The sequence below is a fragment of the Marinobacter sp. NSM genome (assembly GCF_052380025.1).
In the GTDB taxonomy this organism is placed as follows: Bacteria; Pseudomonadota; Gammaproteobacteria; order Pseudomonadales; family Oleiphilaceae; genus Marinobacter.
Genome location: NZ_JBQTCK010000001.1, coordinates 568,874 through 684,216 on the forward strand (window position 1 = coordinate 568,874; position 115,343 = coordinate 684,216).

Here is a 115,343-nt window from a genome sequence, read left to right on the forward strand (position 1 = left end):
TGTTCACCCTTCAGCAGCGGGCGACACTGCTCCGTGAGCTGCAAGGCCCCATAACCCTCCGGATCTGCCCGCAGGTAGCCGTTGGCAACCAGCTGGCGGAATACCGATTTCCACTCGTTAGCGGTGATTTCGGTACCAATACCATAGGTGGAAATGGCCTGGTGGCCAGATTGAAGAATGCGTTCGTTCTCGGAGCCACGCAGTACGTCAATCAGGTAGTTAACGCCAAAACGCTGCCCGGTGCGGTACACGCAGGACAGCGCCTTTTGCACGGCCACGGTGCCATCCCAGGTCTCAGGGGGCGTGAGGCAGGTATCGCAATTACCACAGGGCTGTTCCAGTTCATCACCAAAATAACGCAACAGTACCTGGCGGCGGCAGCGGGTAACTTCGCAGAGGCCAAGCATGGCATCGAGCTTCTGGCGCTCCACCCGTTTAAACTGATCGTTTCCCTGCGATGCCTCAAGCATCTGCCTCAGCTTGATAACATCCTGCAGGCCGTAAACCATCCAGGCGGTGGACGGCTTGCCGTCCCGGCCAGCCCGGCCGGTTTCCTGATAATAGGCCTCCAGGCTTTTGGGTAAATCCAGGTGGGCGACAAACCGAACGTCTGGTTTATCAATACCCATACCAAAGGCAATGGTCGCCACAATGATAACGCCGTCTTCGCGCAGGAACCGTTCCTGATGCCGGGCACGGGCTGTGGCATCCAGCCCGGCATGGTAAGGCAGGGCGGTGTAGCCTTTGTCCGCCAGCATCCTGGCGGTGGCGTCTACTTTGTTGCGGGACAGGCAATAGACAATCCCGCAATCACCTTCATGTTCTGCTTTAATAAAATCCAACAACTGCTTGTTTGCATTTGTTTTTGGCGTGATCCGATACTGAATATTCGGGCGATCAAAGCCGCTGACAAAGTGTCGGGCGTTGGTCAGAGACAGGCGCTCGGCAATCTCTTTACGGGTTCGCTCATCCGCCGTTGCCGTCAGGGCGATCCGCGGGATACCCGGGAACTCCCGGGCGAGCATGCTTAACTGAAGGTAGTCGGAACGGAAGTCATGGCCCCACTGGGATACACAGTGGGCTTCGTCAATGGCAAACAGTGATAACGACGCGTTGTGCAGCAATTCGATGGTGCGCGGCTGTATCAGCCTTTCCGGTGCGCAGTAGAGTAAGTCCAGTTCACCGGTCATCAGGGCGTATTCGGTGGCACGGGCCTGCTCATAATCCATGGTGGAGTTGAGGAATGCCGCTCTCACACCGAGTTCCCGCAACGCGGCCACCTGATCCTGCATCAGCGCGATCAGGGGCGAGATAACAATGGCCGTGCCGGGGCGGACCAGCGCGGGCACCTGATAACAGAGCGATTTACCACCCCCGGTGGGCATCAGCACCAGGGCGTCGCCACCATTCACAACTTCCTGAACGATTTCACCCTGTAGCAGGCGGAAACTCTCATATCCAAAAACCTCATGCAGTACCTGCTCCGGGCTGCGGCTTGCAGAGGAGGGTGGTTCGCGGGTCAGTTGCTCGAAGTCCTGGTCCGGATACATGGTGGTCGTCAGCCTTTGGGCGGGTGAAGTTCGGGGCGAAATGATACCAGATACTGCCGCTGGAGTGGTCAATACACCTTTTGGGATGGAGGCAAAGCGACAAGAGAAAGGATACAATGGCGCCCCTTCAGAGACTGTGATTAACCATTTCGAAAAACAACAGGGCATGCATGCAGGAATTTGACGCGATCCGACCTTATTCGGATGAAGAAACCGCCCCCGCGATTCAACGCCTGGTTAACGACCCGGATTTCCTGGACATGGTTGGCCGGTTCAAATCACCGGTTGCGGCCAAGTGGGCGCCGGCCCTGCTGAGAATGTTTGTGAAGCGCTGGCTGGTTCGGAATTTCGGCCATTACCACCGGGTGGATGACCTGCAGGCCGGCTTATCGGGCTATGTTGGAGACCTGGTTGAAAGCACCACATCCAGGTTGACTCACAGCGGCCTGGAAAACCTGAGCAAGAACACTGCGCACCTGTTTATCTCCAACCACCGTGACATCGTGTTTGATCCGATGGTGGTGAACTATTTGCTGTTCCAGAATGGCTTTCACACCACCCGCATTGCCATCGGTGACAACCTGCTGGCAAACCGTGTATTCGCGGAAATGATGCGCCTGAACAAGAGTTTCGTGGTGCGCCGTAACATGACCAGCCCAAGGGAAATGCGGGACGCCTACCTGACCCTCTCCGGGTTCATCAATCACAGCATCGATACCAACCACAGCATCTGGATTGCCCAGCGTGAAGGCCGCGCCAAAGACGGCATTGATGTGACAGACCCGGCCATCATCAAGATGTTCTACATGAGCCGAAAGAAATCCGGGCTGGATTTTGACGAAGCCATGAACCGGCTGCACATCGTGCCGGTTTCCATTGCCTATGAATATGACCCATGTGATGCAGACAAGGCCCGGGAGCTGGAGGTTCGGGCCAGAACGGGCAATTACCGGAAAGCAGAAGGCGAAGATACAAATCAGATCATGAGAGGCCTGACCGGGTACAAGGGCCATGTTCACGTGCATTTCGGCGCGCCAATCGCGGATGCGGAGGATAACCCGAGGGCCCTGGCGTCGCGGATCGATCATGAAATGCATGCCAATTATCACCTGCATGCGTCTAACCTGGTGGCCTACCAGATGCGGGGTGTTCACCCGGAAGCCCACGAGACACCTGGTAGTGTGAGCGAAAGTGTTGTGACAGCGGAAACCTGGTCACCGGCAGACCTGGAAGCCGCCAAGGCAGAAATGGAGCGGCGGCTGGAGGCCTGCGATGCGGCCATTCGCCCGTATCTGCTGGATATGTACGCCAACCCGGTGGTGAACGCCCTCGCCGCAAACGACATCGGCGAGGCTGTGCTGTCGCCAGCGGAGTGATTCAGGCCCAGAGCATGGCACCCATCTCCAATGGGTGGGTGAGTGCGTCATGGTATGGGTACATACGCACCCGCAGGGTTTGCAGGCCCGGGTAGGGTGGTTGTACCCGGGTTTTGAACAGCGTCTGGCCCTCTTTTTCGCCATCCGGCTCCAGGAAAAAGCGGTCTGGGCCCGGTTCCGCATGGGTGCCAGCACATTCCGGCGTCACCAAACATTCAACCCGAACATCACTGGGGGCCAGGCCATTCAGGCTAACGCCAATGCTCAGTTCCACGGATTCATCCCAGGCACACTGGTCATCCACGCAACCCCGAACGTGAATTGACACACCATCCCAGGCGGCTCTGACTCGTGCCTTCCACTCTGCGAGCTCAGTGGCCAGGTTAAAGCTATCGGCAGTCAGGCGTTTACCTTGCGCTGTGGCAGGCTGGTAATAGTTGCGAACGTAATCCATCACCATACGCTGCGCGTTGAATCTCGGCGTGATGGTCTTCATGGAGGCTTTTGAGCGGGTTACCCAACCCTTGGAGTAGCCCTGCGACGCACGGTTGTAGTAGAGCGGGATGATGTCCTGTTCCAGCAGATCGAGCAGGTCCCTGGCTTCTTCCCGATTGCGAAACTCCTGGTCCAGCCTGGTATCCCTTGGGGTAATCGCCCAGCCGTTGGTTTTGTCATAACCCTCTCCCCACCAGCCGTCCAGAACACTGAGGTTGAGGGCACCATTAAGCGCTGCTTTTTCTCCGGACGTACCGCTGGCCTCTTTCGGGTACTCGGGTGTATTCAACCAGACATCTACACCACTGAGCAGCCGTCGGGCCATGGCCTGGTCATAGTTTTCCAGCAGGATGATGTGGCCCATCAGGGAGGGCTGCATGGATAACCCATGGATGACTTTGATCAGTTGCTGGCCGGGTTGGTCCTGGGGATGGGCCTTGCCCGCGAACACCAGCACCACGGGGTGATCTGGATTGGTCAGCAGCCGTTCCAGCCTGGCCAGGTCGGAGAAAATCAGGGTTGCCCGTTTGTAGGTGGCGAAGCGCCTGGCAAAGCCGATAACCAGGGCGTCTTTCTCGGGCGAGGCCAGCTGCCGGGCCATGCGCTCGGTTACCGAATGCCCGGTGCCGTTTCGTTTGTGCTGGCGCTTGAGCCGGCGCACGGTGTACTCGGCCATCTGTTGTTTAAGCGCTTTGTGAACGCTCCAGTAGTGATAGTCCGGAATCTTGTCGATGAAGTGCCAGAAGTCCGGGTTCAGCAATTCGCTCTTCCAGGTTGGGGCGTGCATGTCGAACAGACTCGCCCACTCCGGCGCCAGGAAGGTTGGTACATGCACGCCATTGGTGATGTACTGGATCGGGTTATCCCTGGCTGGTACCTGGGGCCAGATATCCCCCTCCATCTGCGAGGCCACCCCGCCGTGAATTCGGCTGACGCCATTGTGAAAGCGGGAGCCGCGCAGCCCCAGACTGGTCATGTTGAAGCTGTCGTCGCCATTTTTCGAGCCCAGCGCAAACACTTCCGCAAAGTCCAGCCCTGACTCCTCTATATACGCCCCTAGATGATGGGCGACCAGATCCTGCGGGAAAATGTCGTGGCCAGCGGGTACCGGTGTATGGGTGGTGAACAGGGTTGACCCTGCAACGGCTTCCAACGCCGCACTGAATGGCAGACCTTCCGCCATTGCCATACGGCACCGTTCAAGAATCTGGAATGCGGCGTGGCCTTCGTTAATATGCCAGGCTGTCGGCTTGATCCCGAGTTCAGATAACACCCGCACACCACCGATCCCGAGCAGCATCTCCTGACTTACGCGTGTGCTGAAGTCGCCACCGTAAAGCTGCAGTGTCAGCGCCTGGTCGTCTGCGTTGTTGTCCGGCGTGTTGGAATCCAGCAGGTACAGGCGAATATGCCCGACCCGTGCCATCCAGACTTTCGCGTGGACATCGCGGCCAGGGAAGGGCACGGACACCGTCAGCTGCTTTCCGCCTCGTTCCACCGGGGTAATGGGCAATTCATCACTGGAATGGCTCTGATAGCGCGCGATTTGCTGACCCTGGGCATCAATGGTCTGGATGAAGTAACCCTGCTGATACAGCAACCCAACGGCCACGAACGGCAGACCCAGATCGCTGGCGGCCTTGCAGTGATCGCCGGCCAGAATGCCAAGGCCGCCGGAGTAGATCGGAAAGCTCTCATGAAAGCCAAACTCTGCACAGAAATAGGCCACCAGGCTGGTCTTTGGGTCGAGTGCTTCCAGAACACCGGCCCCTGGCTCGGATTCGAGGTAGGCATCGTAACTGGACAGTACACGGCGGTATTCCGCCATGAAGGCACGATCTTCCGATGCCTCATTCAGCCGGGTCTGGGACACCCGGCGCAGGAACAGTTTCGGGTTGTGCTCAACCTTTTGCCACAATCGAAGATCGATACGGGCGAAGAGGCTTCGTACCCCGTGATCCCAGCTATAGAACAAATCGTTAGCCAGAACCTCAAGCCCTTCAATAGCCTCCGGAATATGGGGGCGGGCTTCCAGCCGGAACTCCGTTGCCTTGTGCATGATCATGACCTCCTTGCGGCCACTGGCACTGTCTCAGTCATCGTGTATCCGGCCATTGCCGGTTAACAGGTTCTGATAAAGCGTTGCGTAATCCCTGGCGCGCTGTTTCCAGGAATAATCTGCGCTCATTCCGTTTTCCTGCAGTCGCCGCCATGTCTTCCTGTTGCCAAGGGCCTGTAGGGCACGCTCCACCGCCTGGAATAGCGCATCGGGTGTGGGTTCCCGGAACACGAAGCCATTAGCTTGGTCGGCAGTGACTTCTGACGGGTCGAATACGGTGTCGTTCAGGCCACCCACACCGTGGACGACCGGTACGGTGCCGTAGCGAAGGCTATACATCTGGTTCAGCCCGCAGGGCTCGAAGCGTGATGGCATGAGAAACAGGTCCGCGCCGGCGGTAATGCGGTGCGCCAGGCCCTCGTTGTAACCCAGGGTCAGTGACAGCTGCCCGGGCCATGCCCGTGCCAGCTCCTGCAGCCGCACCTGGTAGTGGCTTTGGCCGGACCCCAGGATGGCAAACTGGCAGCCGCGTTCCAGCAGGGGCACCGTGACTGCCAACAGCCAGTCGAGGCCTTTTTGTTCCACCAGGCGACCGACAAAACCAAACAGGGGAGCACCGCTGGCCTCAAGCTTGAGCTCCTGGGCCAAGCGCGCCTTGCACTGTTCCTTGTTTTTCAGGTGGCCGGAGCCGTAATGAAAGTCTAACCATCGGTCCTGTTCCGGGTCCCAGGCGCGGGTGTCTATGCCATTGAGAATGCCGTGCAGGTGACGGGAACGATGGCGCAGCAGGCCATCCAGTCCGTAGCCAAACCACGGTGTCTGGATTTCCTCGGCGTAGCCGGGGCTGACCGTGGTGATGGCGTCACTGAACACCAGGCCGCCTTTTATAAAGGATAGCTGGCCGTGGAATTCAAGCAGCTCCATACGCCAGAGAAAGTCTGGCAGACTCAGGGCCCGAAAGGTTTCGTGGCTGAAAAGTCCCTGATAAGCCAGGTTATGAATGGTAAACACGCTCTTGGGCGGATGTTGGGCGTTCTCCAGGAACACCGGGATCAGCGCTGCCTGCCAATCGTTGCAATGCACAATGTCGGGTTGCCAGGACAACCCGAGCTGCCCCAGAGCCATCATGGCACCGATTCGGCCAAAAAGATGAAAGCGGTGAGCATTATCCCACCAGTCTTCACCATCATCGTTCTGGTAGGGGCTGTCGCCGGGGCGATCAAACAGCGCCGGGCAGTCCACCAGCCATAGACTGACTGCCGTTCCGGGTAAACGTGTCTGCCACAAGGCAACGTCATACTGGCCATAACGGAAACGGGTTTTGCGGCGCGAACCTGCCCCTCGGGCGGCTTCCAGGGCAGCGGAATAACCGGGTAACAGTATCTGGCAATCATAACCAAGCTTGCATAAGGCCTCGGGCAGACTTGCGGAAACATCTGCCAGGCCACCGGTTTTCACCAGCGGGTAGACCTCGCTTGTGGCAAACAGGATGCGGGTCATGGTGCTGCCCTCAGAATAATCAGCGCCAGGGGAGGCAGGGTTACCTCCAGAGAGAATGGCCGTGCCATCCACGGCTGGTCATCGGCGATTAATGGGAGAGGATTGCCCAGGTTGCTGCCGCCATAATAAGTGGAGTCGGAATTGAAGATTTCCTGCCAGGCCCCACCGCTGGGCACCCCGATTCGATAATGTCGGCGAGGGATGGGAGTATAGTTGACGATGACAACAAGAACTTCCTGCTGCTGCCCACCCTTGCGCACATAACTGATCACCGATTGCGGCGAGTCGTGGCAATCAATCCACTCAAACCCCGCACCGGTGAAGTTCCGGCCATGGAGGGCGGGCTCCCGGCGATACAAACCGTTCAGATCCCTGACCAGCGTTTGTATGCCCTGATGCGCGTCGTGTTCAAGCAGGTGCCAGTCCAGCTCCCGCTTTTCGCTCCATTCACGGCGCTGGCCAAACTCACCACCCATGAACAGTAACTTGGCGCCGGGGTAGGTGTACATGTAACTGAATAAAAGGCGTAACGAGGCCCGTTGTTGCCATTCATCACCGGGCATTTTCTGGATCAGGCTGGACTTGCCGTGTACCACTTCATCATGGGACAGGGGCAGCAGGAAGTTCTCGGAGAACGCATAAACAAGGCCGAACGTGAGTTTTTCATGGTGATACTGTCGGTACACCGGATCTTGCTGGAAGTAACGCAGGGTGTCGTGCATCCAGCCCATGTTCCACTTCAGGTTGAAGCCCAGTCCGCCAATTTCCGGCGGCCGGGTTACCCTGGGCCAGGAAGTGGATTCTTCAGCCATCATCAAAGTGCCCGGGAAGCGGCTTTGGCACACCCGGTTGAGATCTTTCAGGAATTCGATGGCTTCGAGATTCTCGTGGCCGCCAAAATCGTTGGGCAGCCATTCGCCTTCTTCACGGGAATAGTTCAGGTACAGCATGGAGGCCACGGCATCCACCCGTAATCCATCCAGATGAAAGGCGTCGAGCCAGAACAGCGCGCTCCCGATCAGGAAATTACGGACTTCGTGGCGGCCATAATTGTAGATTAGGGTACCCCAATCCTGGTGCCGGCCGCGGCGCGGGTCTTCATGTTCGTAAAGTGCGGTGCCATCGAAACGGGCGAGGGCGTAATCATCGTCGGGAAAATGCCCCGGCACCCAGTCCAGTATCACCCCGATATTGTTCTGGTGGCACTGGTCGATCAGGTAACGCAAATCATCCGGGCTCCCGTAGCGGCTGGTGGGGGCATAGTAGCCTGTGGTCTGGTAACCCCAGGACTCATCCAGTGGGTGCTCGGTAATCGGTAACAGCTCGATGTGGGTGAAACCGGTTTCCAGAACGTAGGGGACGAGCTGGTCGGCCAGCTCACGATAGCTCAGCCAACGGCCAGAGCCATGGTGTCGCCATGAGCCGGGGTGTACTTCGTAGATACAGATTGGGCGATGCTGCCAGTCAAAACGGCTTCGTTTGTCCAGCCAGCCACCATCGCCCCAGGGGTATCGGCCACGCTCGGTGACCACGGCGGCATTGGAAGGCCGATGCTCAAAAGCCTGACCGTAAGGGTCAGTTTTGATGATCTCACCACGGGTCGTGCTGATCGCAAACTTGTATATGGCCCCGGGCCTGACATCCGGTATAAACAGAGACCAGACCCCCGAGCTTTCGTTCGCCCGCATCACGTGCTGTGCCGAATTCCAGCCGTTGAAATCACCAATCACACTGACTGACCGGGCGTTGGGTGCCCAGACGGCAAAACGCACGCCCTCTTTCCCGCTGACCCTGAGAGGGTGGGCACCCAGCACATTGTAAATGTGCCAATGGCGACCTTCGGCAAACAGGTGGAGATCGAACTCGCTCAAGGCAGGGCTTTCCATAGACCTTCGATTCCCGATCAGGATGGCAGGACAATGACCGTTATTGAACGCCGTTAGGCCTGTACAAAAAATGACCCAAGACAATATTACGTCATAATCTTCTGCTAGTGTTCTAATATTAGTATCAGTGTCAAATTGATGTCGACTCTCCCTTCATCTGAACAAACGGGGAAGGAAGGCCGCCAAGGTTTTCAGGGAAGGTGTCATGCATACTGCGAAGCGCTTCGTCAGCCGTCTTACACGACAAACTCTCGCTCTGGTTCTTGCCGGAGGGCGCGGTTCCCGACTCCATGATCTCACCAAGTGGCGCGCCAAGCCCGCCGTGCCCTTCGGTGGCAAGTTCAGGATCATTGACTTCCCGTTATCCAATTGCATCAACTCCGGTATTGGCCAGGTGGGCGTGATTACCCAATACAAGGCCCATTCGCTTATTCGCCACATTCAGCAGGGCTGGGGTTTTATGCGCGGGGAGCTCGGTGAGTTTGTGGAATTGCTGCCCGCGCAACAGCGCATAGAAACCTCCTGGTACGAGGGCACCGCAGACGCGGTATTACAGAACCTGGATATTATTCGCAGCCATGAACCGGAGTACGTGCTGATCCTGGCCGGGGACCATGTTTACAAAATGGACTATGGCACCATGCTGGCAGCTCATGTGGAGAATGAGGCAGACATTACCGTTGGTTGTATTGAAGTTCCCATCGAAGACGCTACGGCCTTCGGCGTGATGTCGGTGGATGATGAACTACGGATTACCGAGTTTGAGGAAAAGCCTGCGGTACCGAAGGCCATGCCAGGACAACCGGATAAAGCCCTCGCGTCCATGGGTATCTACGTATTCAGCACCCGGATCCTTTTTGATGAATTACTGCAGGATCATAAGCTTAACAACGACTCTTCACATGATTTCGGAAAAGACATCATCCCGTCGGTCATCCGGCGTCTTAATGTGTGTGCCTTTCCGTTCCGGGATCCTGTCAATAAGAAGGCGGCCTATTGGCGTGACGTAGGGACTATCGATTCACTCTGGCAAGCGAACCTTGAGCTGATAGACGTGAGCCCCGAACTGAATCTCTACGATGCCCACTGGCCGATCTGGACCTACCAGGAGCAGCTACCGCCGGCCAAGTTCATATTTGACGATGAGGACCGCCGGGGAACCGCCGTTGATTCCATGGTGGCCGGAGGCTGCATAGTGTCCGGGGCCCGAATTCGCCACTCCTTGCTGTTTTCACAGGTGCGTGTGCATTCGTTCACCACGGTTGAGGACGCTGTCATCTTTCCGGATGTAGATATCGGCCGCCATTGCCACATCCGCAAAGCCGTCATTGATCGAGGATGCAGAATCCCGAATGGCACCCGCATTGGGTTTGACAGAAAAGCAGACGAAAACCGTTTTCATGTTTCACCCAAAGGCGTTGTTCTGATCACACCCGAGATGCTCGGGCAGGATTACCCCCATGGACTCTGACCATCGTACCCCCGTTGTCCTTTGCTGGCATATGCACCAGCCCGTTTATCAGGACCAGCACACGGGCGAATTTCTGTTCCCCTGGGTCTATCTGCATTGCATCAAGGACTATGTCGATATGGCAGCGCACCTGGAGGCTCATCCAGAGGCCAGGGCCGTGGTGAATTTTGCCCCGGTTCTGCTGGAACAGATAGAAGACTATCTGGTTCAAATTGAGCGCTGGCGACACAGTGGTGCGGCTGTAAGCGACCCGGTGCTGGCAGCACTTGTGGCTGACTCCTTGCCCGAGCCCGGCTCCCCTGGCTTTCTTGAGCTGATGGAAAAATGCCTGAGAGCAAACGAAAACCGGATCATCAAGCGGTTTGCACCCTATAAACGGCTGTCGGAACTGGCCCGCTTCTATCGCACCCGCCCGGACATCCAGCGATACATCTCCCCGCAATTACTGGTGGACCTGCTGGTTTGGTACCACCTGGGGTGGATGGGCGAAACCGTGCGTCGTACTCACCCGGTGATCCAGACCCTGCAGGAGAAAAGCCACCAGTTCACCATGGAAGACCGGAGAGCGTTATTAGACGTCATCGAAGAGCTGATGGCTGGCCTTGGCCCCAGGTACCGCCACCTTTCGCAAACTGGCCAGGCTGAGTTAGCCATGAGTCCCTGGGCTCACCCTATCGTACCGCTGTTACTGGATTTCGGTTCCGCCAGGGAGGCCATGCCGGATATCCGTATGCCCGAGCATTCGACCTATCCCGGCGGCAAGGACCGAGCAGACTGGCACATTCGTATGGGGCAGCAGGTATTTCAGCGGTTCTTTGGTGAGCAGGCCGCAGGCTGCTGGGCGTCTGAAGGTGGCCTAAGCCAGAATACCCTGGCATTGCTGAGTGAACACGGGTTTCAATGGACCGCGAGTGGAGATTCCGTTGGTCACAACAGCTTTCGCCTGGCTAAAGAACAGGGGGCGCTGAACAAGGAGCCTCCTATTCACCGTCCTTTCCTGTTCGGGGAACAACCGGTAACCGTGTTTTTCCGCGATGACGGTTTGTCGGATCTGATCGGATTCAATTACGCGGATTGGCATGCGGAAGATGCCGTTGGCGACCTGGTCCACCACATGGAGAATATTGCCAGTAACCGCAAGGCAGGGGAGTGCCCGGTTATTTCTGTGATTCTCGACGGCGAGAACGCCTGGGAGTACTACCCGGAGAACGGCTACTACTTTCTGGATGAGCTATATCGGGTATTGAAAAACCATAAGACCCTGCGGCTGACTACTTACCGGAACCTGATGAGCGAGCCAGTGTGCGACCCCGTGACATTGCCGCACCTTGTGGCCGGAAGCTGGATTTACGGCACTTTCTCAACCTGGATTGGTGACCCGGACAAAAACCGGGCTTGGGACCTTCTTTGCGAGGCCAAACAACACTATGACCGTGTTATAGACAATGGCAGCCTGACGGCCGAACAGAAAGAAAAGGCCAGCTACCAACTTGGCCTTTGTGAGGGGTCGGATTGGTTCTGGTGGTTTGGTGACTACAACCCGGCTCCGGTGGTTCGGGATTTCGAACATCTTTATCGCCGGCATTTGGCCAACCTCTACGACAACATTGGCTACCCGGCGCCTGCCCGCCTGTTCCAGCCAATCAGCCAGGGTGGGGGAGAGCCTGCGCGGGGCGGCGCCATGCGCCCGGGGCATGAGGCCGGGGGGCTGGAATGACTGGAGCACTGACACCGGCACCGGTATTTTCCCGTCGTCGTGCAGGTGTGTTGCTACACCCGACTGCCTTGCCAGGAAATGACGGCAAGCTTGGGCAACAGGCCCGGTGCTTTATTGACTACTTGGCAGACGCAGGCATAACGGTTTGGCAAACCCTGCCAACAGGCCCTACCCATTCCGATTTATCCCCTTATCAGTCGTTATCCGCCCACGCCGGCAACCCTGAGTTTATTGACCTGTCGGAGCTTGTTTATCTGGATTTGCTCAGTACCGATGAGCTTGCGCGCGAGGCCAGGGCCCGCGCCCTTGAAATCGCAGCCGGGCGTTTTCTAGCGGCCACCGGCCCAACGCCGGTAACCACCAACCAGGACACCTGGCGACAGTTCCTGTCCGACCACAAGTCATGGCTGGATGACTTTGCCTTGTTCATCGCCATCCGGGATGCCCATGGCGGGATTCCCTGGTACGAGTGGCCAATGCCGCTGCGGCGCAGGGAACCATGGGCCTTGGATGAATTCAGAGCCCGGCATGGAAACGCCATCGTACAGGTCTGTTTTGAACAGTTTATTTGTCACTTACAATGGCAGGCAATGCGCCGCTACGCTCGGGAACGGGGGGTGCTGTTGTTCGGAGATATCCCCATTTTTGTCGCCCACGACAGCGCTGATGTCTGGGCCCACCCTAACATGTTCAAACTGGATGCTCACGGCCAGCCCCTGGTCGTTGCCGGCGTGCCTCCGGACTACTTTTCTCCCGATGGTCAGCACTGGGGTAATCCACTTTATGACTGGCAAGCCATGGCCGCCGATGGTTATCGCTGGTGGATAGACCGGCTGGCCAGCCAGCAGGAGAAGTTCGACCAGCTCAGGATTGATCATTTCCGGGGCCTGCAGGCATTCTGGGAAATTCCTGCGGCAGATGCCCGCCCGGTGAACGGGCACTGGGTGGCGGGCCCGGCCGATGCCTTCCTGTCAGCATGTTTTGAGCAACTCCCGGAACTGCCGCTGGTTGCAGAAAACCTTGGCATCATAGGGGCCGATGTCGAGGCACTTCGGCAGCGGTTCAACTTGCCCGGCATGACGGTCATGCAGTTTGGTTTTGACGGTAGCGCAAGCAACCCCCATTTACTGCATAACCATAAAGAGCATGACCTGGTGTACACCGGTACTCACGACAATGACACCACCCTGGGCTGGTACCAGAGCCTGGATGAACGTACCCGGGATCACGTAAATCAGTATCTTCGGCTCACCGACGACAACGTTCCAAGGCAGATTATCCAGGCGGCGCTGGGGTCTGTCTCAGGGCTTGTGATGATTCCCATGCAGGATCTTCTCGGTCTGGACTCCAGTGCCCGCTTCAACACACCTGGCACAACTTCCAATAACTGGATCTGGCAGTTGCCAGAGAACTATCAATCGCTGGCGCCGTCTGATTCCCTGCGGTCTATGGTCAACCTCTACGGACGTTAAAACTGACGATCGGTTATTAATTGATCAGCATCAAGATGATTAAACCTTGACCAGTTTTAAATACAAGCAACGGGAGTGTTTATCGAAGGGTTCTTTTCGTTGAGAAAATGCAGGGGGATATCATGGAGCATCGGCTTAGCCAGCGCATTGAGGGTGAATTACCTATACTGGTGTACAAAAGGGGAATGCCCGTAGCCACCGGGCAAATCCAGGATGCCTCCCGGAGAGGATTGTTTGTGGCGACCGATTACGCCGACATCCGGTTGAACCAGCCCATTCAACTGGCCTTCAAACTTCCGGATCAGGGACAGGACTGCCACCGGGTGCTCAATGCGCACGTTATTCGCCGTTCTTCCGGCGGGCTTGGTTTGGGTTTTGAAGGCACCGATAACGAGGTTAACGTGATAGCAGAGTTGGTCCAGTGGCTGCGGAGCCAGTCTTTACTCGCGGAATTCAGCCTTGGAGGAGATGCCGGGGGAACAGGCACAACAACGACAAGAGGGAATGCATAACATGGCACGATTGGCAGGCAAGGTAGCAGCAGTGACTGGCGGCGCCGTTGGAATAGGCAAGGCTGCGGTTCAACGTATGGTGGAAGAGGGCGCAGCGGTTGGCATACTGGATGTTCTTGACCAGGCGGGTGAAGCGCTCGCCACGGAACTGGCCGCCAAGGGTTACAAAGTGGCCTATTGGCATTGCGATGTAGCAGACGAAGCCCAGGTAAAAGAGGCTATCAATAACGTTGCGGATAAATTCGGCAAGCTCGACGTATTGGTGAACAATGCCGGTATATCCGGCACCAACAAACCTACCCACGAGCTGACAGAGGAAGAGTGGGACAGGGTCCAGGCGGTTAATGTGAAAGGTGTTTTCTTCTGCACGAAGCACGCGATACCGCACATGAAAAAAGCGGGCAGCGGCAGCCTGATCAATCTTTCATCCATATACGGTCTGGTAAGCGCCCCAGATATTCCGCCTTACCATGCGTCGAAAGGCGCGGTGAGATTGATGACCAAGACCGACGCGATGATATATGCGCCAGACCGGATTCGCGCCAATTCGATTCACCCCGGATTCATCTGGACGCCCATGGTTGAGAATCACCTGAAAACCACAGGCATGGACCCGGAAGAAGCCAGGCAGGCGACTGCGGCCTTGCATCCATTAGGCCACATGGGTGAGCCCGATGACATTGCCTGGGGCATCGTTTACCTGGCGTCTGATGAGTCCAAGTTTATCACTGGCAGCGAACTGGTTATCGACGGCGGCTATACAGCGCACTAACACTGAGCCACGGCCATGACACTTGCCGCTTACACCATGCGGGCCCTGCCAGCGCAGCTGTCGGGGCTTATGCCACTGGCGCTGGATTTGCGCTGGAGCTGGCACCATGGCAGTGATCAGCTATGGCGATTGCTGGATGAAGATGTCTGGGAGTCTACGCAGAACGTATGGTTGGTGCTCAACAGCGTGTCTTCTGAGCATTTACTGGCTCTGGCGGAGAATCCGGAATTCCTCGAGGTTTATCAGGCCCAGATAAGTCACCATCAGGCACTCAATGCGGCGGATACCTGGTATTCCGATACCTGCGATGGCCAACTTGGTGAGGGCGTTGCCTGGTTCTGTATGGAATACGGTGTGTCTGAGTCTTTGCCGTTGTACAGCGGCGGCCTCGGCGTACTGGCGGGAGATTACCTCAAAGCTGCCAGTGATCTCGGCGTGCCGGTGATGGCGGTCGGCCTGCTGTTCCAGCAGGGTTATTTTCGCCAGGCCCTGAGTGCTGACGGCGAACAACTGGAGTTTTACCCCTACAACGACCCAACCATGCTGCCGGTGGCACCTGTGAGAGACCCAAGCGGAGAGTGGGCAAGGGTGACGGTTCCGTTCCCGGGACGGGATGTTCGGTTAAGGGCCTGGAAAGGCCAGGTCGGCCGATGCGAATTACTGCTGCTGGATGCAAACGACCCCCGTAACGAACCCGGTGACCGGGGCATCACCAGTGAACTCTATAGTGGCGACCCCGAAAAACGTATTCAGCAGGAAATGGTACTGGGTATTGGCGGTTGGCGATTGCTGGAGCTGTTGCAGCGCAAGCCTGCCGTATGCCATATCAACGAGGGACACAGTGCACTGGCGTTGATCGAACGCGCCCATTGCTGGCAGAAGGCAAATCAATCGGATTTTGCCACGGCCCGACTGGCAACCCGCGCCACCAACTTGTTTACCACCCATACCTCGGTGGCCGCCGGTTTTGATCGATTTGCGCCGGAATTGGCAGAACTCTACCTCTCACCCTGGCTTTCCGAAAACAACAACTGCCTGCAGAACCTCATCGACATCGCCAACGGTGGCAGCCGCGATCTGAACATGGCTGGCGTTGCGCTTGGGATGAGCGGCCGCTTTAACGGTGTAAGCCAGATCCACCGCAAGGTTACTCAGGCAATTTTCCAGCCCTGGTTTGGGCGCTGGCCTGCTGACGACATCCCGGCTGAGTTCGTGACCAACGGCGTGCATACTCCCAGCTGGGACTCACCGGAATCCGATGCTATGTGGACCCGGGCGTGCGGCCAGGAGCGGTGGCGCCGGCCGCTAACGCAATCCTGCCCGCTGAAGTCCATCACTGACGATGAGCTTTGGCAAATGCGCAGGAACCAGCGCAAACGGCTGATCAGCTATCTCCGCAAACGCCTTCGAAGCCAACACTGCGAACACAAGGTTGGTTCCAGTGTCGAGGCCGCGTGCGGCCTGCTGCTAGACCCGGAAACCCTCACGCTTGGGTTTGCCCGACGTTTTACCAGCTATAAACGCCCGGATCTCCTGCTCAAAGACCCGGAAAGGCTGCTGGCGTTACTATGCTGCCGCGACCGGCCACTTCAGATCGTCCTGGCGGGTAAGGCCCACCCTCACGATGCAGCAGGCAAGGCGTTGATCAAGCACTGGAAGGATTTTTCCAGGCGCCCGGAGGCGGAGGGCCGGGTGGTGTTTATTGAGGATTATGACCTTGCTGTGGCCAACCAGCTTGTTCAGGGGGTTGATGTGTGGCTCAATTGCCCGAGGCACCCGTGGGAAGCCTGTGGCACCAGCGGCATGAAAGTGCTCGTAAATGGTGGCCTGAATCTTTCCCAATACGATGGTTGGTGGGCGGAAGCATGGAACGAGAATGTGGGCTGGGCCATTCGGCCTGGCGCCACTTTTGAAGAACTCAGCCATTCCGACCAGCATGACGAAGCCGACGCAAACGAGCTCCTCGAGTTGCTGGAGAAGCAAGTGGTACCCGAGTTCTACCAGCTCAACGGCGAGGGATTGCCGGCGAGATGGTTACAACGCGTGCGAGCCAGCATGGACCAGTTAACGGCCAGTTATTCCGCCAATCGGATGGTTCGGGAGTACGTTGATGCTTTCTACCTCACGATGATTGCCAAGGGCCATCAGAGGAGCCCTGAAACCGCCAGACAATTGCTTCAATGTCAGCAACAAATTGCCCAGCATTGGCCAAGATTGCGCTTTGGAAGACTCACCAGCCAACAGAAAGACGACACACGGCTGTTTACCCTGGATGTGTACCTGGACGGACTAAGCCCAGAACAGGTGATGATCGAGCTGGTGGCTGAAGCTTCGGAACACGGTGGGCGCATTGTTCAGCCTATGACGCTTGAACGAAGCCTGCCCGGCGCTGAAGACAGCTACCTGTTCTCAGTATCGGTACCAGACCGGCCGGAGGATCATTACACTCCAAGGATTCGACCACACCACCCGCTGCTTCATATCCCGTTGGAGGATCAGCACGTGCTCTGGTATCGCTAATCGGGTGTTAGCCGCGCCAGAACCCGGGTGAAAGCACGATCACCACACTGAGAATTTCCAGCCGGCCCATCAGCATACCCACCGACAGGATCCACTTGGCGGCATCCGGCAGGGGAGAAAAGTTACCCGACGGACCAATAATGTCACCCAGCCCCGGGCCAACGTTGGTCAGAGAGGTGAGGGCGCCAGACAGGGCTGTCACGAAATCGAGCTGAAGTGAAGCCAGCAGCACCGTGATAATCAACAGGCACAACAGGAAGATGAAGGTGTAGGCAATCATCGATGAAATAATCTCGTCGCTGACCGCCCGCCCGTTGTAGTTCCGGGTGAAGACCGCTCTCGGGTGAAGCAGACGCATCAGCTGCTCCCGGAGGATGATCAACGACAGTTGGAAACGGAAAATCTTCATGCCGCCAGAGGTCGAGCCGGAACAGCCCCCTACAAACATCAGAAAGAAGAACACCACAAAGGCCAGCGGCCCCCAGGCGGCGTAGTCTTCCGATGCGTAGCCTGTTGTGGTGACAACCGAGGTTACGTTGAACAGCGTTGCTACGTAATTATGCAAGGGATCAAACGGGATCGGCGACACCCACCAGCGGTAGAGCGTGAGCAGCGCAGGGACCGTAAAGAGAATTGTCAGGAACAGTCGAACTTGCTGATCTTTAAACAGAACACCGTGTTGCCCATGCATTTCACGAACGAATAAAAAGAACGGCAAACTGCCAATGATCATGAACAATGTGGCTTCCATCAGGATCAGATCGCTGAACTTGCCCATCGAGAGATCAGAGGTGGAGAAACCACCGGTGGCAATGCTGGTCAGGCCATGGTTGAAGGCATCAAACAGACTCATGCCGGACAGCCAGTAGGTGACCACCGCAACCACCGAGAACACCAGGTAAACAATCAGCAGGCCGCGACTCAGCGTTTTCATGCGCGGCAAGGCTTTGTCTGTCCATTCAGACGATTCTGTCGCGAACAGCCGCATCCCACCAACACGCAGAAACGGAAGCACCGCAACGAACATACCGATGATACCGATGCCGCCAATCCACTGCAGAATGGACCGCCAAAGCAGCAGATCCCGATCCATATCATCAAGACCGCTGAGCACCGTGGCACCCGTTGTGGTTATGCCTGAGGTACCCTCAAAAAAAGCGTCCGCCGCGGAAATGCCGTTATCGCTGAGGTAAAAAGGAATTGAAGAGAGCAGGGCGATGATAAACCAGCTGGAAACGGTAAGAACGAACATGTAGCGGGGCTTGAGATCCCTGGGTTGCCGATACATTGACAACACACCGGCCGCACCGAGCAGGAATACTATTCCGGCAGACTGGGCGAAGGCCACCGCGTTTGGTACGTCTTCCCCTGCAAGTGCCAGAAGTACAACCGGTAAAGTCATGAAAACACTGAGAAGTATAAACATGACGCTGATAATAAAAATGACAGGGTAAAGGTTTCTCAAGGTGCGCCCGCGCCAGCTGACAAATAGACGGCGTCAGGATACCCCCGGTACCGGGCTTCCGCAAGAAAACACGCGGACGCACGGGCCATTAACACCAAATTAAATCCCTGTAAAAGCAACGTAAATTCGGAACCTGGCTATGGCAAACAGCGTCTCGGTGATGCAAGTTGTAAAAAGGAGCGCTACTCATCAGCTCCCCATAAGGAACAAGGAGAACCGGTTATGAACGTAAAAAAGAATCTGTTACTCGCATCGGTTGCGTCTGCAGGCATCGCTATGGCTGGGGCTGCATCTGCACAGGATATGTATAAGTCTGGCGTGGGCAGTTTGTACGCTGGCTTGAACTATACCTTTATGGATGTGGACTTTGACGGCTTCGGCAGCGCTGATGTTGGCACTCTGTCCGGCAAAGTGGGCGTTATGGCCAACGAATTTCTGGGCATAGAGGCCCGCGCCGGTTTTGGTGTAGACGATGACCGCCTTTTCGGTCAGAAAGCCAAACTTGATAACTTCTTTGGTGGATATGCGACCATTAACATGGCAAACCAAAGCCCGGTAACTCCGTATGCCGTGGTTGGTTTCACCAGAATCGAAGCCGAAATTGGTCCCCAGTCCGATGACGACTCTGACTTTTCTTACGGTGCGGGTGTGAACGTCAAGTTTGCACAGAATCTGTCAGGAAACCTGGAGTACATGCGCTACTACGATGATAGCAACGTGACGGTTGATGGTATTGGTCTGGGCATACAGATGAACTTCTGAGCCAGAATTAACCAGGCAATTGCCCTCCTGCAATGACCAAAACAGTGTGTTGCGGGAGGGGCGTTGAGGCGCCTCCCCTAATGCGATTCAGGAGATTCCCAGAAACCGGTAACCAACGCCGGGTTCAGTCTGAATGTAGCGCTGCTCTGTTGGATCGTCCCCCAGTTTTTGTCTGAGCCTTCCTATCAAAATCCTCAGATAGTGAGTATCGGAGGTATGTGTCGGGCCCCAGATATCCTTTAACAATTGCGACTGAGTGACGATCTTTCCAGAGGCGAGCAGCAACACCTTCAACACGGCAAATTCTTTGGGGGTCAGCCTCACCGGCTCACCATTTACTGAGACTATGCGCATCGAAAGGTCAATCTTCAGTGTGCCGTTATCGAATAAGGCAGAGGTTTCTGAGGCTCCCGAGTCATTTCCTTTCTGATGGATTCGCAACTGAGTCCGAACCCGTGCGAGCAGTTCGTCCACGCCAAAAGGTTTGGTGACGTAATCGTTGGCACCCAGATCCAGCGCCTTCACTTTTTCAAGCTCCCGATCCCGAACGGAGAGAATGATCACCGGCGCCGTTGACCACTCCCGCAAACCAGCCAGCACGTCCGAGCCATCCATGTCCGGTAGCCCGAGATCCAAGATCACGAGGTCAGGCGAGTGTCGTGCGCACAACCCCAGCCCGGCTTCCCCGTTTTCGGCTTCGAGTAGCTCGTAGCCCTCGGTTTTCAGGCTGATACGCAGGAAATGCCGAATCTGGGCCTCGTCATCAATCACAAGAATGCAGGGTTTTTCCCGGTTTGGCGCTGGCGTGCTCATTCAATGGCTTCCCGATTGGATTCTGACTCAGGGGATTCTATCAGAGGCAGGGCTATCTCGATGGTAGCGCCGTCCCCATTGGGCCCGGCCAGCGCCTGAATCCGACCACCGTGGGCCGCCACCATACCGTGACAGATGGCCAGGCCAAGCCCACTGCCGTGCGGCCCTCGATCCCCTTCGCCGCCGGTGAAGAACATGTCGAACACCTGGTCTCGCTGCCCCTCCGGGATGCCCGGCCCTTCATCGGAAATGGCAATGATCAGTCCATCGCCCTTCCGGTGAGCCTGAATGGAAAGGGTGGAGTTGTCGGGGGCGAACTTGGCGGCGTTCTCGATAACATTCACCAGGGCCTGTTCAATTAGCGCCGGATGGACAAAAAGCAACGGCAGGTCTTCCTGCACCTCACGTTCAACCCGAACATTCGACATCAGGCTTCGAGTGCGTCTGAGCGCCGACGACAGAATGTCGGTGAAGGCAATCCAGTCCCGCTCGATCTTCAGTGTTCCGTGCCCGAGCTTGGTCATATCCAGAAGGTTGCGAATATAACGGTCGAGGCGTTCCCCTTCACCAAGCACGGAATCGATGAGGCTGGCCCGGTCCTCGTCAGACAGGCGGTCAAACATCGACTTCAGAGTACTGGCGGAGCCAATCATTGAAGCCAGCGGTGTTCTCAAATCGTGGGAAATGGAGGAGAGCAGTGCAGAACGCAGGCGTTCGGTTTCCTCCGCCACTCGAGAAGCGGACAGATTCGCAGCGAGGCGCGTACGAAACCATGCCAGGCCTAATTGATGCACGTAGACGTCGATAGCAAGCCCTCGATAATACTCAGGCGCCATATCCTCAACCCGTAAACCCAGCACCCCATACACTTCGCCGTCAGCTTCTATCGGTTCAAAACGCCAAGGCAAACTATGTAACGTGTCAGAGAAAGCGCCGCTGGGCTTGGCATTGCGAATCGCCCAGTCAATGGCGGAACGCGCAGCGTCGTTCAGGGTATGAGCCGGCCCTCCCTGATTTACAACTTCAATGACGTCGTTCTCTGGGCTGCGCTGGGCAATAATCAACGGCACCTTGAGCTGCGTGAAAAGGGTCTCGACGGCTTCTGTCTGTACCGACGCTATGTCGGGCGCTGAAGCAAGGCGACGAGTGAACTGCAAGTGGGCATCCGTGCGGTCATTTGATGCCCGAAGCAGTTTCACCTGATCCCGCAATCGGCCCGCCAGGTTACCCCCGGTGACGGCAATGATCAGGAAAAACACCACCGTCAGCAGCTCATCGGTGTCGGCCATATGGAACGTAAGGCGGGGTTCCGTGAAGAAGAAGTTGTAGGTCAGAAAACTCAGCGCGGCCGAAAACAGCGCGGGGCGGATGCCGGTGCGGGCCGCTACCCAGAGCACGGAGGTCAGGAAGATCAGCGACAGGTTTCCCAGCGGCAGAAGATTCTCAAGCCCCATGGATATCGCGGTTGCCACACCAACACTGCCAACGGCCCAGGCATAGTCGCTCCAGCGCACCGGCTGGCCGGCGGCCTCAACCATCGGCCGGCGCTGTTTCCGCGGCACTGGAATGAAAGTAACTTCAAAGGCCTCGGCCTGCTTAAGCAGCTTTCGGCTGGTGGATTTCCGGAAGTGCCACCAGCGATTGTGGGAGCGGCCAAGAATCAGCGTTGTGACGTTCTGGTCCCTGGCGAACGCCAGGATTTCATCAGCAATATTATAGCCACGAAGCGTTTTCACCTCGGCGCCCAGTCGGGACGCCAGGTCGAACACTTTCTCAAGCCGTTGGCGTTCTTCGGTACCCGCCCTGCCATTATCGACGGTCACGACCGTCCAGGGGGCTTTTCGCCGTTCTGCGAGCCGCCTTGCGGCCCGCACTAGGGTTTCGCCCTGTCCAGAGCCGTCAACCGCAACCAGCATACGGGATCGAATGTGCCAGGGGCCTGCGATGCCACGGGACTGCATATTCTCCCGCACATCGGCATCGAGCCGCTCGGCGATGGCCTGGACGGCAAGCTCCCGCAGGGCAGACAGATTAGAGGGCGAGAAATAGCCATCCATCGCAGCGCGGGCCTGTTCCGGCACATACACTTTGCCTTGCCGAAGCCGTTCCAGCAGCTCTGAGGGGGTCAGATCCACCAGGACGATGTCGCGGGCGCGCTCCAGAATCGAATCCGGGACGGTTTCCCGCATCCGTACCCCGGTAATGCTGGCCACCACGTCTGACAGGCTCTCAAGATGCTGGATGTTGATCGCCGTCCAGACGTTGATCCCCTGATCCAGCATTTCCTCGATATCTTGGTAACGTCTGGGGTGGCGGGTGCCCGGGATGTTGCGATGGGCCAGCTCGTCGACCAACAGCACATCGGGTTTTCTTTGAAGGGCGGCATCGACATCGAATTCTCGGAACCGCTTGCCAGCGTACTCCAACTCCCTGGCTGGCAGCTGCTCCAGGCCCTCGCACAGGGCCTCGGTATCAGCGCGGCCGTGGGTTTCCGCAACGCCGACAACCACATCCACGCCCTGACGCTTCAGTTCGTGGGCGGATTGCAGCATCTGGTAAGTCTTGCCCACGCCCGGAGCGGCGCCCAGAAAAATTTTGAGCCCCCCGGCGGACTCACGCTCCTGAGTTTTCAGGAGCGCGTCCGGGTTGGGACGATTCGGATCGCCTTGATTCAATCGTTCAACTCCTTGCCATCCAGTGTCAGGTTAATTTTCAGAACGTTGACTCGCGGCTGGCCAAAGATCCCCAGAGTAGGCCCCTCTGTGTACTCGGCAATCAGTTCATTGACTTGGGCAACCGGAATATCACGGGCCGTCGCCACACGCTCGGCCTGTATCATAGCCGATTCCGGTGAAATGTGAGGGTCTATGCCGGATCCCGAGGCCGCCAGCAAGTCCGCAGGGATGGACGTCGGGGCGATATCCTCTCGCTCGGCAATAGCCGCGGAATCCTGCGCAACCCGCGCCCTCAGATCCGGATTGCTGGCCGCATAATTCGAGCCTCCGACGGAGAACGGATCATAACTGGCCGCTGAAGGCCGACCGTGGAAGTACTCGGGGGCGACGAACCGCTGCCCCACCAGTTCTGATCCGACGATCTTGTCGTCCACGATGATCATGCTCCCTAATGCCTGATGGGGAAACATGACTTTTCCGGCCGTTGTAACCAACAGGGGATACAGTCCGCCGCACAGCAGGATCAGGACGACGGCCGCGCGCACTGCAGAGAGCCAGGAAGCGGACCGGGTGACGGCCTCAGTGTTTGAATCAGTCATCATGTCAGTCTCCTCAGATAACTACGGTGAGCATCAGATCCAGGGCCTTGATGGCCGCGAACGGCAGCAGCAGGCCACCCAATCCGAAGATCAGAAGGTTGCGGCGCAACAGCTGGGTGGCGGTTGCCGGTTTGAATTGCACGCCTTTGAGGGCGAAGGGGATCAACGCCGGGATAATCAGCGCATTAAAGATGGTGGCGGCCAACACCGCGCTCATCGGGTTTTCAAGATCAAGTACGTTCAGGGCATCCAGGGCCGGCAGACTGGTGACAAACAGCGCTGGTAGGATAGCGAAGTACTTGGCGACGTCGTTGGCCAGGGAAAAGGTGGTCAACGACCCCCGGGTAATCAGCAGTTGTTTGCCAATCTCTACCACCTGCAGCAGTTTGCCGGGGTCGGAATCCAGATCCACCATGTTGCCGGCTTCTCGCGCGGCCTGGGTGCCCGAGTTCATGGCCAGACCAAGGTCGGCCTGGGCCAGGGCAGGAGCATCGTTGGTGCCATCCCCCATCATGGCCACCATGCGACCTTCCGCCTGCTCCTTGCGAATGATGTCGAGCTTCTGCTCCGGTGTGGCTTCTGCGATGAAATCATCCACACCCGCCTCGGCGGCAATTGCCGCAGCAGTTATCGGGTTGTCACCGGTAATCATCACCGTCTTCACACCCATGTCCCGAAGCTTGGCGAAACGTTCCTTGATGCCGGACTTGATGACATCCGACAGAGCGATCACTCCCAGTACCCGATTACCCTCGGCGACCACGAGCGGTGTAGCGCCGTTCTTGGCAACCCGGTCTACCAGAGTGTCTGTTTCCTGCGGATAGTTGCCGCCGTTTTCCGTAACGAATTTGCGAATGGCATCCGTTGCGCCCTTGCGCAGAATCCGCCCATCCGGCAGGTCCACCCCGGACATACGGGTGTTGGCAGAGAATGCAATGAATTCTGTGCCATCGGCTGCCTCGGCGTCCGAGCCCTTATCCCGAGCCAGAGCGACAACGGATTTGCCCTCGGGGGTGGGATCTGCCAGGGAAGTGAGCAGTGCGGCGTCCCTCAAGGTGCCCGGCGCCACGCCCCGAACCGGTTCAAAGGCTGTTGCCTTGCGATCACCCAGTGTGATGGTGCCGGTCTTATCGAGCAGGAGCGTATCGATGGAGCCGGCCACTTCCACGGCCTTGCCCGACTTGGCAATCACGTTTGCCCGCATGGCGCGGTCCATACCCGCAATCCCGATGGCCGGGAGCAGGCCACCAATGGTCGTGGGAATCAGACAGACCAACAGGGCCACCAGAACTGAATAGGAGGGTGTCGCCCCGACAAACGCTCCAAACGGCACCAGTGTGACCACGACAATCAGGAACACCAGGGTCATGGCAGCAAGGAGAACCGAGAGAGCCAGCTCGCTCGGAGTTTTCTGCCGCTTTGCGCCTTCCACCAAGGCGATCATACGATCCAGCAGTGAGTTACCGGGGTCGACGGTAACTTCGATCTCGATATCATCAGACAGTACCTTGGTACCCGCGCTGACACCGCTGTTATCAGTGCCCGCCTCACGAAGCACTGGCGCAGACTCACCGGTGACCGCCGACTCATTGATGGTGGCTGCGCCTTTGACGATCTCGCCGTCAGCGGGTATCAGCTCATTGGGCTTAACCAATACCCGGTCGCCCCGACGCAGGTCGGTTGCTGGGACATCCTTTTCCTGGTCGCCATCCAGCTTGCGGGCTTTCAGGTCTTTCCGGGTCGCTCTGAGAGCACCGGCTTGCGCCTTGCCGCGAGCTTCCGCTACGGATTCGGCGCCATTGGCAAAGAGCACCGTGAACAGCAGGATCGCGCTGATCGCGAAATCCAGGCCGGCGGGCGCACCCTGGGCCAGATTACTCAGGCCCAGCAGAAAGGTGATCACTGTTCCGATACCGACGACCATCATGACCGGGTTGCGGGCCAGATCTTTGGGCGTCAGCCGCTTGATGGACTGGCCGACAACAGTGCCCAGATCAAGTGAGTCAGTCATTTTAGGGGTTCTCTTGGACATCATCGTTCTCCAATCAGGACATCAGAGCCAGGGCTTCAGCGATCGGGCCGAGAATCAGCACCGGCATAAAGCTCAGCAGGGTAAACATCACAATCACCGCCAGGGTCATCAGCCCGAAGGTGGGCGTGTCGATGCTCAGGCTGCCCCGACCTTCCGGCGCGGAACGTTTGGCGGCCAGTGACGCGGCGATGGCGAGCGGTGCCAGGATGGGAATAAAGCGCCCAAGGGCCAGGTTGACCGCACAGGTCACGTTCCACCACACGGTGTTGTCGCCAAGGCCTTCGAAGCCGGAACCGTTGTTGGCGAAGGCCGAGGTGTACTCGTAGATCACCTGACTGAGACCATGGAAGCCCGGATTGGAGTTTCCGGTTAACGATGGGAAGGCAACGGTGATGGCGCTGAACCCCAAAATCAACAGGGGCTGGATCAACAGGGCGATGCAGACCAGCTTCATTTCCCGGGTTTCCAGTGCCTTGCCGGCAATTTCGGGTGCCCGGCCGATCATCAGCGAGCCCAGGAACGCCGCCAAGAGCAGGAATAGCAGGTAGCCAATCAGGCCCACACCGATACCGCCAAAGGTAACGTTGATGAACATGTCGATCATCGGGATCATGCCGCCAATGGGGTTAAAGCTGTCGTGCATGCCGTTGACCGAACCGTTAGAGGTCTGGGTGGTCCAGCTGCCCCAGAGAGCGGTGGCAGTCGCGCCAAAGCGAACTTCCTTGCCTTCCAGGTTCGGGCCTTCGGCGGCCAAACCGGCGAACGCCGCGTTAGGCTGGTTCTCGGACCATATCGTGACCGAGGTCAGTGAAATCGACATCACCACCATGACGCCCATCACCACCATGGCCAGTCGGCAACGGCCGGTCATGAATCCAAGCGCAAACACCAGGGCAGCGGGAATCAGCACAATCGACACTGTCTGTACGAAGTTGCTTACCGGTGTCGGATTTTCCAGGGGAACGCTGGAGTTGGGGCCATACCAGCCACCGCCGTTGGTGCCGACCTGTTTGATGGCCACCATGGGTGCCACCGGACCAATCGGAATGTTCTGCTCTTCCATCCCGGCGGTCTGGTCCAGCGGAATGGCGGTGCGGGCACCTTCGTAGCTGTTCGGTACACCTTCGGCAGCAATGATCAGCGCCACCACCGCAGCGACCGGCAACATAACGCGAACAATGGCCCGGATGATGTCCTCGTAGAAGTTACCGACAGAGACGACCCCATCGCCGGCCGGTTGCTTCTTCTTGTCAGAGCGACCCAGCAGGGTCCGTACAATAGCCACCAACGCCGCCATGCCCGCTGCCGGTGTGACCACCTGAAGCGTCACAATGCCAAAGGTGTGCGCCAGGTAGCTGAGCTGCGCCTGCCCAGAATAATGCTGCTGGTTGGTATTGGTCAGGAACGAGACCGCCGTATGAAGCGCCAGGTCCCAGCTCATGCCGTCGATACCGTCCGGATTCAGGAACAGAAAGCCCTGGGCCATCAACAGGCCAAAGACGATCAAGACCAGAGCAAGGTGCAGTTTCAGCAACGCCTTGCCGTAACCCTGCCAGCTCATGGGCTGGGAAGGGTCAACGCCAAACAGCCGATACAGAGCGTTTTCCACCGGCAAAAAGACGGCGCCCGCCGTCCCCTTGGCGCCGCCGAAAACGCCGGCAATGTACTTACCCAAAGGCCACGCCAAAAGGAGCGTAGCCGCATAGATTACAATGACCTCGTTCACAGCCGTTCCTCCAGATCAATGAACAGGAAACACAGGCCAAAAAGCCCCAGAATGATGCCAATGCCGATCAGTGCCATGGTCAGAACCTCTCGGGCCAGAGCAGGGCGGCAACCAGATAGCCGCCAACTGCAACAGAAACAATTAACAGGAAAGTAGACACGCTCTGTCTCCTTCAGTGAGTGTGTCTTTATGGTGCTGGGGCGGGGCGTAAAAATTCGATGACCAAAACAGCGATCAGGCGTAAAAAAAGCGTTAAAAAATAGGGTTCTCTCCCCTTCGACATCGTTCGGAAAGGTAGACTTTGCGCAACAAAGACTCGCTATGCCGAGGTTTCAAATCGAGGCAATGCGGCAGGACGTTTTTGCAGAACTGGCGCAAGTGGATGAACTGATGTCCAACTACCGATCAGACAGTGTGATTGAGCGTTTTAACCGCGCCGGCGCGTCGGAGGTTCTGGAAGTCGGGCCTGAAATCGTAAACCTGATTGCAAAGGCACGAGAGGTAACCAAAGCCAGTCGTGGGTGCTATGACCTGACCATAAAGCCCATTTTTGACCTTTGGGGATTCAGTGGTCAGCAGCTTTCCGTTCCTTCGGAGACTGAGCTGCGAAATCAGCTAAAGAACCTTGGAATCAAGCATGTGGTCGCAAGGGCCGGTAATGCGCTGGCCAAGTCCGCGCCCGGTCTGCAGGTTGATCTGTCATCGATCGCTCAGGGGTATACAGTCAAAAAGGTGGCTGACGTGCTGGAGTCTGCGGGCATCGAACACTACCTGGTGGAACTGGGCGGTGAACTGAAAACCCAAGGCTACAAGCCAGGCGGAGACCCGTGGAGGGTTGCCATTGAGCGGCCAACGCCCGAAGAGCGGTCTATTCATAAGGTGATCACGATTCGCAGTGATGCCCCGCTATCGGTTATGACTTCAGGCACCAACCGCCATTACCTCGACGATCAGGGCCAGTGCTACAGCCATGTGTTGGACGCGCGGACAGATTGGCCGGTTAGCCATTCCACGGTATCCGTGACAGTCATCGATCAAGACCCTATCCGGGCAGATGCCTGGTCCACTGCCTTACTGTGTCTTGGAGCAAGGGAAGGAACGGCGGTCGCTGATCAGCATGATATCGCCGCATTATTCATCGAAGAGAAAAACAACCAACTCAGCGAAACATCGACCGAGGCTTGGCATGCCATTGAGGGGATCGCTGTGGATTGAGGCAGGTTCGGTTCCTGATCAGCCCACCGGGAACTCGGTTTTCGCATAGCGAACACGGGATTTCCTACGGACTGTCAGGGTATAACCCAAAGTAAGTGGGCCAAGACGGCCGATCAGCATGATTGCCATGATGACCAACTGGCCGGCGGTGCCGAGCTCGCCCGTCGTACCCCGTGAAAGACCAACGGTGCCGAATGCGGAAACCACCTCAAACGCGATATCTAGAAACTCATCCTCAACCAGAATACTCAGTGACACAACCCCCAGAAAAACCACCGCCATCCCGATGGTGGCTGTGGCGAGGGCTTTGAGTACGGTCTCGCTGCTGAGGGAGCGTTTGAAAAAACTCACGTTCAAGTTGCCCCGCAAAAACGAACGGGTTGCGGCAAGCATAATGATGAAAGTTGAGATCTTGATACCACTGGACGTGGAGTTCGGGGCACCACCGATGAACATTAGAAGCAGCATCAGCACACTGGTGCCGGCGGTTAACGCTCCAATATCAAGGGTGTTGAAGCCTGCGGTTCGTGGAGTCACGCCTTGAAACCAGGCGGCCAGGAGCTTGTCCCAGAAACTATCCAGTGCACCAAGGGTAGCGGGGTTGCCAAACTCAAGTAGCAGAATGGCGCCGGTGGCGAACAGATTCAGTAGCAAGGTGGCAAGCAGTATGACTTTGACGTAAACCGACAACCTCGACCAACATCGCTTATCGATGAGCTCCATGATGACGATGTAACCCAGGCCGCCGGTGATAAACAGGGCCGTCACGGACAGACTGATGCCAGGATGGTCAACGTAGGCAGAAAGGCTATCTGGAGACAGGGCGAAACCGGCATTGTTAAACGCTGAAATCGTGTAAAACAAGGCCTGGTAAAGACCCTCGGACCACCCCAACTCCGGGACAAAAAACACGCCGAGTAACACAACGCCGATAGCTTCTGCCGTCAAGGCGAAGGCGGCTATCGACCCACTGGCCCGCCTGGCCGTCTGAAGCGAAATTTCGTTGAAAGCTTCCTGCGCAACCATTTGGTGCTGGAGGCTCAGCTTGAAGCCCAGGGCGAGGGCCGTGAGCACCGCGAAGGTCATCAATCCCAGTCCGCCCAGTTGAATCAAGGCCAATATCACTAGTTGTCCGAACAGGGTGTACTGGCTCCCAGTGTCAACCACCACAAGCCCAGTCACAGTCACCGCCGAGGTAGCGGTAAAGGCGGCTTCCATCCAAGTCACTGGCTCAACGGTCGCAAAGGGCAACTTCAGCAGGCAAGCGCCAAGAGCGATGAGAACCAGAAACGACTCAAGTAGGAGTCTCGGTGGGTTCATGCTTCCTTTTGAGGAAGGTTCGCCTCTAGCACCGTAGGAAACCAGATCCAGAAAATGAATTTTCATAGACGGTTAACAAGATCCCTCAAGTCTTCGAGCCGGCCACCGAGGACAATCCTGTCGCCTTTTCGGATCGTCCAGGTGTGGTCCGGGTGGGGATGTGCTTCCTTCATGCGCTTAACCACCAGAGCTTCAACCGGTTCGCCGTTGATCACCTCTCCGATGGTCTTGTCAACGAGGTCTTCGGTGGTGTGAAAGTCCACGATGAAATAGTCGTCGTCCAGGCCCAGGTAATCATGCACCATCGGGTAGTTCAGTTCCTGAGAGATCCGGACACCCATCTCGAACTCCGGTGCAATGATTCGGGTCGCTCCAAGCCTTTCCAGAATGCGATGGTGCTGGTTTGTCAGCGCCTTGGCCCAGACCTTCTTTACCCCAAGTTCTCGGAGTTGCAGCGTGGCGAGCATCGTAGCTTCGACGTTCCTACCTATGGCCACTACAGCGGTATCGTAACTGCCGGCGTTCAGTTCAATGAGCGAGTTTTCGTCTGTGACGTCCGCGATCACTGCATGAGTGATTTCATCAGCCAGTCGGTCAACTCGTTGTTCGTCCGAATCAATACCCAGCACTTCGTGGCCGAGGCGAGTTAATTCGCGTGCGATCGTGGCCCCGAACACGCCAAGGCCAATGACAATGAACTGTTGCTTTTCGATCATGGGTGCGGTTCCGATATCGGTGAATACCTTGTTGACGAAATCTTCTCACACAGCTTTCGTGGCTGTGTTCTCAGCGCCGTAAAAATACCGTAAAATTTCACTTTGTACCGTCCTAATTCCACCCCGGATGTGATTTCCTTACGCCGTCTGAGGCAAACTTGGTCGAGAGCAGGGCTTGTCGGCGATGGGAGTCTATAGATTAAAACCGGGCTTTTGGGGCTATTTGGTGATTGCGCTGGCTTGGCTTGGGTTTTTGGCTGTGGCGAACAGGCAGGCTTCTCAGCCTGTGACGTCCATATTTCCGTACCGGGCCCCCGTGGTTTTTTTGCTTGGGTATACGGTGCCAAATGGGGATTTTTCTTTGCCGCAATTTCAACTATCGCAGCGCTTCCCGGTGACTATATTGATACCCACACCAAAGCCGAATTACTCTATGCTGCTTTGTCTACTTATTCCCAGTTAACAGGGGCTGTCATAGGCTGTCTGCTGGCAAAAATGATACGTGAACGGTCTGGGCGATCCTGATGCTGCCTCTGTTAAATATCCTTCCAGTTATCCAAATACTCGGTTTCCTACTGATTTTGCTCAGTTTACTGATGACACTGCCAGTAAATCTCCTAATGTTCGGTGATACACCGGATTGGCTGGCTTTCGTGAAGTCCGCCAGTATCTGTTGCGCTGTTGGCCTGTTATGTTTTTTTGGAGCGGGCGGAAAACGCCGCCATGCCCTAAAACAAAGGCAAATGTTTATCCTGACCGTATCTGCCTGGATTTTTATTCCATTATTCTCAAGCCTGCCGTTATTGTTGAGTGATCTTGACCTGAGTATTACAGACGCATTCTTCGAAAGCATCTCTGGCGTGACAACCACGGGCTCTACGGTAATGAGTGGGTTAGACCACCTCCCGGGAGACATTCTGCTCTGGCGATCGATCATGCAATGGATGGGAGGTATCGGCATCATTGGCATGGCCGTAGCGATTCTTCCATTTCTCCGAATTGGTGGTATGCGGCTGTTCGCTACGGAATCTTCAGAGTGGACGGAGAAAGCCGTGCCGCGCACGAACCGTCTTGCGAGGGGGCTGGTTGCCAGTTATCTGGTGCTGACATTCGGCTGCATCCTAACGTACTGGGCCTTGGGCATGGATCTGTTCAACGCAGTGAACCATGCCCTGACAACCGTATCCACCGGCGGCTACTCCACATCAGATAGCTCGATGGGGCAGTTTGACCAATTATCGATACTCTTTGCTGCGAGTATTTTCATGATGCTCGGCGGTATTCCATTTTTCCTGTTCGTCAGACTATTGAACGGGCAAGTTCAGCCGTTACTGCGCGATCAGCAAATTCACTTTTTCCTAAAGTTCCTGTTTCTGATTGCAGCCGTTATTGCTGTATACCGCATCTGGAATGACGGAACGTTTCCACTGGATGCGTTTGTGCACGCGCTATTCAATGTGACATCGGTTGTAACGACAACGGGCTATGCTTCTCAGGATTATTCGCTATGGGGACCTCTGGTCGTGGTCCTGTTTTTCTTTCTCACGTTTGTAGGTGGCTGTTCCGGTTCAACAAGTGGTGGCATGAAGATCTTCCGGTTCCAGCTATCCATGCTGCTACTGCGGGAGCAGGTATCGAGATTGCTCCACCCAAGAGCGGTTATAGCAAGGCATTACAACGGGCGGATCATCAGTGATGAAATCGTGGCGTCCAGCGTAGCGTTCTCATTTATATTCCTGGCAACGTTAGCGGTGGTGGCAGCAGTTCTTGCCGCATTGGGCCTTGACCTCGTAACCAGTTTGACGGGGGCGGCGACGGCACTCGCAAACGTGGGGCCCGGCCTTGGTGACACCATCGGCCCTGCGGGTAATTTTCAACCATTACCAGATGCGGCAAAGTGGGTGTTGATGGTTGCCATGCTTTTGGGGCGACTGGAGTTGCTGAGCGTGTTCGTGATGTTCTCACCGCAATTTTGGCGAAGCTAGAGTAAGCTGTCTGTGATGTACCATAAATAATCCATGGCGATGGGTTGGTCTAGGCGATTCACGTTCCGGAGTCACCGTGCTGCTGGAAGTGCGCCATGCGCTGACGGAAGACTGGCGTTACTTTCTGGATGGCCGTGTCTTAACAGGCGAGGTCGGTACACTGGGAATTTTCGGGGCAGGAACCTGCCTGGCCTGCAAGCCCAACGGCACTGGCTGGCAAGTGGGTGCGGTTGTTACGTTCCACGATGGCAAGCTTGCCAACCGTGACTTTGGTGTGACCACACAACAGTCCATAGATTCCGGCCTACCGGCAACCGATGTTGATAGCGGGTACAGATCAACAGGGTTCAATGTTAGCTACCGTAATTACTTGCACAAGAACTGGCAGATCTTCGGTGAGGCTCTTTACGAAGCCTTTGGGAGTGAGGTTTCAGACAGCCCGATCACGCGCAACAATTACGAGGCGGAGATTGGTGTTGGCTTCATTTATGTTTTCTAGTTTTGGGTGAGGGAGAGGTAAACGATTCTGTGTCTCCTGCAAAAGAGACATCCTGGTCTATACCGTATTTAACATAATATACATTATGCGCAGCCAAATAACTGAGATTGCCTGGTGGGCGGAGTACCCTTCAACATCAACAAATGCTCACGAAGAGCAGCTAAGGTGCGATACCCCAGCAGCGTTGAAGAACTCCAGCGGCTTTGGCCGGTAGTATTTGTTCTCTACATCCTTCGATTGTTCAGCATAGGGCTGCGTCATCACGTCCTGCAGTTCACGCAGCAACGCGTAATTTCCTTGTGCGGCTTGCTTGTAGGCAGGCACAACGAACCATTCCCGCAAACTGTACTTCGGGTTGACGAGTTTCATCTGGGTGGATAGCGATTCACGATCAACAGACTCAGTGATCGATCTCCATTTTGTGAGCCATGCCGACCAGCGCTTCTCCAGGCCTTCGGGGATCGTCGTATCCGTCAGCCTCCTGTAGAAGCTTTTCTGCAATGGTTCGATATCGTTGGGCACCGCAGAAAGTTCCCGGAAGAACATCGTGTAATCGACGGGCGTGTGCACCATCAGGGTTAGCAGTTCTCGGAACAGATCCTCGTCGAACGCCTCCAGTCCCAGTTTGGCCGCCCACATCTTCTCCATTTGAGTTTGCATCTGTTGCGGAAAACCAGTTTCGAGTTCGTCCAGTTGCCGCAAACTATCCGGATGCGCCTTTAATAACGGCTGCAACGCCGTGCAGAATGAATGGAAATTGCGTTCTGCCGCCGCGGGTTGGTTAAGGAACGAAAAGTGCTGACCGCCGCCGGTCCACGGTTGATAACGAGGGTCGAACAGATCGATGAATCCAAAGGGACCATAGTCGAGGGTGAATCCGCCGGCTGCACAGTTGTCGCTGTTGAAGTTGCCCTGGCAATAGCCAACGCGAATCCAGTTGGCCACCAGCGACGTAAGGCGGCTGCGGAACTCACGGGCAAGCAACACGACTTTTTCGGCAGTGGATAATGTCTGGTCTATAAGGCCATCGTACTCACGATCGATCAGGTGAAAGACGATCTTTTCGAGTTCTTCCATGGCCTTAGGGTGTTCGTTCTTACGGGCACGGCGCCCAAAGAGCTCGAGCTGCCCTACCCGGATAAACGACGGCGCAACCCGCGTAGAAATGGCGACGGGCTCGAATACCAGCACATCCGGGTCGATCGATCGTGATCCCTCTGAATACCACGGGCGCCGAACTTTCTCGGTTTTGGAAACGTACAGGCTGAGAGATCGTGACGTAGGAACACCCAGCGCGTGCATGTGCTCCTGGGCCAGGAACTCACGGACACTTGAGCGAAGAACGGCCCGGCCGTCTGCACCACGGCAGTAGGGTGTGCGCCCTCCTCCTTTGAGCTGTATCTCCCAGCGTTGACCGTTGATGACGGCCTCAAGCACGGAAACAGCGCGACCATCACCGTAACCATTGCCGGTCTGGAATGGGCATTGCTGAGTGTATTCGTTCCCGTAGATAGAAAGCGCGTAACCACACGCCCATCCGGTTTTACGCAGAGGCTCCGGTACACCGGTTAAATCGCCTGAAAACATCCGCACAAAGTCTTCCGACTGCGCGAGGGGGTCGGCAAAGCCCAGTTCTCGAAACAGACTCTTGCCGTGCGCGGCGTATTCAGGGTTTTCAATGGGTGTGGGTCTGACAGGTACGTAGTGGCCAGAAAATACCTGACGGGGTGCGTGGTCGACTCCGCTTGTTGTTCCCTCAGGGTCACAGTTTAGGGTGTCCATCAGCGAATAATCGGCCAGTATCGCGAGATCGTTGAGGGTCGCGATCAACGGGGCAGTATCGCGAGGCGTTCGCTTTGGCATAGGGACATCTCATTCAAGGTTTGGTAAAAAACAACAACGCTAACAGAGCGCGCGCTATTTGACAGCCCCGAAACGTGCAACCAATCTTCAATCAATCAACCTACTTCTTTATCAGCTCTGGAGCCCGCATGAGCAACCTGTCACCGGAAACCGAATTCGACTGCCCAATCACCAAAGAATGTGGCGCGTTGGTTCAACTCCTGCAACCTCGTGAACGAGAACTCGGCGGCTTTTCAGTGCGGCGGGTTCTTCCGGTGGTGGGCTAAAAGATGATCGGACCCTGGATTTTCTTTGATCATATGGGGCCTGCACACTTTCCTGCCGGCGACGGCATCAATGTGCGCCCTCACCCGCATATTGGCATTGCTACCGTCACTTACCTGTTTGAAGGCGAAATCCTGCATCGTGATTCCCTCGGGAGCCTGCAACCCATCCGCCCGGGCGATATTAATCTGATGGTGGCCGGGCACGGTATTGTGCATTCAGAACGGGAACGCTCGGAGATTACGGCAACTGACCACACACTGCATGGCTTGCAGTTACGGCTGGCACTGCCTGAGGCGGAAGAAGAAACAGATCCCGCCTTTTACCACTACTCGGAGAGTACCGTTCCCTCCGTGTCGGTAGGTGATGTACCTGTCCGTGTAATGATGGGTACCGCCTATGGTGAGACCTCTCCGGTGAAGGTGTTTGCCGACACTCTGTATATAGAAGCCTGGCTGAAGGCTGGCCAAAAGCTTACCTTGCCAGACGCCCGAGAACGCGGCCTCTATGTGGCGAAAGGTCGACTTCTGGCAGGCGGAACGGAGATTCCCGAGTTCTCCATGGCGGTTCTGGCAGCGCAGGAAGGTGTCACCGTTGAAGCCCTGGAAGAAACGCGGCTCGCACTAATTGGTGGCGAGCCCCTTGGTAAACGGTTTATCGAGTGGAACTTCGTTTCCAGTCGTAAGGAGAGAATTGAAGAGGCTAAACGGGATTGGGAAAACGGCCGATTTCCCACCGTTCCGGGGGATGAGGACGAGTACATCCCACTTCCGGGTTAGGAAAATCTGTTACAACCAGCGTCGAACTTCCGCCGAATACTGGTTGTATTGCTCTCCGAAGAGTGCCCGCATATGCCGCTCCTCGGGCTTGATCTGAAAGCGATTCATATATAACACATAGAGCGGAAGCAACAATGCGGCGAACACACTGCCGAGATAAAGCCACCAAGCTGCCAGAATCGCCAGAAATCCCACGTACATGGGGTTTCTGGTGTGGCGATAAACACCATTGACCACCAGGCTATTGGTCTGGTGAGGCGTGCGTGGATCCACCGTTGTGCCTGCGCGCTTAAACGCGAGAACGCCCAGTAACGCGATGCTTGCACCGGCCATCAAAACAATGGCGCAAAGAACCAGCCGCCCCGGAAAGGCGAAGTAACCGGAGGGCAGCACCCGGGAAACGGCCCACATCGCAGCCCCGAAGAGAAGCGTCAGGATAATCGGTGGAACCTTGAGTTCAAGCACATTCACTTGTCATTCCCTTCCACGTTTTTAACCGGGCAGTTTTGAAGTAATGCCAAGTGATGTATTGGCAGCATCCCGCACCTCCCGATACCGTTCGGGGTTGTTGATCAGCGTGTCCAGATTATCTTCCGGAAACATGGCTCTCAGTTTCGCTTTGGCTTCATCGTTTTCAACGATAGCGGGCATTAACTGCTCAAGCGCCCGCAGCATCGCCTCCGGAGATACCGAAGCACCCGGAGATGCACCCAGTATGGTGCCGTAGGTTTTATCAGAAGACACGATAATCTCTGTGCCCATCTGCAAGTCACCATCCTTGATGATCTGTACCCGCTGCCCCGCCTCTATGGGCTTCCAGTCAAACTTCTGGCTCAGGCCGGGGGCAAACTTGTCGAGGGCCGCCAGCATGCTCTTATCGCCTTTGAAGGTTTCGGAGATCAGATACTTCACCAGCGGGAAATGCTCAAGGGCGACGTTCAGCAGTCCTGGAATATCGTGCAGTCGCATGGCCCGAAGGTAATCGACAAATCCCCTGCCTTTTTCCAATACGGGCTTAAACGAGGCAAACGGACCGAACAACAGGTAATGCTGGCCATCAGCCACCCGTAAATCCAGATGCGGAACCGACATCGGCGGCGCTCCCACCTCTGCTTTTCCATAGGTTTTGGCCCGGTAATGGTCGGCCTGTTCCGGAGTAATCCTGGCCTGCAGAAAACGCCCACCCACGGGAAAGCCAGTAAATCGACGGGCGAACGGCAGGTGACTTTTCTTCAGAATCGGGAAGGCGCCTCCGCCGGCACCCACGAACAGAACGTCCGCCCGGTGTTGAACTGGCGCGCCCCGGGACCGGGTTTCCACCAGCCAACTGCCCGCGGGGCTGCGATGCACCCGCTTAACATGCACGCCATATTCGATCTTCACGCCCAGCTCATTCACGGCGTAATCCGCCATGAGTTCCGTTAAGGTGCCAAAGTTTACGTCGGTACCCGCTTCGATGACGGTAGCAGCCATCTTCTCGTCACGGGCGCGCCCCTCCATGGTGAGGGGAATCCAGCTTTTGATTTCGTCGAAGTCTTCGGAGTACTGCATATGCTCAAAGAAATGATGCGCGGACATTTCCTTGAATCGCAGTTTCAGCTCATCGATGGAGGGTTCGGAAACGATAGTGCAGTGCCTGGTCTGGTTGATGAAGCTGGTCGGCTCTTTAATGGCCCCCCTATCAACCAGGTAGGCCCAGAACTGCTTCGCTACGTTGAACTGGGCGTGAATCTTCAGGGCCTTTTCAACGGAAATAACTTCTTCATCCACCGGCGTGTAGTTAAGCTCGCAGTTGGCTTCGTGACCGGTGCCGGCATTGTTGAATGCCCAGGAGTTACCCGCCCCTGCCTGGTCCAGGCGTTCCAGGATGGTTACGTCCAGCTCCGGGGCCAGTTCCTTTGCCAGGATGGCAAACGTCGTTCCCATAATGCCTGCGCCGATGATGGTTACTTTCATAGAGATAGCCGCCTGTGTCCGTTTGAGTGTCTTTAACTGAAATATCTTCCCAGAACCTAACATAATTCCAGAGGGCTCGATAACGAGATCATAATAGGCTACTATGGGACTGTATATTTATACAGTCATCCATAAACAGCGAGGAATCTTCTTAATGGCTGTTCAATCTTTGTTCTACTCAGACCGCGACGGACTCGAAATGGCACTCAAGAATCCCGACTCGATGCTTTTCACTTCCAAAGCCGAAGCTGATGCCCGCGATAAAATGCTGGAGCTCTCGGAGAATATCCAGCTCTGGTTTGAGAAGAAAATCCCGGATATGCCGGAGCAACTGGCGGAGCAATGCGCCCTGCTGATTGCAGAGAACAAGGACCTGTTCCAGAAAGCATTGAAGAAACCAGAGATCCTGGCTGAAGCCGAGACTCCGGCTGATTAGAAAGGAGCGTTCGTTCACTGGTCTGAAAATCAATGTTACCGTAACAGATTCGGTACACCGTCATATTTATCCAGCAAGGAGTTTCTAATGGCCAACACCCGCGCATACGCTGCATCAAGCCCTACTTCCGGCCTGGCGCCCTACTCCTTCGACCGGCGCGAACTGAGACCAGACGACGTCGCCATTGAAATTGATTACTGCGGCGTTTGCCACAGTGACCTGCATACCGTCGAGAACGACTGGGGCGGCTCTCAGTATCCCGTTGTTCCTGGTCACGAGATCATTGGCCGTGTCACTGCCGTAGGCCGGGATGTTACCCGTTACCAGCCCGGCGATCTGGTGGGCGTAGGCTGTATGGTTGATAGCTGTCGTACATGTTCCGCCTGCGATTCCGGGCTGGAACAATACTGTATAGAAGGCTCCACCATGACCTATGGAAGCCTGGATCGCCACGATGGCACCGTCACCCATGGCGGTTATTCCGAGAACATCGTGGTAAGCGATCGTTTCGTGGTACGCGTGCCGGAAAACCTGGACCCGGCCAGCGCTGCACCGCTCTTGTGTGCCGGTATCACCACTTACTCCCCGCTTAAGCACTTCAAAGTTGGCAAGGGCCATAAAGTGGGCGTTCTTGGTATGGGTGGCCTGGGCCACATGGGTGTGAAGCTGGCCAAGGCCATGGGGGCGGAAGTCACCATCTTCACCCGTTCAGAAAGCAAAGTGGCGGAGGCGAAGAAGCAGGGTGCTGATCACGTCATCATTTCCACAGACAAGGCCCAGATGAAGGCCGCTGCGGATTCGTTCGACTTCTTGCTCGACACCATTCCTGTGGCCCACGATCTCAACCCCTACCTCAAGTGCCTGAAATACGATGGCACCCATATTCTGGTGGGGCTGCTGACGCCCGTGGAACCCGCGCTGCAGGCGGGCCTGCTGGTCACCAAACGGCGGGTGGTAGCCGGTTCGCTGATTGGCGGTATGCCGGAAACCCAGGAAATGCTCGATTTCTGCGCTGAGCACAACATTACCTGTGACGTGGAAATGCTGGACATCCGCAACATCAACGACGCCTACGATCGGCTGAAAAAGAGCGACGTGAAGTACCGCTTCGTGATCGATATGAACACCCTCAAGCAGGGCTGATTAAAGCCAACTCAAGACCCCGGGTTGGCATTGCGTCGCCCGGGTGGTCTTTGACAATCCGCTAATAACCAATCCGGTTGCAAAGGGTTAGCATGGGTCTATTGTTACCGTTATCGACCCTGGACACAGCGCATGACTTTTGCAAGTATTGCCGGAACCGGTTCCTACCTGCCGGACAACATCGTTACCAATCGTGACCTTGAACAGAAGGTGGATACCTCTGATCAATGGATTCGTGAGCGCACCGGCATTGAACAGCGTCACATCGCCCTGCCCGGCCAGTCCACGGTTGATCTGGCAGAACAGGCCGCACTGCGAGCCATCGAAGCCGCAGGCATTGAGGTAACGGATATTGACCTTATTGTTTTTGCTACCACCACCCCGGATAAGGTTTTCCCTAGCTGTGCCTGTATTCTCCAGGCCAGGCTTGGTATTCAGGGATGCCCCGCCTTTGATATCCAGGCGGTATGCAGCGGTTTTGTCTATGCCCTAGCAACGGCTGAGAAGTTCATAAAAACCGGCACCAGTAAGAAGGCACTGGTCATCGGCGCTGAGGTGTTCTCCCGAATCATCAATTGGGAAGACCGGGGCACCTGCATCCTGTTCGGTGATGGTGCCGGTGCGGTAATTCTTGAGGCCAACGAAGAAACCGGAATTCTGTCCACTCACCTCCACGCCGATGGCCGCTACGAGGATCTGCTACACGTTCCTTGCGGCGTATCTAACCACTTCGATGTCATCAAGGCAGGCAATGCGTTTGTAGAAATGAAAGGCAACGAGGTGTTCAAGGTTGCGGTAAACACCCTTGGCCAGATTGTGGATGAAACCCTGCAGGCCAATCAGATGCGAAAATCCGACATCGACTGGCTGGTACCACATCAGGCAAACCTGCGCATCATTGCCGCCACGGCCCGCAAACTGGATATGTCCATGGACCAGGTTGTGGTGACTGTTAATCGCCATGGCAACACCTCCGCAGCGTCCATTCCCCTGGCACTGGATGAGGCCGTTCGGGATGGACGTATCAAACGGGGTGAAACCGTTCTGCTGGAGGCCTTCGGCGGAGGGTTCACCTGGGGCTCCGCATTGCTGAAATACTGATCAGGCGCGGCGCCCTCATTCCCGAAAGCGCTATTATTATTTTCTTTTAGTATTTTTGGTTCTTAAAAAACTTTGTTAGATTGCTTCTCAGATTCACTATTTCCGGTTCTGAGGAGCGTCTGATGAAACAACTGCTTAAAGGTTTTGCTCTGGGCGCAGCCCTGCTCTCCGCCCAGCCAGCGCTGGCGGCTGATCGCGAGCTTCTCAATACTTCCTATGACATCGCCCGGGAACTGTTCGCGGCCTACAACGCGGAGTTCCAGAAGCACTGGCAGGAAAAAACCGGTGAAACGGTCAATATTCGCCAATCCCACGCTGGCTCATCCCGCCAGGCGCAGGCCATCATTCAGGGCCTCAAGGCCGATGTGGCCACGTTCAACCAAGTCACCGACATAGACATCCTGCATGAGCGCGGACGCCTGATCCCGGAAAACTGGTCCGAGCGTTTACCGAACAACAGCTCCCCCTACTACTCCACCATGGCGTTCCTTGTACGCAAGGGCAACCCGAAGAACATCCAGAACTGGGATGACCTGGTTCGTGATGATGTTTCCCTAGTGATGCCGAATCCGAAAACCTCCGGCAATGGCCGTTACACCTATCTGGCAGCACTGGGGTACGCCCAGGATACCTTTGGTGACGACGAAGCCAGAATCGACCAGTTCCTGGCTGACTTCCTGGGCAGTGTCCGGGTGTTTGACAGCGGCGGTCGTGGCGCCACCACCACCTTTGTTGAGCGTGGTATTGGCGATGCACTACTGACCTTCGAATCCGAAGTCCTGAATATTGCGGACCGTTTTGAAAACGGCGAGTACGAAGTCATCACGCCCAAAGTTAGCTTCCTCGCAGAGTTCCCGGTCACCTGGATTGACGATTACACCCGCCAGAACGGGACTGAAGAACTGGCAAAAGAGTACCTGAGCCATCTGTATTCTGAAGATTCCCAGCGCTTGCTTGCCGGGTTCAACTACCGGGTCCATAACCAAAAGGTTATCGAGGAAAACGCAGACCGTTTCCGTGAGCTGAAGTTGAAATCCATCGACGAGATTGCTGGCGGCTGGGAAAACGCCATGACCAAGCATTTCAGCAGCGGTGGCAAACTCGACCAGTTACAGCGGCGTCGGTAAGAGGCTAAGATGTCTGCTCCCGCTCAAATGAGCGCCGCCCCAGCGCGGCGCTTTTCAGGTTGTAGCAAACGGGTATTGCCGGGGTTCGGGCTGAGCCTTGGCATTTCGTTGTTCTTCGTCAGCCTGGTTTTATTGCTCCCGTTATCTGGCCTGGTGGTGGAAACATCCGGCATGACCTGGGATCAGTTCTGGTTCACGATCACCGATCCCCGGGTGGTTGAATCCTACAAGGTGACATTGTGGACGGCCCTGGCCGCATCGCTGTTTAACGGTGTCTTTGGCTTGTTATTGGCCTGGGTTCTGGTGCGTTATGACTTCCCGGGCAAGCGCGTACTGGATGCCTTTGTCGACCTACCATTTGCGCTGCCTACCGCGGTTGCAGGTATTACCCTCGCTACCCTGTTTGCCCAAAACGGCTGGTACGGCCAGTGGCTGGCCAAGCTGGGCATTGAAGTGGCGTTCACCCCGTTAGGTATTGTGGTTGCCATGGCTTTCACCAGCATTCCCTTTGTGGTGCGCACTGTCCAGCCGGTGCTGGAGGAATTGTCACCGGCGGATGAGGAAGCCGCCGTCAGCCTTGGGGCCTCCGATGGCCGGGTCTTCCGCAAGGTCATCTTTCCGTCATTGTGGCCCGCGCTGGTCACAGGCATCGCGCTTTCCTTCACCCGCAGCCTGGGAGAATTCGGCGCCATCATATTCATTGCCGGCAATACCCCCTACGTCAGCGAAGTTACCAGCCTGATGGTATTTATCCGGTTGCAGGAATACGACTACGCTGCGGCCAGCGCCATTGCCTCGGTTGTTCTGTTGGCCTCACTGGTATTGCTGTTTGCCATTAACCTCTGGCAGGGCCGATACCTGCGCCGTCTGGAGGGCCGATAGATGGCGGCTGAACATCATCGCGTTGGCGATCAACCCTGGTTGCGCCGCCTGCTCATTGGTGCTGCGGTTCTGGTGTCGCTTGTTCTGCTGGTGATTCCGGTCGTGGTCATTTTCTTCCAGGCCCTCAGTTCTGGCTGGAGCACCTTTACCGGTAACGTGCTGGATCAGTTCACCCTGCACGCCATCGGCCTGACCCTGCTGGTTGCAGCACTGACGGTACCACTCAATCTCATCTTCGGTACTGCCCTCGCCTGGGCCGTTACCCGGTTCCGGTTTCCGGGCCGGAAACTGCTGGTGACCCTTATCGACATTCCCTTTGCCGTATCACCGGTAATCGCCGGCTTGCTGTATCTGTTGCTTTACGGCCGGAACGGTTGGCTCGGCGGCTGGCTGGCCACCCACGATGTCCAGTTGATGTTTGCCTGGCCGGGCATTGTCATGGTCACCGTGTTTGTGACCTGCCCGTTCGTTGCCCGCGAGCTGATCCCGCTGATGCAACAGCAAGGCAGTGAGGAAGAAGAAGCCGGCGTGGTTCTGGGTGCGTCTGGCTGGCGTATTTTCCGGAAGATTACCCTGCCTAACATCAAGTGGGCGCTGATCTACGGCGTAGTACTGACCAATGCCCGCGCCGTGGGTGAATTCGGTGCCGTGTCGGTTGTTTCAGGTAACATTCGCGGTGAAACCAATACCTTACCGCTGCATGTTGAACTGCTTTATCAAGATTATAACGTGGTAGGTGCCTTCGCCAGTGCCGCCCTGCTGGCAACCATAGCCATCCTGACCCTAATTGTTAAAGCCTTTGTAGAGTGGCGCCAATCCCGCCCAACGATCCTGACGCCCGAGAAAGGAGGTGTCTGATATGAGCATCACTATCGACCGGATTTCCAAAAGCTTCGGCCGCTTCCGGGCCCTTAATAACGTCTCCCTGGAGATTCCTGAGGGTAAACTGACCGCACTCCTGGGCCCGTCCGGTTCGGGTAAAACCACCCTGCTGCGGATTATTGCCGGGCTCGAGTCCTCAGACGCAGGCCGCATCCTGTTTGGCGGCGATGACGTCAGCAACCTTCATGTGCGGGATCGCAATATCGGTTTCGTGTTTCAGCATTACGCCCTGTTCCGCCACCTCACCGTGGCGGAGAACATCGCATTTGGCCTGGAATCCCTGCCCCGTAAACAGCGGCCGCCGAAAGCCGAGATTCGCCAACGGGTAGCCAAGTTGCTGGAGATGATTCAGTTACCGCAACTGGCCGACCGTTACCCGGCGCAACTGTCCGGTGGCCAGAAGCAACGGGTGGCCCTGGCCCGGGCCCTGGCCACCCAGCCTCGCATTCTGCTGCTGGATGAACCCTTTGGTGCTCTGGACGCAAAAGTGCGTAAAGACCTTCGCCGCTGGCTGCGGGCGCTGCATGACGAGTTCCATTTTACCAGCATCTTCGTCACCCACGATCAGGAAGAAGCCCTGGAGCTGTCCGATCAGGTGGTGGTCATGAGCCAGGGACAGGTGGAACAGGTCAACGAACCTACCGATCTGTACGCACGGCCCGAAAGCCGGTTTGTGTTCGACTTCCTGGGCCATGTCAATGTGATCTCCGGCGTCGTGAAAAATCATAAGCTGGTTCAGGGGGATGCCTGGGTGTCTCTGCCCGGGCAGAAGTTTGACCAGGAAGCCCAGCTGTACTTGCGCCCCCATGAGGTCCACCTTGCCCGGGCGCCAGCGATTCACGCCCGTTTACCGCTGCGTATCGAAGCCATCAGTCTGATTGGCTCGGAAGTGCGGATAGAGCTTGTGCCGGTGGGCTGGAACAGTGACGAGATCTGGGAAGTTGGCATGAGCCACAACGAATTCGCCCGCCACAACCCAAGCAGGGGTGAACTGTGGTACGCGGTGCCAGACATCGGCCACCTGTTCGTTGCCGATAGTGCCCAGCCAAAATCCGTTGACTGGGCCTATACCACGGCGGCGAACGCCAGCAACATGTAAAGCTCAGGCCGCCAGCCAGCGGCCATCCGAGTACTGCTGCAGGCCTTGCTCACCCATCCGCCAGAGCCAGAGCCACCGGTTTTCAACCAGGGCTCTGACGTCGTCCTGGGATTGCAGTACCTGTTCAATCCGTTCTGCTGGTGCGTCAATCACCACAGTCAGGCGCATGGGTTCATGGCGCAGGCGTTCACCGTCGTGAACGGATTGCCAGGGCAACCCAATGCGAAGATCCGTGCCGTTACCCTCGACAACGCCGATGTTTCCACCTATAACAGAATGCAAGAGCTTGTTGCCGGCACCATAGAGTGACGGTTGGCTAACCGATCCGAAATACTGAAGATTAATCCAGTTTGCCACCACCATCGGTGCTGACATTAAGGCAGACAACACAGCCCCCGTAACATCCAGCTCCGGCCTGTAATCATGAAGAAAACAGCGGCCAGCCAGATTGATCGCCCGGCTGCGGTGCCGGGGGGCGATAATCATGGCAGCGTTATTTGCCAGCCCCCATTCAGGCCTGACCTCAGCCCAGTTGTGAGTGCGTTTTTTAAGTTCATTCAGCAGAGCCGTATCGGAATGACCGTTCAGGCCAAGGATAGCTGCCCGCTCACGACGCGTGGCTGCCGAAGCATTGCTGAAGCTCTGCACCAGTTGGTTGGCGATGCGTTCATGACTTGCGGGTATCGCCGTTTTTCCCAGCAGGCGCACCTGGTCAGTCACCGTGCAATGCTCCGCGGCCATAACCAAAGTACTCTCTGGCAGAACAATACCCCGATCTGCCAGCCCGGCGCGCACACTGCGGTCGTTCAGCAGCTGGGCCGCAATGCTGGCATTTACACCGCCGTTCTTGCCGCCACAGGCGCCACAGGCAAGCCCGGCCTGGTTCGGGTTGTTATCAGTGTGGGCACCATGGCCGACCAGCACCAGCAAGGGTGCAAAATCACCAGTCAACGACATGGATTTCAGCAGGCCTTCTGCCAGATTAACCCGCTCAAAGTCTGATAACGGATCTCCCCCATAGCGCTGGAACAACCGGCCTTCAGCAACTTCTTCGGAGTTTTTGCTGTTCTTCTGAAAACCATCCCGTACCAGTTTCCACGCCCACGCAAGTCCGGTGGTTTCCACCAACGTAAAGGTTGAAAGGCTGCCGTATTTTGCCTGTCGAACCGTTTCCCTTACCTGCTCTCGCCCATCCAGCTGCCTGTTTCGTACCTGGTCTGCCGATGTGCTCCCCAGGGTATCAACATAACGGTACGCAGGCGCCAGCAAGCCTGGCAGTCGGGCTTCATCATCTGACGGGCCAAGTTTCTGATGGGTAACGGGAAGACCAAAGAATCCGGCAACGCCCAGTGTGTCGATTTCCGGAGACGTATTCTCCAGATGCCGCCGCAATACTTCGGAACGCACATCGATGCAGAACGCAGCCTGAACCTCAGGGATACGGTTCAGAGATCCCCGGGGTTGTTCTGCCGTTCGTTGTAGGCAATCCGCCAGCTGTCGTTGCCATGCCATTTCATAAGCGCGATGCCAAACCCACAACAGCGGGTCGTCGTTATGAGCGTGCCAGGTCACCTGACTCCCGGAAAACGCCTGTTGCCACTGGGCTCGCTCTTTGGCCGACAGCGCTGTCGCCGCCATCCATTCACAGGCCAGCAACACGGTGGCTAACTGGGCGCACCGGTTCGATGGCAGGCCGTCCAGAGCCGCCCGCCAATCTTCACCACGGCACCAAGAGGCCCATCCCGGCAACTGCAGTAACAGTGAGTGCACCACACCCGCCAACTGATCAGGAGTGTACGGTAAGGTCTGCGCGAGAAAACCCGCGGCGCTCCGCCAATCATCCGGAAGTTGCGCCTTAAGCGCCTTTGTCAACAGGGTTCGGGGGCCAGCCTGGGATAACCAATAACGGTACAGGTCGGTTGATTCGGCATTAACCAGCCACTGCCCCTGTCGATGGTCAAAGAACCGGCCACAGAGCAGCCCCAGAAATTGCGTGGTCTCTGACAGTGCATCACCGCCACCAGATGATATGAGCCGTGTCAGTGCCAAACCCGGTTTCCCCTCACGTGGCCGCAAATGGGACAGCTGCTCCAGCAGTAACCCTGTCGGCCGGTCGACCCCCCGCTCACGGGCTGCAGCTATCAGGTCTCTTTCCTGGATACGGCCGCCCCGCCAGGCGTCCAGATAGAATGTCGGGGCCATCAACATGCTCTGCCCGCTACGGGAAGCCAGTTCGGCGTCGGCGTTTTCAATGCCTTGATGCCGGTGGCCCCACCAGGGGTTTACCGCAATCCACCGATCCAGGGGCCAACTCGGGGCAATGCGCTCACAGGCAACACTGATCTGAGCAACCGCCTGATCTTCATCAACATCGGGTATGCGCAAGGTGGCACTCATGATGATTCTCCTGAGGTAAGAACGTAACGGGCATGGCCCTTCTTCTCTTTACCAACCTGAAGCCATTGACTGGCCCAGCGTCGTGTCACACGTTCGAACGGTTGATCCAGATACAGACCCTGGCTGAGCGGCAGGTTCAACCGTTGCAGCCAGGACCAGTCAGGCACGAGAAGAATGAGCAAGGACATCACCGCCAGAATACCCAGCATCAACCACGCCAACAGCGTAGCGACAGGCCAGAGCTCGAAGGCAGTCACGGCTGTAACCGCGGGCCCGAGTACCAGGTTAAGCAGGCCATAAAGAGGGACCAGGCTGAACGCCATAGCGACAACAGACACTCGCGCCCGGGCTGTGCTGCCGGAGGGCATACCGAGCACCGAAGCGGCAACCGCGAGCACCAGCAGTGCGGCTAGTATTGGTTTGTGCTCTACAAGACCGGGCAGCAACCACAGCGTCGCGGCTGCCAAACCTGATGCCAGCCCGGCAAGTACCAGCTGCGGCACGCTAGGACGGCCGGAAAAGTAGACAGCGGTGGCCCGCACCGCCCGGCCGGATGCCAGCAGCGAGTGCGCCTTATACAGTGAATGAGCCAGCAAGTGCAGCAGTGCCAGAGTGTAGGCGCCCAGCGCAATTTCAAAGAGCATAAAGCCCATCTGAGCATTGGTTGACCAAACCAGTGCATGTTTTACCGAGCTTTGAGTCATCATGGCGAACACTGCCACGATGGCGGTAACACCGCCCGCGAGCAACAGCAGGAAGTGACCCGCTGTAAACCCTTCAAACACCGGGAACAGCCGCAACCAGAGGAACCCGCCAAGGTTGATTACACCGGCATGGAGCAGTGCCGACACCGGCGTAGGCGCTTCCATCACCCGGATTAACCATCCATGAAACGGAATCTGTGCGCACTTGAGCACAGCGGCAATCGCGAGCAGGACAGACGCGATCGTCAGCTCAGGGGAGGATGCCCCAACCTCGCCGGCCAACGCGTAGATCTCCGGAATACGAAAACTGCCGTAGTGGCGCCAGATAAAGACCACGGCACCAATAATCGCCAGATCCCCCAGCCGGCTGGTAATGAACTTCTGCGCTGCCGCCAGCCTGGCCTCGGCCCGGTCCGGGTACAGAGTCAGCAATTGATGCAAGGCCAGGCTGACACCAATCCAGGCGAATGCCAGAACCAGAAGATGATTGGTGAATACCAACACCAGCACACTGGCCACTGTGGTGAGGAACCAGGGCAGGAACACCGGGAAGGCGGCATCGCCACGCAGATAATCCCGGGAATATCGCAGAATCACCCAGGAGACGAAACTGACCATCAGCGCCATCCATACCGACAGGCCATCGGGATACAGCCCGAGCGGTGCCCCCAGTTCCGGCAACCGCGTATCCAGCCCCGCCGACTTCAGCAATAGCAAAAAGCCCACCACACCGGTGACCGCAACCAGCCCTTGCAGCAAACACTCCGCCAGGCGCCAGCAATGGTCAATCTTGGTTTTTGATTGAGTCCAGTTGGCGAAGCCGGCCAGCGCCAGGAGCAGGATAGGCAAGGCCAGCCAGGTAGCCAGGACGGAGGTAGAAAATACGCTGGTGATTGTCGGCATAACGAACTCCTTTTGCGAACAGAGCCACTTTGCCGATTATGAATTCATAGATAAAATGGTTTATAAAGATCAAACTGTTCTTCAAAAGAGAACAAAGGCAAAGCCGGGGAACATCCATGCGCCTCAACTATCATCATTTGTACTATTTCTGGAAAGTAGCCAGCACAGGCCATTTGACCCGCGCAGCGGATGCGCTGCATATATCCCAGTCTGCGCTGTCCGGTCAGATCCGTAAACTCGAGGACAGTCTTGGCCATGAGCTGTTCATCCGGGAGGGGCGGCGGCTAAAACTATCCGAAGCCGGCCGCGTGGCCTTTACCTATGCGGAAGATATTTTTCGCCAGGGCGCGGAACTGGAAGCCCTTTTCCGAACCGGGCGCCAGACCAATCGGGAGGTGCTCAAGGTTGGCGCGGTAGCAACTCTGTCAAGAAACTTCCAGGAAGGCTTCCTTCGGCCATTGCTCGGCCGCCAGGATCTGGGGCTCAAGCTCCAGAGCGGTAGCCTGGAAGATCTGCTACGAAGACTATCGGCCCACCGTTTGGATCTTATTCTGTCCAATCAACCCGTTCACGGTGACGACGAAACCCCTTGGCTATCCCGGCGTATTGCCAGGCAACCTGTCAGCATTATCGGGCCGGCGGCCGCCGAATCCCGGGTCGGCTTTCCTGACATGCTGCATGACCAACCATTGATCGTGCCGGGCCAGGACAGCAATATCCGGCAGGCTTTCGATCAGCTGTGTGAGTACCACCAGATCCACCCGATTATGCTGGCTGAGGTGGACGACATGGCGATGATGCGCCTGCTGACTCGAGACAGCGGGCATTTCGCCATCCTGCCCCCGGTGGTTGTGCGTGACGAATTGCGCAAAGGCGAACTCAGGGATTACGGTGCGTTGCCGGGCGTGTTCGAAGAATTCTATGCCATTCGTATTCGCCGGCAATTTGAGTCTCCGGCCCTTCAGGAGTTAATGGCTCAACCTCCGGAACGACTATTGACCTTTCCGGACAATGATTCTGGTTGAACTGGTCTTTTGATGCGGCGCCGGGGCCGTTATAGTCATGGGGCGTAAAAATACAACAAGATCAGGAAGTAGCCATGACATCGCGCGCCCCTCGAAAACCTTCTGTCATCATAATCGGCACCGGATTTGGCGGGCTCGGCATGGCCATCCAGCTAAAAAAGGCCGGCTATGAGCAAATCACATTGCTGGAAAAAGAAGGTGCCGTTGGCGGAACCTGGCGAGACAACACCTACCCCGGCGCGGCCTGCGACGTTCAATCGCACCTTTATTCCTACTCCTTTGAGCCCAAACACGACTGGAGCCGGAAGTTTGGCCTCCAGGCCGAAATACTCGGGTACATGGAGCATTGTGTTCAGAAGTACGACCTGGCGCGCCATATCGAGTTCTACCGTGCCGTCGCCACGGCCAGCTTTGACAGCCAGTCGAATGAGTGGGTAGTTGGTACTGAATCGGGCGATGAATATCGAGCTGATGTGCTGATCACGGCCACCGGGCAGCTGAACCGCCCTGCCATACCCGCCATACCCGGCATTGACCATTTTAAGGGTACCTGCTTCCACTCTGCGCGCTGGAACCACGATTATGATGTGACCGGCAAGCGGGTTGCGGTGATCGGCACCGGCGCAAGCGCCATCCAGTTTGTTCCGGAGATCACTCCAAAAGTTGCAGCGCTGGACCTGTATCAACGCTCCGCTGCCTGGGTATTGCCGAAAGCCGACCGCCCATTTACCGCGCTTGAGCAATCACTGTTCCGGAAACTGCCGGCCTGGGACAGGCTCTACCGGGCCATGATCTACTGGAAGAACGAGTCCCGCGGGCTTGCCTTTACCAGGTTCAACCGGCTACTGGATATCTTTGCCCGACAGGCCAGGAAGGAAGCACAGGCATGGGTGACCGACCCCCACAAACTGAAGCACATCATTCCGGACTATCGTATCGGCTGTAAGCGGATTCTGATCTCCAACGACTGGTACCCGGCCATTAACCAGCCGCATCTGAATCTGATCACTGAGGGGATTTCTGAAATCGATGAAACCGGCGTTGTGACCGCCACCGGAGAACACCGCCCGGTCGACGCCATTATTTTCGGAACCGGCTTCAAGGCCACGGAGTTTTTGTCACCCATCAAGATCACTGGTCGTCAGGGTGTTGCCCTGAACGACGCCTGGGCAGACGGAAGCAAAGCGTTCAAAGGCATTACCGTGAATGGCTTTCCGAATCTGTTCATGCTGTATGGGCCCAACACCAATCTGGCCCACAATTCGATTCTGTTTATGCTGGAATCCCAGTTCCGATATATCATCAGCTCACTTGGTTCCCTGGCCAGATACCCAGGGGCTGCCATGGAAGTGCGGGGAGATCGGCAAACCCGTTATTGCCAGGTGGTCCAGCTTAGCCTTGAGAACAGCGTCTGGGATTCCGGATGTACCTCCTGGTATCTGGATGAACACGGCCGTAACACCATCAACTGGCCCGGGTTCACTTTCAGTTATCGCTTCTCTACCCGCGCCACAGACACAGCTGATTACCAGTTTCTGGAGCCTGAAGCAGGCCGTTAGTCCTCTGCTGTAACCACTCGGTTGCAGTTCAACGCTAAACATAGGATGATTGGGTCATCATTTGTCTGGGTGATCGGAAATGTTAAAGCCAATCAAAAAAGGCTCCCTGGTGGAGACCGCGATCGAAAGCCTGAGGGGCGTCATCGAAAACGGCCAGTGGCCTGTAGGAAGCCGACTTCCGATTGAAGCCGAGCTGTCTGAAGCCCTGGGCATCAGCCGCAACACCATCCGCGAGGCCGTTCGCGTGCTGGTGCATGTGGGCATGCTGGAAACCCGACAGGGTGATGGCACCTACGTACGTGCCAATCGTGATGCAGGGGAAACACTTCGACGTATCGCCCGCAGCCAACTGGTGGAGCAGCTTGAGGTGCGACTGATGCTGGAAACCGAGGCGGCGAGATTGGCAGCCACCCGGCGTACAGACCTCGATCTGAAAGCGATGAGCGACGCACTGGATGCACGGGCAAGTGCTGGCGACAACCTCACCGATCGAATCCACCATGATGAATGGTTCCACCATGCCCTGGTGCGGGCTTCCCACAATTCCGCTCTGATCGAGCTCTATGATTATTTTTCACACGCCGTCAGCCAGACAATCGAACGTACGGAGCGCGATGACGACCTGCCAGAACCCAGCCAGGAAGACCACGAACTTCTGCTGGCAGCCATCCGCCGAAAGGACCCAGCCAAGGCAGAAATGCTTTCGCGCGCCCTGCTCTCCCCCAGCCTTGACGTGATTAACCGGCAGAATCAGCCATGAAATTCCGTCTCGATACGTTCACCCTTCTATTGCTCGGTGCCATCGTCCTGGCGTCGTTCCTGCCGGTTACCGGGCAGGCCGCGGACATGCTTGCCACCACCGGTACCATTGCTGTAGCCCTACTGTTCTTTTTCCATGGTGCAGCCCTATCCCGACAGCAGATTATCGACGGCGCCACCCATTGGCGCCTGCACATCCTGATTACCACCCTGACCTTCGTGTTCTTTCCCCTGGCAGTATTGCCCATTAATGGGCTCAGCAACCTTATGCCGGAATGGATGCCGAGGGATCTGGGGTTGGGATTTCTCTATCTGGGCGTACTTCCGTCAGCGGTGTCGTCGTCCATTGCCTACACCGCCATGGCCAGAGGCAATGTGCCTGCCGCCATATGCAGCGCTGCAGCGTCTAATGTGTTCGGAATGATGCTCACTCCGTTCCTGCTGCTTTTACTGGTTTCGACTTCGGGAACCGGGGAGTTTGCCGTGGCTGAAGCGTTGAAAGACATTGTTCTGCAACTGTTGCTGCCCTTTGCTGTAGGGCATGCCTTCAGGCCAATGCTGGGAGGTTTTCTTTCACGCAATGAATCATTGATGGCCCGGTACGACCAGTGTGTCATCTGGATTATCGTCTATTCGGCATTCTCACACTCGGTGGTCAGCGGCCTATGGCAGAACCTGCCGCTTCAGGCCGTGGTGTTGACCATTCTTCTATGCGTCGGTTTGCTTGGGTTGTTCATGCTGGTGGCGATGGTTATGGTCAGAAAGTTGGGCTTCAGTCTGGAAGACGAAGCCGCGGTGGTGTTCTGTGGTTCGAAGAAAAGCCTGGCATCCGGTTTGCCAATGGCCAAAGTGCTGTTCTCTGGCCATCCGGGCTTCGGCATGATTGTGCTGCCGATCATGTGCTACAACCAGATTCAGGTCATCGTCGGGGCCATCCTGGCCCAGAAGTATCGAGCGAAAATCGATCGGGCGTCAGCCGCCCATGCCTCCGAATAGGGTTGCCAGGATAACCAGGCCGACGATCCACCCAATAACGGCAGGCCAGAAATTCACCATCTGCGGTGGTTGGTCTGCCTGATCGGCACTGGCCTGCTCCCTGGACACCTCTTCATCCGGGTAATTTCGCGGGTCTGGTTCATGGCTTGCTTCCCGAACGCTGAACCAGTCAAACCAATCACCCAGAAACTGCGCCACCGGACGGGGAAAACTGCCGTTCTCTGCCATCGGGCGGATCTGGGGCTCAAGGCTTTTGGCTATTTCCCTGCGTAGCGGTAACTGGTCTGCAGGCGGTTCGCACAAGATGGCCTTCCAGATACCAGCATCCTGCTGGCGCTGGTTGTCGTTCATCAGGGCTTTAATCTGAATCACCACTTCGCGGACAACCTGGGCTTCGTGGGCGTCCAGCGCCCGCTCTGCGTTGCTCTCAACCCCGGATTCCTCAGTCTGCTCTCGGCGGACTTCTTGGGCGACTGGCTCAGGTTGGGCGGCAGCGCTGGCGGCCGGCATGCCACCGGTCGCCTCCCTGAAAGCCTGCTCCAGCGCCTGGGCCTCGTTGTCCGAGGCAAATTTCATCTGGCGCTCATAAGCCTGCCGAATGCGTTCGCGATCTCCGGTTGGCTCGATGCCAAGGATGTCCCAGCAATTCATAAAACAGTCACTCCGGATCTGTGAAATCTGTAATCTTTGTAGAGACAAATCAATCGTTCTCCCCTAGGATTCAGGGAGAATCACAAAAAATCAGTCCGCTCGGCAAATTATAGAACGACACCCATGCGCATTACGAATTACCTGTCAGAAAATCGCGCTAACCGACTCCGCATGCGCAGAACCTTCGGCCATTCCCTGCTTGCCTCAGCCATTTTAGCCCTCTCGACCGGCAATGCCGGCGCGGATACCGGTTTTCCGGAGTTCAGCAATGGGTTGGTGGCTTTCAGCGATGACATTCCAGAGGTGCTAACCACCACCCGGCTGCGCCAGCCCAAAACCCGGGTTCCCGGAAGTACCACCGTGATCACCGGTGATATGATTCGGGACCTTGGCATCCAGAACCTGTACGAGGTGTTCCGCCTGGTTCCGGGCATGGTGGTCAATTTCGTTGGTAGCCACCAACCGGTTACCACCTACCATGGCACTGTGCATTATGAACAGCGCCGTATGCAGGTCCTGGTAGACGGCCGAACTGCGCATAAGGCAACCCTGTCTGATATGGACTGGGAAACCATGCCGGTGCCTCTTGAGATGATTGAACGCATCGAAGTAGCCCGGGGGCCCAACTCGGCTGCCTACGGCATTAATGCCTTCCTGGGCACCATCAATATTATTACGCGGGACCCGGCCGATACCGCAGGCGTTGAGGCGCGAGTGGTTCGGGGCTCCCGGGGTCACCTACGTACCTTTGGTTCCGTGGGCAACGCCGACCCGGATATGGATTGGCGATTAACCTATGAAAAGCGCAAGTTCGATGGCTTCGACTACCAGGTAGACGGCGGCGAGCGCTTTCCATTCCATGACGGCCACGACATCAACTCCTTTACCTATGATTCCCGCGTCAAGATCAACGACCGCACGGATGTTGAGCTGCGGGGCGGTGTTGTAGATGGCATGAATTATCAGGACAAGGACAAAAGCGGCGAGCTGAACCCGTTCGAGAATCCGGATATTGATGTGCGGGATTACTACCTGCAATCCAAACTGAACGTGATTGCGTCCGAGCGTCATTTTTTCCATGTGATGGCCAGTGTTCAAAATTTTGACCGTCGGCAACAATACACCGTTGGCTTTCCGGATAGCACTGTGCAGTGCCTCAGAGACAACACACCGCTGTATCAGTACACCTATTTCCCCGATGGCAGTCGAGAACGGCTCTGCTTTGTTGACGGGGGTGGCGCGCCCGCCATTGCCCAGGTAGACGCGGATTCAGAGGATACCCGCCTGGAACTGGAGTTTCAGGACACCATTCTGCTCAGCGACGACCTGAGAATCGTCTCCGGCGCGGGATTCCGGAAAGATACCTTCCGCTCTGAAACCTATTTCAACGGCCGCGGTAACAATTACCAGTCACGCTTCTTCGGCAACGTGGAATATACGCCGATAAACTGGCTGACCCTTAACGCAGGCGGTAACTGGGAACGCACAAGCACAACAGACGATCACTACTTCTCACCCCGGTTGGCTGCTAATTTCACGCTCAACAGCCGGCACGCCCTCCGCTTTGTCTATTCCCAGGCGGTCAGAACCCCGGATGGTTTCGAGCAGAATCCGGACTGGGGCTACACCCTCCGCAATGTCCGCCCTGCTATTTATTCCGATCTTGAGGGGCGCAGGGTAACAACCGCGGATGCGTACGAAGACCTGGGGTGGCTTACGCTCGGCAAAGACCTGAGGGAAGAACGAATCATTTCCCGGGAAGTCAGCTACTTCGGCCAGTTCCCGCTGGAGCGGGCCATGCTGTCTCTGGAAGTGCGGGGCTTCAAGGATGAAATGCGCGACATGATCAGCGGTGTTATTCAGCTCAAGGACTGGAGCATCGACAACAACGTTGCCGTGGATCAGCAAGGTTTTGAAGTGGAAGCGATGATTGAATACCCCGGCACAACCTTCCGTGCCAGCTACGGCTACCTGGATCAGGATACCTGGTACACCGGTCAGCCAATCATCAATCAGGACGGCGAACTTGATACCGGAAAACAGGAGCAGGCGGTCAGTTTGCTGACCCGGCTGTCTATAAGGCATTCCGGCAGTCTGGCGCTGATTCAGGATCTGCCCTGGGGTCTCAAGGCCTCATCGGCTTTCTACTGGGCGGACGAATTCAGACGCAGTCAATTCGAGCGCATTGATGCGAGAATTGCCAAGCGCTTCTATCAACCGCGTTATACGGCGGAAGTTGCCCTTACCATGCAACACTATCTGAACCGGGAACCGGAACTGAGCTCTGACAACAACATCAAAGACCACAACCAGTTCTTTGTGGAGGCGGGAGTCCGGTTCTGACACTATGCTAAAAGGATTGACCAACGGATAGCACACCAATTGGGACGGTATGATCTCATCCAGACACTCTTTTACTGACCAGCCACGAGTCCAGCAACGGTTCAGTGGATGCCTGATGGCGCTGGCACTGATACTGTTGTTGCCATGGTCCAGCATTGTCCTCGGGCAAAACGGTCAGCCCGCGCTACCGAGTGTGTACATTGCCGGTTCCGGTAACTCCGCCCTGGATCGACACGTGACCCGACTATTACGTTCGGAACTCGGAGAATCGGTTGAACTGGTATTTCTGTCAGAGGGCCAGGAAACTCTTGTATCGGCCAGCCCAGTGATCACCATTGGCCCGACCGCATTCACTCGTATTCATCAGATCAACAGGAACGCACAGATACTCGCATTGCTGGTAGAGCGCAAGTTTATCCAAGGCTATGTTAACCGCTCCCCTGGGCTGGTGTCTGCGGTGTTTTATGACGTTCCCCTGTTGCGTCAGGCACTGACCGGTAAAGCGATACTGCCTCAGTCCAAGCGTATTGCCTTGCTGGCTTCCACGGAGTCTGTCGAGATCTATGAAGATTTGATGGATCAGCTGGCGGAGTACAGTCTCGAAGCGCGCGTATTCGTCACGGATAGCGACGACCAGTTGATTCCTACCCTTATCAGGGCCCTGAACTACGGTGATTTTCTGCTCGCCGGCCCTGACGACGTCATCTACAACCCCAGAAATATCAAACATATCCTGCTGACCGCCTATCGGCGAAACCGTATCGTCATCGGGCCAAGCCAGGCCTATGTGAAAGCCGGAGTCCTGGCCTCAGGCTATGCCCCCTTCCCGGCCATGGCGGCGAAGGCTGGCGAGTTGCTTCAGACATACTTTGATACAGGCAGTTTTCCTGAACCCGTCTATCCGAGTGAGTTTCGTGTGGAGGTCAATGAACAAGTGGCCCGATCACTCAATATCCCACTTCCCAGCCGTGAATGGATATCGCAATACCTGGACGACCTGATGCTTTCCAGCCAGGAGGATTCCGAATGAACAGGCAGAATGCATCCCTGTCCAGAAAACTTCTGTTGCTTGGCGCCTTGCCTGCGGTTGTCATGTTTGTTGCCCTAATGGCGTTTTTTACCTCGGCCCGGCTGGAGGACGCGCGTACCGACCTGGCTGAAAGCAGCCAGATGCTGGCGGACAGCCTGGCCCCGGCACTCGAGTACGCTGTGGTTTCCGGCAATATTGCGGCCCTTGAGCAGACACTTAATCAGTCACTACGGCGTAGCAAAGCCGAGTGGATACGCGTAACCGATGTGGTCGGAAAAGAGCTCGGCTTTGTCAGCAATAGTCTTGACAGCCCCTCACAGCGACACCACAACTTCGATATTTATTCTGCAGAAATCCTTCAGGAACCCCTGGACCTTGGCGCAGGCGCTGGATGGTTCAACCCCGGTTATGGGTTCAGTTCTGGTTCCTTGCGGGTTGGTGCAGTTGAAGTGGGTGTTGAACCGCGCGTGCTGGCTGATCGCCAGCAGAGTATTCTGTGGTCATCTATCGCCGTTGGTGTCGCCATGCTGCTGTTCACCATCGTTCTGGTGAACCATTTCCTCAACAGTATCCTGCAGCCCATTCGCGGGGTGGCAAGCCGGGTTGATCAACTGATTACCGGTGATTATGACGCCCAGCCCGTGACCACCAAGGGAAACTCCAAAGAGATCGTCGCCATACAGAAACAACTGAACGAGTTGGGGGACCATCTGGAGAAGCTCAGAACCACCCGCGACCAGACCCTGGCGGTGTCGGAAGAGGCCCGGGAAAAGGCCGAACTGGCAAGCCATGCCAAATCTGAATTCCTTGCAACCATGAGCCACGAGCTCAGAACTCCGCTCAATGGGGTACTGGGAATGGTTGAGTTAATCCAGGAGGAACCGTTAACCAAGCGACAGCGGGATTACCTTGGCACTGCCCGGCAGGCTACAGAGGACCTGCTTACCGTCATCTCCGATATTCTCGATTATGCCCGTATGGACAGCGGCACTCTGGAACTGGAACACCAGGAGTTTGATCTAAGGTCCATTCTGGCCAACTGTGCGGCTTCCTATCGCCATGCAGCAGAGCAGCAAGGCCTGGCACTGGATATCAACTTTCTGGGGGAATGGCCAGACAAACCGGTGGTGGTTGGCGACGCACCTAGAGTCCGACAGATTCTGGCAGGGCTACTGGATAATTCGGTTAAATATACCACGAACGGTTTTGTCAGTGTTCGCGCAAGTTGGCTGTCGCTTGAAAGCGGTTGCGCACTGTTCGGCTGTTCCGTCAGTGATTCCGGAGCGGGTATTCCCAGTGACCGCCTTCACAATATTTTCCACACATTCGAACAAGTTGACTCCGGTAACACCCGCGCCCATGACGGCGCCGGACTGGGGCTCTCTCTGGTTCAGCGGTTGGTGGAACTGATGGGAGGCCATATTCAGGTGGAGTCTGATTTCGGAGAGGGCTCCTCGTTCCGTTTTGAGCTGCCATTTGAGCTGGCGGATGCCCCGGCCCAGGTTCAACCGGAGCTCCCGGATATCCCGCGGGAGCAGCTTGGAAGAAAGTCCTGGGCCCTGGTGGTCGAGGACAATGAGGTAAACCAGAAGGTCTCCACCAAGCTGCTGAACAAGCTCGGTTTTGAAACCGATACCGCGAATAACGGCCAGGAGGCGGTCGACAAAGTAAAAAACAAACACGAAGGCTACGATGTCATCCTGATGGATTGCCAGATGCCAGTGATGGACGGCTATCAGGCAACCCGAATGATTCGCGAATGGGAACAGGGGAACGGGCAATGCGGTACGCCGATCATCGCCCTGACGGCTGATGTCTCAACAGAAACCGAGGCCAGCTGCCGGGCCAGCGGCATGAATGATTACATACCCAAACCGGTACGCCGCGAGACCCTCAGGGAAGTACTAAGCCGCTGGATTCGATTGTAAAGAACCGGAAAGCTTACGCTACCGGTTCACGCATGGTGACAAATTCTTCCGCTGAGGTCGGGTGAATGCCCATGGTTGAGTCAAACTGCGCCTTAGTGGCACCGGCCTTGATGGCAACGGCCAGCCCCTGAATAATCTCGCCGGCGTCTGGCCCGACCATATGAGCGCCGAGCACCTTGTCGGTCTCATCGTCCACCACCAGTTTCATCAGGCATCTCTCGTCCCGTCCGCTCAATGTGTATTTCATCGGTCGGAACTCTGAACGGTAAATGCGCAGCCTGTGACCGGCTTCCCTGGCCTCTTCCTCAGTTAGGCCAACGGTACCGATATTCGGCTGGCAAAACACAGCGGTCGGAATAGCGCTGTAATCCATATCGCCCTGACCGTCACCAAACAGCCGACGCGACAGCACCATGGCCTGGGCCAGTGCCACTGGAGTGAGCTGCGGTGTGCCGATGACATCGCCCAGCGCGGTGATTGAGGGTACCGAGGTCTGGAAATGGTCATCCACAACGATGTGGCCCGAAGCGTTGAGTTCAATACCCAGCTCCGTCAGGCCAAGGCCGTCAACCAGGGCTCTCCGTCCGGTTGCTGCCATGACAAGACCGGTCTCCAGGCGTTCTCCGTCAGACAACATGACCTGATAGTGGGCGCCTTGAGTCTCAATGGATTCGATGGTGGCGTTGAAACGCAAGTCGACGCCCTTTTTGCGCATCTCCTGCTCGGTGAACCGGCGCACATCGTCATCAAAGCCCCGCAGGAACAAATCACCCCGGTACAACAAGGTGGTTTCCACACCAAGCCCGGCCAGTATGCCGGCGAACTCTACCGCGATATACCCGCCACCCCAAACCACCGCATGACGGGGTAATTGCGGAAGGTAGAACATTTCATTGGAGGTAAGGATGCAGTCTTTACCGGGAACATCCGGCACTACCGGCCAGCTTCCCGTCGCGACTGTGATGTGTTTTGCGCTATAGCTCCGCTCGCCTACCGTAACGGTATTGGCATCGCTGATGGTTGCCGTGCCATTGATGATCTCAACTCCGGCATTCTCGAGCAGGCGACCATAGATGCCATTCAGGCGCTCAATCTCAGCGTTTTTGTTTGCCACCAGAGTGGGCCAGTCGAAGCTAACCTGATCGAGCGGAACTCGCCAGCCATAGCCTGCTGCATCTTCCAGTTCGTCATGAACATGGGCACCGTACACAAACAGTTTTTTCGGAACACAGCCAACGTTGACACAGGTGCCGCCCAGGTACCGGGACTCAACCACCGCAACCTTCGCGCCCCGCTGGGCTGACATTCTCGCCAGGCGGACACCACCGGAACCGGCACCAATTACGATCAAATCAAAATCATGGCTGTCGGACACATTCACTCCTGATAACAAATACTGTGTTAATGCGGCGTTGCCTCGTTCCGGGCGTCATTAGCGTCAGATCCAATTTCCCGGAACAGGACATGATCTTCAAAATCACCCAGGCGTATCTTGCCCAGGCTGCGGAAGCCCTCGGATTCGTAAAACGGCAGGTATCGGCTGTTACCGGTATCCAGTACCAGGCCCTTGCCCCGGGGATTTTCCTCACAAAGCTTCTCGACCGCTTTGAGCAAAACCCGACCATACCCCTGATTCTGGTATTTTGGGTTGACCCCCATCAAAGGCAACTGATGAGCCTGTGGGTGCGGCAACAGGTCGCGGATTTTCTGATGGTAATCCAGGTATCGGCGAGTCGAGGCAAACCCCGCGGTCAACACCATGCGAATTCGCCAGCTAAGCTGCTCAGCGAGGTTCATCCGGAGTTCCGGGTCGCCGATGAAGGCCACGGCAATCAGGGTATCCCCTTTCATCACACCAACGGCATCCTGATTGAGCTCAAGGTACAGGTCAATCAGTTCCCTGACTGTCGCTCTTACTCGCTGGTCGTAACCCGCCCGGCGATGATCAAACAGATACTGGAACGTTGGATCTTCCCGGTACGCATGGCAAAGAATCGACTGGGCCTCGTTGCGGGCAGTCTCATCAAGACGAACCACGACAGCATCAGAATTATTATTGTTTTCCTGCTTATCACGCATTTACTCGCGCTCCTCCGAAATGACCGGTCAGCTTGGGGCATGCCCCTTTCAGATCGTCAGTGTCAGCCGCACGGATACCCGCCCCGGCTCATTTCCCCTGTCCATGGCAGCCTGATCCACAATCACCCCATGTCGGGCATCAAGCTGCTCCAGCCAGGCCGCTACCTCGGCAAACGGTGCGGCTTCAAGCCATACCCGGATGGCAGACTCGCCGCTTGGCTCAAATCGCTGCAGCGAAAGCCCCGCTTCACCTGCGGAGCGGGTAACCAGTGCCATCAGCGCCCGACCGTCTTCAGGCTTGTCAACGCCGGCCCCCGCCGACGAACCGGAACCCGCACCACCAAGGCGACGAATGGTTGCCTGGTTTGCCTGCATCCAGGCCAGAAGTTGCTCGGCATTTTCACGACTGGCTTCCGCCTGGTTGCTGAAATCAGCCACAGGCCGCCAGATGCCAAAATAGAGAATGGCCAACAGCAAGGCAATGCCCAGCACCACCAGCGCCTGTCTATCCCGCACCGGCAGTTGATCGTATCTCGCGATAAGCTTACCGACCGCCGGCTGGTCTTTGATTCGTGCCCACATGGCGTTAGCCTCCCGAAACCGTCAACCGGCCACGGGAGCCGGAGCTTTCATTAACCACAGACCCAATCTGCGCACGCAATCCCTGATTGGCCAGGCCATTTCTCAGATTACTCATCCGTTCATAACTGTCGGCCCGGACGTCTACCACTAGCTCTCCCCTGTTCCGGCTGTAGTTAATGGAATTAAAGGTAACCGCCTGGGCATTCGCAACCCGGCTGTACTGATCTCCGGTGTATTTCATCAGCGTGATGAAATCCACTTCTTCCCGGCCAGCGCCTGCCACCCTCAACTGACCCTCAATCACCCGGCGCACATTGCCCGCGTGGGTACGGCGGTCAGCGGGAAAAGCGTCACGGTAGATGGCCATGGCCTGGCTTTGCAGCTCCTCGGCCTCCTGGTTGTGATACACACCCATACCAATTTCAAGCCCCAGCTGAATCACAAACCAGACGGACGCAACTGCAATCAGTGGCTTCCAGGGCTTCAACGGGCTGCTGCCGCTCGTTTTAACGGAGAAGGCGCCCTGGCAGAGATTGACCGGATGACACATATGATGATGGTGGGACCACGCCAGCAGCTCCAGCGCCGTAAATTCCAGGGGCTTCTGCGCCAGATGTACCCGGCCATCGGTACCGCTCAGTTCCAACAATGCCGGCTGCCAGAGTTCCAGCTCGGGCTCGGTTCCATAAACCGTGACCGGTATCTCCGCGACCACCTCTTCAGTGGCTGGCGCTGCGAGGGTAACCCCCAACATGCCCAGGTTGGCGGTCTGCAGTCGCAGCCACTCGCCTCGATGACTTGCCAGCATGGCCCACTCGCCGTCGAGGCAGGCGGTCCAGCCGTTATCGGTTGTCGGCAACAGGGAGGCGTCCGGGTAAATGGCATCCAGGCGCACGTGCTCCCAGCCTGTAAACAGCTCTAACCACTGCCCCATTTGGGATTGATCTATTGCCGCAACATGGTATCCATCCGAGGTATGACGGCCAAGCGCCAGGTGGACGCTCTCGATATCCTGGGCGATCTGTTCTTCCACCGCGTATGGCAACGCCTGGTGTACGAACCGGCTTTGCTTGGCGGGAATGTCAGCCAGGCAAAACAGGGCTTCGTCACCCGGAATAAGGCCGATCAGCAGCACTTTTTCCAATGCATTCTGGCCGAGTGTCTGCTCAATCGCATCCCGGGTATCTGCCGCACCACTGGCCTGGGTATCGCCACTGGCATCCTGTAACAGCCAGCTGAACAGCTGTGATTCCGGGTTCTGGTCCAGGTCTGCGAAGGGCGGGACCGGCCGAACAAAAAGGCGGTAAGACATGGCTATCCTTCTGAGAATGTATAAGGCTCTTTGGTGATGCGATTCTTCTGCCCGGAATCCCTGTGAACCGTCCGGACTTCACCCTCCGGACTCCTGAATACCGTGCTGACCATATTAACGACACGATTATCGTAGGTAATCCGTGAAACAACTTCAAAAAAACGGGTTTGCAAGGTCAACCCGGTGGTTTTCAGCCCCATGCCGGAAAACTCGGGCAAAGCGAGGAAATCCTGTAAATTCTCAAACCGCTCTTCTTCTCTCTTGGCCAGAACTGACTCTGCCTGAGCTTCCGTCATGTCATCGTGCAACGACATCAACACCGCGCCAGTGGCGGTATTCACGTTGATCCCGATACCGCTGACCGGCAGCGTACTGACATGAGGCCGGAGCGCCACATAGATTTCCTCGGTCATCCCATCGATCAGGCGTAATTCGGTGATTGACACAAACGGCTGATTGGCCGCCCGATACGCGGGCTCCGCTATCAGGTACTGGCCATCTTCGGCGCCATAGGCACTGATGGTCTGGTCATCTGCATCAATCCAGTCAATCAGTGCGTCGACTGAAACAGCGGTAATGCCGAGAGCCCGGAACAGCCGCACCAGTCTGTCGCGGGTCAAAGGGTCTACCTGGCCGTTTGGGGTAACCAGATCATTGAGATTGATGCGCCCTGCAAGGTCATCTATCTGAACCTCCGCCACGCCGTTGTCGTCCAGTGGCAGGATGGCAGCATATTGAGCCCAGAATTCGTCGGGGCTGTCCACCATCACGCCGTCCTCCCGGTCCTGCTCAAAATCGCGTACCAGAATCCGGCGGGCGAACTCTTCGGCGCCCAGTGCAATGCTGTGCCCCTGCTGCTGCGCCAGGTAATGCCCGGCCTTGAACACTTGAACACTTTGTTGCCTGCTCATGCCTGTGGCCAGCATCACCACCAGAGCCATGGCCAGCAGCACCATGATCAGTGCTACGCCCTGCTGTCCCGACGGCTTACTCTTGACCGGTTGCCGTGTCATGTGCCGGTACCTTGCTGGGTATCCTGAACTGCCTGAGATTCTTCTTCATCGGTATCCGAGTTGCCCGTTGCCTCCTGCTGCTGGTTAACCACGGCCTGTGCCTGGGCAAGATCAAAGTCAGCCAGGGCAAAGGTTCTGACCAGTTCTCCGAACAGTTCATGCTCCAGAGTAATTTCAATGCCCCTCGGCATGGGCAGGACTGGCCTTGCGCCGGGCGACAGGCTAGCGAGGTCCTGATCTGACGGCCAGTCGTCCTGCCAGCTGAGTTGACTGTTCAGAAAGCGAATTTCGAGCGACACCACGTTGTCCAGTAACAGCAGATCCTGGCTGTTATCTTCCTGCCCCTGGTCAACCGTCGGCCAGTAGCGGCGCCGGAGCTCGGTCCCGGTGTATTCCCAGGCAACCCGTTGCAGCCCACTGCGCCTCAGGCCAAGGGGGTTGCGCCAACCCTGGCGGGTTAATACCAGTTCAAAAGCGTCCTCACGACTGCTGAGTGCGGGCCGGAAGTCGCCGTAAACATCCCGAATCGGCCGGTTAACCAATTGGTTCAGGTCCCTCTCCAGCAGTAACATGGTTTTCTGGAGGTTTTCGAACTCGCCAGACACATCATTTACCCGGTCCCGCGCAGTCACCACGCCATTGATCACCTGCCATACGCCGAGGCCGATAACAGCGGTGATAGTCACCGCAATCAACACTTCCATCAAGGTAAAACCGGAACTGGTGTGAAGACCTGAATAGCCTGAACGGGAGCGCATCACTTCTCCCCAAGAAATGCTGACAGGGTATGCACCGGAACCGGGTCGCCCCCACTGTCAGTGTAGCGGGCAACGGTTACTTCCACCCGACGCATGCTCGGCTCGGCGGTACCTTGAACAACCGTGGTGACCCGCCATCGGTACTGGCCGAAATCCTGATCATCGGAGTTTTCGGAAATGCCCGGCAACGCCTCTTGTAAACGGAGTTCATTAATCCGGTTATCGGCCACCCAGCCGGCCAGGGTTTTATCGCGAACCCGTTCGTAGCTTGCGATGTACTGGCTACCCACCTCCGCTGCGGCGGTGGCGATCAACCCGAACACCAGCAAGGCAATCAGCACTTCGAGCAGCGTGAAACCTCTGACTGTGTTTACCATGCCTCATCCTCACTGCCCGGCTTTCGCCACTGAAGCAGGGATACACCGTCAGATTCGATTACGTGCATGTCGTCGGTGTTGTTGCCGATGGTGAACTCAATAATAAAGGGTGTGGTTTCGCCACTGGAGAAAAACACCACATCCGGGCGCAGACGATCTTCTGCCGAGGTCAGGCGGGGCGCGTCGTTCTCAATGTAATCAGTGAGGGTTAGCCATTCAGGCAAGGGCCTGGCACGGAACAGCCGCTCCCCGGACAACTTCCATTCACCGGTGACATCTTGATACGACACGAATCGGTAGTTGTCGTCCTCAATTAACAGCCCAAGCTCCTGATTGTTCAGGATCGCCTGTTCCGATGCGGTTTGCATCAGCAGGAACAGATCCTGAACGGTATTCTCCAACTCTCGCTTCTGGGAACTTCCGGCCATGTTGAACACCGCCAACGCGGCCAGAAGCCCGACAATAATCAGGACAACCAGAATTTCAATCAGCGTAAAACCGATTTGGTTCGCCCTGCGTTTCACAATCAATCAGTTCCCGGTTTTCCAGACACTGATATCGGCAGCATCACCCTCGCCACCCTCCTGGCCGTCAGAGCCGAAGGAGTAAAGATCGTAGGGACCCTCCGTTCCGGGGCTCACGTACTGGTACTCGTTACCCCAGGGATCTTCCGGGACGCTTTTCAGGTAGCCGTCTGCGTTCCAGTTACGGGGTTCGGGTGACCCACTGGGCCGGCGCACCAACGCTTCCAGACCTTGCTGTGTAGACGGGTAATGGCTGTTATCCAGGCGGTAGAGGTCCAGGGCATTGGCAACATTGCTGAGCTGGGTTTCCGCCACCGTCACTTTAGCCTGGTCGCTACGGCCCATGATGTTGGGTGCCACAATCGCTACCAGCAAGCCAAGGATGACCATCACCACCATGATTTCAATCAGCGTGAAGCCTTTGTTACGGGCCTGGTTCGGGTTCTGTTTCATACTCATCGTTCCACTCATCATTGACCTGGGTCTTGGGTTAGTCAGTCTTCAAGGCAGGTATCAGCCCACCAGATTGCTCATATTCAGAATGGGCAGCATGATCGCCAATACGATGATCAGCACCACAACGCCCATCACCAGCAGCATCAACGGCTCAAACAGGCCGACAATGGCGGCAATTTTCGACTGCAGGGTGTTCTCTTGCATCCGGGCGGTGCGCTCCAGCATGCCGTCCAGTTCACCACTGGCCTCGCCACTGGCAATCATGTGCAACATCATTGGCGGAAAGTAGCCAGTCTGATCCAGCGACCGATGCAACGAGCCGCCCTCGCTGACTTTACGTGCTGCATCTTTCAGTTCTTTTCGAAGGTAGTCGTTAGACAGTACCTCACCGGCGATTTTCATGGCCTCCACCAGTGGCACACCACTGGTGGTCAGGATGCTCAGGGTGCTTGCATAACGCGCGGTGTTCACACCCCGAACCATGCCCGAGAACAACGGAAGATGTAACAACTGCTTGTGGAATTTCATCCGGAACCCGGGTTTGTTCAGGGCAATGCGGAAACCAACCAGCGCCAACATCAACAGGATAAAGAGATAGACACCATAAGTGCCGAGAAATTCCGACACCGATAACATGGCCATGGTCAGCCCGGGCAAGTCCTGCCCTTGCCGGACAAACACCTCGATGATATCCGGCACCACGTAGGTCAGCAGGAAAACGACAATGGCGATTGCAACCACACTGAGAATGATCGGGTAGATCGCGGCCAACTGGATTTTTTGCCGGGCTTCCTGGCGGTTTTCGGTGTAGTCCGCCAGCCGGTTCAGTACCAGGTCCAGGTGCCCGGCGTGTTCACCGGCAGCAACCGTGGAGCGATAAAGCCGGGGAAACGCCCTTGGAAACTCACCAAAACTGTCCGCCAGCGTGTAGCCTTCCATCACTTTGGCCCGAATGGCAATCAACATGCTACGGATGCGGGGCTTGGTGGATTGCTGCGCGGCTGCACTGAGTGCCTGTTCGATGGGAATGCCTGACTGAATCAGTGTCGCCAGTTGGCGGGTTACCAGGGCAAGGTCCGCAGCACTCAGGGAGCCTCGATTACTGAACGGGTTAGTACGAGCCTGTTGTTTGTCAACGGCCGGTTCAACGGTCAGCGGGGTTAGCCCTCTCTCGCGCAATTGCTGGCGCACGGCACGAGCAGCGTCTGCCTCCAGAACACCCTGTTTCTGCTTTCCCCGTTGGTCCAGCGCTTTGTAAACGTAGGCTGGCATGGATTACTGGCTCCGGTGGGTAACGCGCAGAACTTCTTCCACGGTGGTCGTGCCTTCCAAGATTTTTTTGACCCCGTCTGCGTGAATACTCGGACTGCGGAGGCGAGCGGCTTTCTCCAGGTCCATCTCCCCTGCTCGTTTGTGAATCAGCGTGCTGATTTCTTCGGTAATTTCCACCACCTCATAGATACCGATACGCCCACGGTATCCCAGCTGATTACAGTGTTCACAGCCTTTCGCCCGATAAATGGTGGGCGGATTGGCCGGGTCCTGCTGCAGGAATTCGCAATGTTCTTCGGTCGGCGTATAGGGTTCGCGACAATGGGTACACAACACCCGCACCAGACGCTGGGCAACAATACCCACCAGGCTTGAGGAAATCAGGAAGGGTTCAATGCCCATATCCATCAAGCGGGTAATGGCGCCCACTGCAGTATTGGTATGCAGGGTTGAGAGCACAAGGTGACCGGTCAAACTGGCCTGAACGGCAATCTCCGCCGTTTCCAGATCCCGGATTTCACCAATCATAACCACATCCGGGTCCTGGCGCAGGATAGCCCGAAGCCCCCGGGCGAAGGTCATATCCACCTTGGTGTTGACCTGGGTCTGGCCGATACCAGGCAGGTTGTATTCGATGGGGTCTTCGACGGTCAGAATATTGCGGCTTCGGTCGTTTATTTCCTGCAATGACGCGTACAGGGTTGTCGACTTACCGGAACCGGTCGGGCCAGTAACCAGAAGAATCCCGTAAGGGCGGTAGATGAGTTTGCGCAGGATCTTGAGGTCATTTCCCGCCATGCCCAGGGATTCCAGCCGAATGGTACCCGCCTGTTTATCCAGCAAACGCAGCACCACCCGCTCGCCACTGGACGACGGCATGGTGGACACCCGGATATCCACTTCCCGTCCTGCCACCCGGAGCGCTATACGGCCGTCCTGGGGTACCCGCTTTTCAGCGATATCCAGTTTTGCCATAACCTTGATGCGGGAAACCAGCAAAGGCGCCAGAGCCCGTTTCGGCTGAACCACCTCCCGCAGCACGCCATCAACGCGGAAACGCACTACCAGGTGCTTTTCATAGGTTTCGATATGCACGTCCGAAGCGTTGGTCTTCACCGCCTCAGTGAGAATGGCGTTGATCAGGCGAATGATCGGGGCGTCGTCTTCCTGCTCCAGAAGATCTTCGGTCTCCGGCACGGAATCCGCCAGCGATGCCAGGTCCATGTCATCGCCAATACCCTCCACCATCTGCATGGCTTCGGCCGAATCGCTCTGATATGCAGCGTTCAGGGCCTGGTCAAAACGGTTTGCTTCAATTGTGGTAAAGCGGGCCCGACCACCACTGATCCGGTTTGCTTCAGCAAGTGCAGAGTGGGACGCACCCGGTCGCACCAGGATAATCGCTTCACCGTCTTCATTGCGGGTAAGAATGACACCGTTGCGCTTGGCAAAGGTGAACGGAAGACGGTCCAGCGGCGCATCCTGCGGCTGCATTTCGGTTTCGGTGGTCAAGGGCTTCCTCGTTGTTTCCGTCAGATCATTCATTATTTTTCTGGGACTTTCCGGCGCTGGAAAAATCCTTTAATTCTTTAGCCATACAAAGGCACTAAAAAAGGCTACCACAGGAATGGGAACCACTGAACAACTCTATACACTATACTGCCACTAATTCATTTCAGTCTGATAACCTGTGAGCTTTTTACGCCTACGATCATTCATTCAGGAAACCCGATGCTCGCTCTTGATCAAAGGATACCATTGTTACTTGCGGTGACTGCGGTTGTGGCCATGCTAGGGCTGACCAGTTGGCAGGCATACCAGTTCTGGCAAAACGAGTCGCAGCGTACGCTGCCTGAGGTGCAGACAGCGGGTAACAACACCGACACACCAAGACAGAACGTGCCTGAAGTACAGCTGGCAAACCTGACCCTATTCGGTACAGCTTCGGATACCGGTGGCGCAGTGGAGGTGGACACCGAAAATCTGCCAGAAACCAACCTCAGGCTTTCGCTGCGCGGTGTGTTGGCTGCTGACGGCGAATTCCCGGGCAGCGCGCTGATTGAAGATGACAAGGGCAAGACCGAAGCGTACCTGGTAGGCAACGAGCTTCCCGGTAACGCCAAGCTACGCACCGTGTTCCCTAACCGTGTCATCATCGAGCGCGCTGGCAAACTCGAAAACCTCTATTTTCCGGAGCTTGATGATCGTTCAGGCGTTTCTCTGGCCAGTAGCAATGCAGAATCACTCGACCAGGAGATACAGCAACGGCAAACACCACAGCCTGCACAACGTGCATCATCCAGCGGCACGGCCACGCCAGCGGGCGAACAACAACGTAGAGAGGAGATCAGACAGCGACTGGAGCAGTTACGCCAACGGCTACAGAACAGTAACTGAGGCCTGATATGGCAACGGCAACCTGGTCTGCACGTCGCCATACCATCCTCATTCCCCTGGTCTTTGTTTTTTCCCTGGCGGGTGCCATTGAACTCAGCGACCGGCTGATGACCTACGTGCGGAGTGAATTCGGCCAGGAAGCCCATCAGAGGCTGCAAGACTGGCAGCGGCTGCATCAATTGGCCCGTAATGCCCCCATCGACCGACAACGTCGTCTGGTCAACTCGTTCTTCAATCGGATCCCTTTCGTCAGTGACATCCAGCATTGGGGCGAGGAAGACTACTGGGCCACCCCGGTAGAATTGCTAACCACCAACGGCGGAGACTGCGAAGACTTCTCCATTGCCAAGTATCTGACATTACGAGCCATGGGCGTTCCCGACGAAGAACTGCGTATTGTCTATGTCAAAGCCCTGGAGCTGAACCAGGCCCACATGGTTCTGGCCTGGTACAAGACCCCGGACGCCGATCCGTTGATCCTTGACAACCTGATAAACGACATTAGACCTGCCTCGCAAAGAACTGATCTGGAACCAGTTTATAGCTTTAACGGTGAAGGCCTCTGGCTCAACCGTTCCTCCGGGGAGCGCTCGAGGATTGGCGATGCCCAGAGGCTTGAGCACTGGCAGGACCTGAACCGACGGTTGACCGAGTCCCTGCGACACTGATGTTTCACCTGGCGCCAAATGACAAAGCCACTGTCGCACTCTGCCACTGGGTTTTGGCGCCAACGCTATAGAATGCCGACACTTTTCATGAAATCGGGAGTTGTGGTCGATGCGACGCTGGAACGGATGGGGTGATGATCAGTTTAACCTGGAGCTGCCTGCGCAGGGTCAGGCATTTCTTGAACAGCGAGTTGGTTCTGCTAGTCCGTTACAGGATGCCACCCTGGAGCAAGTAAGCGAAAAGGTACCCGCCACACGCCTACCGGCTGACCCCAAGGTTGATGACCTGATCGACACCAGCGCGGAAGTGCGCGTACGCCACGCCCGAGGCCAAAGCCTGGTGGACTGGCTGGCCCTTCGCAGCGGTGAGATCGGCACCTTTCCCGACGGGGTTGCATTTCCGAAATCCAATTCGGATGTTCGAGCCTTGCTGCTCTATGCCGAAGACCACGACTTGCACCTGATTCCTTACGGTGGCGGTACCAGCGTGGCGGGCCATATCAACCCCGTCGACCAGGGCAAACCAGTGCTGACCATCAGCCTTGCCAAAATGAACCGCCTTCTGGACCTGGACCGGGAAAGCCAGCTGGCCACGTTTGGCGCAGGCACTCCAGGCCCCCTGGTTGAGGCGCAGTTACGTGCCCACGGCTATACCTTGGGCCACTTTCCCCAGTCCTTCGAGCTCTCCACCATTGGCGGCTGGGTGGCCTCCCGCTCCAGTGGGCAACAGTCCCTCCGCTATGGCCGAATCGAGCAGTTGTTTGCCGGTGGCCGGATCGAAACCCTGCAGGGCACGCTGGACCTGCCCACCCTGCCCGCTTCCAGCGCCGGGCCGGACATCCGGGAGATGATTCTGGGCTCCGAAGGTCGGCTGGGCCTGATCACTGAGGTCAAAGCCCGTGTCAGCCGCCTGGCTGATCAGGAAGACTTCTATGTGGTGTTCTTCCCGAGTTGGGAACAGGCAAAAACCGCTTCGCGAAAGCTGGTGCAGAACCGTGTAACCCTATCCATGCTGCGATTAAGCAACGCGATCGAGACCGAAACCCAACTGGCGTTAGCGGGCCACCCACAACTGATCGGTATGCTGGAGAAATTCCTGTCCTTCAGAGGGGTGCGCGAAGGCAAGTGCATGATGACCTTCGGCATTACCGGCAGCAAAGCCCAGTGCCGTTCCACCCTGGCTCAAGCCAAGAAAGTGTGCAGTGCCCATGGTGGTGTTTATACAGGCACCAAACTTGGTGCCAAGTGGGCCGAAAAGCGCTTTACCATGCCCTACTTCCGGGAGGCGCTCTGGCAAATGGGCTATGCGGTAGACACTCTGGAAACGGCTACAGACTGGGATAACGTCGACAACCTGCTCAATCGAATTGAGAGCAATCTGCGAGAAGGTCTCAGTAAGGACGGAGAAAGAACCCACGTGTTCACCCACCTGTCCCATTTTTACGGACAGGGTTGTTCCATCTACACAACCTATGTGTTCCGCGTAGCCGATACCTACCCGGAAACCGTGGCCCGATGGCAGCATCTGAAAAACACCACCTCGGAACTGATCGTCCGCAACCGGGGAACCATCAGTCACCAGCACGGGGTTGGCAAGGACCACGCCCCCTTCCTGCCGGTGGAAAAAGGCGAACTGGGCATGCGCGCCATCCGTGCGCTGACGGATAGCTTTGACCCAGACGCCCGCCTCAATCCCAAAACCCTTCTGGACTGAGGTCGGTATGACACGACAACAGATTCTCGCAGAACTGAAAACCGGTAATGCCCGATTCGATGTGGTGATTGTCGGTGGCGGCATCACCGGCGCAGGTGCTGCCAGAGAAGCCGCGGGGAGCGGCCTGAGAACCCTTCTGGTGGAACAGAAAGACTTTGCCTGGGGCACGTCCAGCCGGTCATCAAAAATGGTCCATGGTGGCTTACGCTATCTGGGCAGCGGCCACATTGGCCTGACTCGTGATGCCGTCAGGGAACGCCAGCGCATGATGGCGGAGGCCCCCGGGCTGGTTGAGCCACTCCGGTTTGTTATGCCCCATTACCAGGGCCAGTTTCCCGGCCCCAGACTGTTCCAGGCTTTGCTGGCGGTATACGACCGGCTTGCCGGTGCACGCAGCCGGCAACGCCTTACACCCTCACAAACCCAGCAATGGGCGCCCGGTCTGAATCAAGCCGGGCTCCTGGGGGCCAGCCTGTTTACCGACGCCCTCACCGACGACGCCCGGTTGGTGCAAAGACTGATCGCCGAGGCGAGCCAGGATGGCGCCCTCTGCCTCAACTATGTATCCGCCACCCGGATCATCCGGAATGAGGCCGGCATGGTGAATGGCCTTGTCGTGGTTCCGGAGGGGGAACCGCCAGAATCTGGCATAACGGTATCAGCGCCCATCGTTATCAATGCCACCGGTGCCTGGGCAGACAGGCTGCAACAGCAGGGCCCATCGGAACAGCCGCTGAGTATTCGTCCGCTCCGGGGCAGCCACCTTGTCGTACCCTGGAAGCGGCTACCAGTTACCTGCGCCGTCTCTTTGTTCCACCCGGAAGACAAACGCCCAGTGTTTGCTTTTCCGTGGGCAGGCACAACGGTACTGGGCACCACCGATCTGGACCACCGGGAAAACCTGGACCAGGAGCCGGTGATTACCGATCACGAGCTTCGATATTTGCTGCAGGTGGCCGAGCATCTATTCCCCGGCGCCAGCCTGTCTGCCCGGGATGTGATCTCCACCTGGGCCGGTGTCCGGCCCGTGGTGACGGATGGTCAGGGCAAGACGCCCTCCCGCGAGAACCGCGAGCACGCATTGCGCCAGGATAAAGGCCTGATCAGCGTCGCCGGGGGCAAGCTCACCACCTTCCGTCAGATTGCCCGGGAGGCTCTGGAAGCCGCACTCGAGCCAGATGGTAGCCACAGATTGCGGGCCGACGACCAGCCGGTGTTTCAGCCCCTGGCCAACCTTGACCGGCCAACAGCGGTACGTCACCTGACCTGGCAACGCCTCAAGGGCTACTACGGCCCAGCGCTGGCCGAATTATGCCGTGATGCAGACTTTACGGAAGTTGCCGATACCGGCGTGCTCTGGGCTGAACTGGAATGGGCCTGCCGGCAGGAGCAGGTACACCACCTGGATGACCTGTTACTGCGCAGAACCCGCCTGGGGCTTGTCTGCCCCGCGGGAGCCAGAACCCTGTTGCCAGAACTCCAGAAGCGATGCCAACGCCTGCTGGACTGGACAGACGAACGTTGGCAGCGGGAAGTGGAACGCTATCTGTCCCTGTACCAGCAGGCCTACGCCCTGCCTTCCGAGGGCGGATAACCGTATGGCCAAGACACCCCTGATTCTGGCGATCGACAATGGCACCCAGAGTGTTCGTGCACTGCTGTTTGACCTGCAGGGCAATCTGCATGGCAAGGGCAAACAGGAAATCGAACCCTACTTTTCAGAACACCCAGGCTGGGCCGAGCAGCATCCGGACTACTTCTGGACCAATCTCGGGCTGGCCTGCCAAGCGCTCTGGCAGAGTACCGATGCAACACCGGACCAGGTCGCCGGCGTCACCGTCACGACCCAACGGGGCACGGTGATCAACCTGGACAAACACGGGCAACCGTTGCGCCCGGCCATTATCTGGCTGGATCAACGCCATGCCCGGGTAGACGGCCCGTTAACGGGCCCCTGGGGACTTCTATTCAAGCTGGCCCGGCTCGAAGACACCATTGAGCGTTTCCGGGAGAAAACCCAGGCCAACTGGATTGCCCAGAACCAACCGGATCTCTGGGCTCAAACCCACAAATTCTTGCTGCTCTCCGGTTACCTCAATTACCGGCTGACTGGCCAGTACACAGACTCCACCGGCAGCCAGGTGGGCTACCTGCCGTTTGACTACAAAAAACAGCAGTGGGCAGGCAAACGCGATTTCAAATGGCAGGCCATGCCCATCACCCGCGATATGCTGCCGGAACTGGTGCAACCCGGCGAAACCCTCGGTCAACTGATTCCCGACGCAGCCCACCACCTGGGCCTGCCAGCGGGCCTGCCGGTTATTGCGGCGGCGTCAGACAAGGCGTGCGAAATACTCGGCTCCGGTGGGCTCAGCCCGGACATCGGCTGCATGAGCTACGGCACCACCGCGACGATCAATACCACCAATCATCGGTACGTTGAGCCCACCCGGTTCATGCCGCCTTATCCATCGGCCCTGCCCGGTCACTACTCAACGGAAGTGATGATTTACCGGGGCTTCTGGATGGTCAGCTGGTTCAAGAAAGAATTTGGCCTGCGGGAACAAAAACTGGCCGAACAAAGGGGGATAGAGCCGGAGGCCCTGTTCGATGAACTGGTCAATTCCGTACCGCCTGGCTCCATGGGCCTGATGCTGCAACCCTACTGGAGCCCGGGCGTGCGCCAGCCAGGCCCCGAAGCCAAGGGTTCGATCATCGGGTTCGGCGACGTCCACACTCGGTCACACCTGTATCGTGCCATTCTGGAAGGCCTTGCCTATGCGCTCCGTGAAGGCAAGGAACGGCTCGAGAAACGCAGCGGTCAGAAAATCCGCCGGCTCAGGGTGGCCGGTGGCGGCTCACAAAGCGATGCTGCCATGCAGTTGACTGCCGATATTTTCGGGCTGCCTGCCGAGCGACCACACACCTATGAAACCTCCGGCCTGGGCGCGGCGATCGACGCCGCCGTGGGCCTGGGCCTGCACCCGGATTTTGACACAGCGGTACGGGAAATGACTCGTGTCGGCCAGGTATTCACACCGTCTGAGCAAGCGTCTGAGCTTTACCAGCGCCTGTATTCCGAGGTGTATCTGGACATGTACCCAAGGTTACAACCGCTGTACCGGAAAATCAGGAGTATCACCGGCTACCCCAAATAATGATTGCCGAGCTCTGAATGATGCATTTTCGCCATATAGGTATATAATGATGAAAAATACACAAAGGAGCCCTAGCCATGAACGAGCCGGCTACCCTGGCCCCCCAAACCAGCGACAAAGCCCTGCTGGCCAAGGCCTTGCTGAATTCCGCCAAGGCGTTTGGTCTTTCCCAGGCCGAAGCAGCCGCCATTGTTGGCCGAAATCGCAGCGGGTTGACCCGAGACGGCATTGATCCGGACAGCAAGTCCGGAGAACTGGCGCTGCTGTTCGTGCGCCTGTATCGGAGCGTTTATGCCCTGACCGGTGGCGACAACCAGGCCATGGCCCATTGGCTCAACACGCCGAACCACTACTTTGAAGGCACCCCCAGAGACATGATTCAGTCAACGGAGGGGCTGGTTCGGGTGATTCACTATCTGGATGCCATGCGGGGACGGATTTGAACTACAGGGAACGTATTAAAAACACCCTGGGCAGCCTACAGAGCCAGCTCTTTCGGGTAGTAGAGAGTCAGGAAGACATCGCCACCACCCGAATCGTTGATAACATGCAGGAACAGGCTCGCCTGGAGCAACTGCTGGATGCCAGCAAACCGACAATCCCCGAGCAGGCCAACAAGCTGCATTACCTGCTGGCGACGCCCTTTCGATACCCGCCGCTCAAATACGGCTCTCGGTTTGGCCGTAGCTTTGAACCCAGCCTGTTCTACGGCGCCATGAGCATTCCGACAGCCCTGGCAGAAACCGCTTTTTACCGGTTTGTGTTCACCAGCCACGTGTCAGAACCGTTCAAGCGCCCTTTGACCACCCTGCACACGGTCTTTACCGCCCGCTTCCGTTCAAGTCGGGGTGTTCGGCTTCAGGCCACAGAGTGGCAAGACCTTCAGGAAATCCTCACCGACCCGGTCAGCTACCGGGAATCCCAGGCCCTGGGCAGCGACCTGCGCCACTGCGGCGCAGAAGCGTTTCAGTTTCTCTCGGCCCGGGCGCTTCAGGCCGACTTGTACCAGCTACCCTGGAAAACCGGAAGCGGAATGGACGGGCTCAACGTGGCGCTGTTCAGCCCCCGGGCACTCCGGGACACGGCGCCAAGGTCGTACCACAAACTCATTGTTGCCACCTCAGACCAGCAAGTATCCATGAGTTTGACGCTGGCGGATGGCAGTAAGCAGGTTCACAACTTCGGCCGGGAAGCTTTTCTGGTAGAGGGGGTTATTCCTCAACCGGCCCTGTAGCCACCACCTCGTCATCCCGCTGCCAACCTCCGCCCAGGGCTTTATAGAGGTCAACGGCGGCAATCAATCGGTTCAGGCGCATCTGGCTCAGTTGCTGACGGGCGTCGAACACATTGCGCTGGCTCTCCAGCAAGGTCAACAAATCGTCCGCGCCCTCCCGATAACGGACTTCTGTCAGTCGGAGTGTTTCTTCAGCCCGTGCCAGGATCTCTTGCAGGCGCTGCTCCTGAAGCTCAAACAGAGAATCCCGTTCCAGGGCATCGCCCACTTCCTGGAACGCCGTCAACAGATTACCGCGATAGCTTTCCAACAGGGCCACCCGCCGGGATTCTGAAATCGCCAGGGCGTTTCGCCGCTGGCCGCCGTCAAACAACGACTGACTTAAACCCAACAGACCACTAACGCTTTGAGTCGGATCAGCAAGGCTGAGAAAACTGTCGGTGGATAACCGCACCGCTGCACTCAGGGAAACCGACGGCAACAGCGCCGCCCTGGCCTGTTTGATATCGGCACTGGCAGCCACCAGTCGAGCCTCCTGCGCCGCCAGATCAGGCCGACGGGTGACCAGGCTGGCCGGAGCCAGGGGGCTGATCACCGGTATGCTGACCGCCGCAATATCTGCGTCTGGCGTGTCGCCCTCAAATGGTAATTCTCCGGTCAGCACCCGTAATGCCGCCATTCGTTGCCGGGCCTGGTATTCCAGTGGTGGTACCGCATTACGCAAACTCAATACCGAGGTTTGCTGGCGAGCCAGTTCAGCCCGACTCGCAGCGCCATTGCGGAAGCGGGCCTCCACCAAGGCCAGGGTGCGCTCGCCTATCGCCAGGTTGTTGCGGGCAACCTCTACCCGTTGCTGCAACTCCAGCCATTCAAACCAGGTACTGGCGACCGAAGCAACCAGAGTGATTCTGGCCGTGTCGTAATCGAATCGGGTGGCCTGCAAGTTCGCCAGGGCGCCGCCTTCAACGGCAGACAATCGACCCCAAAGATCCAGCTCATAATCCACGGATAATCCGGCACTGGTTGAACCACCGGTGTTGGTATCGCCGCCGGAGGCTCGCGAAGCCTGCCGCCCGGTACTGGCCGACGCCCCCAACGATGGCAGCAGGCCAGCACCGGCGGACTGCAGCTGCAAATCGGCCTGAATGACAGACTCGGCAGCGGCCGCCAGGCCTGGGTTAGCCTCGAGGGCCTTATCAATCAGACGGTTCAAATGGTCATCATTAAAAGCCTGCCACCAACTGGCATCGATGCCCTGCCCCTCACCGGATTGGACCGACCATTGTTCCGGTGGAGCAACTGGCAAAGGCACCGGCTCCGGCGTGAGCGTGGCGCACCCGGCCATCAGGAAGGCCGGCAGGATAACCAGTAATCGAGCGGTCATAGTCATAGTCTTATTCCGACGCCAGGGCATGGACAGGGTCCAGGTGAGCGGCTTTACGGGCTGGCAGAAATCCGAAGATCAGCCCGGTGGCAAAGGCACAGGAAAACGCCAGCACCATCGGCAACACGGTCATGTGGACTGGAGTGCCAAACGAGCCGATCAATTGGGTGGCGGTTATTCCAAGGGCGACACCAATCAATCCGCCAATGGCGGAGACCAGCCAGGCCTCGGTGAGAAACTGCTGCAGGATATTCCAGGCACGGGCGCCCGTGGCCATGCGAATGCCGATTTCGCGGGTGCGCTCGGTCACGCTGACCAGCATGATGTTCATCACACCGATGCCGCCGACCAATAATGAGATCGCCGCAATCGAACCCAACAGCCAAGTCAGGGTGTTCTGGGTTTCGGAAATGGTGTCGATCAGCGAAGCCATGTTACGGATGGTGAAATCCTCTACCCCTCCATGCCGCGCCAACAGGATTTCATGGATGATCGCTTCGATGTCGCTCATCCTGCCAAGGTCAGCCACGGCCACCGTGATGTTGCGCAGGTGGGTCTGACCAAAAATACGCAAGCTGCCCGTTGTGTAGGGCACAAGGACCACATCGTCCTGATCCTGCCCCATGGGTGATGCGCCTTTCTCCCCCATCACGCCAATCACCTGGAAGAGAACATTGTTCACCATCAGGTGTTTGCCGAGCGGGCTGTCGCTGGGAAACAGTGTGTCGGCAGTCGTTTTTCCCAACACGGCTACTGCCGCATAGTTGAGCTCATCCTGTTCAGAAAAGAAGGTGCCTTCAATCACCGGCCACTGCCTTGCGACCGGAAACTGGTATGAGGTGGCGTTAATTTCTGCACGGTGGTCAAGGTTAAAGTACCGAAGCGTTTGCGAACCGGTTAGTTCAGGTATCGCTGCAAGAACCCCTTCTACTTCATTGATTGCACGATAATCTTCGGGGGTTAGCGTAGTCACTGACCAGCGGCCTCCACGCTGATCCGGGCCGCCGGGGCGTATCAGCAGCAAGTCACTGCCCATGGTACTGATTCGATCAACCACGTCTTTCCTGGCCCCCTCCCCGATGGCCAACATGGTGATCACAGACGCCACGCCAATCACAATGCCCAACAATGTGAGTGCGGTTCTGAACAGATTGCTATGCAACGAGCGCACGGCACTTTTCAGGGCCTCCTGCCAGTCACTCAACACCACGCCATGGCGACCTGCTTCGATCGCCGGTGAAGACGCTGCAGCGCTGTCATCCTGGCCGGTATCTCGAACCACTTCGCCGTCGGCGATATGGATCTGCCGGCGGGCAACATCGGCCACATCCTGGTCATGGGTGATCAGAATAACGGTATGCCCCTTACCAGACAGCTCCGTCAGTAGCCGGATAACCTCTTTACTGCTTTTGCTGTCAAGTGCGCCGGTCGGCTCATCGGCGAAGATCACCTGGCCACCGTTCATTAATGCCCGGGCAATTGAAACGCGCTGCTGCTGACCACCAGACAACTGGCCGGGGCGATGGGTAAGCCGCTCTCCCAGGCCGAGCTCGGTTAACAACTGCTCCGCCCGCTCGCGGCGCTGGGCGGGTGCCATGCCGGCATAGATGGCCGGTATTTCGACGTTTTCCCGGGCGGTCATACCCGGCAACAGATTGTAGCTCTGGAAAACAAAGCCAAAAGCCTCACGGCGCAACAAAGCCAGGTCGTCCCGGCTGAGCGCGGCCACATCTCGGCCGTCATACCAGTATTCCCCGGAGCTTGGCTGGTCAAGGCAGCCCAGGATGTTCATCAGGGTGGACTTGCCGGAACCGGAAGGCCCCATAATGGCCACGAATTCGCCCGGATAGATTTTCAGATCAATGCCTTTGAGTACCGGTACGGCCAACTCCCCCTCCCCAAAGGAACGGGTAATGCCACGCAACTCGATCAAAGGCCGGGCAGCGCTCATCGCAACACACCCCGAAGGTTGTTCCCGCTGGCGGACCCTGAGCGCGGGTCACGCGTTACCAGGACTACTTTCTCGCCCTCTTTTACCCCGGAAACCACTTCGGTGTGCACCCGGTTACTGACCCCGGCCACAATATCCCGCCATTCGACCTGACCCGCCTGATTCATCACCTGTACCCGGCCACGCTGGACGGATGATACCGGTATTCTCAGCACATCCAGGGCTTCACTCTGAATAAAAAACACCTGGGCAGTCATGTTCGGCAGCAGTTTGCCATCGTCGTTATTGGCATCGAACAGGGCGTTATAGAGCACAACGTTGTTGGTGACTTCCGGCGTCGGCTCTATGTAAAGCAATTCGCCGTACATTTTCCGTTCCGCATCCCCCAGTGTGGTGAAGTACACCCGCATTCCCGGCTCAAGCTTACCCACATCCGCCTCGGACACTTGCGCCCGCACACGCATGGTGGCCAGGTCGGCAATGCGCATCAGAACCGGCGCTTGCTGGGTCGCATTCAGGGTCTGGCCCTGGCGGGCCTCAATGGACACGACCGTGCCGTCCATGGGTGCATAGATTCGTGCATACCCGAGGTTGGCTTCTTCCGCACGCAAGGTGGATGAGGTTTGTTCAATCTGAGCTTCCAGCATGGCCAACTGCGCTTTGGCGGATGCGAGAGAAGCCTCGGCGGTTTGCAGTGATTCCCGTGTAGTGGCTTCCTCTTTATAGAGGTTGGTCTGGCGCTGATACTGGATTTCTGCCAATCGCAATTGCGCCCTGCGATCATCCAGTTGGGCCCGCTGATTCTTGAGCTGGGCCCGGGTGGCGTCTACTTTGGCCACGTAAACGGTCGGATCAATCTCCGCCAGCAAGTCGCCCTGGGATACCGTTTGCCCCACTCGCACATGGATGGTTTCGAGCTGGCCAGACACCTGGGCCCCCACGTCCACATAGTTGCTGGGCTCTAACACGCCGGTAGCGGAGACCAGCTGCTGGATGTCGCCGCGGGTGACTTCGATGGTATTCAGTGGCGGCTGTTTGTTCCCGCCGTTCTGGAAATACCACCAGCCGCCAGCGGCAATAACCACCACTCCGGTGAAAACGCCAAGCCAGGTCGGCCAACGCCGGCGGTGGCGGGGTGAAAGTGCCATTCAAAAGTTCTCCATACACTCTGTGTCAGACGCAACCATAGGGAAGGCCATGAGGAAAAAAAAGAGCGTGTTCAGTCTTTTGCCAAACCTTTACACACCCGTGGCTGGCCTAACCCGCCTAAATGGAAAAGCAGTGATTCAGCAGCAATCTTCTGCGGTTGCGTATCCCAGGTAAAGATTTCTCTACTGCGGGTTATTGCCTATAAGAAATTGCTTTCTATTTGGCCCAGGCAGGAGTACAGTGACCGTCGTTGGAAAGATTTAGCAAAGCATTCATCAATAAGACGCATCTCTGTTGTAAGTTTTAACAAGTAGCTTTCGTCCTGTTTTTGATCACGCCAGTTTTTTGTTTCCGCACACTGCTGACCAAGCCTCACAACGAAGTTTGGCGGCACTTAAAACGATTGAATTCAGGATTTATAAATATGTCTACTGTTACCGGTACTGTTAAGTTTTTCAACGAATCAAAAGGTTTTGGCTTTATCACTCGTGAAGGCGGCCCGGACGTATTCGTTCACTACAGCTCCATTCAGGGCGGCGGCTTCAAGACTCTGGCAGAAGGCCAGCAGGTTGAATTTACCGTTTCTCAGGGCCAGAAAGGTCCTCAGGCGGATAACGTAGTAGGTCTGTAATTTTACAGCCCTGATACGACAGAAAAAGGCAGCTACGGCTGCCTTTTTTCGTTTCTGTTCACTGACGGGCTTTCTGCCCCAGCTTTTTATCCATCAGCCTGAACAACGGCTGGGTGTAACGTGTGACCGGACCAGGTAGTGCCGCAAGCGCAATACTGCCGGCAGTCCCCATCAAACTACCCACACGTGCAGGCCCCTCATCCACCGCCTTGACGATCCATCCCGCAGCCTTATCCGGAGTCATCATCGGCATGTGCTTGTAAATGCTGGTTTGTGACGACATGGGCGTGCGCACCATCGGGTAGTACACTACGGTAACGTCGATCCCCTGATCCCCCATTTCCGCCAACAAAGAACGAGAGAAAGACTCCAGCGCAGTCTTGCTGGCCAGGTAGGCGGAGAACAAGGGAATCGGAACCTGGGAGGACAAGGTGGAAATGTTCACCACCTGCCCCCGGCCCTGTGCCAACATCCTCGGAAGTAACTTCAGCGTCAACCCGACCGCAGCAACGTAGTTGATATTCATGGTTCGCTGATAGTCGTGCAACCGGTCCAGCGCCTCGGCGATGGGGCGGCGGATGGAGCGGGCAGCATTATTGACCAGCACATCCACCCGTTCGTGTTCTGCCAGTATCCGATCCGCAACCGACTGCAAGCCGGCTTCATCGGTCAAGTCTGCCGGGTATACCCAGACTTTGCCGCCTTCCGCGATGATAGCCTGCTGCACTCTTTTTAATTCGTCCTCCCGACGAGCCACAAGGCAAAGACGCGCCCCTTTTCGGGCCAATTGATAGGCTGCCTGTTCCCCAATACCGCTGGACGAGCCCGTCAGAACAATGGTCTTGCCGCTCACACTCATGAATACACTCCGGTTTCTTGTCTTGTTTTTATAACGCCACCTTGATACACCTTGGCGCACCTCTGCCGAAAGGCTTCAAATATAACAACGTGATAAACGCCATGGGCATAGACTACATCAAACTTGGCTCACCAGAGACCCGATCTTTCTGGCTCAATCAATTTGGCCCCTACTCCCCTAACCTGCCGCTGATTGAAGACCACCGGACCGATATTGTGATTATTGGCGGTGGATTCACCGGTTTGTCCTGTGCAGCGCACCTGAAAGAACTGGAGCCATCGTTGGACGTCACTGTTCTGGAAGGCAGTGCCGTTGGTTTTGGGGCCTCAGGGCGCAACGGCGGGTTTTCCATGACCCTGTTCGGCTTTGAGCCCGAAATAACCTGCCTGCTTCACGGCAAGGAGAAAGCCCGGGCCGCCCACCAGTACATGCAAGATGCCGTCGACTACGTGCGTGAATGTGTTACCCGGTACAACTTCGACAGCGATTACGAACACAATGGCTTTCTGCGGATTGCACTGACCAGCAAACATCGTGAGCGCCTGCAAAAACAGCAGGATCTCTACCGTGAACTGGGGTTTTCGAGCTCCTTTGATTGGTGGGGCGAAGACCAGCTCTCGCAACGGCTTCACAGCCCGCTGGCTAAAGCCGGCCTGTTTGAGCAACGATGCGGCATCCTGAATCCTGCGAAGCACGTCCGGCACTGGAAAGCCATCTGCGAACAACTGGGTGTCCATATCTATGAGAACACCCAATGTCAGGGCATCACCTATCCCTGGGGCGGGGTTACTGTGCAAACCTCCGGCGGCACCGTTACCGCCAGCAAGGTTGTACTGGCAACCAACGCGTACAGCCATCTGCTACCGGAAATGGGGGCGTTTCGCCGCAATCAGACCCCCGTCTGGACACATCAGATCGTCACCCAACCCCTTACTCCAGAACAGTGGCAAGCCATCGGCTGGGCTGGACGCTACGGTATAGAGACCAACCGGCACCTGGTTCACTACCTGAGGCCAACGGCAGACGGGCGCATTACCTTTGGCGGCGCCAACGTTGTGACAACCGCAGGCCAGAACATGAGCCTCGACCACCACAAACCAACATGGCGGACGCTGGAAAAAAACCTGAAAACCCTGTTCCCGCCACTGGCGGAGATTGGCATTGATTACCAATGGGGCGGCCCTGTTTCGGTTACCCTCGACATGGTTCCCAACCTCGGCTTCTACAAAGATGATCGCACCCTGTACCTGTGCGGATGCACTGGCCATGGCGTCTCCCTCACACAATACAGCGGGAAAACCCTGGCCGAACTGGCCCTGGGCCGGGAGAGCAAACGCACCCAAGCATGGTTTGTTAATCGAACACCGGTGCGCTGGCCTGTAGAGCCATTTAGGCAACTGGGTATAGCGGCGGTTAAGGGGGCACTGAAAGCCGAGGATTATTGGTGGGAGCGGAAGCTTTGGTAGAGGCCTCACGCATTCGATGGAGTCATCTCCTCCGTTACTGAGGAGCACATATTATAGGCCAGCACGAACCGACGCTAAATTCGCTGACAGACACGAATAAACACTAAAAAAAGTTCGCAGAATCTTAGCAGCAAAGATGCCAGTTATTTGCTGGATCCTAAGATACTGAAAAAACAGGGTAAAAATGGAGGCGCGGGTCGGAATCGAACCGGCGTACACGGAGTTGCAGTCCGCTGCATAACCACTCTGCCACCGCGCCGGGTAAGCCTGGATTCTGGCTTATGCTCTCAGGAGGCGTGAGAGACTTGGAAATTGGAGCGGGAAACGAGATTCGAACTCGCGACCCCAACCTTGGCAAGGTTGTGCTCTACCAACTGAGCTATTCCCGCTCTTTGTCTAGAGGCTTTGCCTCGTCAACGGCTGCGTATTCTACGGATTCCGCCGGGGGCGTCAACACCTTTTTTTCAAGTTTTTGTTTTTACGGCAATTGTGAACAAACTTTAGCCAATAGTACCGCCATTGTCATTTCCGGCCAACCCATCAGAACCGTTACCTGCGCAATGGTTTATCGCCCCCTCATCTTTCAAAATCCATGACACTCAATCACATTAACAGGAAGACCAATACCATGCGCGTTCCCGCAACCGTCTTCGCCACCCTCGTTACCCTGTCAACCATGGTGGCCAGCCACGCATCTGGCGAAGGATGGACACCCAATCAGCAAGGCAAGGAACGGTCTGAAATCAACACCTATGTCAGGACAGTTTCGGATACACCAATCAAACAGTTCCGCGGTGTGGTTGAAATCCAGCACTCTATGGTGGCTGCGCTATCAGTGATTGATGACATTTCGCTGTGCCAACAGTGGATCTACAACTGCCAGGAAGCCAACTACCACATGACAGACGACGGAGAGCGGCTGCTGTGGATGAAGTTTGATGGGGTTTGGCCGGCATCTGACCGCGATGTAGTCATGAAGTCTGTGTTCCTTCAGGACGAACCGGGTGGCGCCGTCACCGTGCAATTCACGGGCCGCCCGGATGATGCCCCGAAGCAATCAGGTTACGTGCGCATTCCCATGCTGGATAACAGCTTCGTGGTGGAACCACTTGAAGACGACTGGATACGGGTGACATTCACCACCCATATGGACCCGGGAGGCCTGGTGCCCGCGTGGGTTGCCAACATTGTGGCCACCGATGCACCAATTCGAACACTGGAGGGATTGAAGCGGATGATGGAAGCATCACCCTATCGGGATTACTCAACGGACGCACCACCGAAAGAACTGGTCGAGAAGCATAACCTGCGCTTCCCGACCAGCGATTCCTGAGCTACTTCAGCTATTGCCACCACGGGCCGCGCGATTACCTGCCACCTGGGTAGCACTGTCGCAGTTAAGGAAACTGGAGGTCTGCAGCCAGTTCTGGTCCGGGTAGTATTTGAAGACCAACTGGCCACCCTTGAGGTTGTCCACCACGGTTTGCACCACTTTCTGGTCTACCGCCGGGCAGCCATGACTGCGGCCGATGCGCCCGTATTGGTCCACCCAGTTGCTGTTTACATAGTCAGCACCGTGAATCACGATGGCCCGCTGCCTCGCAAGATCGTTAATGCCTGGCTCCAGGCCGTCCAGTCGCAAGGAGTACCCGTGCATACCACGATAGGATTCACTGGCCTTGAACAGCCCGATGCTAGACTGGTAACTGCCCTCAATGTTCGAGAAGGCAGTTGGCTCTTCATTGCCTGAGTTTCTGCCGTGAGCAACCAGATCCCGCAACAGTAAATCGCCCTGCGCCAGGTCAAAAATCCACATCCGCTCCTGGCTCGAATGCAGAGAAAAATCAATCACTGCAAGCCGTTCTGGCATGGCAACGCCGTTGGCAATGGCACAGTGAGTGGCTTTAAAGGCTGCCTCAAGCACTTCCGGGTTCAGCTTGGGAGCAACACTGGCAAGGCGGGCAAGCAACTGGTCATCCAATGACTGGGCCTGGGCCGGTATGGAAATGGCTAAAGAAACCGCCAGGCCGGAAAACAATGAAAAAACGCGTCGATTGTGATGCTTGGGCATGCACGTTACCTCAGGATTCAGGAAGATAAGCTACCTGATTGAAAAGATACCTTATTCTAACAGAGAATTTTGAGACGCCGTTCATTCCGTACAATTTTTAACCGTTCCCATACAAATGGTGGACGTTAGATCCTTCCTTCCCGCCGCATAACGAGACCGAAACGTTACCGGCCCGGTCACCGGCAAGGTTACGGAAAACCAAAGATACTGGCAGACCTGTTCCGGAATCTTTAAGCTTGAGACTATCTTTTCTGCATACCGGACAAGGATTAACGGCACCTGTGGCGACTGATTCCGGCTATTTGACGACAGCACACCGCGACACCCCCGGCCACCTTGACTGCAACGGTGACACCCTGACCCTATCCGGCAGTTGGACCCTCTCCTATTATTCAGTACTCAACCAGCGGGTTACCGAGGTTCAGGCCAGCGGTGCCACGATCACCAACATTGAGTTCGATAAGCTAAGTCGGGTTGATACGTCTGGGGCGGCACTTATCGCCCGGCTGACAGGCCCGGAACAGCTCCTGAGGTTGCTGGAGAATGCCAGCCTGCCAGAGGAACAGCGGCAACTTCTGATCACCGTTGCCGAGGCGTTGGCAGGCGCACCCTGGCAGCCCACCCGGAAAAATGCTCTGCTGGATTTTCTGGCCGACGTCGGAGAGAAAGTGACCGCCATTGCCCGCCTGCTCTGGATGCTTGCAGGCTTTATCGGTCAAACCCTTGCTACCCTGTTTTATATCCTTCCCCGGCCCCGCCGCTGGCGTATCACTCCGTTCGTCGCGGCAGTGCACGACACCGGGCTGAATGCCCTGCCCATTGTTGCCTTACTGACTTTCCTGGTGGGCGCCGTTGTCGCCTTTCTTGGAGCGACGGTGCTGGAAGACTTCGGCGCGACAATCTATACCGTCAATCTTGTGGCATTCTCTTTCCTGCGGGAGTTTGGCGTTCTGCTGGCCGCCATTTTGCTCGCCGGGCGCACCGCCAGCTCCTTCACCGCTCACATCGGCGCAATGAAGGTTAATGAAGAGCTCGACGCCATTCGTACCCTGGGTTTGAACCCGGTGGAGCTACTTGTCGTCCCACGAGTTCTGGCCATGATGGTCAGCCTGCCAGTGCTCACCTTCATTGGCATGATCTCCGGAATGGTTGGCGGCGCCGCGGTCTGCGCACTGGTGCTGGATATTCCACCAAGTCAGTTTATAGCCATCGTGGAGCGGGATATTGCCCTGAAGCACTTTCTGGTAGGTATTGGAAAGGCCCCTGTATTTGCCTTCCTGATTGCAGTTATTGGCTGTCTCGAAGGCTTCAAGGTGGCGGGCAGTGCCCAGTCGGTGGGCGAACACACCACCTCCAGCGTTGTTCAGTCGATCTTTATGGTGATCCTGCTGGACTCCATAGCGGCGTTGTTTTTCATGGAAATGGGCTGGTAAGTCATGCCGGAGATGAAGCCACAGAACGGCCTTAGTTCGTCAACACCGGTGATCCAGGTTCGGGGACTGTGTAACCGCTTTGGTGATCACGTGGTCCATGAAAACCTGAACCTGGACCTGTATCCCGGAGAAATTCTGGGGGTTGTTGGCGGATCCGGCACGGGCAAATCGGTTTTGCTGCGCAGCATCGTTGGCCTCAATACTCCTTCAAACGGCCACATCCAGCTTTTCGATGTCGATCTCACGGAACTTTCCGGTGCAGAGCGATCTCTTTACGAGCAGCGATTCGGCGTGCTGTTTCAGGGCGGCGCCTTGTTTACCTCGCTCAACCTGGTGCAGAACGTTTCGCTGCCACTGGTAGAGCACGCGGGGCTTACCCGCACGGAGGCCGAGGAACTTGCCCGGATGAAGCTGGCCCTGACCGGGCTGCCAGCGGATGCTGCCCTGAAATACCCTGCCGAGCTCTCCGGTGGTATGGTGAAACGAGCGGCCCTGGCACGCGCCCTGGCTCTGGACCCAGAAGTACTGTTTCTGGACGAACCCACAGCGGGGCTGGACCCGATAGGCGCCGCAGCGTTCGACGAACTGATCGTAACCATGAGAAACGCCCTTGGGCTGACGGTCTTTCTTGTTACCCACGATCTGGACACGCTGTACACAACCTGTGACCGGGTAGCCGTATTATCCCGCAAAAAAGTGCTGGTGGCAGACACACTTCAAAACGTCGCCAGGACAGATGACAAATGGATACAGGAATACTTTCATGGCCCCAGGGGGCGGGCCGCAATCGATGCACATAACCGGCTGACCAGACAGGAGCCCGTTTAATGGAGCCAAAGGCCCATCACGTTATTATCGGACTGTTCACGCTGGCTGCAGTGACGGCTGCTTTACTGTTTGCGCTCTGGCTGGGCAAGTCCACCGCAGACCGCGAGTGGGCGTACTACCAGATAGGTTTTGACCATCCGGTGGGCGGGCTTTCAAAAGGCAATCCTGTGCTCTATAGCGGCGTTCCGGTTGGCGATGTTCTCGAGCTGTCTCTGGCACCAGACAACCCTGCCCATGTTCGGGTGCTGGTGCGTGTGGATCGGGACATTCCGGTTCGTGAGAACACCCGGGCGGAGCTGGTTCTTGCCAATATTACCGGCAGCATGAGTGTCCAGTTCACCGGCGGCACAACCGACAGCCAGGTACTTCAGGGTAACCGTGATAACCCACCGCTCATCAATGCACAGCCATCGGCGTTTTCCAACCTGCTAAACAACGGTGAGGCCATAATCTCCAGTGCAGAACAACTGTTAACCAGCATGAACCGCTTGCTTGCGTCGGAGAATCTGGAGAACGTCTCGGCCATTCTGGACAACACCCGCCTGGCAACGGAATCATTGCTCGCCAATCGGGAAGAGTTACTTGCCCTGATGGCTCAGTTCGACACGGCCGCTATCCGCGCCGAGGAAGCCGCGATCAAGGTTTCTGATACATCGGACCGGGCGCGCCAAACCCTGGAGCAGGAAATTGCGCCGGTTCTGGAATCCATGACCCAGGCCCTGTCCACCTTGCAGCCTACCCTGAGCCGGTTGGACCGACTGACCGAAGACAACGAACAGGTGTTGGATGCCGGGATTCAAGGCCTGGGTGACATCACACCGGTACTTCGCGAAATGCGCAACACTCTTCGCAACCTGAATTCCTTTACCCGCAGACTCGACGCAGACCCAATAGGCACCCTTCGTGGCGGCCCCAACCTCCAGGAATTTGAGCAATGACAATCGGCCTCCGCCGGCTGGCGGTTTATATCTCCGCAGCCACGCTAACGACTGCCTGCACCGTGTTCCCAACACCAGAACCGCCACGGGCTATGGATCTTGCCCCGTACGCTTCCGAGCCAATGCGGGAAACTCCCCGGCCGGTTTCGCTAAGAATAGATACCCCGCTGGCTTCAGAACCTCTGGACAGCGCAAGGGTCTTGCTTAAACCTTCGCTTTATGAGTTCCAGGCGTTACCTGCAGTTCGCTGGCGTGACAGCATTCCGGTGGTGATCCGAGACTATCTGATACAGAGTTTTCGTTTCAACGGCGGGTTTGACAATGTTGTCACTGACACCAGTCCGGCGTTCGCCAGCCATACCCTGATTTCCGAACTATCGGCCTTTCATGCTGAGAACAGGCAGGATCAGGGTGTTACGGTGGTGATGGAGTTACATGCAGAGATCATGGGCAATCGCACCCGGAGAAGCCTTTGCAGCAAAAGCCAACGGGTGGAGCAGCGAGCTGAGAGCGCCTCAGTGGATGCCTTGATGGAGGCTTTCAGTGAGAGTTCCCGGGCGCTGGCCGAAGCCACGAATCGCTGGGCGTACGCCTGTCTGGCCGAAGCCAGACAACGCTAGTACCGGAAACGTCAGTGATCGTTATCCGGGAACAGGTCGGGCCAGGCCGCCTGCAGGTACAGCACCATTGACCATAGCGTAAGAACCGCCGCCAGATACAACAGCCCGATCGAAACATACGCCAGCAGCTGTCCTGGCGGGAACGCCAAAAGCCCAACAATGGCGACCATCTGGGCGGTGGTTTTTATCTTGCCGATATAGGAAACCGCAACACTGGCCCGACTGCCCATTTCCGCCATCCATTCCCGCAACGCTGAAATAACAATCTCCCGCCCGATAATAATGGTAGCGGGAATGGTCATCAGCACCGCAGCATGTTCTTCAATCAATACCGCCAATGCCACCGCCACCATGAGCTTGTCTGCAACCGGGTCCAGAAACGCGCCAAATGGCGTGCTCTGGTTGAGTTTGCGAGCCAGGTAGCCATCCAGCCAGTCGGTGATGCCCGCCAGCGCGAAGATAACGGCACTGGCCATGTAGCTCCATTGCATGGGCAGATAGAAAACAACCACAAAAACCGGAATCATCACGATCCGGGACATGGTCAGTACATTGGGTAAATTCATGGTGTTCCTATTCATCGTGCAATGACGCGTAAATGGATTCAGCCAGTGATTTGCTGATGCCTTGCACTTTGGTCATTTCATCCACACTGGCTTTGCGAATTTCCTGTATGCCGCCAAAGTAACGGATAAGTTCCCTGCGGCGCTTGGGCCCAACCCCTTCGATACCCTCAAGGGTGGATTGCCGGCGTTTTTTGTCCCGGCGAGCGCGATGGCCGGTAATGGCAAAACGGTGGGATTCATCGCGAATATGCTGAATCAGATGCAGCGCCGGCGAGTCAGCGGGCACCCGGAAAATATCACCGGTCATGGCATCAATCAGCTGCTCCATTCCCGCCCGGCGGGTCACACCTTTGGCAACGCCAATCAGCGGAATGTCAGAGATCCCAAGTTCTTCAAACACTTCCCGGGCAATGTTCAACTGCCCTTTACCACCGTCGATAAACACCAGACTCGGGCGTTTGCCCTCACCGCTAACCAGCCGGCGATACCGGCGTGTCAGTACCTGCCGCATGGCGGCATAGTCATCGCCAGCGGTCACGCCTTCAATGTTGTATAACCGGTAATCGCTCTTCAGCGGCCCATTCTCGTCGAAAACCACACAAGATGCGACGGTATTTTCCCCGTGGCTGTGGCTGACGTCGAAACACTCCATTCGCGCCGGGGTTTCTGCCAGCTCCAGCAGGTCCCGCAGGGCAAGCAATCGCCGGTACACGGTTTCCTTGCTGGCCAAATGGGTCAGCAGAGTCTGGCGGGCATTGGTCGTGGCCAGCTCCAGCCAGCGGCGGCGTTCACCACGTACGTTGCCACGGATACGGGTTTCCCGATTGGCGGCCTCACTCAGGGCTTCTGCCAGCAGCGCCTCACCTTCAACCGCCACCGGCACCAGAATATCCCTTGGAATCTCCCGGCGGGTATCACCGCCAAAATAGTACTGGCCCAGAAACGCCGCCAGCAACTCACCTTCGGACTGCTCCAGTGAAAAGCGGGGGAAATAGTCCTTGGTACCCAGAACCCGGCCACCGCGAACGATGATCACCACCACACACACCACACCGGCATCCTGGGCAATCGCAATAACATCAGCATCACCACCCTCACCGTCTACCGATTGCTGCTCCTGTACATGGCGCAGATGGTTGATCTGATCCCGGTAAGCGGCTGCTTTCTCGAATTCCAGGTTCTTCGATGCCGCCTCCATGGCATTCATCAGGTCATGGATGATGGCCGGGTTCTTACCCTCCAAAAACATGGTGGCGTGGCGAATATCCTGCTGGTAGTCCTCTGGGCTGATGTACTCCACGCAAGGTGCGGTACAGCGGTTTATCTGGTATTGCAGGCAAGGACGATTCCTGTTTCTGAAATAGCTTTCACTACAGGATCTTATACGGAAAACCTTTTGCAGAACATTAAGACTTTCCTTGACCGCCCCGGAGCTTGGAAAGGGGCCGAACCAGGTACCGCCGCCCTTCTTGGTACGCCCTCGCCGGAAGGTCAGCGACGGGTAATCACTGTGGGACGACAGATAGATATAGGGGTATGACTTATCATCCCGAAGCAGGATGTTGTAGGGCGGCCGCAGGGATTTGATCAGGTTCTGTTCAAGCAACAGTGCTTCGGTTTCACTGCCGGTAATAGTGACTTCGATGGAGGCAATCTTGCCCACCAGGGCCTCGGTTTTCGGGGCCAGGCCGGTTTTGCGGAAATAACTGCTGACGCGTTTCTTGAGGTTGCGGGCTTTGCCCACGTAGAGCACGCCGCCGGTGTCATCGTACATACGATAAACGCCGGGGCGCTCGGTCAGTTGCTTCAGGAAGTCTTTGCTGTCAAACATCCCGATTTCTTCGGGTTCAGACCTTGTCGGCATCCAGCAACCCAAGCCGTACCGCCATCAGGGCCAACTCGACATCGCTGGAGATCTCGAGCTTCTCGAAAATACGATAGCGGTAACTGTTGACGGTTTTCGGGCTCAGGCAGAGCTTGTCGGAAATGTCCTGTACTTTCTGACAATCCACCACCATCATGGCGATCTGCATCTCCCGCTCAGACAACCGCTCGAACCGGGAGAGCTCCCCGTCTTCCTCTCGGTCACCACCCAGCGTTTTGAGGGCCATTTTCTGGGCGATTTCCGGGCTGATGTATCTCTGGCCGGAGTGGGCCTTGCGAATAGCCCGCACCATCTCCTGAATATCAGCACCCTTGGTGATATACGCAGTGGCGCCACTCTGCATGACACGGGCGGGGTATGGGTCGTCAGCACAGGCCGTTACAACAATCACCCGGATGGAATCATCAATACGCAGTATTCGCCGGGTTGCTTCAAGACCACCGATGCCAGGCATCCGAATGTCCATCAGGACAATATCCGGGCGGTCCTTGCGCACAAACTCAATCGCATCCTCACCGGATGAGGCCTGGCCAATCGCTTCAATATCGGGATTGTCAGCCAACATGCGGGTTATACCGGAGCGCACCAGCTCGTGATCATCAACAACCAGTACCCTGATCAAATGTCACCTCGCCATCAGGTATGAAAAAAAACAGTCTGATTGTAACGTTTAGGAAAGCCGACGGGTAGGCACCGCAGGCAAAAGCCTGCAGACAAACCAATAAAAGCTTTCAGACTTCGGCGGAAGGGCTACCAAGGCCAGCAGTGTTGTCGACGGGGTCAAACCAGACCACCAGATCGCCCCGGCGCACGGCAGACAGCACCCGCTCCCGCTCTGCCAGTGGACTCTCGGTGTCGTTCAACCCGTGGTAACGTGTGCAGTACTCCTCAGCCAGCCCTTGCAGCTGGTCTTCGGTCAGCAACTCGGCGTCCACCACAAATTTCTCTTCCCGGGGGTCCGCTTCTGGCTGCTGCGCTGCTTCGTCACTCATAAAACCTCCAATCAGTCGCTGTATGTTACGGTTTTATGGCGACAATCAGAACCCCCGCTGTTGGAGACACATGCTATTGTTCCGCATACTGGGTTCGAAAGCCGGAGGCCAGCTGCCGCATAGACACAGACTCCTGCCTGAGCGACTCACTCACCCGGCGCGCATTGTCCACGTTCTCCGTCAGAGTGTCAGCGCTGGCAGACAATGAGACAGCCCGGCGGCCTACCCTGCCGATCTCCTCGTGCTGAAGGGCAATGGAACTGCGGATATGATCGCTATGCTGCTCCAACTCATCGAACTGGTTTTTAAGTCGCTCCAGGTGAGTTTTAATCGCCAGGAGGTTGGTCTGGTTCAATTCCCCCGCCTCTCGCATTTCCGCCAGAAGCCCATCGACACTACCAACGCCTGTTACAAGGTCCTGCACCCACTGGCGGATGTTGCTGGTGGACTCCGCCGTCCTTCGGGACAGCGTGCGCACTTCGTCTGCTACCACCGCAAATCCCCGACCATGCTCACCGGCCCTCGCGGCTTCTATGGCGGCGTTAAGCGCCAGCAAATTAGTTTGTTCCGCAATATCGGCAATCACACCGATTACCTGTTCGATCTTGCCCGTCGAGTCATTAAGTGCGTGAATGGACTCGGAAACCCCCGCTATCACCTCAACCGTATGCTCTGCCGCCTGCTCGCTGTTCCGCAAACCGCCCTGCACTTCCAAATTGGCAACCACGGCCTGCCGGACCGTGACTGCCGACAGCTCTGTGGCTTGCTCAATCTGCGATGCCTAATCAGCAATTGAAGTCATCGACGCACTGACATCACTGATCTGTTGTCCCGTTTCCTCTGGGGCACGCTGCAAGGCTTCAGCCCCCTCATCAAGCGCCGCAGAACGCTCATCCAGGCCGGCCGCTGCACGACGGATATCGCCAATGAAACCCTCAAATCGTCGCACGAGGCTTTCCAGCGCACCGGCAACGCCCGCCACTTCGTCGCGTCCGCCCACCTCTGGCGTTCGTGACAAGTCAGACTCGGCCTCCATTGCCATCAATTCCCGCTCCATTTATTGCAGCCGCAAAATGACTGAGTGCCTGAGCCACAGGGTCATGGCCACGACCACCACAAGGAACGCCAGGGAGCCCCCAAGAAGAACAACCCTCTGCCCCGAGAGGAACGCCCGCAAATCGTCCGCGCCAGCTGCCACATCGTCCCGACTGGCAGCCTGTTGCTGGTTTATGGCCTCCAGCATTGGCTCCAGCGAAGGAAACAGCTGAAAATCGACCACCTGGCCTACCCGGTAGTAACTTTTCTCTTCAATACCCTTGTCCATGTCGCCCATCAGAGCCAACACCCGATCAAACTCGCCTTGACGATCGACAGCCCAGTTGCGCAAACGCTCAGCCCCTTGCACGCGCTTCCAATGGTCACGCAAAGCGGTGTCCAGATAGTCAAACTCCGTCTCGATCTCATCCCATAACAGTAACTGCGCCTTTATCTTGAAAGCCAGGTCCTGAAGCCGGCGATGATCCTGCTCAAGATCCATCAGCACCCAGGTGTCCTGAAGATTGTTGCGCATGAGATTCTCGGAGGCATCCTCGGCCTTGAGAATAATCATCCAGGAAAGAACCGCCAGGCCTGTGACGGCAATAAGAGAAAGGACAGCAAAGAACAGGATGCGGGCTCGAACGGTGGACAGCATGACAACTCCAGACGGGAAGGTACCCGTGGAGGGTATGCCTGTTTTATGACACTTTTATTTCGGATTTCGCGTCAAATGCTTGAGTGCACCTTTTTGCGCACTTCAAAACCCTGTTCCAATTCACTATCATCGCCGCTTTCGTAACGTTTGGATGCTAATGAACCAGAACGCCTTCCGACTGACACTGCCAATCCTGTTTGGTTATCTGCCATTGGGCATGGCCTTCGGCGTGCTGTTCGCCACGCAGCTGGACTATGCCTGGTGGGTTGCGCCCCTGATGGGTCTGGTTATTTATGCAGGGTCTGGCCAGATACTCGCTGTTAGCCTGCTGGCCGCAAGTGCCGGACTGCTGGAAGTGGCTGTGGCCATGTTCGTGCTTAACGCCAGGCACCTGTTTTATGGGCTTTCCCTTTTGGGGCAGTTCCGCGGTGCCGGTTGGCGCAAGGGCTATCTGATATTCGGTCTCACCGATGAAACCTACTCGCTGCTTACCAGCAGGCCGAGGACACCTGATCGCCAACACGAGCAAGCCATTGATTTCCGAATTACGCTGTTCAACCAGCTTTACTGGATAACGGGCTGCACCATTGGTGCCCTGCTTGGTGAGCTGGTCGCTTTCGACAGCACCGGTATTGAATTTGCACTGGTAGCGCTGTTCATCGTTCTGACCATTGAGCAATACAAGACCTTGGGCAACACCTTTCCGCTCTGGGCGGGCGCACTGGCGGCGGGCCTGGCCATGTTGCTGGTACCGCCAGCCCATCAGTTGATCGCAGCGATTACCCTGGTCACAACCACCCTGCTACTCCACTACTGGAAGCTACACAAACGCACAAATAGCGGTGAGGTAAGCCATGGCTGAGCAGTATTATCTGGCGGCCTTCATTGCGGTTTCTGCCGGTGCAACCTTTGCAACCCGTGTGGTGCCGTTTCTTTTTTTCGAGCGCCACACCGAGCACCCCCTGGTAAAGCATATCGGGCGCTTTCTACCGGCAGCTGTAATGGCGTTGCTTGCGGTGATTTTTCTTCAGAGGTCGGCAAACTGGAGCGCCAGCGCGCCAGGGTTGGACGCCTTAGTTCCAGGGTTGCTGGTGGTCATCATTCACTTGTGGCGGCGTAACGCGCTTCTCTCCATAGCCGCGGGCACTGCCGCATACATGACCATTCAGCAAGCAGGCTGGCTTACCTAGTGTCCCGTCTGGCTAATTCCTTAACCAGACGGGATACCAGATCAGGGCGTACCTTCAACGTTGGCAACGAGCCTGGAATCTTCCAGCGCCGCCGTGCGGTGCTTGACCACACCTTTATATTCCGGGCTCTCAATCATGGCCAGAAAGGCATTGATCGACGGGTAGCGCACCAGCAAGACCTGATCCCAGGACTCATCGGGCGGAGCAATCAGCGAACCTACAGAGCGGCCCGACCAGATCACTTCCGCACCAACGTTGCGAACGCATTCTGCAGCTTCTTCCATATATCGCTTGTAGGCATCACGGCCTGAACAATCGTGAGCGTCATCCTGGTAAGCAGCCCGGTCGCGAAACCTTAAAAGATTCAGCATCACGACGGGCTGATCTTTGGGGGTTTCCTGCAAAACTTTGCGGAGCTCTTCCTGAGATGGATTGATGGTCGCCATGTTTGTCCCTGTTCATGAAGGCTAAAGCGTTACGGTATATCAAACTAAGTAACCAACAGTAAACCAATTTACTTAAATATGCACCCGTTCTGGATTAACGCACAGAGCTCCGGATAAGTGACAGAGAAACAAAAAAACCCCAGCATTTCTGCTGGGGTTTCATATTGGCGGAGAGGGAGGGATTCGAACCCTCGATACGCTATTAACGTATACACACTTTCCAGGCGTGCGCCTTCAGCCACTCGGCCACCTCTCCAATAAACTGTTTCAAATCAGCGATGTCGTCGCTCATTTGAGGGCGCAAACTTTAATGGTTTTGGGGACGTTTGGCAACTGTCTCCAGCGAGATTCCTGAAAAATTTGTTTGAACGGGGATAATTGCTCATTCTTGTAGCCAGATCCTTTAACCCGGAGTGAAAAACCATGCTGATGAAGGCAGAACAATCCACGCTGCTACTTGTTGATGTTCAAGAACGCCTGATGCCCGCCATAAGCCAGGGCGCTGAAGTGGCTAATCGTTGTACCTCGCTGGCCACCATTGCAGGGTTGCTGGAGGTACCTGTGGTGGGCACGGAGCAGCTACCCGAGAAGCTGGGGCCGAATGTTGAGTCGGTGCGGGAACTGTGTGACGTCACGGTGGGCAAACATCACTTTGATGCCTGCCCGGACGGTTTGATTGATCAGCTACCGGAGGGGCGCCAGCAAATTGTCATCGGCGGCTGTGAAACCCACGTATGTATGCTGCAAACGGCACTGAGTCTGCTTGATGCTGGCTATAAAGTATGGGTGGTAGCGGATGCCACCGGCTCCCGTAACGACTTCGACCGGGATGTCGCACTTGACCGCCTGCACCAGAGTGGCGCCCGGATTGTCACCACCGAGATGGTGGCCTTCGAGTGGATGGTGCATTGCAAGCATCCCCGATTCCGGGACATTCAGGCGCTGATCAAATAACCGAACCAATGAGGTGTTCATGCTGAATATGGATTTCTCCCAACGGGTGGTGATTCGTACCGCCGAGCAACCCTGGGTTGCCAGCCCCGCCGCCGGGGTTGAACGCAAACCCCTGGCCCGGGAGGAAGCCGAACGGGGACACGCCACCAGCGTGGTACGTTATCTTCCGGGCTCGGCTTTTGCCCGACATGAACACCCGCTGGGCGAGGAGATACTGGTTCTGGATGGCGTATTCTCTGATGAAACAGGCCACTACCCAGCAGGCACTTATTTGCGCAATCCGCCAGGTAGCGGGCATGCACCCTTCAGTAAACAAGGCTGTACGTTATTGGTTAAGCTACACCAGTTTGATCAACGGGATACGGCCACGGTTCGTGTCGATACTAACACCGCAGAATGGTTGCCTGGCATTAGCGGACTTCAGGTAATGCCGCTGCATGAGTTCGAGCATGAGCATGTGGCACTGGTTAAATGGCCAGCCAATGAAGTATTTCAACCCCATCGGCATTTTGGTGGCGAGGAAATCTTTGTACTTAGCGGAGAGTTCTGCGATGAGCATGGCCGTTATCCCGAGGGAACCTGGTTACGTAGCCCACACCTGAGCCAGCATCACCCGTTTGTTGACCAGGAAACGGTCATCTGGGTGAAGACCGGTCATCTCCCTCTGGTTTGATTTAACCAAAAACGGCCCCTCAAGAGGGGCCGAAATAGAGCGCTATCCTGACTACAACATCATCAGACACCACCTGGCTAAGAGGCGAGATTGGTGCGCCAACCGGGTTGGCCAAACTCATCAGTGCCGAATCGTTCGTGGCCATTACCAATAGCCATCCCTTCACCAGCCGGCACTTCGAATACATGGTAGGCCTCTGGTCCGAAGGGATCGAGGGCGGTATCCAGGTACTCATAGGCATCTGGCACCGGCTCGCCGGACATGGCAACCCTGAACTGCCGCTCCACCATCGGGACCGTAACGCTCAGAGGCTGCTGCACCCAGAGAAAAACGGCCTTCTGGGCGACCAGATACTCGCACCGAACCACTTTGCATCCCTCACGCAGGGTCAACGTGGTCGGCTCTTTTCCAGGCTCAAGACGGAACTTGTGAATGGTTTTCATGGCGATACTCCTTCAGAGGTTGCCAGACACAATTCCACTATGCACCGACAGAGACTTCGAGAAAATAAGATTTAATGAGCAGGAATCATCGATATTATCGAGGCTGATCAAAGCCGCTACAGATTGCCCGCACACCTTCATGGGCAACCTTCCGGCTTCGAGTGATGGCGTACAGCTGATCGGTTACCGCTTTGACAGGCGCAATTTCCTCCACCTGATATTGGCGGCACACCTCCTCCTTGATTGCCGTTGGCGCCGCAAACACGCCCAACCCTTCCCGCCCGAACACTTTGATAAGCGCACTGTCGTCTACCCGGGCCACCAGGTCCATCCTGACATTGCTGATGGTCAGCCAGTTCATCAGCTTCTGGAAATACGGCGCGTCCGTGGCGTTGGCCAGCAAGGGCTGATGATTGAGAGAGGCCGGAAAGTCGTCCCGAAGCCGCCCTGCCATCTCCGGGGCGGCAAACAAACTGATGGTAGACGATGTCAGGGGATGAACCGCGAAGCGATCTGTGACCGCTTCGGTCTGAGGCATACGGTCTGTCAGCACGACGTCCAGTTCTTTGCGTTTGAGACTGAGCAGCAAATCTTCGGCGCGGCCTGTTCGGCAATCCAGGTTGACTCGCCTGTTCAGCTTCAGGGCCGGCTGCAATAACTGAAAAGCAATCAGTTTATGAATAGACGCCGAAACGCCGGCCGCCAATCTCAGCGGGCGATCAGCGGGGGCCAGACGCAAGGTTTCAGACAGTTCCCCAGTCAGTGCAAAAATGTCGTTGGCGTAGGACTGAACCAATTGCCCCAGTTCAGTCAGGACCAGACGCCGCCTTTCCCGGCTGAACAACTGCCCTCCGACTGATTCCTCGAAAGTGGCAAGCTGGCCACTCAGGGTTTGCGGCGCAAGATCGAGCAGCTCGCTGGCTTTGGCAATCGAGCCCTCACGGCTGATGACCCAGAAATAATAGAGGTGCCTGAGATTAAGCTGATCCATGACGTAAACCTAGTTTGTGGTCGCTCTTCGTGAGCGCAGCAACCAAACCGACATCAAAACACTGTGCAGCACCAATAATGGTACCGCCACCAGTAGCAGGCTTCCCCAGCCAACCGAGGCCAGTACAGCGCCGGCACTCAATGCCGCTGTCGCCTGGGCGGTGAACACCATCATGTCATTCAGGCCCTGCACACGGAAACGCTCAGACTGCTGGTAGCTCTGGGGCAACAGGGTTGTCCCACCAACAAACAGGAAATTCCACCCCACGCCTAGCAACAGAAGAGCCCACAGATAATGGTGAAAGCTGATACCGCTGGCCGCCAGCAGAATGCACGCCAGGTAAGCCAACAATCCCACCGTCATCATCAAAGGAATGCCGACAACCCGGGTCAACCAACCAGAAATCAGGGACGGAAGATACATGGCCATAATGTGTAGCTGGATAACCCGTTTGGCATCGTCCAGATCATGCCCGGCCATTTCGGTCATGCTTAAAGGGGTGGCTGTCATGATGAAACTCATCACCGCGTAACCAATAGCTGCACCGCTGATGGCCGTCCACACCAACGGATTAGCCAGGATTTCCCTCAGTGGCCGGCCTCCGCCTACCGCGGTTTCCGGTACTCGCTCTGCCTTTGCCCGGTAGCCGAGCGCAAGAATGACAAACGCCAGGGCCTGAACCGCAGCCAGACCGACCCAACTATACAGAAACGGGTAAGACTCAGATTTTCCGCTACCCAGGCCCGCCACCTCTGGCCCCAACCAGGCGGCAACCAAACCACCCAGCAGGACTCTTGCCGCCGCTGACCCGGCCAGATTTTGCTCTACCGATTCCATCGCGGCAAAGCGATATTGGTGAACCACCGCTAGGCCCGCTCCGCCGAGGACCGCAGCAAGACACATCAGGGTAAAGTGCGACTGCCAGGAAGCATAGGCCCCCAGCAAACCGGCAAGAACCCCGGAAACCGCGCCCAGAAGCATTACCTGCTTGCGCCCTACCCTCTCCATCAGCCAGGTCGCCGGCTTGATGGCCAAAACGGTGCCGACCACCACCAATCCGACCGGCAAGGTGGCCAGCTCTGGCGCAGGTGCCAGCAAACGCCCCTGGATGGAGCCAATGAATACGATAAAAGGCGCGGTGCACATGGCCAGCGCCTGGGCAGCCACCAGCACCCAGACATTCAATGGCATGGGTCATTTCTTCCTGTAGATAATGCCGGGGTGGCACTGAACCATTTCGTACAGATCAGGAAGGCCGTTCAAAGATTCAGAGGCGCCCAGAATGAGATAGCCACCGGGGTTGAGAGCCCCGTGCAATCGAGTAAGGATGTCTTTCTTGAGGTCCGCGGAAAAATAGATCAGTACGTTTCGGCACATGATGATGTCGAACTTGCCAAGCATATACCGCTCAAGCAGATTGAGTTCCTTGAACTCCACCATGGCCTTGATTTGCGGATTTATCTGCCAGCCACCGTTGGCAGAGGGCGTAAAAAACCGCTTCTGCCGCTCTGGTGACAGCCCACGACCGATGGCGATCATCTCATATTCGCCCCGCCGGGCCACTTCCAGAACGCTTTTGGAAATATCCGTTGCGGTAATTTTTACGTCCCGCAACTTCCCGGGCCGGTTGCGCCGGAACTCATCCACAACCATTCCTACCGAATAGGGTTCCTGTCCTGTTGAGCAAGCGGCAGACCAGATGCGAAGTGGCTGCAACGAATTGCGTTCGGCAAATTCCGGTAACAGCTTGTCCTGCAGAATGCGAAACGGGTGGTTGTCCCTAAACCAGAGGGTCTCGTTGGTGGTCATGGCATCGATAACCAGCTCACGCAGGCCGCTGCGCCCCACCCGCTTCAAGCGATCGAGAAGCTCACCCAGTGAATTCAGTTTGTTATCCTCAAGAATCCTACGTAGACGACTCTTCACCAGATACTGCTTGTTGTCACCCAACAGAATGCCACAAGCGTCCTGCAGGAATGTTTTGAATGCTTCGTATTCCTGAGACGTAATTTCCGCTTTCATTGGATCTCTATCGTGGGTAAGTCCATGAGCCGAGGCATCAGTTCTGGTCAATAATTTCCATTACGCGTTCGGCAAGTTCATCCGGGCTGAATTTCGCCATAAAATCATCGGCACCGACCTTCTGAACCATCGCCCGGTTAAAGACACCGCTCAGGGATGTATGAAGCATCACATACATGCTGCTGAGCGCCGGATTCTCTTTGATTCTGGTAACGAGGGTATAACCGTCCATCTCCGGCATTTCCACATCAGAAATGATCAACGATAAGTGGTCTCGGGCAGTGGAACCATCCTCCGTAATCTCCTTGAGGTAGTTCAACGCCTGTTTACCGTCATTCTTGGTGACCACTTCCATTCCGATCGCGGTCAGGCAGCGTTCGATCTGGCGCCTCGCTACAGACGAATCATCAACCACCAGCACAGGCAAATGCCCCTGAACGCGCTCGGCACTGCGAGTTCTCAGTTCTTCTGTGACATCTTCCCTGAGTGGAGAAACTTCTGCAAGAATCTTTTCTACATCTATGATTTCTACAAGTTTGTCGTCAATTTTTGTAACTGCCGTCAAATACACATCCTTGCCCGCGCCTTTGGGTGGCGGAAGGATATCTTCCCAGTTCATATTCATGATCCGGTCGACACCTGTCACCAGAAAGCCCTGGGTTTTGCGGTTGTACTCGGTAATGATGACAAAGCTTGTTGCCAGTTCTTCCTGTGGAATGCCTGACATACCAATAGCCATGCTCAGGTCGATAATGGGGATGGTCTCGCCACGAATGTGAGACACGCCCCGCACCACATCACGGCTGTTCGGTATAGACGACAGCTTGCCGCACTGCAGGACCTCTTTTATTTTGAATACGTTAATCCCGTATAGCTGCCGCCCGCGCAAACGGAACAACAACAGCTCTAGCCTGTTCTTACCAACCAGCTGCGTACGCTGGTTAACGCTGTCCAACACCCCTGCCATAACTTTCTACTCCCGGCATGCCAACGATCGGCACAGAATTTGCTAATTTATTATTAAACAACTTGCTTACGCGAACCCGGACCAAAACATTGGCGCCGGGTGTCCAATCAGGGTTAACGGCCCCAGCGCCATTTTCCTTAACGGAACTCGCGTAAATATGCCTTACTGACAGCATAGGACAAAGCAGTGCAGATGCGAACCATCTTTTTAGCGACCTTTTGCCTATCGACCCTGGGCCTTAACGCCGCGGCTGCGGCCACCACTGCAAGCGAGATACGCGATGCCGCCGGTCAATTTATCGAAACCTGGGCCGACGAGCAGCGCCAGCAACAGTACGAGGTGAACTTCACCGTCGGCAGCATCGACAGCCGGCTTAGCCTGGCTGCTTGCGAACAGGCACTCCAAACCGCGTTTACCAACGATCCCCTACGGACCACATCGCCATCGGTGATGGTGTCCTGTGCCGGGGAGCGGCCATGGCGGATGTTCGTCACAGCCAGTGTCGAAGTACACGGCCCTGCCCTTGTGGCGGCTCGGCCTCTGGCCCGCGGTGAGCGCATCAGCGGTGAACTTTTGCAGGAAAAACAGGTGCAGATCAACGCCAGCCGCCGGGGCATTCTAACAGATATTGAACAGGTATCCGGCATGCTGGTGAGGCGACCAGTTAATGCAGGGTCGGTGCTGACGCCAGATCTGCTCGAAGCGCCCAATGCCGTTGAGCGCGGTGATCATGTTATCATCACCGCCAGATCCGCAGTGTTCTCGGTCAGTTCCCGAGGCAAGGCGCTGGCCAGTGCCAGTGTTGGCGAGCAAGTGATGGTTGAGAATCTGCAATCAGCACGCACGGTTCGGGCAACGGTCACGGCTCCTGGCCGGGTGGAAATTGCCATGTAACGGAAAATCCGTGCCCAGCGGCAAATTTTTTCCGTTTTTTTCTAAAGGTCGGCTAAACGCTGCCGATAAGCAGATATAAACTCGATTCCGCCGCCTCTGAAGGTGGCCATAGGCAAGCAGGTATCCTTATGTCAGTTGACTTAAATGGAATTGGCCCCGGCCAGGTCAACACCACCAGAACCACGGCCGACAAAGCAACAGGCAGCCAGAGTACGCCCTCCACGGCTGGAGAGCAGGCAAAGGCTCAAAGCACGGCAGCCCGCGGCGACAACGTCAGTCTCAGCAATCAGGCCAAAAACCTGAAGCAGCTGGAACAGAAACTGGGCGATTACCCGGAAATGGACGACGACCGCATTGCGCAGATTCGCGCAGCACTGGAAGATGGCACCTACAAAATTGATGCAGAGAAACTGGCCCAGAAAATGCTTGAGATGGATAAAAGCATTTTCGGGTGAGTAAAACATGGCTGCAATCATTGAATTGAAGACCCTTCTCTCAGAAGACATCCGCCAGCTTGAAACCCTGGCGGATCTTCTCAACCAGGAAAAACAACTCCTGGCGTCCTCCGACATTGCTCCGCTCCAGGAAATCACCACTCAGAAAAACAACATCCTGACGGATATCCGTGAGCGTGCGAAACAAAAGATCCGCCTGCTGGTTAACATGGGGTACCGACCGGATGCCGGCGAGCCCTCGAGGTTTATCCGTGCCGGTGGCATGGAAGACCTTTACCAACTCTGGAAAACCGCCGATGGGCGCCTTCGTGCCTGCCAGAAACTGAACCAGAACAACGGTCGTGTTGTCGGACACCTTCAAAAACGCCTGACGAGGCTCACGGACGTCTTCCGTGGCGCCTCTGCCCAACAGAAGCTGTATGGCGCCAAGGGCGAACAAACCAGTGTGTCCAGCGGCAACATTCTGGCCAGCGCCTGACCGACCCGGCAAACAAAAACGCCCGGATGAGCTATCCGGGCGTTTTTTCGTCAGATTCACCTTACCCGTCCATTAACGGGTGTAGATCGTCATCTGGGAATCCGGATGAAACCGTGTGTTGTGAATGCTGACGTTCCCCATGGATGGACTCTGATTGCCACTCACGCGGATATTGTCCATCCGGATCTCCTCAATCCGTTCGGGAAACGCCAGCCTCAAGGCGCCATCCTCTCGAATGGAATAGCGGGGCTCACCCTTCCTGTAGTGAACACCAGAGATGGTCAGGTCGGAATCGAGGAAACTGAGCACTGGCACAAAAATGTTGGCGGCCAGCTTGATTCCCTCTACTGAGTCGAGTCCGGCGAGTTCCGGGTCATCAACCGCGCCGCCAGCATTTCCCGGCATTGCGGCAACCGTTTCAATACGCTCCAGCAAACCCACACTGCTTTGAGCCGTTACGCCGGCCATATCGCTGTCAGACAGAGGCGCAAAGCCCCCCTTTTCATATAACTGACCGGCCTGCGCAGGCATGGATGCCGCGCTGGTATTGCCGGCCGCCAGCGACACCAACGGCTGAAACGGCAACGTCACCATGGTAACCAGCGCTGCCGCATTACGATAACGGGCCTGGTGCTTGAGAACACGATGCAGTTCCTTGTCTGTCACCCAGCCAGCGGCGATCAGCACTTCGCCCAGGCGCTGCCCGGTTTCCCGCTGCAACAACAATGCCTCGTCCAGCTGACCTTCCGACAAATAGCCGCGATTGATCAACAACCGGCCAAGCCGGGACTTTTCTTGAAACCCCTTACGGATTCTCACTAGGCTCCTCCCGCATTCACAGTGATCACCGTACAACCCGGCCCGGTATTGATAATGGTTAAAGCGTAGCCCAATCCCCTGGCCTACGCTGTTCTGATTTGCACTTATTCAGGTAAGGATCTGTTAAGATCTTCGCTAATTTTGTTCTGTCCGGATTGTCTCAGGATTCCCGATAACAACTGAAACTGTGAGAGCCTCTGAAATGACAAATATCGTAAAACCCTTATCAACTGTGATGTCAGCCCTGTTTGCCGCCATTGCTGCCCTGATGCTGGCCACTCCAATTCAGGCCGAAGAACTGCCGAAGGTTCGCTTTGTTACCTCTGAAGGGGCCTTTGAGCTTGAGTTGCGCCCTGACGTAGCCCCGAAAACCGTGGAGAATTTCCTCTCCTATGTGGAAGACGGATTCTACGACGGTACGATCTTTCACCGGGTGATTCCCGGCTTTATGATTCAGGGCGGCGGATTTACCGACACCATGGCCCGAAAACAGACCAAAAACCCCATCGTTAACGAAGCCTCAACAACCTTGCCTAATCTTCGGGGCACCGTGGCCATGGCCCGAACCAGCTCCCCAAATTCAGCAACCTCTCAGTTCTTCATTAATGTCGCTAAAAACGATTTCCTGAATGCTGGTGTGCGTGGTGCGGGCTACGCGGTCTTTGGCAAAGTCACCGAGGGCATGGGCGTGATCGACAAGATTGCCGGCGTACAAACCGGGCATCGCCAGGGCATGGCGGATGTTCCGGTTAAGGCCGTCGTGATCGAGAAAGTGACTCTGGTTAATATCGAAGACTGAGCCCTATGCACTCCCCCTGCCTTCCGCCGGCCATGGAGCCGGCAGATCTTATCTGGCGCGACGGCGTACCCGAATCCACCCGGTTTGGAGACGTATATTTCAGCAGGGACAACGGCCTGGCAGAAACCCGGTATGTTTTTATCGGGCATAACCAGTTGCCGGAGCGGTTCCAGCAGGTGCCAGACACCGGCCACTTTGTGATCGCTGAAACCGGTTTTGGCACGGGCCTGAATTTTCTCGCCTCCTGGGCGGAATGGTTAAAGCAGCGCCCGGCCGATGACAACGCCATTCTGCACTTTGTGTCGGTAGAACGATTTCCCCTGCGCCTTCAAGACCTCGAAAAGGCGCTGTCGTACTGGCCCGATCTAAGCCCCCTGGCAACGAAGCTTATCGAACATTACCCTCCACTGATCAAGGGCACTCATAGGCTGGTGCTGGCCGGAGGTCGGGTTCGGCTGACCCTGTATTTCGGCGATGTTCTTGACGCCTGGAACGATCTCACTTTTACCGCCGACGCCTGGTTCCTTGACGGCTTCGCCCCGTCGTTAAACCCGGACATGTGGCTGGACGATGCCATTGGTCTGATCACCAGCCATAGCAAGTCCGGAACGACCCTGGCCACGTTTACCGCCGTTGGCCGTGTGCGCCGCAGCCTTGCAGAGGCTGGCTTCGAGATCGCCAAAGTCCCTGGCTTTGGCCGCAAGCGGGAAATGCTTGCAGGTATTTACGCGCCGGGGAATGCAACTAAACAAGAGGCGAAAACTGGCACGGTTGCCATTATCGGTGCAGGAATTGCCGGCACCTTGCTCGCCTGCAACCTGGCGGAACGGGGTGTTCAGGTGCTGCTGCTGGACAAGGCGCCCCACGCCGGTTCTGCGGCATCTGGCAATCCCCAGGGCGCGCTCTATGTAAAACTTGGCGTGGAGTACAACGCGCAGACTGAGCTTTCTGCAACGGCCCTCAGTTTCAGCCAACGTTTCTATCGGCCCTGGCAAAACCGCTTCTGGCACCCAACGGGACTACTTCAACTGGCAACCGATGATCAGGAAGCCGATCGCCAGCGGCGGTTCTGCGATCGCAATGATTACCCGGCTGACCTGCTGGAACCGGTGGATGCAATGCGGGCAAGCGAGCTGGCAGGAATTGCAGTTAACACTGGCGGTCTCTGGTTTCCCGGTTCCGGCTGGCTTGAGCCTGCAAAGGCCTGTCAGCAGCTGGCTGAGCACCCGCTGATTGAAACACGATTCAGTTACCAGGTCGCTAACCTTCTGCCATGTAACAATCAGTGGTGTATCCGAAATCACTCTGGCGAAGACAGCCGCGCAGACGCTGTGGTCATTGCCGGAGGTCACGAAAGTCCCGCCCTGGTGCCCGTAGGCGGGCAGCTCCGTCTGAAAGCGATCCGAGGTCAGGTTACTGAACTACCGGAGGCAGACTTCAACCTGCCTCAAGCCGTAATCTGCGGAACCAAGTATGTCAATCCGGTTCACGGCGGCCGTGCGGTTACTGGCGCGACGTTCGACTTGAAAGACAGCACCCGGCACCCTACCCGGGCCGGCCATCAGGAAAACCTTGATGAGCTGCAACGCTCACTGCCATCTGTCGTTAAAGGGTTGCTGCCCGATCCGGATCAGCTGCAAGGGAGAGTGGCCTTTCGTTGCACCACCCACGATTATCAGCCTGTGGCCGGCCGCATGCAGGATACCGAAGGGAACCACCTCAACGACCTGTATCTGCTGACTGGCCTCGGTAGCAAAGGGTTGGTCTGGGCACCCTTGCTGGCAGAATACCTGGCAGATGTTATCAGCGGCCAACCCCACTGCTTGCCAGCGCCGCTCTCAAAGCGACTGGAAACGGGGAGGCTATACCGAACCTGACACTTACTCAGGCATAATGAAGCCGGTCTACAGTTTTGTGACATTCAGCCGTTACCATTACAGGAGCTGCTCTGCATTGGGATGTTGCAGCAGTCACATGGGAGAGTTAGTGGAATGTCTATTCACGTAAGTGAGCCGGGGCGACCAATCGGCACCCGATTGCCGGAAGCCTTGCGAAGCCGTCGCGTTGGCGACGTCACCGAGCTGACGGAATCCGGCGCGATTTCACCGGGCCACAGCGAGGCAACCGACGCGGAGTTTCAGCAGGCCGCAAACAGCGGCCGCCACCGTGCACTCCAGGAGTATGGCGCCGCAGCCGCCGGAGAGCGGCACGAGGAGCGCGTGTACCTGCCCGTTTCGGCAATATGCTCACCGGCGCTTTACTCAGTACCCGCCACGGCGTCCATGGGTGAGGCCATGTCTAGCATGGAAGACAACAGTGTGCACCATCTGGTCATACTGGCCGACCACAACGTTGCGGGCCTGATTGACCTGCGCTGGCTACTCTCCTGGCTCCACGAAAACCCGCCACAAGCAGTAGATCACAGCCTGTCTCAGGTTGAACTGCCAGCTTTCCTGACCGCCTCTCCGGAAACAGACGCACACCAGCTCGCACGGCTTATGCTTGCGCACCAATTGAACGCGGCACTGATCGTTGACGCAAAGGGCCAACCATCAGGCATTGTGACCAGTACCGACTACCTGAAGCTGTATGCCAGCGCCAGCCGGCACGAGGGGACCGTCTAAGTCCCCTTCCCCTTTCAAAGCCATTAAGGGTTCTCGGAGGTCAGTGCATCGCCCTCCGGGCCGAACAGTCTAATTGCCAGCTCACCACCCAGGTCTACCAACGCAGTAATTTCATCATCCCGATAGTTTTTAAGCCTTAACACATTCAACCCCTCTACCTCAGGCTGAATGCGCCAGCTCCGGTAAGCCGCTTCTTCTTCACCACGATTCAGCCTTGCCAGGATTGCATGGCGGGTGGAAGGATTTCCAGCCACTTCAGCGAAGACCCCATCGGTGGAGCCAGCAATGACCATATCTCCGTTAAACAGAAGGCCCTGGCTCAGCTCTACAATGGCCGTGTCATTCTGATCATTGGCCGACAATGCGCTGCCGATGGCGCCCGAGGCACTGTAACCGAGAGCAAGCCCAGCCCGGCTGTTCACACGTTTGCGAATGAGTTCGTCAGCGTCATCTTCGTTGACTTCCACTCGATACTCAAAGGGGCCGTCACCAATCAGCCAGGCGCTACCATCGCCGTAGAACCCGTGCCGCAGAACCTCGGCAGATTCTTCTCCAACCTGGTAAACCGACACTGTCCCCGAGGCACTGCCACCGAAGAAGAAGGGGCCTGTAACCGCCGTGCCATCGATCGATGATGGTGCAAAGCCAAACAGCAAAGGGCTGAGAGCGGCGACACTGCCGCCCACCACGTTATCATCGCCTCCGGAGCCCACCTGGCGAGTCCAGGCGATCGTTGGCACCAGCACATCGCCATCAGGGATGGTGTCGACTCTTGTCAGGAATGCGTCGATGCCGCCGGCGGACGACTCGCCACTCCAAACGCCGTCGGTTTCACCGGCAATCGCTACATAGCCACTGCCTGGATTGAGCCCTATCCATCGAACACGGTCCTGCCCGGAGGTACCAAACCGAAGCAGATCATCCCAGTGCAGCTGATACTCTCCTTCACTTAGTCGATAAACGCCTACAATCACATTATCTCCGGCCCCGGCATCACCTGAGCCGATCGGCTCGTCAGTAGTGAATGCCACGGCCATTTCATATCGGGTGACCCGGACCGTGTCTTCGGTCACCCGGCGCTCCGCCACATCCACGAAAACATCCGGGCGGGCTGAGGCATCTGCGAGATCGGCAACAACCACGGGGTCGCCTAGCAGGGCGCCAGTCTGATCATAAATGCGCACCTGAACCTGGCCATTTTGACTCCCGGCCACAAAGTAGCGGCCGCCATGACCAACGGCAAAGTCCGTCGCAACAAACCCGTCATTCCAGACAATAGACTCTTTTAAGCGATTGAAACTGAGCCTCAACAGGTTATCGCTGGCACCTCTGGCATAACCTTCCCGGCCCGCCTGGAACCGGCTGTCTACCGCCAGGTTCGCAAACCGGTCGTGCAGGTCCTCCGGCGACGAATAGCTCTCACTGGCACGGACCTCGAAAAGCAATTCATTCTGGCCAACGGGGAAGCTTAACGTATCGTTTTCCACGCCCTCCTGCTCAATGACAAACTCGGTTCCCAGCCGTGCTGTGGAGCCTTGGGCGTGCGTCAAACGGACATTGACGACGTCCTCCCTGTCACCGGACAGCGTGGCCCGATACTGCCCGGCTGTACCGGTGTTCAGAGTATCCCTGGGGCCACCGTTGAGCGTTTCAATGGCAACCGTCGGTTCGTTGTCACGAATGGTCAGGTTGGTTCGCACACCAGTGTCCGATGCGCCCAGGGAGGCGATACCCGTGCGCACCTCTGTTAAATGAAGCTGCGCCAGTTCGGAAGGTTCGGGGATGGTGTCGTCAATGACTTCCAATGGTATGTAGCACTCGGTGATGCCTGGCTCGAGGGTAATCAGCCCCCGGTCCTTGATGCCAGCGTCGTTCTCGTAGTACTCAATGTAGGTCAGCTCCTCGCCCTGTTCATCCACCGGGAACGCGGTGTTGCTGCCCTGCACGACAATGTCGTTACCGATAATGGCACGGCCGAGGTTATCGCTGCTGTATTCACACCGCTGGTGCGGCGGGTTTTCCTCGTCATCACAGTTATTCTCATCAAATTCCGAGCGCAGCTCGAAAGCGATGGAAACCCTTGTCACGGAGGGTTGGTCTAAAAGGACCTTTGCAAACACGCGATTGGTTGGCGAAGTAACTGCCTTGGACTCCTTAAACGAACCATCCTCGTTGTACAGGTCAATTTCATAGTCATGTTCGCCGACCACATCCAGGACCGGCGGCTCACAACGGGTTCTGGAGCTGTCGGAAATGTCCGGGCTTTCGCCCTCCGTGAACGTCGGCGCTTCCAGCGACACCACGTTCCGTTTGACCTCAATATCAAAGGGCTGGAACCCGGCCATACGGCCATCGGTGGTGACGATATCGATATTGTCGTTTCGGCCCAGGTCTGCCTCACCTCTCGCTCCTCCGGAAAGCCCAGGGACGCCGCGCATGATGATGCCTTGCCGGGCCTTGTTGCTGGTATCTTCCAGCGCCAGCCAGGACGGAGCGTTAGTAAGGGAATAATCCAGAATACTTTCGCCACCATATGCGCCCCAGTTGTAGTAATACTCTACGCCCAGGTAGGCGGTAGTAGGCGGTGCGCCAAGCAGCGTGGGCTGGTCGGGGTCTTTCTCGGTTTTACAGCCGGCAGACGCCAGTGCGATCAAGGCCAGGCCCAGGAGGCGGCCAGAGAAGGAGGTGCGAGGGAGCAGATCGGCGCGCATGCAAAAATCCGTTTCATGACGTTATTGTTATGGCGGTGCCAGCGGGTGCGTTACACGCCCCGTTTACACACCGTTACAGATCAACGCCATGTTAGCCAATTTGCGCCCTGCCGGATCTGCGCGAGTTCTCAGATTCACCGGCCGGGCCCGCATCAGCCTGCTACGCCGTGCTCCTCTAAGAGGGCGAGAAGCCCCTCTTCATCCAGGACAGGCACTCCCAGCTGTTCTGCCTTGGTCAGTTTGGAGCCAGCAGCCTCACCCGCCACCACGCAGGCGGTTTTCTTGGAAACGCTGCCCGCGACCTTTGCCCCCAGCCTCTCCAGTTTTTCCTTCGCCTGGTCCCGGGTCATCTGTGACAGGGTGCCGGTCAGCACCCAGGTTTCGCCGGCAAGAGGTTTGGCCTCGGCAGGGACAACCTGTTCTTCCTGCCAGCTTACTCCGGCGTCTTGCAAAGCCTGCAGGGTTTCCCGGTTGTGGAGCTGGTCGAAGAAACTGCGAATATGCCCGGCCACGATAGGGCCAACGTCCGGAACCGCCTGCAGCGCCTCGTCATCGGCGGCTGAAATTGCCTCAAGGGTACCGAAATGCGACGCCAGCGACTTCGCGGTCGCCTCACCCACCTCACGAATACCCAGGGCGTAGAGGAATCGCCACAGCACCGGATTACGGGCTCGGTCAATGGCCGCCACAAGATTACCTGCGGATTTATCCCCCATACGGTCAAGGCTCGACAATTGGAATTTGGTTAGTCGGTACAGGTCCGCGACGGTGTTTACCATGTCCTCATCCACCAGCACTTCAATCAGCCGGTCGCCCAAACCCTCAATGTCCAGGGCCTTCCGGGAGGCATAATGACGGATGGCTTCCTTTCGCTGAGCCGGACAATACAGACCGCCGGAACAGCGAGCCACCGCTTCGCCTTCAATCTGCACGATATCTGAGTCACAGACCGGGCATTGGCTCGGCATGACCACTTTGGCTGCGCCCTCCGGGCGTTTCTCCGGAACCACCTTCACCACTTGCGGGATCACGTCTCCGGCCCGGCGGATGAATACCGTGTCGCCGATGTGCACATCCAGCCGGCGAATCTCGTCCATGTTGTGGAGTGTTGCGTTGGAAACGGTCACGCCACCCACAAACACTGGCTTGAGCCGGGCAACAGGCGTGACAGCCCCGGTCCTGCCCACCTGGAACTCAACATCTTCGATAACGGTGAGCTCTTCCTGCGCCGGGAACTTGTGGGCAATGGCCCACCGGGGCGCCCTGGACACAAAGCCCAGCTGCTGCTGCAAATCCAGTCGATTCACCTTGAACACGATACCGTCTATTTCGTACGGCAGCGTGTCGCGCTTGGCCATCAGCTCCTGGTACGCCTGGAGACACGCTTCAACGCCCTTGGCTGTGCGCATTTCCGGGTTAATACGAAACCCCCAGCCTCGAACCCGCTGCAGGCTTTCCCAGTGGGTTTCAGGCAGCAGGCTGTCGTCGGTGACCGCCATGCTGTAGGCACACAGCTCCAGGGGCCGCTTGGCGGTGACTGTCGATTTCTTCTGGCGCAGGCTGCCGGCGGCGGCGTTTCTGGGGTTTACAAAGGTCTTTTCACCTTGCTCAGCGAGGCGCCGGTTCAGTTGCTCAAACCCCGCCTTGGGCATATACACTTCACCCCGAACTTCCACCAGATCCGGGTAGTCGCCGCCCCGCAAGGTCAAAGGGACTGACGGAATGGTGCGTATATTGGCAGTGATATCCTCGCCGGTATAACCGTCGCCTCGGGTGGCGGCCCGAGTCAATACACCCTGCTCATAGTGCAGGCTGACCGCAAGGCCATCCAGTTTGGGCTCACAAACATATTCCACTGGATCCTCGGTTGCCAGGCGATCACGCACTCGGCGGTCGAAATCACGGAGCTCGTCGTCGCTGAACGCGTTGTCCAGTGACAACATGGGCAATCGATGAGTGATTTCTTGAAAACTGGTTTCCGCGGTACTGCCAACCCGCCGGGTGGGCGAGTTATCTGTGGCCAGTTCCGGGTAGTCCGCTTCCAGTGTCTGGAGTTCACGGAACAGCCGATCGTATTCGGCATCGGGTATCCTGGGGTCATCCAGAACGTAATAGTAGTAGTTATGATCGTCCAGGGCAGCGCGCAACTGTTCCACGCGCTGCTGGATATCGGCAGAAACCTGGCTCATCGGATCGAATGTCCTGATTAAGTGTTATACCCGATGGGAACGCTGTTTACGTTCGAATTCACGGATGCGCTGCCGGCAGTGTTCAATCGTCTGCGGAGTCATTACGCTGCGGCGCTCGTCTTTCAGTTCACCGCCCATATTGCGCACAACGCACTGAGCGGTTTCGAGCATGAATTCGAAGGCCTGCATGGCATTGGATGGCCCGGGCAGGCTCATGAAGAAACTGATGCCAGGAGTGTTCAACGCTGGCATATCCTGGGGCCGGAAGGTTCCTGGCTCCACCGCGTTGGCAACGCTGAACTGGACTGGCGTGGTAGTGTCAGTACCTTCATGCCGGTGATAGATGTCCATGTCGCCATGTTCAAGACCGCAGGCCTCAAACAGCTTTTTCAGTATCGTTCCCTGGAACTCCTCACCGCTACGCGCCAATACGTTAATCACCAGCACTTCCCTGGCTTCCGGGCGATTGGCTCCCGCCAACGGCTGGTTCTTGCGTGGGCCCGGTGCCGCTTCCCGGCGAGCGGTATCCTCCTCAACCTCTGTGGTCAACACAGGAGGTTCTTTCGCTCGGTTTTTTGCCGCGGGACGAGACTTCGGTTCTTGTGCTGGCTCGGGTGCCGGCTCCGGTTCTGGCGGCAGTTCGGGCTCTGATACCGGCCGGGCGGAGACTTCGTCGTCGTGGGCCTCAGTAGCCTCACCCGCCGGTGGTTCTACTGAACGCTCGGAACGGCTATTCACAACTCTTGGCTCACCCAGGACATCATCATCGACGTTGTCGTCGGTCGCGCCCCATCCCGATTCCAGCATAACGTCGTCATCGTCCGAACTGCCGAAATCCTCTGACGTGTCCCGCTTGAGGTAGCCCCGTTCTTCGAGGGTTCCCCTGGATACGGTTCGGGCTCCACCATTGGGAAGTTCTGGATTGTAATCATCATCGAGCGGGGAATCCTTCAGATCATCCGCGCCCATTCCGGAGGAAATCGCCATGGATTCCTTACGGGCCCGGCGCATCCGCCGAACACCATCAATGACGATTCCAAGAATAACCAGGGTACCTATGGCAATTAACCATTCCCTAAGTGACATAGTGCTGCTGTCCTGTTTGCAGTTCGGAACGTTGCTACTCTAAGAAAAGCCCGTAATGAATACAACGCACTCCGGGCCGAGATGGCGTTATTGTCATGGTTGACGCCTTTTTCGCCAACCCTCAAGCCTCCGCCAAGGCTGCCGCCTCGTCGACATCCACCGAAACCAGCCGGGAGCAACCCGGTTCGTGCATGGTTACGCCCATCAACTGGTCCGCCATTTCCATGGCGATCTTGTTGTGGGTAATGTAGATGAACTGTACCTGTTTGGACATCTCTTTCACCATATTGGCATAACGGCCAACGTTGGCATCGTCCAGCGGGGCGTCCACCTCATCCAGCATACAGAAAGGCGCCGGATTGAGCTGGAAGATAGAGAATACCAGGGCAATTGCAGTCAAGGCTTTCTCGCCACCGGACAGCAGGTGGATGGTACTGTTCTTCTTGCCCGGTGGCCGCGCCATGATCGCCACGCCGGTCTCCAGCAGATCTTCGCCGGTCAGCTCCAGGTAGGCATTGCCACCGCCAAACACTTTTGGGAAAAGCGCCTGCAAGCCGCCATTAACCTGATCAAAGGTTTCCTTGAATCGCTGCCGGGTTTCCCGGTCTATTTTGCGAATGGCGGTATC

104 protein-coding genes and 3 tRNA genes (2 of these 107 running past the window's edge) are annotated in these 115,343 nt (G+C 56.7%); 51 read left to right on the forward strand and 56 right to left on the reverse strand.

What is annotated here, in order from left to right; translation table 11 throughout:
• Positions 1-1,550, reverse strand: the 5' portion of a protein-coding gene (gene recQ, locus ACTZWX_RS02710) for a DNA helicase RecQ (RefSeq protein WP_444712638.1). 322 nt of this gene lie to the left of the window's left edge; 1,550 of the gene's 1,872 nt are visible here — the first part of the coding sequence; it begins with the start codon at positions 1,548-1,550; its stop codon lies beyond the left edge, outside the window.
• 170 nt (positions 1,551-1,720) lie between these two features.
• Here recQ and ACTZWX_RS02715 point away from each other — a divergent pair, with 170 nt between their 5' ends.
• Complete coding sequence (locus ACTZWX_RS02715) at positions 1,721-2,926, forward strand: 1-acyl-sn-glycerol-3-phosphate acyltransferase (RefSeq protein ID WP_444712639.1); 1,206 nt, start codon at positions 1,721-1,723, stop codon at positions 2,924-2,926.
• A gap of 1 nt (position 2,927) precedes the next feature.
• Here the strand turns inward: ACTZWX_RS02715 and glgP (ACTZWX_RS02720) are convergent, their stop codons facing one another.
• From glgP (ACTZWX_RS02720) to glgB, 3 genes are read right to left on the reverse strand one after another with little or no spacing between them, the layout of a single operon-like run.
• Complete coding sequence (glgP, locus tag ACTZWX_RS02720) at positions 2,928-5,480, reverse strand: alpha-glucan family phosphorylase (RefSeq protein WP_444712640.1); 2,553 nt, start codon at positions 5,478-5,480, stop codon at positions 2,928-2,930.
• Positions 5,481-5,513: 33 nt separating this feature from the next.
• On the reverse strand, positions 5,514-6,980 hold the full coding sequence (gene glgA, locus ACTZWX_RS02725) for a glycogen synthase GlgA (RefSeq protein ID WP_444712641.1): 1,467 nt from the start codon (positions 6,978-6,980) through the stop codon (positions 5,514-5,516).
• A complete protein-coding gene (gene glgB, locus ACTZWX_RS02730; protein ID WP_444712642.1) occupies positions 6,977-8,866 on the reverse strand; it encodes a 1,4-alpha-glucan branching protein GlgB in 1,890 nt (629 codons plus the stop codon). Before glgB ends, glgA begins: the two co-directional genes overlap by 4 nt.
• A gap of 205 nt (positions 8,867-9,071) precedes the next feature.
• Between glgB and glgC the strand changes: the two genes are divergently transcribed.
• From glgC to glgP (ACTZWX_RS02760), 6 genes are all read left to right on the forward strand, one after another.
• A complete protein-coding gene (gene glgC, locus ACTZWX_RS02735; protein ID WP_444712643.1) occupies positions 9,072-10,337 on the forward strand; it encodes a glucose-1-phosphate adenylyltransferase in 1,266 nt (421 codons plus the stop codon).
• Positions 10,327-12,054 carry a glycoside hydrolase gene (locus tag ACTZWX_RS02740; RefSeq protein WP_444712644.1) on the forward strand — a complete coding sequence of 576 codons (1,728 nt, stop codon included), beginning with the start codon at positions 10,327-10,329 and terminating at the stop codon, positions 12,052-12,054. Before glgC ends, ACTZWX_RS02740 begins: the two co-directional genes overlap by 11 nt.
• Entirely contained in the window at positions 12,051-13,526 is a 1,476-nt protein-coding gene (malQ, locus tag ACTZWX_RS02745; RefSeq protein ID WP_444712645.1) for a 4-alpha-glucanotransferase, read from the forward strand. Before ACTZWX_RS02740 ends, malQ begins: the two co-directional genes overlap by 4 nt.
• Positions 13,527-13,648: 122 nt before the next feature.
• The gene (locus ACTZWX_RS02750; protein WP_444712646.1) at positions 13,649-14,038 is read left to right on the forward strand and encodes a PilZ domain-containing protein; all 390 of its coding nucleotides are present in this window, start codon (positions 13,649-13,651) and stop codon (positions 14,036-14,038) included.
• A gap of 1 nt (position 14,039) precedes the next feature.
• Positions 14,040-14,810, forward strand: coding sequence for an SDR family NAD(P)-dependent oxidoreductase (locus tag ACTZWX_RS02755; RefSeq protein WP_444712647.1), 771 nt, complete (start codon positions 14,040-14,042; stop codon positions 14,808-14,810).
• Positions 14,811-14,825: 15 nt separating this feature from the next.
• On the forward strand, positions 14,826-17,330 hold the full coding sequence (gene glgP, locus ACTZWX_RS02760) for an alpha-glucan family phosphorylase (protein WP_444712648.1): 2,505 nt from the start codon (positions 14,826-14,828) through the stop codon (positions 17,328-17,330).
• Positions 17,331-17,337: 7 nt separating this feature from the next.
• Here glgP (ACTZWX_RS02760) and ACTZWX_RS02765 read toward each other — a convergent pair whose 3' ends face one another.
• Positions 17,338-18,756 carry a TrkH family potassium uptake protein gene (locus tag ACTZWX_RS02765; protein ID WP_444712843.1) on the reverse strand — a complete coding sequence of 473 codons (1,419 nt, stop codon included), beginning with the start codon at positions 18,754-18,756 and terminating at the stop codon, positions 17,338-17,340.
• 261 nt (positions 18,757-19,017) lie between these two features.
• On the opposite strand from ACTZWX_RS02765, the gene ACTZWX_RS02770 reads away from it, so the two are divergent.
• On the forward strand, positions 19,018-19,557 hold the full coding sequence (locus tag ACTZWX_RS02770) for a porin family protein (protein WP_444712649.1): 540 nt from the start codon (positions 19,018-19,020) through the stop codon (positions 19,555-19,557).
• Between the two features lie 87 nt (positions 19,558-19,644).
• Here ACTZWX_RS02770 and ACTZWX_RS02775 read toward each other — a convergent pair whose 3' ends face one another.
• The 6 genes from ACTZWX_RS02775 to kdpF all read right to left on the reverse strand — a co-directional run bounded on the left by ACTZWX_RS02775 (position 19,645) and on the right by kdpF (position 27,562).
• A complete protein-coding gene (locus tag ACTZWX_RS02775) occupies positions 19,645-20,370 on the reverse strand; it encodes a response regulator (protein ID WP_444712650.1) in 726 nt (241 codons plus the stop codon).
• A complete protein-coding gene (locus ACTZWX_RS02780; protein WP_444712651.1) occupies positions 20,367-23,045 on the reverse strand; it encodes a DUF4118 domain-containing protein in 2,679 nt (892 codons plus the stop codon). The genes ACTZWX_RS02775 and ACTZWX_RS02780 overlap by 4 nt, the downstream gene beginning before the upstream one ends.
• Positions 23,042-23,644 (reverse strand): potassium-transporting ATPase subunit KdpC, encoded by a 603-nt coding sequence (kdpC, locus tag ACTZWX_RS02785; RefSeq protein ID WP_444712652.1) that lies wholly within the window; start codon positions 23,642-23,644, stop codon positions 23,042-23,044. Before kdpC ends, ACTZWX_RS02780 begins: the two co-directional genes overlap by 4 nt.
• 13 nt (positions 23,645-23,657) lie before the next feature.
• Positions 23,658-25,676 (reverse strand): potassium-transporting ATPase subunit KdpB, encoded by a 2,019-nt coding sequence (gene kdpB, locus ACTZWX_RS02790; protein ID WP_444712653.1) that lies wholly within the window; start codon positions 25,674-25,676, stop codon positions 23,658-23,660.
• Positions 25,677-25,689: 13 nt separating this feature from the next.
• A complete protein-coding gene (gene kdpA, locus ACTZWX_RS02795) occupies positions 25,690-27,402 on the reverse strand; it encodes a potassium-transporting ATPase subunit KdpA (protein ID WP_444712654.1) in 1,713 nt (570 codons plus the stop codon).
• Between the two features lie 79 nt (positions 27,403-27,481).
• Positions 27,482-27,562, reverse strand: a complete 81-nt coding sequence (kdpF, locus tag ACTZWX_RS02800) for a K(+)-transporting ATPase subunit F (protein WP_366935821.1) — start codon at positions 27,560-27,562, stop codon at positions 27,482-27,484.
• Between the two features lie 161 nt (positions 27,563-27,723).
• Here kdpF and ACTZWX_RS02805 point away from each other — a divergent pair, with 161 nt between their 5' ends.
• Positions 27,724-28,617 (forward strand): FAD:protein FMN transferase, encoded by an 894-nt coding sequence (locus ACTZWX_RS02805; RefSeq protein ID WP_444712655.1) that lies wholly within the window; start codon positions 27,724-27,726, stop codon positions 28,615-28,617.
• 18 nt (positions 28,618-28,635) lie between these two features.
• On the opposite strand, the gene ACTZWX_RS02810 is transcribed toward ACTZWX_RS02805, so the two are convergent.
• Together ACTZWX_RS02810 and ACTZWX_RS02815 are read right to left on the reverse strand one after the other, a co-directional pair.
• A complete protein-coding gene (locus ACTZWX_RS02810; protein WP_444712656.1) occupies positions 28,636-29,937 on the reverse strand; it encodes a TrkH family potassium uptake protein in 1,302 nt (433 codons plus the stop codon).
• Positions 29,938-29,999: 62 nt separating this feature from the next.
• On the reverse strand, positions 30,000-30,653 hold the full coding sequence (locus ACTZWX_RS02815) for a potassium channel family protein (RefSeq protein WP_444712657.1): 654 nt from the start codon (positions 30,651-30,653) through the stop codon (positions 30,000-30,002).
• Positions 30,654-31,177: 524 nt separating this feature from the next.
• Between ACTZWX_RS02815 and ACTZWX_RS02820 the strand changes: the two genes are divergently transcribed.
• Positions 31,178-32,638 carry a TrkH family potassium uptake protein gene (locus ACTZWX_RS02820; RefSeq protein ID WP_228715526.1) on the forward strand — a complete coding sequence of 487 codons (1,461 nt, stop codon included), beginning with the start codon at positions 31,178-31,180 and terminating at the stop codon, positions 32,636-32,638.
• A 22-nt stretch (positions 32,639-32,660) separates the two neighbouring features.
• A complete protein-coding gene (locus ACTZWX_RS02825; protein WP_444712844.1) occupies positions 32,661-33,137 on the forward strand; it encodes a MipA/OmpV family protein in 477 nt (158 codons plus the stop codon).
• Positions 33,138-33,284: 147 nt separating this feature from the next.
• Here ACTZWX_RS02825 and ACTZWX_RS02830 read toward each other — a convergent pair whose 3' ends face one another.
• Positions 33,285-35,000 carry a protein adenylyltransferase SelO gene (locus tag ACTZWX_RS02830; protein ID WP_444712658.1) on the reverse strand — a complete coding sequence of 572 codons (1,716 nt, stop codon included), beginning with the start codon at positions 34,998-35,000 and terminating at the stop codon, positions 33,285-33,287.
• Positions 35,001-35,128: 128 nt separating this feature from the next.
• Between ACTZWX_RS02830 and ACTZWX_RS02835 the strand changes: the two genes are divergently transcribed.
• Both ACTZWX_RS02835 and ACTZWX_RS02840 read left to right on the forward strand, forming a co-directional pair.
• The gene (locus tag ACTZWX_RS02835; RefSeq protein WP_444712659.1) at positions 35,129-35,266 is read left to right on the forward strand and encodes a hypothetical protein; all 138 of its coding nucleotides are present in this window, start codon (positions 35,129-35,131) and stop codon (positions 35,264-35,266) included.
• 3 nt (positions 35,267-35,269) lie between these two features.
• Complete coding sequence (locus ACTZWX_RS02840; protein WP_444712660.1) at positions 35,270-36,043, forward strand: pirin family protein; 774 nt, start codon at positions 35,270-35,272, stop codon at positions 36,041-36,043.
• Between the two features lie 9 nt (positions 36,044-36,052).
• Here the strand turns inward: ACTZWX_RS02840 and ACTZWX_RS02845 are convergent, their stop codons facing one another.
• Positions 36,053-36,514: a methyltransferase family protein gene (locus tag ACTZWX_RS02845; RefSeq protein ID WP_444712661.1), complete on the reverse strand. Its 462-nt coding sequence runs from the start codon at positions 36,512-36,514 to the stop codon at positions 36,053-36,055.
• A 21-nt stretch (positions 36,515-36,535) separates the two neighbouring features.
• Positions 36,536-37,999 carry a malate:quinone oxidoreductase gene (locus tag ACTZWX_RS02850; RefSeq protein WP_444712662.1) on the reverse strand — a complete coding sequence of 488 codons (1,464 nt, stop codon included), beginning with the start codon at positions 37,997-37,999 and terminating at the stop codon, positions 36,536-36,538.
• A gap of 154 nt (positions 38,000-38,153) precedes the next feature.
• Between ACTZWX_RS02850 and ACTZWX_RS02855 the strand changes: the two genes are divergently transcribed.
• The 7 genes from ACTZWX_RS02855 to ACTZWX_RS02885 all read left to right on the forward strand — a co-directional run bounded on the left by ACTZWX_RS02855 (position 38,154) and on the right by ACTZWX_RS02885 (position 44,669).
• The gene (locus tag ACTZWX_RS02855) at positions 38,154-38,435 is read left to right on the forward strand and encodes a YebG family protein (RefSeq protein ID WP_061333413.1); all 282 of its coding nucleotides are present in this window, start codon (positions 38,154-38,156) and stop codon (positions 38,433-38,435) included.
• A gap of 87 nt (positions 38,436-38,522) precedes the next feature.
• Positions 38,523-39,578 (forward strand): NAD(P)-dependent alcohol dehydrogenase, encoded by a 1,056-nt coding sequence (locus ACTZWX_RS02860; RefSeq protein ID WP_444712663.1) that lies wholly within the window; start codon positions 38,523-38,525, stop codon positions 39,576-39,578.
• Between the two features lie 132 nt (positions 39,579-39,710).
• Positions 39,711-40,679, forward strand: coding sequence for a beta-ketoacyl-ACP synthase III (locus ACTZWX_RS02865; RefSeq protein ID WP_444712664.1), 969 nt, complete (start codon positions 39,711-39,713; stop codon positions 40,677-40,679).
• A 122-nt stretch (positions 40,680-40,801) separates the two neighbouring features.
• The gene (gene cysP, locus ACTZWX_RS02870; RefSeq protein ID WP_444712665.1) at positions 40,802-41,806 is read left to right on the forward strand and encodes a thiosulfate ABC transporter substrate-binding protein CysP; all 1,005 of its coding nucleotides are present in this window, start codon (positions 40,802-40,804) and stop codon (positions 41,804-41,806) included.
• Between the two features lie 27 nt (positions 41,807-41,833).
• Positions 41,834-42,688 (forward strand): sulfate/thiosulfate ABC transporter permease CysT, encoded by an 855-nt coding sequence (gene cysT, locus ACTZWX_RS02875; RefSeq protein WP_444712845.1) that lies wholly within the window; start codon positions 41,834-41,836, stop codon positions 42,686-42,688.
• Positions 42,689-43,546 carry a sulfate ABC transporter permease subunit CysW gene (cysW, locus tag ACTZWX_RS02880; RefSeq protein WP_444712666.1) on the forward strand — a complete coding sequence of 286 codons (858 nt, stop codon included), beginning with the start codon at positions 42,689-42,691 and terminating at the stop codon, positions 43,544-43,546. It begins immediately after the preceding gene.
• A gap of 1 nt (position 43,547) precedes the next feature.
• A complete protein-coding gene (locus tag ACTZWX_RS02885; RefSeq protein ID WP_444712667.1) occupies positions 43,548-44,669 on the forward strand; it encodes a sulfate/molybdate ABC transporter ATP-binding protein in 1,122 nt (373 codons plus the stop codon).
• Positions 44,670-44,672: 3 nt separating this feature from the next.
• Here the strand turns inward: ACTZWX_RS02885 and ACTZWX_RS02890 are convergent, their stop codons facing one another.
• Both ACTZWX_RS02890 and ACTZWX_RS02895 read right to left on the reverse strand, forming a co-directional pair.
• Entirely contained in the window at positions 44,673-47,066 is a 2,394-nt protein-coding gene (locus tag ACTZWX_RS02890; protein WP_444712668.1) for a YbcC family protein, read from the reverse strand.
• Positions 47,063-48,673, reverse strand: coding sequence for an NADH-quinone oxidoreductase subunit L (locus tag ACTZWX_RS02895; RefSeq protein ID WP_444712669.1), 1,611 nt, complete (start codon positions 48,671-48,673; stop codon positions 47,063-47,065). The genes ACTZWX_RS02890 and ACTZWX_RS02895 overlap by 4 nt, the downstream gene beginning before the upstream one ends.
• 116 nt (positions 48,674-48,789) lie before the next feature.
• On the opposite strand from ACTZWX_RS02895, the gene ACTZWX_RS02900 reads away from it, so the two are divergent.
• The 4 genes from ACTZWX_RS02900 to ACTZWX_RS02915 all read left to right on the forward strand — a co-directional run bounded on the left by ACTZWX_RS02900 (position 48,790) and on the right by ACTZWX_RS02915 (position 53,012).
• Positions 48,790-49,698: a LysR family transcriptional regulator gene (locus ACTZWX_RS02900; protein WP_444712670.1), complete on the forward strand. Its 909-nt coding sequence runs from the start codon at positions 48,790-48,792 to the stop codon at positions 49,696-49,698.
• A 74-nt stretch (positions 49,699-49,772) separates the two neighbouring features.
• Complete coding sequence (locus ACTZWX_RS02905) at positions 49,773-51,257, forward strand: flavin-containing monooxygenase (RefSeq protein WP_444712671.1); 1,485 nt, start codon at positions 49,773-49,775, stop codon at positions 51,255-51,257.
• 79 nt (positions 51,258-51,336) lie between these two features.
• Positions 51,337-52,017, forward strand: a complete 681-nt coding sequence (locus ACTZWX_RS02910; protein ID WP_444712672.1) for a FadR/GntR family transcriptional regulator — start codon at positions 51,337-51,339, stop codon at positions 52,015-52,017.
• Positions 52,014-53,012, forward strand: coding sequence for a bile acid:sodium symporter family protein (locus ACTZWX_RS02915; RefSeq protein WP_444712673.1), 999 nt, complete (start codon positions 52,014-52,016; stop codon positions 53,010-53,012). Before ACTZWX_RS02910 ends, ACTZWX_RS02915 begins: the two co-directional genes overlap by 4 nt.
• Here the strand turns inward: ACTZWX_RS02915 and ACTZWX_RS02920 are convergent.
• Complete coding sequence (locus tag ACTZWX_RS02920; RefSeq protein WP_152438220.1) at positions 52,989-53,663, reverse strand: J domain-containing protein; 675 nt, start codon at positions 53,661-53,663, stop codon at positions 52,989-52,991. The two genes, ACTZWX_RS02915 and ACTZWX_RS02920, sit on opposite strands and share 24 nt — an antisense overlap.
• 123 nt (positions 53,664-53,786) lie before the next feature.
• Here ACTZWX_RS02920 and ACTZWX_RS02925 point away from each other — a divergent pair, with 123 nt between their 5' ends.
• The 3 genes from ACTZWX_RS02925 to ACTZWX_RS02935 all read left to right on the forward strand — a co-directional run bounded on the left by ACTZWX_RS02925 (position 53,787) and on the right by ACTZWX_RS02935 (position 58,964).
• Positions 53,787-56,006 carry a TonB-dependent receptor plug domain-containing protein gene (locus ACTZWX_RS02925; protein WP_444712674.1) on the forward strand — a complete coding sequence of 740 codons (2,220 nt, stop codon included), beginning with the start codon at positions 53,787-53,789 and terminating at the stop codon, positions 56,004-56,006.
• Positions 56,007-56,121: 115 nt separating this feature from the next.
• Positions 56,122-57,036: an ABC transporter substrate-binding protein gene (locus ACTZWX_RS02930; RefSeq protein ID WP_444712675.1), complete on the forward strand. Its 915-nt coding sequence runs from the start codon at positions 56,122-56,124 to the stop codon at positions 57,034-57,036.
• Positions 57,033-58,964 carry a response regulator gene (locus ACTZWX_RS02935; protein ID WP_444712676.1) on the forward strand — a complete coding sequence of 644 codons (1,932 nt, stop codon included), beginning with the start codon at positions 57,033-57,035 and terminating at the stop codon, positions 58,962-58,964. The genes ACTZWX_RS02930 and ACTZWX_RS02935 overlap by 4 nt, the downstream gene beginning before the upstream one ends.
• 13 nt (positions 58,965-58,977) lie before the next feature.
• Here the strand turns inward: ACTZWX_RS02935 and gorA are convergent, their stop codons facing one another.
• From gorA to gspE, 11 genes are read right to left on the reverse strand one after another with little or no spacing between them, the layout of a single operon-like run.
• Positions 58,978-60,339: a glutathione-disulfide reductase gene (gene gorA / locus ACTZWX_RS02940; RefSeq protein ID WP_444712677.1), complete on the reverse strand. Its 1,362-nt coding sequence runs from the start codon at positions 60,337-60,339 to the stop codon at positions 58,978-58,980.
• 26 nt (positions 60,340-60,365) lie between these two features.
• Complete coding sequence (locus ACTZWX_RS02945) at positions 60,366-61,043, reverse strand: GNAT family N-acetyltransferase (RefSeq protein ID WP_444712678.1); 678 nt, start codon at positions 61,041-61,043, stop codon at positions 60,366-60,368.
• Between the two features lie 48 nt (positions 61,044-61,091).
• A complete protein-coding gene (gspM, locus tag ACTZWX_RS02950; protein WP_152438225.1) occupies positions 61,092-61,625 on the reverse strand; it encodes a type II secretion system protein GspM in 534 nt (177 codons plus the stop codon).
• Positions 61,626-61,629: 4 nt separating this feature from the next.
• On the reverse strand, positions 61,630-62,937 hold the full coding sequence (gene gspL, locus ACTZWX_RS02955) for a type II secretion system protein GspL (RefSeq protein ID WP_444712679.1): 1,308 nt from the start codon (positions 62,935-62,937) through the stop codon (positions 61,630-61,632).
• 2 nt (positions 62,938-62,939) lie between these two features.
• Positions 62,940-63,950, reverse strand: a complete 1,011-nt coding sequence (gene gspK, locus ACTZWX_RS02960) for a type II secretion system minor pseudopilin GspK (RefSeq protein ID WP_152438227.1) — start codon at positions 63,948-63,950, stop codon at positions 62,940-62,942.
• Positions 63,947-64,708: a type II secretion system minor pseudopilin GspJ gene (gspJ, locus tag ACTZWX_RS02965; RefSeq protein WP_444712680.1), complete on the reverse strand. Its 762-nt coding sequence runs from the start codon at positions 64,706-64,708 to the stop codon at positions 63,947-63,949. Before gspJ ends, gspK begins: the two co-directional genes overlap by 4 nt.
• The gene (gspI, locus tag ACTZWX_RS02970) at positions 64,708-65,085 is read right to left on the reverse strand and encodes a type II secretion system minor pseudopilin GspI (protein ID WP_058091058.1); all 378 of its coding nucleotides are present in this window, start codon (positions 65,083-65,085) and stop codon (positions 64,708-64,710) included. The genes gspJ and gspI overlap by 1 nt, the downstream gene beginning before the upstream one ends.
• Positions 65,079-65,615: a type II secretion system minor pseudopilin GspH gene (gspH, locus tag ACTZWX_RS02975; RefSeq protein WP_444712681.1), complete on the reverse strand. Its 537-nt coding sequence runs from the start codon at positions 65,613-65,615 to the stop codon at positions 65,079-65,081. The genes gspI and gspH overlap by 7 nt, the downstream gene beginning before the upstream one ends.
• Positions 65,616-66,068 carry a type II secretion system major pseudopilin GspG gene (gene gspG, locus ACTZWX_RS02980; protein ID WP_444712682.1) on the reverse strand — a complete coding sequence of 151 codons (453 nt, stop codon included), beginning with the start codon at positions 66,066-66,068 and terminating at the stop codon, positions 65,616-65,618.
• A 54-nt stretch (positions 66,069-66,122) separates the two neighbouring features.
• The gene (gene gspF, locus ACTZWX_RS02985) at positions 66,123-67,337 is read right to left on the reverse strand and encodes a type II secretion system inner membrane protein GspF (RefSeq protein WP_152438230.1); all 1,215 of its coding nucleotides are present in this window, start codon (positions 67,335-67,337) and stop codon (positions 66,123-66,125) included.
• 3 nt (positions 67,338-67,340) lie between these two features.
• The gene (gspE, locus tag ACTZWX_RS02990; RefSeq protein ID WP_444712683.1) at positions 67,341-68,849 is read right to left on the reverse strand and encodes a type II secretion system ATPase GspE; all 1,509 of its coding nucleotides are present in this window, start codon (positions 68,847-68,849) and stop codon (positions 67,341-67,343) included.
• Positions 68,850-69,068: 219 nt separating this feature from the next.
• Here gspE and ACTZWX_RS02995 point away from each other — a divergent pair, with 219 nt between their 5' ends.
• The 7 genes from ACTZWX_RS02995 (at position 69,069) to ACTZWX_RS03025 (ending at position 76,508) form a co-directional block, all read left to right on the forward strand.
• On the forward strand, positions 69,069-69,734 hold the full coding sequence (locus tag ACTZWX_RS02995; protein ID WP_444712684.1) for a type II secretion system protein N: 666 nt from the start codon (positions 69,069-69,071) through the stop codon (positions 69,732-69,734).
• Positions 69,735-69,742: 8 nt separating this feature from the next.
• On the forward strand, positions 69,743-70,402 hold the full coding sequence (locus ACTZWX_RS03000; RefSeq protein ID WP_444712685.1) for a transglutaminase-like cysteine peptidase: 660 nt from the start codon (positions 69,743-69,745) through the stop codon (positions 70,400-70,402).
• A 109-nt stretch (positions 70,403-70,511) separates the two neighbouring features.
• Positions 70,512-72,116, forward strand: coding sequence for an FAD-binding oxidoreductase (locus ACTZWX_RS03005; protein ID WP_444712686.1), 1,605 nt, complete (start codon positions 70,512-70,514; stop codon positions 72,114-72,116).
• A 7-nt stretch (positions 72,117-72,123) separates the two neighbouring features.
• The gene (locus tag ACTZWX_RS03010) at positions 72,124-73,710 is read left to right on the forward strand and encodes a glycerol-3-phosphate dehydrogenase/oxidase (protein ID WP_444712687.1); all 1,587 of its coding nucleotides are present in this window, start codon (positions 72,124-72,126) and stop codon (positions 73,708-73,710) included.
• A gap of 4 nt (positions 73,711-73,714) precedes the next feature.
• Positions 73,715-75,274, forward strand: coding sequence for an FGGY-family carbohydrate kinase (locus tag ACTZWX_RS03015; protein WP_444712688.1), 1,560 nt, complete (start codon positions 73,715-73,717; stop codon positions 75,272-75,274).
• Between the two features lie 77 nt (positions 75,275-75,351).
• Complete coding sequence (locus tag ACTZWX_RS03020) at positions 75,352-75,717, forward strand: MbcA/ParS/Xre antitoxin family protein (RefSeq protein ID WP_444712689.1); 366 nt, start codon at positions 75,352-75,354, stop codon at positions 75,715-75,717.
• Positions 75,714-76,508: an RES family NAD+ phosphorylase gene (locus ACTZWX_RS03025; protein ID WP_444712690.1), complete on the forward strand. Its 795-nt coding sequence runs from the start codon at positions 75,714-75,716 to the stop codon at positions 76,506-76,508. Before ACTZWX_RS03020 ends, ACTZWX_RS03025 begins: the two co-directional genes overlap by 4 nt.
• Here the strand turns inward: ACTZWX_RS03025 and ACTZWX_RS03030 are convergent.
• From ACTZWX_RS03030 to ACTZWX_RS03040, 3 genes are read right to left on the reverse strand one after another with little or no spacing between them, the layout of a single operon-like run.
• Positions 76,486-77,898 (reverse strand): efflux transporter outer membrane subunit, encoded by a 1,413-nt coding sequence (locus ACTZWX_RS03030; RefSeq protein WP_444712691.1) that lies wholly within the window; start codon positions 77,896-77,898, stop codon positions 76,486-76,488. The genes ACTZWX_RS03025 and ACTZWX_RS03030 overlap by 23 nt on opposite strands.
• Positions 77,899-77,902: 4 nt before the next feature.
• Positions 77,903-79,843, reverse strand: a complete 1,941-nt coding sequence (locus tag ACTZWX_RS03035) for a MacB family efflux pump subunit (protein ID WP_444712692.1) — start codon at positions 79,841-79,843, stop codon at positions 77,903-77,905.
• Positions 79,840-80,991, reverse strand: coding sequence for an efflux RND transporter periplasmic adaptor subunit (locus ACTZWX_RS03040; RefSeq protein WP_444712693.1), 1,152 nt, complete (start codon positions 80,989-80,991; stop codon positions 79,840-79,842). Before ACTZWX_RS03040 ends, ACTZWX_RS03035 begins: the two co-directional genes overlap by 4 nt.
• A 425-nt stretch (positions 80,992-81,416) precedes the next feature.
• Here ACTZWX_RS03040 and ACTZWX_RS03045 point away from each other — a divergent pair, with 425 nt between their 5' ends.
• Complete coding sequence (locus ACTZWX_RS03045) at positions 81,417-81,623, forward strand: cold-shock protein (protein ID WP_058091071.1); 207 nt, start codon at positions 81,417-81,419, stop codon at positions 81,621-81,623.
• 58 nt (positions 81,624-81,681) lie between these two features.
• Here ACTZWX_RS03045 and ACTZWX_RS03050 read toward each other — a convergent pair whose 3' ends face one another.
• Positions 81,682-82,482: an SDR family NAD(P)-dependent oxidoreductase gene (locus ACTZWX_RS03050; protein WP_444712694.1), complete on the reverse strand. Its 801-nt coding sequence runs from the start codon at positions 82,480-82,482 to the stop codon at positions 81,682-81,684.
• Between the two features lie 101 nt (positions 82,483-82,583).
• Between ACTZWX_RS03050 and ACTZWX_RS03055 the strand changes: the two genes are divergently transcribed.
• Positions 82,584-83,948 (forward strand): NAD(P)/FAD-dependent oxidoreductase, encoded by a 1,365-nt coding sequence (locus ACTZWX_RS03055; RefSeq protein ID WP_444712695.1) that lies wholly within the window; start codon positions 82,584-82,586, stop codon positions 83,946-83,948.
• A 185-nt stretch (positions 83,949-84,133) separates the two neighbouring features.
• Here the strand turns inward: ACTZWX_RS03055 and ACTZWX_RS03060 are convergent.
• A tRNA-Cys gene (locus ACTZWX_RS03060) sits at positions 84,134-84,207 on the reverse strand.
• 54 nt (positions 84,208-84,261) lie between these two features.
• A tRNA-Gly gene (locus ACTZWX_RS03065) sits at positions 84,262-84,337 on the reverse strand.
• Between the two features lie 239 nt (positions 84,338-84,576).
• Here ACTZWX_RS03065 and ACTZWX_RS03070 point away from each other — a divergent pair.
• The gene (locus ACTZWX_RS03070; RefSeq protein WP_444712696.1) at positions 84,577-85,281 is read left to right on the forward strand and encodes an START domain-containing protein; all 705 of its coding nucleotides are present in this window, start codon (positions 84,577-84,579) and stop codon (positions 85,279-85,281) included.
• Between the two features lie 6 nt (positions 85,282-85,287).
• On the opposite strand, the gene ACTZWX_RS03075 is transcribed toward ACTZWX_RS03070, so the two are convergent.
• Entirely contained in the window at positions 85,288-86,019 is a 732-nt protein-coding gene (locus ACTZWX_RS03075; protein WP_444712697.1) for a murein L,D-transpeptidase catalytic domain family protein, read from the reverse strand.
• A 281-nt stretch (positions 86,020-86,300) separates the two neighbouring features.
• Here ACTZWX_RS03075 and ACTZWX_RS03080 point away from each other — a divergent pair, with 281 nt between their 5' ends.
• The 4 genes from ACTZWX_RS03080 to ACTZWX_RS03095 are packed head-to-tail and all read left to right on the forward strand — an operon-like array spanning position 86,301 to position 89,838.
• Positions 86,301-87,452, forward strand: a complete 1,152-nt coding sequence (locus ACTZWX_RS03080) for an MlaE family ABC transporter permease (RefSeq protein ID WP_444712698.1) — start codon at positions 86,301-86,303, stop codon at positions 87,450-87,452.
• A gap of 12 nt (positions 87,453-87,464) precedes the next feature.
• Positions 87,465-88,280 carry an ABC transporter ATP-binding protein gene (locus ACTZWX_RS03085; RefSeq protein WP_444712699.1) on the forward strand — a complete coding sequence of 272 codons (816 nt, stop codon included), beginning with the start codon at positions 87,465-87,467 and terminating at the stop codon, positions 88,278-88,280.
• Complete coding sequence (locus tag ACTZWX_RS03090) at positions 88,280-89,218, forward strand: MlaD family protein (RefSeq protein WP_152438249.1); 939 nt, start codon at positions 88,280-88,282, stop codon at positions 89,216-89,218. Before ACTZWX_RS03085 ends, ACTZWX_RS03090 begins: the two co-directional genes overlap by 1 nt.
• The gene (locus ACTZWX_RS03095) at positions 89,215-89,838 is read left to right on the forward strand and encodes an ABC-type transport auxiliary lipoprotein family protein (protein WP_444712700.1); all 624 of its coding nucleotides are present in this window, start codon (positions 89,215-89,217) and stop codon (positions 89,836-89,838) included. The genes ACTZWX_RS03090 and ACTZWX_RS03095 overlap by 4 nt, the downstream gene beginning before the upstream one ends.
• Before the next feature lie 11 nt (positions 89,839-89,849).
• Here the strand turns inward: ACTZWX_RS03095 and pgsA are convergent, their stop codons facing one another.
• From pgsA to ACTZWX_RS03130, 7 genes are all read right to left on the reverse strand, one after another.
• Positions 89,850-90,404, reverse strand: a complete 555-nt coding sequence (pgsA, locus tag ACTZWX_RS03100; protein WP_444712701.1) for a CDP-diacylglycerol--glycerol-3-phosphate 3-phosphatidyltransferase — start codon at positions 90,402-90,404, stop codon at positions 89,850-89,852.
• A 7-nt stretch (positions 90,405-90,411) separates the two neighbouring features.
• Positions 90,412-92,268 carry an excinuclease ABC subunit UvrC gene (gene uvrC, locus ACTZWX_RS03105; RefSeq protein ID WP_444712702.1) on the reverse strand — a complete coding sequence of 619 codons (1,857 nt, stop codon included), beginning with the start codon at positions 92,266-92,268 and terminating at the stop codon, positions 90,412-90,414.
• Positions 92,252-92,911, reverse strand: coding sequence for a UvrY/SirA/GacA family response regulator transcription factor (gene uvrY, locus ACTZWX_RS03110; RefSeq protein WP_058091151.1), 660 nt, complete (start codon positions 92,909-92,911; stop codon positions 92,252-92,254). The genes uvrC and uvrY overlap by 17 nt, the downstream gene beginning before the upstream one ends.
• A gap of 109 nt (positions 92,912-93,020) precedes the next feature.
• Positions 93,021-93,281 carry a hypothetical protein gene (locus tag ACTZWX_RS03115; protein WP_444712703.1) on the reverse strand — a complete coding sequence of 87 codons (261 nt, stop codon included), beginning with the start codon at positions 93,279-93,281 and terminating at the stop codon, positions 93,021-93,023.
• Between the two features lie 73 nt (positions 93,282-93,354).
• Complete coding sequence (locus ACTZWX_RS03120) at positions 93,355-94,008, reverse strand: methyl-accepting chemotaxis protein (protein ID WP_444712704.1); 654 nt, start codon at positions 94,006-94,008, stop codon at positions 93,355-93,357.
• 54 nt (positions 94,009-94,062) lie between these two features.
• Positions 94,063-94,323, reverse strand: a complete 261-nt coding sequence (locus ACTZWX_RS03125; RefSeq protein WP_444712705.1) for a hypothetical protein — start codon at positions 94,321-94,323, stop codon at positions 94,063-94,065.
• A 15-nt stretch (positions 94,324-94,338) separates the two neighbouring features.
• Positions 94,339-94,974 carry a hypothetical protein gene (locus ACTZWX_RS03130; RefSeq protein WP_444712706.1) on the reverse strand — a complete coding sequence of 212 codons (636 nt, stop codon included), beginning with the start codon at positions 94,972-94,974 and terminating at the stop codon, positions 94,339-94,341.
• A gap of 157 nt (positions 94,975-95,131) precedes the next feature.
• On the opposite strand from ACTZWX_RS03130, the gene ACTZWX_RS03135 reads away from it, so the two are divergent.
• Entirely contained in the window at positions 95,132-95,836 is a 705-nt protein-coding gene (locus tag ACTZWX_RS03135) for an AzlC family ABC transporter permease (protein WP_444712707.1), read from the forward strand.
• A complete protein-coding gene (locus tag ACTZWX_RS03140; RefSeq protein WP_058091155.1) occupies positions 95,829-96,164 on the forward strand; it encodes a branched-chain amino acid transporter permease in 336 nt (111 codons plus the stop codon). Before ACTZWX_RS03135 ends, ACTZWX_RS03140 begins: the two co-directional genes overlap by 8 nt.
• Positions 96,165-96,205: 41 nt before the next feature.
• Here ACTZWX_RS03140 and ACTZWX_RS03145 read toward each other — a convergent pair whose 3' ends face one another.
• Together ACTZWX_RS03145 and ACTZWX_RS03150 are read right to left on the reverse strand one after the other, a co-directional pair.
• Positions 96,206-96,610 (reverse strand): DUF1330 domain-containing protein, encoded by a 405-nt coding sequence (locus ACTZWX_RS03145; RefSeq protein ID WP_444712708.1) that lies wholly within the window; start codon positions 96,608-96,610, stop codon positions 96,206-96,208.
• A 165-nt stretch (positions 96,611-96,775) separates the two neighbouring features.
• Positions 96,776-96,866: transfer RNA gene (locus tag ACTZWX_RS03150), tRNA-Ser, on the reverse strand.
• Positions 96,867-97,033: 167 nt separating this feature from the next.
• Between ACTZWX_RS03150 and ACTZWX_RS03155 the strand changes: the two genes are divergently transcribed.
• Both ACTZWX_RS03155 and ACTZWX_RS03160 read left to right on the forward strand, forming a co-directional pair.
• A complete protein-coding gene (locus ACTZWX_RS03155) occupies positions 97,034-97,564 on the forward strand; it encodes an isochorismatase family protein (protein ID WP_444712709.1) in 531 nt (176 codons plus the stop codon).
• A gap of 19 nt (positions 97,565-97,583) precedes the next feature.
• Positions 97,584-98,237 carry a cupin domain-containing protein gene (locus ACTZWX_RS03160; protein WP_444712710.1) on the forward strand — a complete coding sequence of 218 codons (654 nt, stop codon included), beginning with the start codon at positions 97,584-97,586 and terminating at the stop codon, positions 98,235-98,237.
• A gap of 77 nt (positions 98,238-98,314) precedes the next feature.
• Here ACTZWX_RS03160 and ACTZWX_RS03165 read toward each other — a convergent pair whose 3' ends face one another.
• The 5 genes from ACTZWX_RS03165 to ACTZWX_RS03185 all read right to left on the reverse strand — a co-directional run bounded on the left by ACTZWX_RS03165 (position 98,315) and on the right by ACTZWX_RS03185 (position 102,660).
• Positions 98,315-98,680: a DUF7352 domain-containing protein gene (locus ACTZWX_RS03165; protein ID WP_138437509.1), complete on the reverse strand. Its 366-nt coding sequence runs from the start codon at positions 98,678-98,680 to the stop codon at positions 98,315-98,317.
• 94 nt (positions 98,681-98,774) lie between these two features.
• Entirely contained in the window at positions 98,775-99,671 is an 897-nt protein-coding gene (locus ACTZWX_RS03170; RefSeq protein WP_061332201.1) for a LysR family transcriptional regulator, read from the reverse strand.
• A 9-nt stretch (positions 99,672-99,680) separates the two neighbouring features.
• Complete coding sequence (locus ACTZWX_RS03175; RefSeq protein WP_444712711.1) at positions 99,681-100,862, reverse strand: MFS transporter; 1,182 nt, start codon at positions 100,860-100,862, stop codon at positions 99,681-99,683.
• 3 nt (positions 100,863-100,865) lie between these two features.
• Positions 100,866-101,693, reverse strand: coding sequence for a CheR family methyltransferase (locus tag ACTZWX_RS03180; protein ID WP_444712712.1), 828 nt, complete (start codon positions 101,691-101,693; stop codon positions 100,866-100,868).
• Positions 101,694-101,730: 37 nt separating this feature from the next.
• Positions 101,731-102,660, reverse strand: a complete 930-nt coding sequence (locus ACTZWX_RS03185; RefSeq protein WP_444712713.1) for a chemotaxis protein CheV — start codon at positions 102,658-102,660, stop codon at positions 101,731-101,733.
• A 192-nt stretch (positions 102,661-102,852) separates the two neighbouring features.
• Between ACTZWX_RS03185 and flgA the strand changes: the two genes are divergently transcribed.
• The 3 genes from flgA (at position 102,853) to ACTZWX_RS03200 (ending at position 104,487) form a co-directional block, all read left to right on the forward strand.
• Positions 102,853-103,554, forward strand: a complete 702-nt coding sequence (gene flgA / locus ACTZWX_RS03190; RefSeq protein WP_444712714.1) for a flagellar basal body P-ring formation chaperone FlgA — start codon at positions 102,853-102,855, stop codon at positions 103,552-103,554.
• A 128-nt stretch (positions 103,555-103,682) separates the two neighbouring features.
• Entirely contained in the window at positions 103,683-104,009 is a 327-nt protein-coding gene (gene flgM, locus ACTZWX_RS03195; protein WP_106695863.1) for a flagellar biosynthesis anti-sigma factor FlgM, read from the forward strand.
• A gap of 7 nt (positions 104,010-104,016) precedes the next feature.
• Complete coding sequence (locus ACTZWX_RS03200) at positions 104,017-104,487, forward strand: flagella synthesis protein FlgN (protein WP_444712715.1); 471 nt, start codon at positions 104,017-104,019, stop codon at positions 104,485-104,487.
• Positions 104,488-104,559: 72 nt separating this feature from the next.
• Here ACTZWX_RS03200 and ACTZWX_RS03205 read toward each other — a convergent pair whose 3' ends face one another.
• On the reverse strand, positions 104,560-105,306 hold the full coding sequence (locus tag ACTZWX_RS03205; RefSeq protein ID WP_444712716.1) for a pilus assembly protein PilB: 747 nt from the start codon (positions 105,304-105,306) through the stop codon (positions 104,560-104,562).
• Positions 105,307-105,508: 202 nt separating this feature from the next.
• Here ACTZWX_RS03205 and ACTZWX_RS03210 point away from each other — a divergent pair, with 202 nt between their 5' ends.
• From ACTZWX_RS03210 to ACTZWX_RS03220, 3 genes are all read left to right on the forward strand, one after another.
• A complete protein-coding gene (locus ACTZWX_RS03210; RefSeq protein ID WP_444712717.1) occupies positions 105,509-106,105 on the forward strand; it encodes a peptidylprolyl isomerase in 597 nt (198 codons plus the stop codon).
• 5 nt (positions 106,106-106,110) lie between these two features.
• Positions 106,111-107,982 (forward strand): bifunctional tRNA (5-methylaminomethyl-2-thiouridine)(34)-methyltransferase MnmD/FAD-dependent 5-carboxymethylaminomethyl-2-thiouridine(34) oxidoreductase MnmC, encoded by a 1,872-nt coding sequence (gene mnmC, locus ACTZWX_RS03215; RefSeq protein ID WP_444712718.1) that lies wholly within the window; start codon positions 106,111-106,113, stop codon positions 107,980-107,982.
• A 114-nt stretch (positions 107,983-108,096) separates the two neighbouring features.
• On the forward strand, positions 108,097-108,729 hold the full coding sequence (locus ACTZWX_RS03220) for a CBS domain-containing protein (protein WP_444712719.1): 633 nt from the start codon (positions 108,097-108,099) through the stop codon (positions 108,727-108,729).
• A 23-nt stretch (positions 108,730-108,752) separates the two neighbouring features.
• Here ACTZWX_RS03220 and ACTZWX_RS03225 read toward each other — a convergent pair whose 3' ends face one another.
• The 4 genes from ACTZWX_RS03225 to smc form a co-directional block, all read right to left on the reverse strand.
• Positions 108,753-111,440, reverse strand: coding sequence for a hypothetical protein (locus ACTZWX_RS03225; RefSeq protein WP_444712720.1), 2,688 nt, complete (start codon positions 111,438-111,440; stop codon positions 108,753-108,755).
• Between the two features lie 152 nt (positions 111,441-111,592).
• Positions 111,593-113,629 (reverse strand): NAD-dependent DNA ligase LigA, encoded by a 2,037-nt coding sequence (gene ligA, locus ACTZWX_RS03230; protein ID WP_444712721.1) that lies wholly within the window; start codon positions 113,627-113,629, stop codon positions 111,593-111,595.
• A gap of 24 nt (positions 113,630-113,653) precedes the next feature.
• A complete protein-coding gene (zipA, locus tag ACTZWX_RS03235; RefSeq protein WP_444712722.1) occupies positions 113,654-114,715 on the reverse strand; it encodes a cell division protein ZipA in 1,062 nt (353 codons plus the stop codon).
• A gap of 121 nt (positions 114,716-114,836) precedes the next feature.
• Positions 114,837-115,343, reverse strand: the final stretch of a protein-coding gene (gene smc, locus ACTZWX_RS03240) for a chromosome segregation protein SMC (protein WP_444712723.1). Its footprint extends 2,985 nt past the window's final position; the window shows 507 of its 3,492 coding nt (coding positions 2,986-3,492); the start codon falls outside the window, past its right edge; its stop codon occupies positions 114,837-114,839.

Bases quoted from the DNA above. Each gene is read 5' to 3' on its own strand.
- ACTZWX_RS02715 (WP_444712639.1), top strand. From the start codon at position 1,721: ATGCAGGAATTTGACGCGATCCGACCTTATTCGGATGAAGAAACCGCC.
- glgP (WP_444712640.1), bottom strand. From the start codon at position 5,480: ATGCACAAGGCAACGGAGTTCCGGCTGGAAGCCCGCCCCCATATTCCG.
- glgA (WP_444712641.1), bottom strand. From the start codon at position 6,980: ATGACCCGCATCCTGTTTGCCACAAGCGAGGTCTACCCGCTGGTGAAA.
- glgB (WP_444712642.1), bottom strand. From the start codon at position 8,866: ATGGAAAGCCCTGCCTTGAGCGAGTTCGATCTCCACCTGTTTGCCGAA.
- glgC (WP_444712643.1), top strand. From the start codon at position 9,072: ATGCATACTGCGAAGCGCTTCGTCAGCCGTCTTACACGACAAACTCTC.
- ACTZWX_RS02740 (WP_444712644.1), top strand. From the start codon at position 10,327: ATGGACTCTGACCATCGTACCCCCGTTGTCCTTTGCTGGCATATGCAC.
- malQ (WP_444712645.1), top strand. From the start codon at position 12,051: ATGACTGGAGCACTGACACCGGCACCGGTATTTTCCCGTCGTCGTGCA.
- ACTZWX_RS02750 (WP_444712646.1), top strand. From the start codon at position 13,649: ATGGAGCATCGGCTTAGCCAGCGCATTGAGGGTGAATTACCTATACTG.
- ACTZWX_RS02755 (WP_444712647.1), top strand. From the start codon at position 14,040: ATGGCACGATTGGCAGGCAAGGTAGCAGCAGTGACTGGCGGCGCCGTT.
- glgP (WP_444712648.1), top strand. From the start codon at position 14,826: ATGACACTTGCCGCTTACACCATGCGGGCCCTGCCAGCGCAGCTGTCG.
- ACTZWX_RS02765 (WP_444712843.1), bottom strand. From the start codon at position 18,756: ATGTTTATACTTCTCAGTGTTTTCATGACTTTACCGGTTGTACTTCTG.
- ACTZWX_RS02770 (WP_444712649.1), top strand. From the start codon at position 19,018: ATGAACGTAAAAAAGAATCTGTTACTCGCATCGGTTGCGTCTGCAGGC.
- ACTZWX_RS02775 (WP_444712650.1), bottom strand. From the start codon at position 20,370: ATGAGCACGCCAGCGCCAAACCGGGAAAAACCCTGCATTCTTGTGATT.
- kdpC (WP_444712652.1), bottom strand. From the start codon at position 23,644: ATGACTGATTCAAACACTGAGGCCGTCACCCGGTCCGCTTCCTGGCTC.
- kdpB (WP_444712653.1), bottom strand. From the start codon at position 25,676: ATGTCCAAGAGAACCCCTAAAATGACTGACTCACTTGATCTGGGCACT.
- ACTZWX_RS02805 (WP_444712655.1), top strand. From the start codon at position 27,724: ATGCCGAGGTTTCAAATCGAGGCAATGCGGCAGGACGTTTTTGCAGAA.
- ACTZWX_RS02810 (WP_444712656.1), bottom strand. From the start codon at position 29,937: ATGAACCCACCGAGACTCCTACTTGAGTCGTTTCTGGTTCTCATCGCT.
- ACTZWX_RS02815 (WP_444712657.1), bottom strand. From the start codon at position 30,653: ATGATCGAAAAGCAACAGTTCATTGTCATTGGCCTTGGCGTGTTCGGG.
- ACTZWX_RS02820 (WP_228715526.1), top strand. From the start codon at position 31,178: ATGCTGCCTCTGTTAAATATCCTTCCAGTTATCCAAATACTCGGTTTC.
- ACTZWX_RS02830 (WP_444712658.1), bottom strand. From the start codon at position 35,000: ATGCCAAAGCGAACGCCTCGCGATACTGCCCCGTTGATCGCGACCCTC.
- ACTZWX_RS02835 (WP_444712659.1), top strand. From the start codon at position 35,129: ATGAGCAACCTGTCACCGGAAACCGAATTCGACTGCCCAATCACCAAA.
- ACTZWX_RS02840 (WP_444712660.1), top strand. From the start codon at position 35,270: ATGATCGGACCCTGGATTTTCTTTGATCATATGGGGCCTGCACACTTT.
- ACTZWX_RS02850 (WP_444712662.1), bottom strand. From the start codon at position 37,999: ATGAAAGTAACCATCATCGGCGCAGGCATTATGGGAACGACGTTTGCC.
- ACTZWX_RS02855 (WP_061333413.1), top strand. From the start codon at position 38,154: ATGGCTGTTCAATCTTTGTTCTACTCAGACCGCGACGGACTCGAAATG.
- ACTZWX_RS02860 (WP_444712663.1), top strand. From the start codon at position 38,523: ATGGCCAACACCCGCGCATACGCTGCATCAAGCCCTACTTCCGGCCTG.
- ACTZWX_RS02865 (WP_444712664.1), top strand. From the start codon at position 39,711: ATGACTTTTGCAAGTATTGCCGGAACCGGTTCCTACCTGCCGGACAAC.
- cysP (WP_444712665.1), top strand. From the start codon at position 40,802: ATGAAACAACTGCTTAAAGGTTTTGCTCTGGGCGCAGCCCTGCTCTCC.
- cysT (WP_444712845.1), top strand. From the start codon at position 41,834: ATGAGCGCCGCCCCAGCGCGGCGCTTTTCAGGTTGTAGCAAACGGGTA.
- cysW (WP_444712666.1), top strand. From the start codon at position 42,689: ATGGCGGCTGAACATCATCGCGTTGGCGATCAACCCTGGTTGCGCCGC.
- ACTZWX_RS02885 (WP_444712667.1), top strand. From the start codon at position 43,548: ATGAGCATCACTATCGACCGGATTTCCAAAAGCTTCGGCCGCTTCCGG.
- ACTZWX_RS02890 (WP_444712668.1), bottom strand. From the start codon at position 47,066: ATGAGTGCCACCTTGCGCATACCCGATGTTGATGAAGATCAGGCGGTT.
- ACTZWX_RS02895 (WP_444712669.1), bottom strand. From the start codon at position 48,673: ATGCCGACAATCACCAGCGTATTTTCTACCTCCGTCCTGGCTACCTGG.
- ACTZWX_RS02900 (WP_444712670.1), top strand. From the start codon at position 48,790: ATGCGCCTCAACTATCATCATTTGTACTATTTCTGGAAAGTAGCCAGC.
- ACTZWX_RS02905 (WP_444712671.1), top strand. From the start codon at position 49,773: ATGACATCGCGCGCCCCTCGAAAACCTTCTGTCATCATAATCGGCACC.
- ACTZWX_RS02910 (WP_444712672.1), top strand. From the start codon at position 51,337: ATGTTAAAGCCAATCAAAAAAGGCTCCCTGGTGGAGACCGCGATCGAA.
- ACTZWX_RS02915 (WP_444712673.1), top strand. From the start codon at position 52,014: ATGAAATTCCGTCTCGATACGTTCACCCTTCTATTGCTCGGTGCCATC.
- ACTZWX_RS02920 (WP_152438220.1), bottom strand. From the start codon at position 53,663: ATGAATTGCTGGGACATCCTTGGCATCGAGCCAACCGGAGATCGCGAA.
- ACTZWX_RS02925 (WP_444712674.1), top strand. From the start codon at position 53,787: ATGCGCATTACGAATTACCTGTCAGAAAATCGCGCTAACCGACTCCGC.
- ACTZWX_RS02930 (WP_444712675.1), top strand. From the start codon at position 56,122: ATGGCGCTGGCACTGATACTGTTGTTGCCATGGTCCAGCATTGTCCTC.
- ACTZWX_RS02935 (WP_444712676.1), top strand. From the start codon at position 57,033: ATGAACAGGCAGAATGCATCCCTGTCCAGAAAACTTCTGTTGCTTGGC.
- ACTZWX_RS02945 (WP_444712678.1), bottom strand. From the start codon at position 61,043: ATGCGTGATAAGCAGGAAAACAATAATAATTCTGATGCTGTCGTGGTT.
- gspM (WP_152438225.1), bottom strand. From the start codon at position 61,625: ATGTGGGCACGAATCAAAGACCAGCCGGCGGTCGGTAAGCTTATCGCG.
- gspL (WP_444712679.1), bottom strand. From the start codon at position 62,937: ATGTCTTACCGCCTTTTTGTTCGGCCGGTCCCGCCCTTCGCAGACCTG.
- gspK (WP_152438227.1), bottom strand. From the start codon at position 63,950: ATGACACGGCAACCGGTCAAGAGTAAGCCGTCGGGACAGCAGGGCGTA.
- gspJ (WP_444712680.1), bottom strand. From the start codon at position 64,708: ATGCGCTCCCGTTCAGGCTATTCAGGTCTTCACACCAGTTCCGGTTTT.
- gspI (WP_058091058.1), bottom strand. From the start codon at position 65,085: ATGGTAAACACAGTCAGAGGTTTCACGCTGCTCGAAGTGCTGATTGCC.
- gspG (WP_444712682.1), bottom strand. From the start codon at position 66,068: ATGAGTATGAAACAGAACCCGAACCAGGCCCGTAACAAAGGCTTCACG.
- gspF (WP_152438230.1), bottom strand. From the start codon at position 67,337: ATGCCAGCCTACGTTTACAAAGCGCTGGACCAACGGGGAAAGCAGAAA.
- ACTZWX_RS02995 (WP_444712684.1), top strand. From the start codon at position 69,069: ATGCTCGCTCTTGATCAAAGGATACCATTGTTACTTGCGGTGACTGCG.
- ACTZWX_RS03000 (WP_444712685.1), top strand. From the start codon at position 69,743: ATGGCAACGGCAACCTGGTCTGCACGTCGCCATACCATCCTCATTCCC.
- ACTZWX_RS03005 (WP_444712686.1), top strand. From the start codon at position 70,512: ATGCGACGCTGGAACGGATGGGGTGATGATCAGTTTAACCTGGAGCTG.
- ACTZWX_RS03010 (WP_444712687.1), top strand. From the start codon at position 72,124: ATGACACGACAACAGATTCTCGCAGAACTGAAAACCGGTAATGCCCGA.
- ACTZWX_RS03015 (WP_444712688.1), top strand. From the start codon at position 73,715: ATGGCCAAGACACCCCTGATTCTGGCGATCGACAATGGCACCCAGAGT.
- ACTZWX_RS03020 (WP_444712689.1), top strand. From the start codon at position 75,352: ATGAACGAGCCGGCTACCCTGGCCCCCCAAACCAGCGACAAAGCCCTG.
- ACTZWX_RS03030 (WP_444712691.1), bottom strand. From the start codon at position 77,898: ATGACTATGACCGCTCGATTACTGGTTATCCTGCCGGCCTTCCTGATG.
- ACTZWX_RS03035 (WP_444712692.1), bottom strand. From the start codon at position 79,843: ATGAGCGCTGCCCGGCCTTTGATCGAGTTGCGTGGCATTACCCGTTCC.
- ACTZWX_RS03040 (WP_444712693.1), bottom strand. From the start codon at position 80,991: ATGGCACTTTCACCCCGCCACCGCCGGCGTTGGCCGACCTGGCTTGGC.
- ACTZWX_RS03045 (WP_058091071.1), top strand. From the start codon at position 81,417: ATGTCTACTGTTACCGGTACTGTTAAGTTTTTCAACGAATCAAAAGGT.
- ACTZWX_RS03050 (WP_444712694.1), bottom strand. From the start codon at position 82,482: ATGAGTGTGAGCGGCAAGACCATTGTTCTGACGGGCTCGTCCAGCGGT.
- ACTZWX_RS03055 (WP_444712695.1), top strand. From the start codon at position 82,584: ATGGGCATAGACTACATCAAACTTGGCTCACCAGAGACCCGATCTTTC.
- ACTZWX_RS03070 (WP_444712696.1), top strand. From the start codon at position 84,577: ATGCGCGTTCCCGCAACCGTCTTCGCCACCCTCGTTACCCTGTCAACC.
- ACTZWX_RS03075 (WP_444712697.1), bottom strand. From the start codon at position 86,019: ATGCCCAAGCATCACAATCGACGCGTTTTTTCATTGTTTTCCGGCCTG.
- ACTZWX_RS03085 (WP_444712699.1), top strand. From the start codon at position 87,465: ATGAAGCCACAGAACGGCCTTAGTTCGTCAACACCGGTGATCCAGGTT.
- ACTZWX_RS03090 (WP_152438249.1), top strand. From the start codon at position 88,280: ATGGAGCCAAAGGCCCATCACGTTATTATCGGACTGTTCACGCTGGCT.
- ACTZWX_RS03095 (WP_444712700.1), top strand. From the start codon at position 89,215: ATGACAATCGGCCTCCGCCGGCTGGCGGTTTATATCTCCGCAGCCACG.
- pgsA (WP_444712701.1), bottom strand. From the start codon at position 90,404: ATGAATTTACCCAATGTACTGACCATGTCCCGGATCGTGATGATTCCG.
- uvrC (WP_444712702.1), bottom strand. From the start codon at position 92,268: ATGCCGACAAGGTCTGAACCCGAAGAAATCGGGATGTTTGACAGCAAA.
- ACTZWX_RS03115 (WP_444712703.1), bottom strand. From the start codon at position 93,281: ATGAGTGACGAAGCAGCGCAGCAGCCAGAAGCGGACCCCCGGGAAGAG.
- ACTZWX_RS03125 (WP_444712705.1), bottom strand. From the start codon at position 94,323: ATGGCAATGGAGGCCGAGTCTGACTTGTCACGAACGCCAGAGGTGGGC.
- ACTZWX_RS03130 (WP_444712706.1), bottom strand. From the start codon at position 94,974: ATGCTGTCCACCGTTCGAGCCCGCATCCTGTTCTTTGCTGTCCTTTCT.
- ACTZWX_RS03135 (WP_444712707.1), top strand. From the start codon at position 95,132: ATGAACCAGAACGCCTTCCGACTGACACTGCCAATCCTGTTTGGTTAT.
- ACTZWX_RS03140 (WP_058091155.1), top strand. From the start codon at position 95,829: ATGGCTGAGCAGTATTATCTGGCGGCCTTCATTGCGGTTTCTGCCGGT.
- ACTZWX_RS03145 (WP_444712708.1), bottom strand. From the start codon at position 96,610: ATGGCGACCATCAATCCATCTCAGGAAGAGCTCCGCAAAGTTTTGCAG.
- ACTZWX_RS03155 (WP_444712709.1), top strand. From the start codon at position 97,034: ATGCTGATGAAGGCAGAACAATCCACGCTGCTACTTGTTGATGTTCAA.
- ACTZWX_RS03160 (WP_444712710.1), top strand. From the start codon at position 97,584: ATGCTGAATATGGATTTCTCCCAACGGGTGGTGATTCGTACCGCCGAG.
- ACTZWX_RS03165 (WP_138437509.1), bottom strand. From the start codon at position 98,680: ATGAAAACCATTCACAAGTTCCGTCTTGAGCCTGGAAAAGAGCCGACC.
- ACTZWX_RS03170 (WP_061332201.1), bottom strand. From the start codon at position 99,671: ATGGATCAGCTTAATCTCAGGCACCTCTATTATTTCTGGGTCATCAGC.
- ACTZWX_RS03175 (WP_444712711.1), bottom strand. From the start codon at position 100,862: ATGCCATTGAATGTCTGGGTGCTGGTGGCTGCCCAGGCGCTGGCCATG.
- ACTZWX_RS03180 (WP_444712712.1), bottom strand. From the start codon at position 101,693: ATGAAAGCGGAAATTACGTCTCAGGAATACGAAGCATTCAAAACATTC.
- ACTZWX_RS03185 (WP_444712713.1), bottom strand. From the start codon at position 102,660: ATGGCAGGGGTGTTGGACAGCGTTAACCAGCGTACGCAGCTGGTTGGT.
- flgA (WP_444712714.1), top strand. From the start codon at position 102,853: ATGCGAACCATCTTTTTAGCGACCTTTTGCCTATCGACCCTGGGCCTT.
- flgM (WP_106695863.1), top strand. From the start codon at position 103,683: ATGTCAGTTGACTTAAATGGAATTGGCCCCGGCCAGGTCAACACCACC.
- ACTZWX_RS03200 (WP_444712715.1), top strand. From the start codon at position 104,017: ATGGCTGCAATCATTGAATTGAAGACCCTTCTCTCAGAAGACATCCGC.
- ACTZWX_RS03210 (WP_444712717.1), top strand. From the start codon at position 105,509: ATGACAAATATCGTAAAACCCTTATCAACTGTGATGTCAGCCCTGTTT.
- mnmC (WP_444712718.1), top strand. From the start codon at position 106,111: ATGCACTCCCCCTGCCTTCCGCCGGCCATGGAGCCGGCAGATCTTATC.
- ACTZWX_RS03220 (WP_444712719.1), top strand. From the start codon at position 108,097: ATGTCTATTCACGTAAGTGAGCCGGGGCGACCAATCGGCACCCGATTG.
- ACTZWX_RS03225 (WP_444712720.1), bottom strand. From the start codon at position 111,440: ATGCGCGCCGATCTGCTCCCTCGCACCTCCTTCTCTGGCCGCCTCCTG.
- ligA (WP_444712721.1), bottom strand. From the start codon at position 113,629: ATGAGCCAGGTTTCTGCCGATATCCAGCAGCGCGTGGAACAGTTGCGC.
- zipA (WP_444712722.1), bottom strand. From the start codon at position 114,715: ATGTCACTTAGGGAATGGTTAATTGCCATAGGTACCCTGGTTATTCTT.